The following is a 115,343-nucleotide window of genomic DNA, read 5'->3' on the forward strand; positions in this document are numbered from 1 at the left end:
GGTCAAAAAAATCAAACAAAAATCTATAAGAGTTTCTAAATCAATTTTCAATGAATAGCTTATTTAAAATCTTTATTATTACATAATGTATTAAAAGCTTAAAAGAAAAATATTTTATTGGAATAAGGTGGCTTAGCTTTACGCACATGTTTGGAACCCTATATTAAACATAAATTAAAAACTAAATAAAATGTTATTTTACTATATTTGTAGCAAAGAAATAAATGATTATAATAGGAGATAAAATTTTATTGGTTATGAGTTATGAGGGAAGTGAGATAATGGGTAAAAATAAAAACTTTAGTATTATAATAGTTGCTATTATGGCTATCCTTGTATTTTCAGCAAGTTTATTGGTTTACGCTGATGAAAATAAATTACAAAATACTTGTAGTGAAATATCATTTCAACAAATGATGCCTTTAGAAAAGATAGAAGAAGGGGTTTATACTATAAATTCAGTAAATGAACATTTAAAAGAAGTTTTTTTATATGATGATAATAATAAAGAGGGGATTTTAAAGGCTGATAGTTATACAGATTCTAAAAATTATAGATGGATTTTAAAATATATAAAAAACACTGGACCAGAGGGAAATAATGAGTGGGATAAATATAAAACAGAGTATTTATATGAAATATATAATGAAGCAACAGGAAGAAAGTTAACAAGTGAAAATATAGGTGGAAATTTGAATTTAATTTTAAAGGAAAGTTATGAAAAAGAACATACCTTTGGATTTGGAACAGGAAAAAATCCTGAAGTAGGTATTAAAACTAAGGATGGAAATTATTATATTGTAGATGGTATGCAAAGAAACTCTGCACTAAAAATTGAAGAAAATATGGTGAAAAATTTAAAAAATATAAATTTAAACAAAATGCAGTGTCAATTTAAGTTAAATAAATTAAATGATGATATAGATGAAACAAGTTATAAATATAAAATTACTGGTAAAGTATTTGAGCTTCCAATAAAAGATAATATTATATATAGACCAGGACTTTACGACGAAAATAAATTTTTAAGTATATTTAAAAATAATAATATATCAAAAGATGAGTTTATAAGTATAAATAAAGAAAAAATTAAAACAGATTATAGCATAAAATCATTAGATAATAGGGAGTTTAAATATAAAATAGACAAAACTACAGGACAATTTCAAATGTACACCAATGAAGAAGAATTAGAGATTGAGGTAGTTTATGGTGAATTAGAATCGGTTAAAGGATATGTTATATTAGAAAAAGATGCAAAAATAAAAGATGTGTTAGTTTTTATGCAAAATAAGCTTAAGAATGAAAAATTATTAAATATAAAAGGAAATGGATGGGAGAAAAAAAAGGAAAAGACTAATGATAGTAATATACCTAAAGGGGTTTATTTTAGCAATAATTTGATAAACATGATAGATAATAAAAATATAAGTAGTATAGCATGGAAACTTAGATTAGATAAGGATGATTTAGAAGTTAGATTTAATAATATTAAAGCTACTAAATTTGAAAATGACAATATGATGTTTGGTGCAGAAAATATAAAATCAGGATTTGTAAAAGTAGAAGCAATTTATAAAAAGAACAAAATAATTGATTATATATATTTAGATAGTAATGAAAAATTAAATGAAGATATAGAGATTTTATTTGATAATATAAGAGATAATGTTGAAAGTGAAAAAAGTAATTTAAATATAGAGGTTTTTAAGTGTGATAAAAATTGCAAGGAGGGTATATTTAAAAATAAACAATCATGTAAAGAACAAATATTAGATGGGCAAATTTATTTGAGTAAAGATGGAAAAAATATTGATTTAAATTGTGATGAAAATAATTTTCACATGGAAAATTTAGATAAAGGTGAATATAAAATTATAATAAATGCTAAGGGATATAAGCAATTAGTAGGAAAAATCAATTTATTTAATAGTACAGAAAAATATTATATTTATTTAAAAGAAATAGATAAATCTTTACCTAATGCAGAAATAATTTTAAAGTATTATGGATATGGAACGGTAGATGCTATTTTAACTAATTATAATAAACCTGTATATGTTATTGGTGGAGAAGTTGTTTTTAAGGATGGAGAAATAAATAAATTTGATGTAGATTCTAAAAAAACTCATTTAGTTGATAATGATGATAAGACTGCTTGTTATAAAGGCATAAATAAGAATGGATATATACATTTTTTAATAATAGATGAGAATGATAATGAAGCATGGATAAAAAAAGAAATAATAGTTGGAACGGATTCAAATATTACTGATGGAAAACAAGATAGATAGGAAGTAAAAAGATTAGCAACAAAATGCTAATCTTTTTCTCTTTTATATAAAAACAAATAAGAAAAATGTTTACACATTATTTAGTAATATAACAAATTGTAGAAAAGTATACTTTAATTATAAGACTAAATAAAGTTTTGGTGTAAAGAGATATATTTTAAATTACATTAAAAAAAATATTATCATTAAGTAATCATAGTTTGTTTTACATTAAATATTAGATTCTATTTAAAATCTCTTTAAAATCAAAATTTATTAAAAAGGAGGAGTATCAATGAAAAAAGGCTTACCGGAAGGTGCTTATGGTCTTAAAGATGGTCAGGAAAAATATATTCCGTACATCCCAACAGACAAAGTTATGCCAGAGTTTACTGCATTATCAATAGTGATTGGTATAATACTATGCATAATATTTGGTGCAGCAAATGCTTATTTAGGGCTAAAAGTTGGTATGACAGTTTCTGCGTCAATACCAGCAGGTGTTATTTCTATGGCTATAGTTAGGGTGCTATTAAAAAGAAAATCTATATTAGAAAACAATATGGTGCAAACTATAGCATCGGCAGGAGAGTCATTAGTTGCAGGGGCTATCTTTACTATTCCAGCGTTATTTTTATGGGGGGAGGCTCCAACTGCATTAACAATGACAGTTATTACATTAGTAGGTGGAGTACTAGGTGTAGTATTCATGATTCCTATAAGAAAGTATTTAATAGTTAAAGAACATGGAGTACTTCCATATCCAGAAGGAGTTGCTTGTGCAGAAGTTTTAGTTGCAGGCGAAGAAGGTGGAAACAGTGCTAAAATGGTATTTATAGGAGGTGCCGTTGGTGCAATCTATAAATTAATAGGTGATGGGTTTAAAATGTTTCCAACAGAAATAGAAAAAACAATAGAAGGTTATTCTAATGCAACAGTAGGTATGGATACATTACCTGCACTTTTAGGTGTTGGATATATAGTAGGACCTAGAATATCATCTTATATGTTAATTGGCGCTATACTTGGATGGCTTTGTTTTATACCTATGATAACATTCTTTGGAATGGGTTCAAGTGAAGTTATATTTCCAGCGACAGATGTTATTAAAAACTTAGGGCCATGGGAAATTTGGTCTAATTATTTAAAATATATAGGAGCAGGTGCCGTTGCTACAGGTGGTATTGTAAGTTTAGGAAAATCATTACCAGTAATAATTTCATCTTTTAAAGATGCTTTAAAAGGATTGAAACAAAAGGGCAAAGTGGTAGAAGTAGAAAGAACAGACAGAGATTTAGGACCTAAATTTATAATAGGTATGATAATAGCATCTATAATATTAATAGCTATATTACCACAAATACCAGTAGGTTGGTTTGGCGCTTTGTTAATAGTTATCTTTGGATTTTTCTTTGTTACAGTATCTTCAAGGGTTGTTGGTTTAGTTGGAAGTTCATCAAATCCAATCTCTGGAATGACTATAGCAGCAATACTTTTAACAACAATATTATTAAAAGTTACTGGAATGTCTGGTAAAGAGGGAATGATTTCAGCATTGTGTATAGGTGCAGTCGTATGTACAGCGTCTGCAATAGCTGGAGATACTTCTCAAGATTTAAAAACTGGATATTTAGTTGGTGCAACTCCATGGAAACAACAGGTTGGAGAACTTGTAGGTGTATTAGCAGCAGCTATAGCAGTAGGATTTATAATGATTCTTCTAAATAAAGCATATACTTTTGGTAGTAAAGAATTAGCAGCACCACAAGCTGGATTAATGAAACTTATAATTGAAGGTATTATGGATGGAAACTTACCTTGGAATTTAGTATTTATGGGTGCAGTATCTTCTATAATCTTTGAATTGTTAGGAGTATCATCATTACCAGTAGCTATAGGACTTTATCTACCAATACATTTATCAACTCCTATAATGGTTGGTGGTCTTATAAAAGGTATAATAGATAAGTTTGTTAAAAATGAAAATAAAAGAACTGCTGCAAATGAAGCAGGAATATTATACGGATCAGGTCTTATCGCTGGTGAAGGTATAATGGGTGTTATTTTAGCTGGCTTTGCAGTTGGAGGAAAAGACTTTGCACTAGCAAATCCTATAGTAGGACAGTTTGGCTCACTTGTGATATTTATATTGTTAGCATTATCTTTAGTTTATATGTTAAAAGTGGCTATGAAAGATGCAGAAACTGATAAGGCATAAGGATAGTAAATTGATTTAATTAATAGAGATAAAAATTTATTAAAAAATAAATAGTATAGCAGTGGGAATTAAAAAAAGAGTTTAAGTTCTCACTGTATACTGTTTAAAAAATCTAATTTTAAACTGGAAATTGGAGGATGTATTTGATAACATGAAGAGTAAAAATATTATGGAGAGAATTCCGAAAAGAAATGAAAAATTAAGTTGGAAATGTGTTGATGAAAATGTAACAATAATAGTCTTTAGAAATTCTCCTTTTGAAAGAGTATTGCATAAAATTTTTAGAAAACCTAAAGTTGTAAGGATTGAATTGGAAAGTATAGGATCTAAGGTTTGGAACTTATGTGATGGAAATAGGAACATATATGAAATATCCGAAAAAATAAAAGAGGAATACGGGGAAAAAATAGAACCTGCAATTCCAAGATTGTTAAAGTACTTAACTATACTTAATAACAATGGATATATAGAAATATAGGTAAACAAGCTAGAAGTTTAAATCCTCTAAGGATTTAAAAATATTTAAGCTGTTATATGTATACTTAATTGTAAAAGGAGAACATCATGAAATATATTGTATATGTTATAGCAATAGCACTTTTAACAATGCTATTAATTTATATAGGTATTATAAAAGAAAGAAACTTAAACACAGTTTTATTGGACAAGTTATATACTAAATGTTGTAATAAAGTATTAAAATATTTAAAAAAAGATACAATGATTAGTGCAAAGGAAATAAGGGAATTAATATCTAACGAGCAAACTGGTGTATTATGGAGCAAAAAAAAGATAGGAGTAACTAATAAGATACAATTTACTAATCACGTAATTGAGGGATTAATAAAGCTCGATAAAATACAGCTTGTAGATGATAAAAAAAGAGTTTATAGTTTAAAATATAATTAAATAGAAAAAGTGGTGCAATATGCACCACTTTTTTAAGCTGCTATAGATTTATCTTTATTTGAGTTAGATAAGTCTTTTTTATCAGTATTTGAATTGTCATTAATTAAAAGCTTGTAAGCTTGTATTAATACAGTAGGGATTATTGCTAAGATATATATTAAACCTATTTGTCCTAAATTAAGAGGTGATACTTCAAATAAGTTTTGTAATACAGGTACTACAAGTACTGCTGTAAGTAATATAAATCCAGCTAAAAATGCCCATATGCTATATTTATTTGATTTAAATCCAAGTTTAAATATTGACTGTTTTCCTCTACAGTTAAATCCATGGAATAATCTAGCTAAACATAATGTAGAAAATGACATTGTGCTTGCAAGAGCAGCATCACCAAAATTTAGTCCTATATGAAATGCAATCATAGTAAATATAGCAATCAATAAACCTTCAACAGAAATAGATTTAACAAAGTCTTTTGTTAATATAGAGTCTTTAGAGTTTCTAGGTTTTTCAGTTAATAAATCATCATTTCCCATCTCTAGTCCAATTGCTATTGCAGGTAAACTATCAGTAAGTAAGTTTATAAATAGTAAATGAACTGGAGCAAATGGCATTGGTAAAGCTAGTAATGAAGCGTATAATATTGCTAATATACCAGCAGTGTTACCTGATAATAAAAATCTAATAGAGTTCTTTATATTTTTATAAACATTTCTTCCATTAGCTACTGACTTAACAATTGTAGCAAAGTTATCATCTGTTAAAATCATAGAAGCAGCATCTTTTGAAACTTCTGTACCTGTTATTCCCATGGCAATACCAATATTAGCTTGTTTTAAAGCTGGAGCATCATTAACACCATCACCAGTCATGGCAACAATCATATCTTTTTCCTGCCAAGCTCTAACTATTCTAATTTTATGCTCAGGAGAAACTCTCGCATAAACAGATATCTTATCGACTTTTTCTTTAAGTTCTTCATCAGACATTTTTTCAAGTTCTAAACCTTCAAGAGCTAAATCACCATCTTTAAATATTCCTATTTCTTTAGCAATAGCACAAGCAGTTATCTTATGGTCACCAGTTATCATAACTGGTCTAATTCCAGCAGTTATACAATCATGAACAGCCTTTTTAGATTCTTCTCTTGGAGGGTCAATCATAGATATTAATCCTATGAAAGTATAATTGTTCTCATCATCTAAAGTTAAATTTTGATTTTCTTCAATTTCTTTATAAGCGAAAGCTAAAACCCTTAAGCCATTTTCAGAGAACTCTCTATTAGTTTTTTCTATTGTGATTATATCCTCTTTTGTAATTTCTCTTACACCATTAGAAGTTTTAATATATTTAACTCTGTTAAGAAGTACGTCCAGTGCACCTTTAGTAAGCATTAGATTTTTTTCATTTATTTTATGAGAAGTACTCATTAACTTTCTATCAGAATCAAATGGAATTTCAGAAATTCTCTCATATTTATTTCTTAATTCTAATTCATTTATAGAATAAATTTTTCCTAAATTAACTAATGCAACTTCAGTTGGATCACCAATCTCTTTGCCACCTTCAGCAGATGAATCATTACATAAAATTGATGTTTGAAGAAGTAATTTTTCAGTTTCATCATTTAAATTATATTCCTTATCTTCGATAATTTTACCGTTAACAAAGGATTTTTTTACAGTCATTTTATTTTGAGTAAGAGTTCCTGTTTTATCAGAACATATAACAGAAACACAACCAAGACCTTCTACTGCTTTAAGATATTTAACAATGGCATTTTCACTAGCCATTTTTTGAGTTCCAAGAGCAAGAACTATAGTAACTATAGAACTTAAGGCTTCAGGAATAGCAGCTACAGCAAGTGCAACAGCAAACATTAATGAATCAAGTATAGGTGTACCTCTAAATACATCTATTCCAAATATGATAGCTGAGATGATTAAAATTATGATAGCAAGTTTTTTGCTGAAATCATCTAGACTAGCTTGTAGTGGAGTTTTCTTTTCTTGCGTATTTTCAAGAAGAGAAGCAATTTTACCAATTTCAGTATCCATTCCTGTTTTAGTAATTAATACATTAGCTCTACCATAAGTAACAAGACTACCTGAGAACACCATGTTTTTTTGATCCCCAAGTGCAATTTCTTCTTCAGTTATTATTTCAGAAAATTTATTAACACTTTCGGATTCACCAGTTAATGAACTTTCATTAACTTGTAGTGAGTAGTTTTCAAGAATTCTACCATCGGCAGCAACTAAGTCACCTGCTTCTAGAATTAGTATATCACCAGGAACAACTTGATTAGATGGTATTTCAATTTTGTTGCCATTTCTTATAACTTTAGAATTTGGAGCTGACAGTGCCTTTAAACTATTTAAAGATTGTTCAGCTTTTACATGTTGAACAGTTCCAAGTATAGCATTAAGGATAATAACTACAAAAATGACTAAAGTACTTTCTATATTTCCTATAGCCATTGAAACTGCTCCAGCTATAATAAGTATAAGAACTAGCAAATCTTTAAACTGTTCTAAAAAAACAATAAAAGTGCTTTTCTTTTCCTTTTCTTTAAGTTCATTTAAACCATATTTCTCTGTATATGATTTAACTTGATTATCAGTTAATCCATTAACAGAAGAATTGAATTCAGTTAGAACCTCCTCTTTAGATCTTGAAAAATAATTATTCATTTATAAATGCTCCTTTCAAAATTAGATATTATTTAACAAAAAAGACCTTTGATATAGTTCTCAAAATTATTGAGAACTATATCAAAGGTCTTGTAACCAAATTAATACTTGGTATATATCTCCAGGCAATAAATTACCGACATGTTGAAGATATATTTGCAACTACTCCCCTTTAATATAAGGAAATATTAAATTTTATATTTGTTTAAAAAAAATTCTGTATTAAATATATAACAAATAGGACAAGTTGTCAACAATTATATTTTTTTATTATAAAAAAATATAAAAAGACCTTTAATATAACTTTTAGAAATTTATTTTAAAAGTTATATTAAAGGTCTTGTAACCAATAAAATTGGTACATAGCGCCAGACAATAAGAAGGTTTTTACCTTTTTTTCTACATTGTCGAAGTGTTGACGATATGATTTAAAACTACTCCCCTTTAATTAAATAATTATATCTATTACATACTATGCAACTATATATATGTTGATTATAAATAATATGTTAACAAATTATTTAATTCATAGATATATATGGTAAAATAAATCGAAAAAAAATATAATAAAATATATAATGAATTTAAAAATTAATATTTAAATGAAAAATTAGACATAAATTTTCTAACAGATAATATAAATGTTTTGTATAAGATGAATTTATGTTTTTTTTATATAAAAATTAGTAGAGTAAAAATTAGAAATGGTTTACAAAAACACTATTGGGAATTATAATTAAAGATAACTAAATAATTTGAATATTTAATAAATTATTAAATTTCAGTAATTTTTAGTATTCAACTTGGTATTGCTAGTTAAATATAAAATTTATTTGCTGGGGGGTATTTAAAATGGAAGAACTAAAAAGGACTCCTTTAAGAGAGGTGTATGAACAATATGGTGGAAAAGTTGTTGAATTTGCAGGATATGAATTACCAACGCAATTTAAAGGCTTTTTACATGAGCACCATACTGTAAGAGAAAGAGCTGGACTATTTGATGTTTCCCATATGGGTGAAGTTACAGTAAAAGGAAAAGATGCTAAAAAATTTGTTCAGTATTTAGTAACTAATGATATTAACACTCTTAATAATAATTGTGTTTTATACACATTTATGTGTAAAGAAGATGGTGGAGTAGTAGACGATTTATTGGTTTATAAGTTTGATGAAGATGATTTCTTTTTAGTTATTAATGCAAGTAACAAAGATAAAGATGTCAAATGGATAATGGATCATAAAGGTGATTTTGATATTGAAATTATAGATGTATCACAAAATATTGCACAACTTGCATTTCAAGGACCAATGGCAGAAGAAATTCTTCAAAAAATAGTAGATATAAATTTACAAGAAATAAATTTCTTTCAGCTTAGAAGAAATGTATTAGTTAATGGGAAAAAATGTTTAGTGTCTAGAACAGGATATACAGGAGAAGATGGTTTTGAAATTTACTGTGATCCACAAGATGCTAAAGAATTATGGAATGCTATATTAAAAGCAGGTGAAAAAGAGGGAGCAGAACCAATAGGATTAGGTGCTAGAGATACATTAAGATTTGAAGCATGTCTTCCGTTATATGGTAACGAAATGGATGAGAGTATAACTCCGCTAGAAATGGGATTTGGTTTCTTTGTAAAATTAAAAGTAGAAGAAGATTTTATAGGAAAAGATGCTTTGAAAAAACAAAAAGCAGAAGGAATAACAAGAAAGTTAGTTGGATTTGAACTTTTAGATAAGGGTGTTCCAAGACATGGATATGAAGTTGTTAAAGATGGAAAAATAATTGGACATGTAACAACTGGTTATAAATCACCAACATTAAATAAACCAATTGGATTAGCTTTAGTAGAGGAACAATACGCTAAAATAGGAACTGAATTTAATATAAAAGTTAGAAATAAAGAGTTAAAAGCTATAGCTATAGATAAGAGATTCTATACTAAAAAAACAAAAAGCAAATAAAATAATATAGATTTATAATTATAATTATTAAAAAATGGGGGGCTATTTAAATGAAAGTTTTAAATAATTTACTTTATACTAATGATCATGAATGGGTAAAAGTTGAAGGCGATAAAGCATATATAGGAATAAGTGATTGTGCACAACATATGTTAGGAGATATAGTTTTTATTGAATTACCATCTGTAGATGATGAATTAGAAAAGGGCGAAACATTTGCAACTATAGAATCTGTTAAGGCAGCATCAGATAGTTATATGCCATTAGGCGGAAAAGTTTTAGAAGTTAATGAAGAGTTAGAAGATAATCCAGCAGCTTTAAATGAAGATCCATATGAAAATTGGGTTGCATTAATAGAAATATCAGATAAAGGTGAATTAGAAGGATTAATTAAACCAGAGGATTATGAGAAAATTTGTGAAGAGTTAAGTAAGGAGGCATAATTATGTTTCCTTATATTCCAAATACAGAAAAAGAAACAAAAGAAATTTTAGATTTTCTTTCAATAAAATCTGTAGATGATTTATTTAAGGATGTACCAGGAGATGTAAAATTAAATAGAGAATTAAATTTAGAAAGTTGTTTATCTGAATTAGAAGTAGAAAAAAGGTTGAAAAGTTTAGCTGCAAAAAATAAATCTATGGATGAATTGACATGCTTTTTAGGTGCTGGCAATTATGATCATTATATACCAGCATTAGTTAAGCATATAACTGGAAGATCAGAGTTTTATACAGCATATACTCCATATCAACCAGAAGTAAGCCAAGGAACACTACAAGCTATTTTTGAATATCAAAGTATGATTTGTAGTTTAACAGGCATGGAAGTTTCAAACTCTTCTATGTATGATGGTGCAACGGCTACAGCCGAGGCAGCTATACTTGCAATAGCTAGTACAAAAAGAAACACTATAGTAGTTTCAAGGTCAGTAAGTCCAGACACTAGAAAAGTTCTTCAAACTTATTTAAAATTTAGAAATTATGAAATGGTAGAAGTTGACTTAGAAGATGGAACTACAGATGTAGAAAAAGTTATCAGTAGTTTAGATAAAACTGTAGCAGCAGTAGTTATTCAAAGTCCAAACTTCTTTGGATTAATAGAAGATGTTGAAAATATGGTAGAAGCTATTCATAAAAATAAATCTCTTTTAATAATGAATGTAGATCCTATATCATTAGGAGTATTAAAAAGTCCTGGTGAATTAGGTGCAGATATAGTTGTAGGAGATGGACAATGTTTAGGTGCTAATATAAGTTATGGTGGTCCTGGTCTTGGATTTATGAATACTACTAAAAAGCTTATGAGGAAAATGCCAGGCAGAATAGTTGGTCAGACAGAAGATGTTGATGGAAAAAGAGGTTTTGTTTTAACACTTCAAGCTAGAGAACAACACATAAGAAGAGAAAAAGCAACTTCTAATATTTGTTCAGATCAAACTGCAGTAGCGATAGGTGCAGCAGTTTATATGGCAACTCTAGGAAAAGAAGGCATAAAAGAAGTAGCAAAGCAATGCTTAGTTAAATCACATTATGCATATAATGAGTTAATTAAGTCAGGAAAATATAAGCCTGCATTTAATAAGCCATTCTTTAAGGAGTTTGTAGTAAAAACAGAAACTTCACCTTGTGAAATTAATAATAAATTATTAGAAAATAATATTTTAGGTGGATATAATTTAGGTAAGGTTTATCCAGAATATAAAAATTCTATGATGCTTTGTGTTACAGAAAAAAGAACAAGGGAAGATATAGATAATTTAGTGAAAGTGATGGAGGAGATATAATGAAAGATTATAATAAAATTATATTTGAGCTGTCATCAGAAGGTAGAAAAGGCTATAGACTTCCTAATTTAGATGTGCCAGAAGTAGAGCTATCAGAATTACTACCTAAAAACTTATTAAGAGAAGATGAATTAGCACTTCCAGAAGTAAGTGAAGTTGATGTTGTGAGACATTATACAGCTCTTTCAAATAAAAACTATAGTGTTGATAAAGGATTTTATCCATTAGGCTCATGCACTATGAAATATAATCCTAAAATAAATGAAGATATGGCTATGCTTAGCGGATTTTCAAAGGTACACCCACTTCAAGATGAAAATATATCACAAGGTTCATTAGAACTAATGCATGATTTAAAGGTTAGATTATGTGAAATTACTGGAATGGATGATTTTACTCTTCAGCCAGCAGCAGGCGCACATGGTGAATATACTGGACTTTTAATTATAAAATCTTACCATGAGAAAAGAGGAGATAAAAAAAGAACAAAAATTATAGTTCCAGATTCAGCACATGGTACAAATCCAGCCAGTGCATCAGTTGCAGGATTTGATATTGTAGAGATAAAATCTAATCCAGATGGCAGAGTTTCTATTGATGAACTTAAAAGGGTTTTAAATGATGAAATTGCAGGACTAATGCTTACTAATCCAAGTACATTAGGATTGTTTGAAAAAGATATAAAAACTATTAGTGAATTAGTCCATGATGCAGGTGGATTACTATATTATGATGGAGCAAATTTAAATGCTATTATGGGAGTTGCAAGACCTGGTGATATGGGATTTGATGTTTGCCATTTAAATCTTCATAAAACATTTTCAACTCCACACGGTGGTGGAGGACCAGGTTCAGGTCCTGTTGGAGTTAAAAAGCATTTAGCTAAATTCCTTCCTATGCCAACGGTAGAAAAAGAAGATAATAAGTTTATTTTAGACTATAATAGACCGGATTCACTAGGAAAAATTAGAGGATTTTATGGAAACTTTGGGGTTATGGTTAAAGCATACACTTACATTTTAACCATGGGAAAAGAAGGATTAAGATCTGCTTCAGAAAATGCAGTTTTAAATGCTAATTATATAAAAGAAGCTTTAAAAGAGTATTATAATCTGGGAAAAGATGATATATGTAAACATGAAGTTATATTAAGTACTCTTAAGGATAATCCACATCATATAGCTACAGTTGATATAGCTAAAAGGCTGATAGATTATGGAGTACATCCACCTACAGTTTACTTCCCATTAATAGTTGAAGAAGCACTTATGATTGAACCTACTGAAAGTGAAAGTAAAGAAACTATTGATGAGTTTATAGATATCATGAAAAAAATAGCTATAGAAGCTAAAGAGAATCCAGAGCTTTTACATGAAGCACCAGTAAAAGCACCAGTAAGAAGATTAGACCAAGTAAAAGCAGCAAGAACTCCTATATTAAAATGGGAAAAGTAGTTTAAAAATGTAGGAATTATTTAAAGAGTTAGGATTTAAGATTAATTTCTTGCATCTTAACTCTTAAATTTTATATAAATTAAATATTTATTAAAAGGGGGTAGTGATTTTATGAAGGATATTATAGTTATAGGTGGAGGTCCTGGTGGATATGTGGCTGCTATTAGAGCTGCTCATTTAGGTGCAGATGTTGCAGTAATTGAGATGGATAGCTTTGGGGGAACATGTCTTAATAGAGGATGTATTCCAACTAAAACATTATATAGAACAGCAGAAATAATGAATATATTAAAACATATAGATGATTTTGGAATAGAAACTGAAAATTACAACGTAAATGTGGAAAAGGTTCAAGAAAGAAAAAATAATGTGATAAAAACTTTGGTTGGTGGGGTAGAACAATTATTAAAAGGAAATGGTGTTGAGATATTAAGAGGAAAAGCTTTCTTAAAAGATAAGAATACTGTGTTAGTAGAAACACAAGATGGACAAGTTACATTGAAAAGTAAAAATATAATAATAGCTACTGGTTCAGAAGCTGAAATGCCAAACATAAAAGGTATAGAAAATAAAAATATTATAATAAGTGATGATATTTTAGAGTTTAATCGTATTCCAAAGCACCTAGTTGTATCAGGTGGTGGTGTTGTTGGAATGGAATTTGCTAGCATTTTTAAAGCTATGGGAAGTGAAGTAACTGTAATAGTGGCTAGAGATTCAATACTATATGATATAGATAGAGAGATAAGTAAGAGATATACAGCTATGGCTAAAAAATCAGGAATAAATATCTTAACATCAACTAAAATACTAGAATTTAATGGTGATGAAAACAATGTAACTATTAAGTGCGAAGGAAAAAAAGGGGAGTTTGAATTAAATTCAGACATGGTTTTAATGGCAAAAGGCAGAAGAGGAAACTTTACAGGAGTGAACTTAGATGAATTAGGCATTGATCATGATAAAAAGAAAATAATAGTAGATGAAAATTATAAAACTAATATAGATGGAATATATGCAATTGGGGATATTAATGGGATTTGTCTTCTTGCTCATGCAGCATCACATCAAGGTATAGAGGCAGTTGAACATATAATGGAAGACAAAGCGTGTCATAAGTCAGTAATTCCTAATTGCATATTTACATTCCCAGAGATAGCAACTGTCGGTATGACAGAGGAGGAAATTAAATCTAAAGAAATAGATTACATTAAAAACAAGTTCTTATTTGGTGCAAATGGCAAGGCATTAGCATTAGGTGAAGGTGAAGGCTTTGTAAAAGTTATATGTGAAAAACAAAGTAAGAAACTTTTAGGCATTCATATAATGGGACCACATGCGTCAGATTTAATACATGAAGGTGTATTAGCTATTGAAAAATCTATGACAGTAGATGATTTTAAAGAAGTAGTACATGCTCATCCAACACTAGGAGAAGCCTTTGATGAAGCTATAATGGGACTGAATAAAGAAGCAATACACAGCATAAATAAAAAATAATTTGAACATTTCTTATAAAAATTTGGAGGAAATAGTATGAGATACATTGACAATTTAAATATTAATCCATATTTTAATTTAGCAGCAGAAGAATATTTTTTAAGATATAAAAATGATGAGTATTTTATTTTATGGCGTGATGAACCTTGTGTGGTAGTTGGAAAAAATCAAAATACATTATCTGAAATAGATATGGATTATATAGAAAATAACAAAGTTAAAGTTGTAAGAAGACAGACTGGTGGAGGAGCTGTATTTCATGATCTGGGAAATTTAAATTATACTTTTATAGTTAATGATGATGGAAAAAGCTTTAATGATTTTGAAAGGTTTTGTAAGCCTATAATAGGCGTACTAGAAACATTAGGTATTAAAGCGGAGTTTTCAGGTCGAAATGATTTATTAATAGATGAAAAAAAATTTTCAGGAACGGCACAATGTAAATATAAAAATAGAGTTATGCATCATGGTACATTATTATTTTCTTCAGATATAACTAATTTAAGTGGTGCGTTAAAACCTAAAAAAATAAAATTTCAGGATAAAGCAGTTAAATCTGTAGTAAGTAGAATAACTAATATTTCAGAACATTTAAATTATGATTTAGATGTGTTAGCTTTTAAAAATAGAATTTTTGAATATATATTAAAAAATGAAGAAAATTCAAGAATTACTCCATTAACGCCAGAGGAAATAGATGATATTGAAAAAATTAGAAAAGAAAAGTATGAAACTTGGCAGTGGAATTTTGGAGATTCTCCTAAATATGACTTTTATAATGAGGGCAAATTTCAGGGGGGAACTGTAGAGTTAAACTTAAAGGTAGAAAAAGGAATAATAAAAGATATAAAAATATTTGGTGATTTTTTTGGTGTGAAAGATATAAGTGATTTAGAAGTAATATTGAAAGACTGTGAGCATAAAAAAGACAACGTAAAGAAAATTCTAAAAACTATAAACATTAGTGAATATTTTTCGAAAATAACTATGGAAGAATTTTTACATTTATTCTAGTAGATATAGGGAAACAATCTTCGATTTAAATTTATTCATCAAATTTTTGTTATCAGTTAAGAAAAAAATAAGCTGTTAACTATCAATGAAATATTAATTTAAAATTTTATTATTTGATAAATGAATAAGTTATGATTTAAAATGTGGATAGAAACATGTTGTGAAAATTATCCAATACTATGATTTTAAATTTATATAAGAATTTCTCAATTAATGAGGGTATAAGTTAAAATTCTAGATTGGAATCTTAGATTAAAGTTTAGTGTAAGCATAAGACGCCCTAATAAATATAGGGTGTTTTTGCTGTGGTATATTAAGGATATAAAATAAAGAAAGGAAAACACAGATGATAAGATTAGCAACCAAAAAAGATATAAAAAGTATAATTTCTATAGTAGATGAAACAATAAAATATATAAACTCAGAAGAAAAGGGAAATTGGGAATATATATACCCTAATGAACATGAAGCTGAAAAAATTATAAAAAGTAAAAGATTATTTGTCTATGAAATAGAAGGAAGTAAAATAGCAGGTTTTATATGTATGAATAACAGAGTATCAGATGAATATAAAGAAATAGGATGGTCTATTAAGGAAGATGAGTTTATGGTTATAAATACACTTGCTATAGATATAAAAATTTTAAGATGTGGTGTGGCAACAGATCTTATAAAATTTGCAGAAGAATTTGCACAAGAAAACTTAGCTAAGGCCATAAGAACAGAGGTATATTCATTAAATAAAAGAGCTCAAAAATTATTAATAAAAAATGGTTATGAGTTTAAAGGGGAAATTTATTTTAAAGAAATAAAAGATAAGAAATTTTATTGTTATGAAAAGCTTATATAAATAAAGTAAACTAAAATATTAATTCATATAGAGATTAATATTTAATTTTAGAACCCTATATAGGGAAGATAAAGCTTAAAGTTATTCATTTCATAATTGAAAATTATAAATTTTCAATATATCAGTTAAAATTCTCAGATGGGTTCTAATATCCTCAATTTTAGATTATAGGTATATAAATTCTAAGCTTAACTTATTATCATGATTTTCTTATCAACATAAATCAGTAATACAGTGCAAAGGTGAAAAGTGTATAGTAACACATATGAATAATATATCTTAAAATTTTGTATTACACTAAATTTTAGTATTCAAAGTAATGTTATTTATGTATAATTATTTGTAGATTTAAATAAAATTTTAAAGGCGGTGAAATCTTGGAGTATAAATTCAAATATGACAATGAAGAATATGTTTTAAGTGAAAATAATTGTGAAGATTTTCTAAATGATGAAGAAAATGAAGTTTTAGATTTTTCTATAGAGAAAACAATTGAACTTTTAAACAATAAAGATGATGCTTATTGGGATGTTGAATATTATAGAAGGGCTTGTCAGTTTTGTTTTAAAGGTAAAGAAGAAAATGAAAAGGTATTTAAATTTTTAGAGTACCATTTCTATGTATTTACTAAAGATAGTAAATATGTTATGAGTAATATTTCAAAAGAATATGAGAATACATCATATAATAAGCTTGAAAAAGCAAAAAAAGTTGACAATAGCTATATTGTTAATGTTATATTATGTCCATACTGTAAAAAATATTCAATAGAAATAGAACAATGTGATATGTAATTATCTTTTTACATAAATCTAAAAGTGGTAAATTAAAGATATGTTTTTAATACATAAAACAAAGGATGGTGGTTTAAATGCCAATGCTAAAAATTAGAGGAATAGAAGAAGAAAAGATTCTAGAAGTTAGCACTGAACTTATTAATGAGTTAGAAAAAATAATAAAATGCCCAAGAGATTATTTTTCTATTGAGTTGGTAAAGTCTACATATATAATGGACGGTGAAAAAGTTAAAGCACCTAATATCATAGAAGTATCTTGGTTTGATAGAGGTCAAGATATACAGGATAAAGTTGCAAAGTCTATAACAAAACATTTTAAAACAGAAGCAATGCCTTGCTTAGATATAATTTTTCATAATTTAAATGAAGAAAGATATTATGAAAATGGAGAACATTTTTAAAAGTAAAAATAAAATGTTTTAGTATGAAGATGGTAGGAAATCTAAAGTGATTATCCTGCTATTTTTTTAAAAAGAGTTTATTTTTCCTATTATATGATATAATACTAAATAACTATTTTAAGAAATATTTTATTTTAAGGCATTTATACAAGAGATAAAGAAATAAACTCCAAGTTAAATTTTTGTTATTTGTTGAGAAAAACAAGTACAACTATAGTTAAATAAAAGTAAATTAAGAAATAATTTTAAATTTGTGCAATAAATTTTAAAAATAATATATGTGGAGGTAATTTAGGTGAGCGTAAAAATAATCACTGATAGTACTAGTTATATACCAAAGGAATATATAGAAAAATACGATATATCAATAGTATCTTTAAATGTAGTTTTAAATGGCAAAAGCTATAGGGAAGTAGATTTGGAAAATAACTTTTTTTATAAAGAGATGGATAAATGTTCAAGTATTCCAACTTCATCTCAACCTAGTGTAGAAGAGTTTTATAATATATTTGAAAATATCGTTAAAAATGATGATGATATAGTAGGCCTTTTCATTTCTTCTGAAATGAGTGGTACTTATTCAACTGCCAATTTAGTTAAAAATATGATCTTAGAAAATTATCCTGACAGAAAGGTAGAAATTATAGATTCAAGATCTAATTGCATGCAAATGGGGTTCGCAGCAATAGAGGGAGCTAGGACCGCAAAAGAAGGAAAAGATATTTCTTCTGTTGTAGAAAATATAAATAGTGTAATTAATACTAGTAGATTTTTATTTGTTCCGGATACATTAGATTACTTAAAAAAAGGTGGAAGAATTGGTGGTGCTGCTGCGCTATTTGGTGCAATACTTCAAATAAGACCCATATTAACAGTGGAAAATGGAGTAACAACAGTTTTAAATAAAGTTAGAACTAAGAAAAAAGCAGTAGATAAAATTGTAGAAACAGTAATAAATGATGTAACTAATAAAGGCATTGGGAAAATGATAGTCCATCATATAAACTGTGAAGAAGAGGGAAAAGAGCTTGCAAATAGATTAAAAGAAAAGTTAAATATAGAGATAGCTATACAATCTATAGGACCAATAATAGGATTACATGTAGGACCTAAAAGTATAGGGGTAGCATACTACACTGAAAAATAAATTTTTAAAATTAAACGCTACTTATTTAGATGGCTAACATAGTTAAAAAAATAGTAGTATTCATAAAATATATTATGAATACTACTATTTTAAAAATATATACTATAATTATTTGCAAAAATGTATTGCATCTTTGATGTATTAACTATATAATACACTTAAAGATTAAAATATAAATGATAAGTTTGCATAGTAATGCGAATATATTTATTATATTTTTTTCGTTATAGTGTATTAATGTAATAATACACTATTAAAGGAGGGGGAAGCAATGGAGTTAAGTGAAGTTTTAGTTTTTATTTTAGGATTACCTATACTTATGATACTTGTTTTTATAAGGGATATTAAAAGAAAAAATAAAAACGAATTTATAGATTATAATAGGGAATTTTTATGGATATTACTTGTTATTTATGTGCTTTTAATTATAGCTATTTCATTTTTTCCATTACAAATAAAAGTAAGAAAAGATATTCTTTGTAGTCCAGTAGATTTGGTAATATTCTTTCAACATTTAAAGAATAATACTATGGACTTCAATTTGTTAAAAGAATTTATTTATAATAAAGAAGCTTTAATAAATTTTGTAATATTTATGCCATTAGGAGTATTTTTACCGTTATTATATGAAAAATTTAAGAGTAAAAAGAAAATGGTTTCCATAGTGATTTTAATTTCTATAATTATTGAATTCATTCAATATTGTTTATATTACTTAGGGAATAATCAAAGTTTTGATTTTATCAATATAATTTTGAATATTTTAGGTGCAACATTAGCTTATAATGTTTACAATTTAATTTTGATTAAAATGGAGAAGTTGAATTTGAATAGATAATTATTTTATAAAGAGGTGAGTTAAATGATTCAAGTTAATAATGCTTTTAAAAAATTCGGAAAGATTAAGGCAATAGATGGAGTTACTTTTTCTATAAAAGAAGGTAAAATTACTGCTTTATTAGGCATTAATGGAGTTGGTAAATCCACAATATTAAAAGCTATTATGGGGCTTATAAGTTTAGATGATGGTGAAATTTTAATTGATAATGAAAAGAGAACTTATAAAACTTATAATAAAATAGCTATGGTTCCAGATGTGCATATACAATATCCCAATATGACAATAAAAGACGCTTTTGACTATATGGGTGTGTTTTATAACAATTGGGATATGGAGATGGCTTATAACATGCTAAAAATGTTTAAGCTAACTGATGATAGAGAAATGTGCAAATTATCTAAAGGAAATTTGGCAAGAGTTAAAATAATTTTAGGGTTTTCACAAAAGGCAAAGTATCTTTTATTAGATGAACCTTTCTCAGGAATTGATATATTTACACGAGAAGATTTCATAAGTTCAATGATAAATTACATGGATGAAGATATGGCTATAGTAATAACTACTCATGAAATCAAAGAAGTGGAAAATATTGTAGATGAAGTTATATTGATGGATAATGGAAAAGTCGTATTAGAATTTAATGCAGAGGATGTAAGATTTGAAGAAGGAATGTCAATTGTAGACAAGATGAGGGAGGTTTACAGGGGTGAGAAAAGACAATAAATTTATATACCTATTTAATAATGAAATAGATAGAGGAAAAAAGATTTTACTTATAAGTTTTCTATTATTAATGGTATTGACAGTAGTTTTATATGGAAGTCAAGTTATAGGACTAAAATCACAGGTGATAGATGCAATAAAAGATGGGAATTTAGATTTTTACTTAAATTCAAAATATGGTCCAGGAGTAAAACTTAGTCCTTTAGGCTTTAATTATAATAGTTTTGTAAATGGAATCTTAGGTTTTTTTATAGGGTTTGTAATATTACTTGTATATTCGGCATTTTCATGGTACAGAGAATGGTTTGGAATGAATAAAACAATATATTCTCTTATGATGTTACCAATATCTAGAGGAAAAATAATAATAGCAAAATTGTTATCAATAGTTGGATACCTTTTTGTTTTAATTGCAACTCAAAGTATAGCTGTAACTTTAAATTATTATATATTCTATATGCTAATACCTAAAGAAGCAGTTGAAAAAATAAGTTTAATTTTTTATCTAAAGCAAATTGATTTTTTTGTTGGTGCATTTGGGTTTATAAGTATTATGTTATTTTTTATGTTTTTTATTTCTGTTGTATTAATTATTTTTACAGCAGTATTTATAGAAAGATATATAAAAATAAAAGGTTTAATTTTAAGTATAATTTATGGATGTATATTTATAGCAATATATACCATTGTGCCATTTAAATTTTTAAATTTATTTCAAACTGAAATTATAGCATATTTTATTATAGTTTTCACTGGAGCAACTATACTTAATTTTTATGTAGCAAAATATTTATTAGAAAATAAGGTTTCAGTATAAAAACATATAAATAAGGAGGATAAAAATGAAAAAAAAGTTTAATATAACAGTGCTTACTATATCTTTCATCATAACTTTAATTTATATGTTTGCTATTAATATAAATAATTTTGAAAACAAAGTGATAAATATAGAAAAAATAAACGGAAAATTTTCAGAGTTAGGTAATGTAAAAGTAAAGACACTAACTCAAGCAGATAGGTTTCATGCAAACAAATTTATATTAGATAATAGTGGGAAAGTTAGTAAAGAAAAAGTAAAGTATGATTATTATAGAGATGTTGGAGAAGAGGTTTTACAAGATAAAAGTTTATTTAGAGATAGTATAGAATTGAGAAATTCGATTGTTAGCGAAAATGAAAAATTTAAAGTAGTTATTGGTAATAAAGAGGAACAAAGATTTAATATGTCTTCTTATAAAAATACATTAAATATATCTTGTAAAGATAAGGACACAAATTCTATAAAAAAATTCAACGCAGAATTAAATTGTACTGGAAATATTGATTTAATATATTCAACCATTTATAAGGAGAAAGTATACTTAATATTTGAACATACTGATTTACAAGAAAAGGATCATGAAACATCTATAAGTTTAGCAGTAATAGATGTAAATGATAAGTCAGTAGTTGAATCTAAAAATATTGAAATAAAAGATAAGAGAATTTTGGAGAGTGTTGGGATTTTTCAAAGGGATGAAAAAATATATATTCCATTGGTAGATAGAAATCTTGAATATAATAAAACTGTTGATTTAACTATGGGTGCTATTGATATAAATACTTTAGAATTTAATTCTATAGATTATGGAATTTTTGAAAACAAAGATTACAACTTGAGAATAAATGGAAATGTTTGTTTAGAAGATGATAAATTATTTATGATTATAGACATAAATAATGATATAGAAAATATTAATGAATCTAAGTTTATTATCTTTGATTTAAATGAAAATAAATTTAAAGAGAACAAAGAAGTTAAAATAAATAATGGCGATAATTTAATATCTATATCTGATTTTATGGTAGATGGTAATAATATGATAATTTTATATAATAATATAGATTTAGAAAGTGGAAATCCCTCTAAAGAAAAATACGTAAAAGTTATAGATATGTCAACTAATAAAGACGTTTTTTTAGGAAAAATGAATAGTAATATATTAGAGTCACAATGGAGAGAAGATTATCATTTAATTAAAAATAAGTAGTAACAAAGGAGAAAAAATGAATTTAACAGTAGTTTCAGTAGGTAAGTTAAAGGAGAAATATTTAAAGCTGGCTATAGATGAATATAGTAAAAGACTGAGTAGATATTGCAAATTAGATATTATAGAGTTACCCGATGAAAAAACTCCAGATAACGCTTCAAAAAAAGAAGAATTGGCAATAAAAGAAAAAGAAGGACAAAATATTTTAAAACATATAAAAGATAATAGTTATGTTATAGCATTAGATTTAAAAGGAGAGATGATTTCTTCAGAAAAATTAGCCTCATATATAAAAGATTTAGGGGTAAGAGGGAATAGTAATATAGTTTTTGTTATTGGTGGTTCTTTGGGAATTAGTGAAAGTGTAATAAAAAGGGCTGATTATAAATTATGTTTTTCTAAGATGACATTTCCACATCAACTTTTTAGGGTAATGCTTTTAGAACAAATTTATAGAGCATATAGAATAAATAATAATGAACCATATCATAAATAGTGAATATAAAAGTTTGTATAGAATTAAGTGGAAACCTTACTTAATGAGAATACAGAAAATCATATAATAAATCAGTTTGAGCACCAAGTAAGGAGATGGTTGAATGAATTTTATGGTTAATGATAAAGAACCTATATATCTCCAAATTATCAGACACGTAAAACAATCTATAGTTAAAGGAGATCTAATGCCTGGGGATATAATTCCATCTAGAAGAGAACTTGCAGAAATGTTAAAGGTAAATCCTAATACAGTACAAAGGGCATATAAGGAGATGGAGAGTATGAGAGTTATAAACACAGTGAGAAATTTTCCAAGCAGTATAACTGCAGATGAGAAAATTATAAATGGTATGAAGAGGGAATTAATAGATAATGCTTTAGTTGACTTTATAGAAAGCATGAAGGCAATAAATGTTTCTAAAGAAGAAGTTATAAAAATAATTGAAGAAAGATATTAAATATTAATGGATAGTGGATATTTTAGAATGAAACAACAATTCAATTTCAAAAAGCACTTTGTGTTTTAATAGAAGTTTTCTATAAGTATCCATTTTCCATTTTAGATTGTCAATTAATTTTTAAATTAAGGGGGAAAAAGATGAAGTATTTTGAAAAAAAGTTAAGTGTTTTTCTGACTACATTGATTTTTATGGTAGGTATTTTTGTTCCAATGAACATCTTTGCAGCAGAGGAGAAAAAAGCTAATAATGATGTGATTATAGAAAGTATTGACTATGGATACGATAAAACATTTAAGATAGGCTATGAATGCCCAGTCACTATTAAAGTAAAAAACAATGGGAAAGATTTTAATGGTGATATTAAAATTTTAATTCCAACTAAGACAATAGGTTTTATGAGTAGTAATGGCTATGGTGGATATGATGAATACACAAAATCAATAAGTATGGAATCAGGAAGCGAAAAGATTATAACTATGGATATAAAACTTGATAGTTACGTTGATAATTTAGTTAAAGTTTATAAAGATAATAAAGTTGTTGCTGAGAAAGGTTTTAAAGCACTTGGAGGAAATTTTTCAGGAACTCCTTATATAGGTGTTTTATCAGAAGATAATGTTAATATGGCATACACTAAGAATATTGCTATTGGTGACAGTGCTCAAAGTGTTGTAGTTAATTTTACAGAAAAAGATTTTCCACAAATATATAATGGATTAACATCGTTTAATACAATAATAATAAGTAACTTTGATACATCTAAGCTATCAGAGAATCAGTATGATGCTTTAAAGAAGTGGGTAGAAAAAGGTGGGAATTTAATAATAGGCACAGGAGAGAATTATAAAAAAACTCTTAGCATATTTAAAGATGATTTTATTAAGGGCAGTGTAGATGGAACATCTGTTATAAAAAGTACAAAACTTGATGAAAATGGAACAGAAGTAAATATTGCTAATTTAACTGTGGATAATAGTGAAACTGTACTAGAAGAAAGTGGTAAGGGTATTCTTCTTAAAAGTAAAAAACAAGGAGGAACAATACTTATAACAACTTTTGACTTAACAAATTCAGCAGTTGTAAATTCTAATAAAATTAGTGATTTTATAACAGAAAATATTAAAGTATATGGTACAGATAATATTTTAAATGAAAATGATAATAATAATTTATTTTGGAATGTTGAAAGCGTATTATCTACTTTTTCAGAAACGAATAAAATAAGTGTGAAAATGTTATTTTCAATATTCACAATATATATAATATTTATTTTTCCATCAGCTTATTTTATTTTAAAGAGAAAAGATAAAAAAGAGAAAATGTGGTATGCGGTGCCAATGTTGGCTATTGTATTTTCTATAGTAATAATAGGATATATAAAAGTATGCGGGGTTAATGATAAATATGTAACATCATTAAATATAATAAACCTTACAAAAGATAGTGAGACATTAGAGAGTTATATACAGTTTAATAATTTAAGTAAAGGTAATAACAAGATAGAATCAAACTATGATTTGCAAAAAATTACTATGGATCAAAGTAATAATTATGACCAAGGAAAGACAGTACCAAATAAAATAAAATCAACTATAAATTTAGATGATAATAGTTTTACATTGAATGATGTAAATGTAATTGATAGTAATAAAATAAAAGGAAATATGATAAGGACGAGCTCCGGAGATATGTCCTTAGAATTATTTTTAAAAAATAAAGATATAATGGGTAAAGTAAAAAATAATACAGATTATAAAATAGAAGATGCATTTGTAGTGGTTAAGGATGGCGGTGTTATAAAGCTGGATACTATAGAACCAAAAAGCGAAAAAGAATTTAGTTTAATAACATCATCTATAGTTGGAAACTTAAAAAATGGACCGTGGGAAGTTGTAGATAACTTTTTTAAGATAAATCAAGGTCCTTTTAATAAATTATCAAAAAAAGAACAAATAAGTGAAAGTCAAAAGGCTGAAATATACAGAATGGTTTTACAAAACTATTATGAAAAAAATAAAGAAAATTATATTTTAGGTGGGCTTATAAATAATTTTAATTTAGAACCTATAAAAATAAATAATAAAGAAGCAAAACAATATGGAAAAAATATGTTGGTTACTAATTTAAATACAAAAATAAATGTTGAATCTAATGTTGAAATTAATATTCCAAAAGAATTTATAAGCTATTCAGTTAATCCACTTGAGGGAAATTTTAATTATGATTCATATTCAAATAGTATTTATGATAATACAGAAGTAGAAGTTTTATATGAGTTAGGAAATAGTTTTATCTATAATAGCTTAGATATTAATTTTGAAGGTATGAATGCTGAGTATAAAATTTATAATAAACAAACTAAGACATATTATGATATTGGAAAAGGCAATGCAAAGGAATCTATAAATAAAGATGAGATAAACAATTACTTAAATGAAGATGGACAAATTAAAATTATAATAAAAACAGCAGAACAAGGAAGTGCTACAATACCTCAAATAAGTGGTAAAGGGGTGACAAAATAATGTTAGAGATAAAGGATTTAGTTAAAAGTTATGGTTCTTTCAAAGCAGTAGATAATTTGAATTTACATGTAAAAAAAGGGGAAATATTTGGATTTGTTGGTCCAAATGGAGCAGGTAAAACAACTACTATGAAAATTGTTAGCGGACTTTTAGATTGTGATAATGGGGAAGTCTTTATAGATGGTGTTGATGCTATAAAAAATAGAAGAGAAGTAAAAAGAAAAATTGGATACATGCCAGATTTCTTTGGTGTTTATGATGATTTGAAAGTGGATGAATACTTAGAGTTTTATGCATCAATATATGGAATAGAAGGAAAAGAAAAAGATGAATTAATTAATGATTTATTAGAACTAGTTAATTTATCTCATAAAAAAGATGCATATGTAGATGATTTATCTAGAGGAATGAAACAAAGGTTATGTCTTGCTAGATGTCTTGTTCATAACCCTAGTTTATTAATATTAGATGAGCCAGCATCTGGTATGGATCCTAAAGCAAGAATCGAAATGAAAAATATTCTTAGAACGTTAAAAGAGATGGGAAAGACAATAATAATAAGTTCTCATATACTTCCAGAGCTTGCAGAGCTTTGTACTAATTTAGTAATAATACAAAATGGAAAAGCTGTTACAAGTGGTACTGTTGAAGAAGTTATGGATAAAGCATATAAAACAAAATTTATAAAATTAAAGGTTTTAAAAGATGTAGAAAATGCAATAAAGTTATTAAAAGAGTATGTAGAAATTGGAGAAATAAAAAAAATAGGGAACAATGTAGCAACAGCATCTTTTTCAGGTAGCGAAGAGGTTATGTGTAATATTTTAGAAGGATTAATAAAGGAAAATATAAAAGTTGTTAGTTTTAATACTATAGACGGAAATTTAGAAGAAGTATTTATGAAGGTAATTGGAGGTGATGATAATGAAAAATAATGTAAAATTGAACCCAGTATTAAAAAAAGAGTTAAGAACATCTATGCGTAATGTTAGAGGAAGTTTACTTGTAATAGGTTACTTAGCTGTATTAATGTTAACATTATGTGGAGGATTGTATATTCAATCAAGTTATAGAGGGATGATAACAAAAAATGATGCCATTGGTACTTTTATATTTTTAATGATAGTACAATTTGCATTAATATCAATAATATCACCAACTATTGCATCAGGTGCTATATCTTCTGAAAGAGAAAAGCAAACATTAGATATACTTCTTACAACAGACATGAGTTTTTTATCTATAATTACAGGAAAACTTGGAGCATCACTAAGTAAAATAATTTTACTTATAGTTTCATCAACACCTATATTTATATTTTTATTATCTTATATAGGAATAAATACTTTAGGTATATTCGGCATATTAATAATCAACATAGTAGCTGCTACTTTTGTTGGAGCAATAGGAATTTATTATTCTACACGTTTTAAGAAAACTATAGTAGCAACGGTATTTTCATATATAACAATATTTTTAATATATGTAGGGCCAGTAATAATGTGCGCTATGTTACAAGTTTATAAATATAATAATGGAATACAATTTGATCCTTCTAAGCAATTTTATTGGTACTTGCTTATAAGTCCAGCAGTGGGATTTATGACATTGATATTTTCACAACTTGGAATATCCCTTACAGAAATTTTTGGAAAAACTCTAGAAATTAATTTTCTTGGAATAACATCATATATGATAACAATAATTTTTATGATAATAGCAACAATACTAATAATACTATTAGCAGCAAGAAAAATAGATCCGACAAGAAAGAAACAGCATTTATTTAATCTAAAAAAGGAAAAGAAAGTATAAAGAAAAAGTTAAACATTCATATATAGAAAAATCTAATATTAAATTATTAATAAATCTAAAAATATTTTTATTTGAATTCTTTATTGAATTCAAAGGATCGAGAAGGTATATAACCATTTTGGATATATAAATTTTGTGATAAATAATTTTAAAAGTGAAAAATTAAAGGTGGTTAGTGGAAATTTGAAAAGGGATTTCCGCTAACCGCTCTCATTATATCAAAGAAAGGGTGATGTTGTGAAAGAAATAAAAAATACTTTATTTAAATGTAAGATACGAATTTTTATAAAAAAACTAATAAACAACTTATTAATAGGGTTTATAGTTGGATTTCTTATGGTTATTGTTTTAAAGGGAATATCATTTTTTATTCCAACTTATGATTACATAAAAAAATCATTAATATTAATAGGATGTACATCATTAGTTTCAATTATATATAGTGTGGTTAAATTTCCTACATATAAAGAAACAGGAAAAATTGTAGATTATATTAATTTAAAAAATAGAGTTACTACTTTTTTAGAAATGGAAGATAATAATAGTCCATATTATGAATTATTATTTGAAGATGTAAAATTACAACTTAAAAATTTTGATATAAAGAAACTAAAAATAAAGCCAAATATAAAGTATATTAAAATTTTCAGCATTACTTTTTTGGCCTTTTTTTTAGCAATATTTATACCAAATCCTTTAAAGGAAGAGGCATCTAAATTAAAAGCATTAAATACAGAGCAAAAAAATGAAGTTAAAAAAGTAGAAAAAATAGAAAAAGAATTAAAAAGTGATAAAGAAGTAAGTGAGATAAAAAAACTTCAAATTGAAAACCAATTAAAAGAACTTAAAAAGGAAATTAAAAAAAGTAAAAGTGAAAAAGAAATAGCAAAGGCTTTAGAAAAAACTAGCGTGAAATTAGATAATGTAAAAAACAAAAATTTAAATAACATTGCTAAAAATTTAGAAAAAAATAAGAACACAGAAAAGTTAGCAGAAGCTTTAAAAAATAAGGATAAAAAGAAAACAGAAGAAGAACTTAAAAACTTAAAAAGTAAAATTAAAGATATGAAAGACGATGAAAAAAATAAGTTAGCAGAGTCATTAAAAGAAGCTATGGAAAATGGTGATAATGAAGAGCTAAGTAAAGCATTAAAGAATGTTATGAATAATATGGAGGGAAATGATGAGAATTTAGAATCTTCATTAAATGACTTAAACAGTGAATTAAGTGAAGAAATGAATGACGATGCTATAGAATCTGTAAAAGGCAAGGTGGCTAAAGGATGCAATAGTAGTGGTGGTACATGAACTGCTGGATCAGGTAGCAGTGGAACTGCAAGTAAATCGTCATCAAGTGGAAATGGTAGCGGAAATGGTAATGGTAATGGTAGTGGTGCTGGAAGCGGAACAACAGTAAAAGATACAACTAAAGGAAGTCAACTACCTTCTAATGGAGGAATAGGAAATAATAAAAAAAGTAATGATGAGAACACTGACTGGGATAAGGTTTTTGTTGGTGAAAGAGTAGATGGAAAAGGGAAAAATGAAAATCTACAAGGAAAAGTTAGTGAAAATGGTGAAAGTACAACTCAAAATTCAAATAAAGCTAACACTTCTGCTGGAAATTATGTGGATTATAACAAAGCATTAGGAAGTTACAAAGATGCTGCAATGGAAAGTATAGAAAATAATAAAATACCAGAATCAATGAAAAATATAATAAAAGAGTATTTTTCTAAAATAGAAGAATAAATTTATTTTGTATAAATAATAGATGGAGATGATTAAGATGGATAATAATTTATATGATATGGAAAAAGTTAAGGATATTATAGATAAAATAAATGTTATAGAAGGAGAAATTTCAAAGGCTATAATAGGTCAAAAGGATGTTGTAAGACAGGTTATTATAGCAATTTTAGCAGGAGGTAATGTTCTTTTAGAAGGGTCTCCAGGGCTTGGAAAAACTCAGTTAGTAAAAACATTATCTAAGGTTATGGATTTACCTTTTTCAAGAATTCAGTTTACACCTGACTTAATGCCAGCAGATGTAGTTGGAACTAATATTATTATGAAAGATAAAGAAGGGAATAGTTCATTTTCTTTTCAAAAAGGTCCTATATTTTCAAGTTTAGTTTTAGCAGATGAAATAAATAGAGCAACACCAAAAACACAATCTGCATTATTAGAAGCTATGCAAGAACACACTGTTACTGTTGGAACTAACACATATACCCTACAAGAACCTTTTATGGTTCTTGCAACACAAAATCCAATTGAAATGGATGGTACATACCCACTTCCAGAAGCTCAGTTAGATAGATTTCTATTTAAATTGATGGTACCATTTCCTAATCTTGAAGAATTAAAAGAAATTATGAATGTAACTGTAAAAAATAATAAAATAAATCTTACAAATGTTATCACAGGTGAGGAGATATTAAAGATAAGAAGGATTTTAAGAGAAGTTCCAATGTCAGCTTCTGTAGAAGAGTATGCTTTAAAAGTTGTTTTAGCAACTCATCCAGAATGTGAAAATGCACCAGAGATAACGAAAAAATATATAAGATTTGGTGCAAGTCCAAGGGCAGCACAGGCTCTTATTACTACATCTAAAATAAGAGCTATAATGGAAGGACGTTTTAATGTAGCTTTTGAGGATATAGAGTATGTTGCATATCCAGCGTTAAGACATAGATTTTTCTTGAATTTTGATGCTATGGCAGATGGAATAAAAAGTGAAGATATATTAGAAAAAATACTTAAAAGTCAGTTAGAAACAGTGTAATGATAAGGAGTTATTTATGGTAGATAAAGTATTTGATAAGGAGTTTTTTAGTAAACTTGAAAATATGTCTATTAAGATTGCTTCTTTAGTCAATAGTGGTGATTCAGGGGTTAGACGTTCAAAAGCAAAAGGCACATCTGTTGAGTTTTCAGATTTTAGAGAGTATAACGTTGGAGATGATATAAGACGAGTTGATTGGAATGCCTATGGAAGATTTGAAAAGCTATTTGTAAAGTTGTTTGTTGAGGAAAAAGAAGCAATAATAAATATATTTATAGATTGTAGTAATTCAATGGCTTCTGGTGATATAAAAAAGAAAAAATTAACTTTGCAAATTTCAGCAGCTTTAGCATACTTGGCTTTAAACAATCAGGATAAAGTAAATATAAATCTAATGACGGACGATGGTTTGAAAAGTGAAAGATTTTCAACAATATCATCTTTTCAAAGAATGACAGGTTTTATGGAAAAATATGAGTTTAAAGGTTCTATAAATATAAAAGAAAGTTTGAAAAAATTTAAATTTAATAAAAGAGGGCTTACAATTATAATTTCAGATTTTCTGAATAAAGAAAGTATAGAAGAAAGTGTTAGATTTTTAAAATATAATCATGAAGAAATACTACTTATAAATGTTTTAAGTGAAGACGAATTAAAGCCTAAGGTAAATGGAGAAGTTACCTTAGTTGATAGTGAAAGTAATGAAAAAATTAAAGTTACAGTTACATCAAAAATTATAGAAAACTATAAAAAAGCACTAAAAAGCTTTACAAAAAACTTGATGGATGTAAGTAAGAAATATGGTGGTACATTTATCCAGATAGCTAGTGATAGCTCTTTAGAAGAAGTAATATTTGAAAAACTTGCAAAGGAGGGTGTTCTATGAGGTTATTGTCCCCAATAAATTTATGGTTTTTAACCCTTCTAATTCCTTTTATAGCTATGTATATTTTAAAACGAAAAAATGAAGAGATTATTATTCCAAGCAATATGCTTTGGCATGAAGCTATAGATAATTTACAGGCAAGTACACCTTGGGAAAAATTAAGGACGAATATATTATTTTTTCTTCAACTTTTAACAATATTGGCATTAATACTTTCCCTTGTGAATCCTTTTATATATAGCAAATTAAGTGGATACAGCAAAAATATTATAGTTATTGATAATAGTGGGAGTATGAATTATAAAACAAAGAACTCTACGAAACTTGAAGAAAGTAAGCTAGAAGCAGAAAAATTAGTAGATTCTCTTCCAAATAAAGCAGAAGTTACCCTTATAACTACATCACCAAACAGTGAAATATTATTATCTTCATCAAAGGATAAGAAACAAGTAAAAAATTTAATAAAGACAATAGAAAAAAGTAACGCAACTTCGTCTAATGAGGAGGTTATTTCCTTAATTAAATCTATAGCAAATAATGAAAAAAATTTAGCTTATTATTATTTTACTGATGATGTTATTGAAATTGAAGGAGTAAAAGGGGATGTAATTAGTTTAAATGGGGTTTTAGATAATTTAATACTACAAAATTTATCAACAACATCAGATGATGAAGGAGTAGATGCTATTGCAACAATTACTAATACATCAAAAGATAATAAAAATGTAGAAATTGCATTATATGGAGATGATAAATTACTTCAGATTAAAGAGATAAATATAAAAGGTACAGAAAATTATAACGTTCAATTTGATAAAATTTCTAAGGGTGTATCAGTACTAAGAGCAGAAATAGATATAGACGACGGTTTAAAAGAAGATAATTATTTTTATAACATAGTAAATCAAACTAATAAAAAGAAAGTTTTGATGATAAGTGAGAAAAATATATTTTTCGAAAAAGCTATGTCAATAAGAAATGATATTGAACTTTTCAAAACTAATAATCCAGAAGAAATAAAATCTGGATATGATATATACATTTATGATGGTATGTTACCAGAGAGTTTACCTACTGATGGAAATATATTAATAACTAATTTAAAAGATGAAAATAATTTTATAGGTTTAGAACCTCAAATAGAAGGGGGAAGTGCTACATTTAATAAATCTTCTATTACAGATTATATAGAAGGAGAAAGCTTTCAGTTAGCAACTTTTTCACCTATAAAATTAAGTGGAAATCTTCAAAGTTTTATAGAAATAAATAATAAAGTGGCAGGAGTTTTAGGAACTTTAAATAATCGCAAGGTTGTTATGATGGGGTTTAATATCCATGATAGTGATATGCCATTAACACATAATTTCCCTATATTAATGAACAATATAATAAATTATTTATCAGGAAATAATATGTTAGAAAATAGGAATATAACTTGTGGTGAATCTGTTAAAGTTTCAATACTAAACAATGTAGATAATATTAAAATTATAGATAGCAACAATAAGGAAGAAAATTTTTCAAATGAGAGTGCAGAAGTAATCTATAATAAAACTGTAAATCCAGGTATATACAAGGTTATTCAAAAATCTAAGGATAAAGAAATAGAAAGTTTATTTTCCGTAAATTTTCCACGTGAAGAAAGTGTATTAAAAGAAAACAAAGATAAGAAAGATATTAATATTATAGATAAGGAAAATTCAATAAGTGGTATTAGTTTGATGACACCATTATTAATTGCTTCATTAATTTTTATTATCTTAGAGTGGATAGGGTATATCAAAATAAATTCTAATAATAAAAATTAAAAGCTTAATTTTAGTAACTATATAGAAAGGTGTGAAAGAATGAATTTTGGTTTTGAAAATAAAACATATTTAATACTGTTACTTATTGTTCCTTTCGTTATTTATTATGGATATAAAACCCTTGAATATATTGATAAAAACAGGAAAATAATTATAATAGCGGCAAGAAGTATAGCTATTGTATGTATTGTTTTAGCACTTACAGGAACTAGTTTATATTTAACTTCTAAAAATACATCAACTATATTTTTAATAGATAGTTCTCAATCGGTATATGGTAGTGAAAAGGAATTTAATGAGTTTGTAACAAAAGCAATTGAGATTAAACCATCGAAGGATAAAATAGGGGTAGTATCTTTTGGTGAAAAGCCTAAAGTGGAAACTTTCATTTCAAGAGACGGTAAGTTTTCAAAGGTTTCTTCAGAATTAAACAAAGAATATACAAATATAGAAAGTGCTATTAATTATGCTATATCATTATTTCCCAATAATACAAAAAAGAGAATTGTTCTACTTTCAGATGGGTCAGAAAATGATGGAAAAGCATTAAATTTAATTCCTACTTTAAAAGAAAAGGGGGTAGATTTAAAAGTTTATAAAGCAAACAAAAAAGAGATAAATGATACAAGTATAGATAAAATTACCGTTTCAGAAAAAGTAAGTATAGGGCAAAATTTTGACGTGAATTTAAAAATAAAAAGTAATGTTAATACAAAAGGAACAATAACTTTATATAGCGGAAATAATGTGGTAGGAAAGCAAGAAGTTAATGTAAACAAGGGAGATAATAATTTTGTTTTTAAGGATAAGGCAGAAAGTTCTGGATTCAAAAATTATAGAGCAAGTATAGAATGTGATGGTGATGGTGATGGTGAAGTTAGAAATAATGAAGCTAGTGCCTATACAGAAGTTATTGGAAAGCCTAATATATTGGTACTAGAAGACAGAAGTGGTGAAAGTGATGAGTTTATAAATATTTTGAACTCTCTTCAAATACCTTATAAGAAAATGGATGCATCAGTAGCACCAGAGACTATAGATAAGCTGACAGAATTTAAAGCTGTAGTAACTTGCAATGTTTCAGTAGACAATATGTCTAAAGGCTTTGTAGATTCTATTGAAAGTTATGTTAAAGATTTTGGTGGTGGATATATAGCACTTGGTGGAGATAATTCATATGCGCTTGGCGGCTATATGGAGACACCATTAGAAAAAGTTCTTCCAGTTAATATGGAATTGAAAGGAAAAAAAGAAATTCCTAAAATGAGTTTATCATTAGTAATAGATAGGTCAGGAAGTATGTCAGATACTGTTGGTGGTGTAAGCAACTTGGATTTAGCAAAAGAAGGGGCTATGAGAAGCTTAAAATCTTTAAGAAATAACAAAGATGAAATAAATGTAATAACCTTTGATGATGCTTATTCAGAAGTTGTAGAAAAACAAGTAATAAATGATGAAGAAAAGATAATTAGTGATATATCATCTATTACACTAGGTGGAGGAACGAGTATTATTCCAGGTTTAACTAAGGGATATGAGAATATAAAAAGCAGTGATGCAAAGGTTAGACATATTATATTATTAACTGATGGTGAAGCAGAGAAAACAGGTTATAATGAATTAATAGAAAAGTGTAAAAAAGATAATATAACTATTTCAACAGTAGCAGTTGGAGGTGGTGCAGATAGGGGCCTTCTTCAAGAAATAGCTAAAGGTTGTAATGGAAGATATTATGAGGTAAGTCAAGGAACGGATATACCAGAAATTTTTGCAAAAGAAACTTTTCTAGCTCAAAAATATTATTTGAATAATAGAGAGTTTACTCCGATAATAAATTCTAATGGCTCTATATTAAGCGGGGTTTCAGAAGGTGGACTACCAAGTTTATACGGATATATTGGAGCGTCAGCAAAATCAACTTCAAATGTTTGTTTAAAATCAGATGAAGATGATCCAATACTTACAACTTGGCAATATGGACTTGGTAAAACTGTTGCGTGGAACTCTGATGTAACAGGTCAATGGTCTAAAAACTATGTAGGGTGGAAAAACTTTCAAAATCTTTGGAGTAATATATTAGGGTTTGTAACGGATAATTTCTCAGAAGGTGGAAATTTTATAGAAGTAAATAAAGTTGGTACTAGTTTGAATATTTCCTTTAAAAAGGAAAATGAATCTAATGTAGAAAAATCTAAAGTTAAGGCAACTATAATAACCCCATCAAATGAGAAAAAAGAAATTTTGTTAACACCTAAGTCAGCTAAAGAATATACTGGCATAATTGATGTAAAAGAAACTGGTAACTATATGATACAAGTCACAGAAGAAGAGGATGGAAAAGTTGTTTCTACAGCTAAGGGAGGATATGCTAATTCTTATTCACCAGAATTTTCTTTGGATAAAAAATTAGATATAACAGATCAATTAGTTGAAGAAGTAAATGGAACTATAATTACAGATATTAAAGATGTTTATAAGGAAAATAAAAATATAACAAAGAAATCTAAAAGAGAATTGGATGAATTTTTTATAATAGTGGCATTGTTTATTTTTATTTTAGATATAGCTTATAGGAGATTGGACTTGCATACTTATATTGAAAAATATATGCCTAAATTTCAGATAAAAATAAAGAGTAAAAAGACATCACGTAATATTGTACCAATTATAAAAAAATCTGAAACAGATGTAAATTCTATAAAATCACAAGAAAGTATGAAAAAAAATAAGATGAAAAGTGAGAAAAAACCACATAAGGAGGAAAAAGTATTAGATACAAAATCCTTAATAAAAAATATAAAAAAATAGGAATGCAAAATGCATCCCTATTTTTTATTTTGTATAATTGTCAAAATAACCTTGTATATAAACTATAGGAGTTCCTTTATCTCCACTTCCAGAAGTTAAATCAGAAAGTGATCCGATAAGGTCTGTAAGTCTTCTAGGTGTAGTTCCTTGAGATACCATAGAACCTACAAGATTATCTTCTTTATTTTTAATATATTCAGATATAGCTTTTTTAAGTTCTTCTCCTCTTAAATCAGCAAAATTATTATCAGCAAGATATTTTAATTTTACTTCATTAGGTGTTCCTTCAAGTCCAGCTGTGTATGCAGGAGATACTACAGGGTCAGCTAGTTCCCAAATTTTACCTACAGGATCTTTGAAAGCACCATCACCATAAACCATAACTTCAATAGTTTTTCCAGTTTTCTCTTTGATTTTAGCTTGTATAGCATCTACAACAGGTTGACAGTCACGTGGGAATAATTTAACTGTATTTTCAGTAGATTTATTTGATCCTAAAAGACCATAATTTTCATTAAATCCACCACCATCAACAGAGGATGATAATATATTATCAAGGCTATAAATTTTTTCTCCGCCATTAGCTTTTAATATTTTTTTAGTTCTAAATCTTGTATGTATATCACAAGTAAGAACACTTTTTGTATAATTTAGGATAGTTTTTGGATTATTTGAGAAAATAACTTCACATTCAACGCCATACTCTTCAACTAAAGATTTATAGTATTGAACATAATCAACTCCTGTAAATGTGTGTTTAACCTCTCCAAAGCAATTACGGAATTGTTTTTCAGTTAATACGTCACTCCAAGGATTTATGCCTTTTTCATCAAGCATATCTATATCAACAAGATGGTTTCCTACTTCATCAGATGGATAGCTTAACATTAAAATAATTTTTTTAGCACCTTTAGCTATACCACGAAGACATATAGCAAAACGATTACGGCTTAATATAGGGAAAATTACTCCAACTGTATCATCACCAAATTTTGAATTTACATCTTTTGCGATTTGATCTATTGTTGCATAGTTTCCTTGTGCACGAGCAACTACAGATTCAGTTACAGTAACAACATCTTTATCATTTATTTTAAATCCTTCTATTTCTGAAGCTTTTAATACGCTATCAACAACGATATCTTCTATACAATCTCCTTGATTTATAATTGGGCAACGAAGACCTCTAACAACAGTTCCAACTACTCTTTCCACTTTAACCTCTCCTTAATTTCAAAAAAATTTTTGAATTGAATTTATTCTTTATACTTGTAATATACAATATTTTTATGGTATAAGTAAAATAAATAGTATATATAGTGGGTATAAGGGAGGCTTATATGATAACTAAATTAGATTTATATAAGGTGTTTTGTCAGGTAGGAAAAAATAAAAGTTTTTCAAAAGCAGCTAAGGAATTGTATATGACTCAGCCAGCTGTAAGTCAATCTATAATGCAGTTGGAAAGAGAGTTAGATACAAGACTTTTTACAAGAACTCCTAAGGGTGTCATTCTTACCAATGAAGGTAAAATATTATATGAACATGCAATATCAGCTATAAATTTGATTGATGCTGGTGAAAAAAAACTATTAGATTCAAAAAATCTTATGATAGGGGACTTAAAAATAGGTGTTGGAGATACTACATCGAAATATTTTTTACTACCATATCTTGAAGAATTCCATAGCCGATATCCAAATGTAAAATTAAAAATTATAAACAGAACTACGTTAGAATTATGTTCATTAGTAAAGTCTGGGAATATAGACATTGCTATTTGTAATTTACCTATAGAAGATTCATCAATAGAAATAATTGAATGTATGGAAGTACATGACATCTTTGTTTGTGGAGAAAAATTTAAAAATTTAACTTCATCACCATTAAATTTTGAAGATATTGTTAAATTACCACTTATATTACTTGAGCCTAAATCAAATTCTAGAAGATATGTGGAAAAGTTTATAAGTTCTAAGGGGGTTCAAATTAGTGCTGAGATTGAACTTGGATCACATGATTTATTATTAGAGTTTGCAAAAATTAATTTAGGAATTGCTTGTGTAGTAAAAGAATTTTCTTCTAACTATCTTGAAAATAAAATTTTGTATGAAATTAAAACTGTTGAGCAAATACCAAAACGCAATATAGGTTTTGGTTTTTTAAAAAGCGTGTCATTATCCCCTGCATCAAAAAAATTTGTAGAACTACTATGTAAAGAAAAATAAATTTGATTATAGGTATAGGGTTCCAAATTAAATTTTAAACTTATTTATCAAATAAGAAAACTCAAATTAATATTTTATCAATAACTAACATATTATTTTAGTTAAAAAGTAATAGTTGTGGTGATTATTAATTACTATGTTCCTAATAATACTAAACGTGCTTTTTTAGGAACAGCTTTGATTGCGTTAGGTTTTATTTATATTTTTACATAAAATGTAGTAAAAATATAAATACTCAATAGACCTAAGCTATTGCCAATAAAATAGAACTGTAAGAAAATTTATTCAAAAGTGAATTGTTGACAAATTCAAAAAAATAATATATCATACCTAGTGGTGAAAATTTAATAGTAAATAAGTTATTAATTTTAGGTATATAGGGTTCCAAGTTGACTCTTAAAATTATCCATTCCAAAACTTGGATACCTAAAATAGTGAGACATGCTCCGAATCATTTAGAATTCAATGCTGAATCTTGTATGAAAATGTTTTAAAGTTATTGAATAAATTTAAATTGAAGCTTGTTTCCCTATAGTTTTATGTATTTAAAATAATAAGAAGTGTTTGAAACATCCACTTTTGTAAAAAAACTCAAAAGTAGATGTTTTTTTTATGCTATTAAATAAAGATGATAAGGAATATAGATATATAGACTTATAAGATTAAATATAAGGAAATAAACTTTAAATCTTACTTACATATAAAAATTTGAAACCATATATCTATAATCGATTTAAAAGTTTTAATTAAGGGGAGGGGTTTAATACGCATGTTAAAAAGGTTTAAAGAAGATAAAGAGTTTTATAAAAGACTTTTTATTATAACGTTACCTATAGTTTTACAAAATTTAATAGCATCATCATTAAATATGCTTGATACTATGATGATAGGTGTTGTTGGAGAAATTGAATTAGCTTCAGTAGGAATTGCCAATCAATACTATTTTCTTTTTAGTTTAATAGTATTTGGTATAAGTTCAGGTTCTGGTGTATTTATAGCTCAATTATGGGGAAAGAGGGATGTAAAAAATATAAAAAAGACTTTAGGAATTGGACTTATATCTGGAATTATAGCTGCAGTTTTATTTAGTACAATTGGATTATTATTCTCAAAACAAATAATGGGTATATTTAATACTGACCCTAGGGTTATAGAAACAGGCAGTAAATATTTAGTTATTGTTATTGTAAGTTATTTATTTACAGCTATAACATTTAGTTATGCTGCTGCTTTAAGAAGTATAGGAAACACTGTTCTTCCAATGATAGCAAGTTTTATAGGACTTGTAACTAATGGGGTATTAAATTATATTTTAATATTTGGTAAATTAGGATTACCGGCTATGGGAGTAAAAGGAGCAGCGTTAGCTACAGTTACTGCAAGAATCGTAGAATGCTTGATAATCCTTATAGTTGTTTATTCAAAAAATGACATTCTAAATGCAAAAATAAAAGAATTCATAAACATAGAAAAGTATGTATTAAATGGATTATATAAAGTTACTATACCAATAGTTCTTAATGAAGCATGTTGGGGTCTTGGAAGTGTAACATATGTAGCTATATACGGAAGGATAGGCACAGGGGCAGCAGCTTCTATACAAATATGTTCAACAGTAATGAATTTATTTATGATAGTTACATTCGGACTAGCTAATGCAGCAGTAGTTATAGTTGGAAATGAAATAGGTGCAAACAGAGAAGAAGTAGGCAAAATATATGCACAAAGAATTTCTAAATTAGCTATAATGGTTTCTATAATTTTATCATTAGTATTAGCATTATCTTCAAAGTGGATATTATCTATATTTAATGTTTCAGAAACTGTAAAGTTAGACTCTATATATATATTATATATTTATGCAGCAGTACTTATAGTTAAAGTGTATAATGCTGTAATGATAGTAGGTGTTTTAAGAGGTGGTGGAGATTCTACTTTTGGTTCATTAGTTCAGGTGATAACCCTATGGTGTATTGGTATACCACTTGCTTATATAGGAGCTTTTATAATTTGTTTACCAGTATATTTAGTTGTACTTTTAACTTTTGTAGAGGAAGCTATTAAAGTTGTGATAATGATGAAAAGATTTAAATCAGGAAAATGGATTCATAATATGGTTAAAGATATAGGGAAAGAAGCTTCTATATAGGGAAATAAGTTCATATTTAAGATTATTCATTAAATTTTTGTTGTCAGTTTATAAATGAATAGTTTTAGAATTTAATTTAAAATTTTATATTAATGTTGAGGTTTAAAATGTAAGAAAGCTGCTTCTAACTTAATGTTAGGAGCAACTTTAAATTATAGTTTTAAATATAAAAAGATTACATAAAATTTACAGTTCAAAACAATGTTAAAATTGAAAATAAAACACATACAAATTGGTAATATCACGGATGTTTAAAAACATAATTTAAAACTCTTAGGAAAATTATGGTATAATTTAAAATAAATAGATAATATTGCATTTACATAAAAAATAATACTTATAATTTAACTAATGTCATACTAAGTAATTAATATAAATAAGAATTAAGTATATGAAAAATTAAATTAGTCTGTAATTAAATTAAAAAATCTACTATTAGGGGAGATGGGGATTATGGCAAATATATTAGAGGTAAAAGATGTATATAAGGAGTTATCTAAACGACCAATAATAAAAGGGATTAGCTTTGAAGTTAAAGAAGGAGAAGTCTTTGGATTTTTAGGACCAAATGGAGCAGGAAAAACTACTACTATAAGAATGTTAGTTGGACTAATTAAACCTAATAAAGGAACTATAAAGATAAATGGATATGATATACAAAAGGATTTTGTAAAAGCTATTAGAAGTGTTGGATGTATTGTAGAAAACCCTGAACTTTATTTAGATTTAACTGGAAGAGAAAATTTAAGGCTATTCGCAAGGATGTACGGTGATGTTACAGAGGATAGAATACAGGAAGTAATTGATTTTATAGGTTTAAATGAAAGAATAGATGATAAGGTTAAAAAGTATTCTTTAGGAATGAAACAAAGATTAGGGCTAGGGCAAGCTTTATTAGGAAATCCTAAACTATTAATTTTAGATGAACCTACAAATGGATTGGATCCATCAGGGATAGTAGAGTTTAGAAATATTATAAAGAAGTTAGTTAAAGAAAATAATACTGCTGTATTTATATCTTCACACATACTTTCTGAAATAGAATTGCTTTGTGATAGAGTTGCATTTATAAATAATGGAACAATAAAATCTATTGAACTTACTGAAAACCTTGTGAAAAATAGTACTGATGAAAGAATATGTTTAATCACCCCTGAAAAAGAGAAGGGAAAGGAGTTACTTTTCAATCTTTATTTTGTAAAACATGTTGAGGAGGAAGGGGAAAAGTTATTATTTTATTGTGAAAAAGGTACATTCCCTAAGCTTATTGAGGCATTTGCTAAAAGAAATATTCCCATAGAAGAAATAAACAAGGCACATCAAAATCTAGAAAATAGGTTTATGGAAATCATGGAGGGGGAGGAATAATTTGATAAATTGCATAAAGAATGAAATCATAAAGCTAATTCATAATAAAAAGCTATATATTTTTTTATTAGCTTTAGTACTATTAATAGTTTTTAAACTTATCTATATGTATAGTAGCAGTTTTGGAAAAACCCCAAGTGAACAATTAAAGAAAAAAGAAAATGTGCTTATTGAATTAAAGGCTGAAGCAAAAAGTGAATCATTGTCAAAAGAAAAAAAGAAAGATATAGACATACAAATGAAAAGATTAGATGAAGAGATTAAAATGTTAAAAGATAATATAGCAAATCCAGATGAAAATTGGAAAAATACTATGAAAAATAAAATTGAGAACTTGGAAAATGAAAAAGGAGAATTGTCAGAAGATTTAGACTCTATTGAAATTGAGAAGTGTAATGCTGAATTACAATATTACAATTATCTTTTAGATAATGATATTGAACCAAATAAGGAGTATAAAATATATGCGTTTGAAGATATAACAGGAATATTTGATTTTATAAATAAAATGATTCTACCAATTTTAATTGCCTTTCTTTGCAGTGATATTATAGCAGGTGAATATACATTTTCGACGATTAAAGCACTTTTAACAAAGCCGGTATCACGCAGAAAAATATTTTGTTCTAAATTTTTAAGTAATATATGTATTGTTACATTAACTATATGTCTTATGGAGTTTATTACATTTATTATTATAGGTTTAATTTTTAATTTTGGTAATCCATCTTATCCTATAATTGTTGGGACAAAATATGTGAAGGCTTCTAATAATAATTTATATATAAATAACATTTCTGCTGTAATTGGAAGTTCATATATTATTTCTGCTTGGAAATTAATACTGCTAAATCTATTTATGCAATTTATATTTATAATAACATGTGTAAGTTTTGTTATGTTCATTTCAACTATTTGTACAAATAGCATTACTTCTTTAACTATTAATTTAGGGATATTGATGCTCATATCATTAATAACTTATATATTGCCTTTAAAATTTTTAAATAAACTATATCCTATATTGTTTACAACATATAGTTGTGGTACGGATATTATTAAAGGAAATTTAGTAATGAGTTTGAATAGTACAATATTTAGTATTCCTTTAGGAATAGTTATTATGTTAATTTGGAGTATTGTTTGTTACTTTATTTCATCAAAGATATTTAATAAAAGGGATGTATTAATATAAAGAAGGTGATAGGGTGTGGAGTTTAATTAGAAATGAAACAAAAAAAATGATAAGTAAAAAAAGATTTATTGTGGTTTTATCAATGGCTTTTGGCTTAGTTGCACTTGCAACATTTGGAGCTTATAAAAATATTGGTTATGAACTGCCTAAAAAACGAGCTGAAAGGCTTAAAGAGTCAATTAATTATTATGAAGAAAAGAAAAAATATGCGTTGGAAAATAATCAGATTATGCAGGCCGAGAGATATGGTATTTGGGTAGAAGAAGATAAAAATGAGTTAGTTATTAAGGAAGAATTATTAGATAATAGTATTCCATGTAAGGAGAGGCTGAAAAAAGAGATAGATTTTTTGAATAAAAGAAAAGGAGAGGGGACTACACCTAGTTTAGACACAGAAATTCAAAAGTTAAATGATGAAATTTCTGTAAAGCAATACTATTTAGATAATGATTTAGAATATGATTATAATGGTGATGGTACAGCATTTATTGCATTACCAAGTCTTTTAAAAACTATAGATAGATTATTTATAATAGTAATAATAGGAATTTTAGCATCAGATATTATTTCAGGAGAAAATGATCCTGCTACTATAAAGATGCTTTTAACAAAGCCAGTTTCAAGAGGTAAAGTATTAATTTCAAAGTTTTTAACAGTGGTATTTATGTCTAATGTTATAGTCTTAATTTTAGAATTTATAGCATTTATTTTTTTAGGATTAATATTGGGTTTTGGAGATCCATCATCACCTATAGCTGTAGGAACAAGGTATAAAATGGATATGGCGCTTGTAGAAAATACAGGACAATCAATTTCAGCAGTAATTGGAAGTAGTTATTTAGTTACTACTTGGGAATTTACTATAAAGGCATTAATATTACAAACATTTTTAATTACAGCTACCGTTTCCTTTTGTTTTTTAATGTCTACACTTATTAAAAATAGTTCAGTATCAACAGGAGTTAGCTTTATATCTATGTTGATAATATTATGCATAACTGATAAAATTACACTTTTATCAGAACAAGGATTACCTAATATATTAAATAGAGTGTTACCATTTATATTTACATCGTACTTTGATATTACATCAGTTATAAAAGGTAATTGGGCAGGATTATTAATATGTCCACTTATAACATATAAATTTTCTTTATTTATATTAACAGCATGGATTATAGTATGTTACTTAATTTCTCATATTAATTTTGTGAAAAAAGATATAATTTAATATTAAATTATGGAAGGTTATCTTAAAATATAGTTAATTTTGAGGTAACCTTCAATTTTTATTATAGTTAAAAATATTGTCTTAGAAATGAAAATAAAAAGTAACACAAAAGACATAAAAGTTATTTAAAATAAAAATATGCTTATACAAAGTTTTTATGAAAAAGATGGAGGAAATGTTGTGGAGCTTAAAATATTTAATTTCATAGATGAGACTATAAAGCTTTTAGAAGAAGCTAAACCAGAGATTAATGATGTTTCTGAAGAAATAGAGGATTATTTAAAAAAACATTTAGAATCTATGAATGATGGAGATATAAACTTAGTAACGAGAATAAAATCTAAATCTAGTTTAGAGGAAAAAATAATAAGAAATAATTATTATAAAAAATATAAATGTGCAGAGGATTTACTACATAATTTACAAGATTTAATTGGTATACGGGTAGAGTGTAGATTTATAGAAGATGAAGTGAAAATATATGAAAAACTAAGAGAGGTATTTAATGAAAGAGATATAGACGGATATTATTATAATTCACTAAATAAAAATATACGACTTTATTTAGCTGGAGAGCAACCTCAAAAACAAAAAAATGGTTTTGAAATATATAAAATAGATGGAATATATGAAAATGATAAAGCTAAATATAAATTTGAACTTCAAATTAAATCTCTTGTAAATATGTTCTGGGGTGAAATTGAACATAAAGTAATATATAAAAATAAAAATTATATGTTAGGTGATGAGTTTCTAAAAAATATATTAACATCTATAAAAAAACATTTATGCATGATTGATAATCAATTAGCAGTAGTATATAATCATTCAGCTAAATCCAACACTGCAGATTTAGATGTAAGAAAAAAACAAATAGAAACTATGTTGTCTAAAATTATATATGATTCTTTCTCTAATCAGATGAAAAATAGTATAGGATTTATAGTTGACTTTAAAACATCTTCCGATGTGATTGTAAATTATATATTTAGAAGCAGCAATGCAAAAGATTTTCAGGATTATAATCAAACCCTTATTAATATGCTATCTAGAGTAAATGAAATAAGTAAGAATAATATTGATTTTGGTAGAGAATTAGAGTTTGATAGAGATATAAATTTTGAAAGTGAATTTTGCGAGAAATTTGGAAATAAGTTGTTAAATGTTATAAATATTGATTTTCATTGGAATATATTTTTTAAAATTCTTTTTGAAATAGAGTTAGGAAGTAATGCAGAAGATTTTGAAAGATTTATGCAATATATGGAGTATAGATTTTATAATAATGAAGGATTCTGTCAACTAAATGATAATTTTACTAAAGAAGAAAGTGAATACATAAAATGTGAGATGTTAAATATAATAGCAAATGCTTTTGGCAAGGCTACATCTATAAGTTTTATATATGAAAAAAATATATGTAAGATAAATAATGTAATAGAAGAAATGGTGTTTATGCTATGTAAAAATATAATTAGTTTTGAAAAATGGGAAAAAGAAAAAGATGTATATGAACAAATGATATTAAATAAAATATTATTAGAAGTTAATGAATAGTATAAGTTCATTATAAAGAAAATTTTGCAAATAACATCGTAATTAATTATTATGGTGTTATTTGTTAAAATATCTTATGATATAAAACAAATATAGAATTTTAAATTTATGCTTCATAGCTTCATATTTAAAAGTTAAAAGAATAAGAATAATGAAAATGGATAGGGTTATTAATGATTATTACAAGTTAATTTGATTAATCGTAGTAAGGAGTGATTGTATGAAAAGAGTAAACTCTAATCCTTTTATAACTAGTGGATTTGAAAAATCGAAAACAGGGTATAACAATAAAACTATGAGAGTTTCTTCAACTATAATTAAATCATTAATTTTAATAGGTATAACAGTAACTTCTTTTGGAACTACTTGGTCTGTATTAAAAGAGGGTACTTCAGATTTTAATAGTTTGCTTATTATATCATCTATAGCAGCATTTATATTATCTATATTAACTAGTTTTATACCTAAAATTGCAAATGTAACATCAATTTTATATGCTATGTTTGAAGGAGTGTTATTATCAAGTTTTTCTATGGTTATGGAATCCAGTTATCCAGGTATAGTATTTTCTGCTACTTGCTTAACTTTTGCAGTGGCAATAGCTACATTGCTTATATATAGGAGAACACCAACATTAGCTGGAAAGATTAGAAAAGGGGTAACTATAGGTATAACATCAGTTTTTTTATTATATATATTGTCATTTATATTATCTATATTTGGAATTTATTTACCTATATATGGAGGTGGAACTATAGGAATAGGATTTAGTGTACTAGTAGTGGCACTGGCATCTTTTAGTTTAATATTAGATTATGATTTTATATTAAAAAATGTTCAATATGGTGCACCTAAGTATATGGAATGGTATTCTGCTTTTGGATTACTTGTAACACTTATATGGTTATATGTAGAAATAGTTCAGTTAATTGCAAAATTACTTCAGGGTTCTAGAGATTAAAATACACAGATAGAAGGAAGTTTTAATTTAAATTTATACACAATTCTAAAAGATTTATGAGCATATATTACTCTTTAAATATCTAAGGTTTGGGGTAAATGATTTTAAAAGTCAATTTAAAACTTTATATTATATTTTAAATTATAAATTAAGATAATAAAAATATTTTGGTTAAAATTATATTAGATTAAAGTATGGTAAAGAAAAAATTAAAAAAAGTTTAAAATATTTAAATTAAATTTAATATTAATAAAAAAAGTTTACAAAAAATATATTTGAATATTTGTTTGTTAAAAGATATCATATAATATAGGAATATAAAATTGTTTTTTTATTTTATACGCAGAAAATTTTAATTCCTAAAGAATGGAACCAGATTAGAATTTGTTTCAATATATGAAAGTTGTATTAAATTTATAAGTTATCTAAAGTACAATTTAGTTGACTAATTAAAGTGGAGGAATAAAATTATGGAAGAAAATTTGATATCGGAGTATCTAAGAGTTGCTAATAAAACTTTTAAGAAATTAGATGAAGAATTAATTAAATTAGGTTTATATAGAGGACAACCGTCTCTTATAATGGTTTTATATAAAAATGAAGGAGTAAGACAAAAAGAGTTATGTGAGAAGCTTTCAGTTACTCCAGCAACAATGACTAAAATGGTAAATAGAATGGAAAAGTCAGGTTTTATAGTTAAAAAAATAGATAGTGAAGATTTAAGAGTTAGTAGAATATTTCTTACGGAAAAAGCTCATTCTATAAAAAATGAAATTTTTAATTTATTTGAGGAATTCGATAAGCAATGTTTTTCAAATATAAAACAAGATGAAAAAGAAATATTTCAATCAGTATTATTTAAAATAGTTAAAAACTTAAGTTAGTAATCTGTAATGTATTAGAATAAAATTTAGTTTTATTTTGATGCATTTTTTTATTGAAATTTAAGTAAATATTTAATATATAACAATATTTTAAGTACATATTCACATATAACTTTTAAAGGCAATAATTATTGTTTTTTTTAAGTTGACTATTATGTATGTAAGCAATATACTTGTAGTGAAAATGGTGAAGTTATATTCATTTAAATAATTAAAATTCATTTGCTACTATATAATCTTATGGACAACTATAGGGAAACAAGCTCAAATTTAAATTTATTCAATAACCTTAAAATATTTTTATACAAAATATAGTGTTGAGTTCAAAGTGATTCGGAGCATGTCTCATTATTTTAGATATCCAAATTTTTGAATGAATAAATTTAAGAGTCAACTTGGAACCCTATATAGGGAAATAATCTTGAATTTAAATCAATTTATCAAACTTTTATTATCGGCTGAGAAAAGACAAGTACAACTATGGTTAGTTAAAAGTAATGGATGAAACTGAAAATCAGTTTCTTAAAATAAAAAATACGTTTAGTATTATTAGGAACATAGTGAGTGATAATCACCACAACTCTTAACTCTTAACTAAAATAATCTGTTAACTAGTAATAAAATATTAATTTGAATTTTCTCATTTGATAAATTAATAAGTTTAAAATTCAACTGTTAAAGTTTTAATTAGTTGTCCAAATACATATTATTTTTAAAAGCGTATTTTAAAGTAAAAGAGGAGATACTATGCCAAAAATTATTAAAAATTTAGATGAAACTATACGAAAAAAGACTTTTAAACTATTTTCAGAAAAAGGATATGATGGAGTCGATATAAAACTTATTGCAAAGGAATGTGGTATGGCAGTAGGAACATTTTATAATTATTATAGTAGTAAAATGGAATTGTTTATGGATATATTAGATAAGTCATGGAAAGAAACTTTTAAGAAAATAGAAGAAAGTAAAATGGAAAATTTAACTGTTAGAGAAAGATTAGAAGTACAAATTGAAATATTATATGATGATATTGAAAATAGAAAAGGGTTAGGTTTTTATATACAACAAAAATATATATTTAATAGTAATAAAGCAACAGAAATGACTAATCTAAATGATGTCATTGTTTGCAATATTAAGCAAATATTTGAGCCCTTAAGTAAAAAATCTTGTTTTAATGCAATTGAAGATGTAAATGAAAGATTAGGGTATACATTAATACTTCAAATTACTAAATGTCTGGCTATGTATCCAGAAAAAAAATGTGAAAATCTTAAATTTATAAAGTCTTTAATATTATCATTAGTAGTATAATGAAATAGAAATCTAATTGAATTGCAAACTTCTTTTTGTAAATAGAAGATATTGTTTTTATGAATAAGTTTAATGTCTATAGGACATAATAAAAATATAGTGTTAATTGGTAGGCTATTAGATTCACAGTCTAAATTAGTTCTTAATGATTTTAGATTTGTCTAAAATTTATATATATAATAGGCAATTAAACATATTTAGAAGGGAGTTTGTAATTTATGGGTAAAAAAATGCATAAAGGAGAACAACAAAAACTGCTAAAGAAAGCTAGAAATCTTTTAGAACAAGATATGGGGATTACAGAAGTAATGGAGGCTACAGGATTATCACAACAAGATATTCAAAGAGAACAACAAAAAATGAGAAAATAATATAAAGGAAGAACTGCTTTTTAATTAAGGCAGTTTTTTATTTTGCCAAAATTTAGAGTATTAAATTCCGTAGAAATTTATAGAAAAACTAAATGTAAAGGAATAACAAGTGCATTAAATTATATTTAATAGGCTATAAATAAAAAAGGGATTTTGAAAAGTATATATAATTAAGTTATTATATATACTATAAAAAATTATATATATTGATTTTTATTTAAATTTTATAGGTCATTTAAAGGAGTACATTTATGAAGAAAGTAGGAATGAGAAATATAAAAACAGCAGTATCTGTTTTTATTTGTATAGTAATAAGTAGAATTTTTAAATTTTCTTCACCTTTTTATGCTTGTATAGCAGCAGTTATATGTATGCAATCTACTGTAGAAACTTCCTTTGAGGTAGGAAAAAACAGACTTATAGGGACTACCTTTGGTGCTATATTAGGAGTAGTATTTTCTTATATAATGCCTAATAGTGTAATTCTTACAGCATTGGGTATTAGTTTGCTTATATATTTATGTGATGTAATTCATAAAAACAAGTCAACAACTATATCGTGTATAGTTTTTGTAGCTATTATGACTAATTTAAAAGATAAATCTCCATTTGAATATGGGGTAAATAGATTTTTAGAAACAGCGTTAGGGATAGTTATTGCTGTATTAGTTAATAAGTATATTTGTCCGTATTATAAGCGTAAAAAAGAGAAGAGAGATAAATAAAGAACAAATCATTATTATGTGATTTGTTCTTTATTTTTTATAGAGATATAGGGAAACAAGCTCCAATTTAAATTTATTCAACAATCTTAAAATATTTTTACACAAGATGTAGTGTTGAATTCTAAGTGATTCGGAGCATGTTTCACTATTTGGGGTATTCAAGTTTTGGAATGGATAATTTTAAAAGTCAACTTGGAACCCTATATAAACTTAAGGATATATATATAAATTTTTGTTATCAATTGATAAAAAATATAGTCAGTTAAATAGTGAGTAATAATCACCACAACTATTCACAATTAACTCTTAACTAAAATAAGCGTTAACTAGGAATGAAATATTAATTTTAAATTTTCTCATTTAATAAATGAATAAGTTTAAAATTTAATGTGAAACCCAATAGTGTGGTGCAAAATTATTTTACTATAAACTGAAAAGTTGATATTTTATTTAAGGGTTTAGAAAATATACCAAATTTTCACTATAATGAAAATATTTAATTAAAATTTAACGGAAATTATAGACAATAATACTAGTTTCGAGTATTATTAATATTAAGAAAAATGTTAAAAAATAGATAATTTCTATGTTGATGAAGAGGTGTAAATTTTGAAAAAAGATATTGGAAATAAAATAAAAGAACTAAGGTCAGATAAAAAAATGACATTAAGAGAATTAAGTGAAGCTACAGGACTTTCAATAGGTTTTTTGTCACAGTTAGAAAGAGGCCTTACTAGTATAGCTACAGATTCACTTATGAGAATAGCTGAAGCTTTAGATGTGGATTTAAATTATTTTTTTACTAATCCAAAGAGAAAGCATAGAGTAGTTTTAAAGAATTATGAAAAAGAAGTGGCTAAAATAGATAGTTCTATGTTTATAAATTATAACTTGACTACTAATCCTAATGATAAGGCTTTATTGCCAAGATTAATAGAAATATTACCTAATAACATAGAAGAAAATTTAACTCAATATAAACATGAAGGTGAAGAATTTATATATGTATTAGAGGGTGTTTTGACATTATATGTAGATAATGAACAGTACGAGTTATATCCTGGAGACACTGCTCATTATAGTTCACAAATAATGCATAACTTTGCTAATCACACAAGTAAAATAGTTAAAATTTTAGAGGTTCTTACACCAAATCCTTTTAAAGATAAAGAATAATATTTTGAAAAAATGTTTATGATTTTGGAAAATATATTATATGTGATATTAAAAAAAGTTGTCCAAGCAATTCTTTAGTGAGAGAAGAGAAAAAATTTTTAGTAAATTTGGAAAATTTCAAAATGTATGGTAAGTGTGTAGATATTTGTATAAAGTATGCTTACAAAACTAAAAAATATTTTGAAGTTTTATATTTAAAGTTACTTAAAATACTAGAATCAATTGTGTATAATAGATTTAACAAAATTAAAAGAAATCAAACCCAAACTATTTAAGATGATATAATTGAAAAAACACAACAACAACTTTAAATAGGAATATAAAAGGATGGTAAGATAAATGAATAAAATAATTGGATTTATTGGTTCAGGAAATATGGGTAAAGCTATGATTGGTGGAATAATAAAATCTAATCTAGTTAAACCAAATCAAGTTATTATTTCTGATTTAAATGAAAGTAAGTTAGAGGAGATAAAGAGAGAATTTGATGTACTTACTACAACAAATTCTAATGAAGTAGCAAAGAAAGCAGATATATTATTTTTAGCTATTAAACCTAATGTTTATGATATAGTTATGAAAGAAATTAAAAAAGATTTATCTCAGGATAAAGTTATAGTAACTATAGCAGCTGGAAAAACTATACAGGATATTGAAAATGTATTAGGGGAAGATACGAAAATAGTAAGAACAATGCCTAATACTCCAGCGTTAGTAAATGAAGGAATGTCAGCACTTTGCAAGAATAAGAATGTATCAGAAGAAGAATTAAATAATATAAAAGATATATTTGAAAGTTTTGGAAAAGCTGAGGTTGTTTCTGAATACTTAATAGATTCTGTAATAGGGATTAGTGGATCATCTCCAGCTTATGTGTTTATGTTTATAGAAGCATTGGCAGATGGTGCAGTAATAGGTGGAATGCCAAGGGATAAGGCATATAAGTTTGCAGCGCAAGCGGTTTTAGGTTCTGCAAAAATGGTATTAGAAACAGGAATGCACCCAGGAGCATTAAAGGATATGGTTTGTTCACCAGGAGGAACCACTATTGAAGCTGTTAGAAGTTTAGAAAAAAGCGGTTTTAGAGCTTCAGTTATAGAAGCAGTAGTTGATTGTATGAAAAAATCAGAAGAAATGACTAAAAAATAATTATGTAATTAAAACTGTATTATAGGGTTCCAAGTTGACTTTTAAAATTATCCATTCCAAAACTTGGATACCTAAAATAGTGAGACATGCTCCGAATCACTTAAATTTCAACACTACATCTTGTGTGAAAATAATTTAAAGTTATTGAATAAATTTAAATTGGAGCTTGTTTCTCTATAGAAATAGATTGTAATACAGTTTTGATTCTATATTTTCTTAGATACATAAATTAAAATTTTACAATATAATTGATTTATTTGGAATAGGTTTTATGGTATTATTTTATTTTAAGTGTAAGGTTAAAAAATAATAATAAGAGTAAATTTACAATGATTTTAAGTAAAATGTAGTAAGGTTTAAGTTTTTTTATAGTAAATATATTATATTATTTTAAAAAATATAAAAAACACCAAAAATTTTAAAAAAATACTTGCATAACAAAAAGAACTATGATAATATTATTTTTGTCGTCAGGAGCAAAAGTTAAATGATTGACAAGTAAATGTGCGTTTTTAGCTCAGTTGGATAGAGCAACGCCCTTCTAAGGCGTGGGCCAGGGGTTCGAATCCCTTAAAACGCACCATGTATGGTGACCGTAGTTCAGTTGGTAGAGCACCAGGTTGTGGCTCTGGGTGTCGTGGGTTCGAGTCCCATCGGTCACCCCATATATGCGGGAGTGGCTCAGTGGTAGAGCGTCACCTTGCCAAGGTGAACGTCGCGAGTTCGAATCTCGTCTTCCGCTCCAATTTGCGGGTGTAACTCAATGGTAGAGTGCTAGCCTTCCAAGCTAGTTACGAGGGTTCGATTCCCTTCACCCGCTCCAATTATTTTTTGAAGTTACTTGAAAAAATAAGTTAAATATGGTAATATATATATAATTTGATATCGGGGTGTGGCGCAGATGGGAGCGCGCGTGGTTTGGGACCATGAGGTCGCAGGTTCAATCCCTGTCACCCCGACCACTTTTAACACAATTATGCGGGTGTAACTCAATGGTAGAGTGCTAGCCTTCCAAGCTAGTTACGAGGGTTCGATTCCCTTCACCCGCTCCAAAAAAAGATAGCTATTAAGCTATCTTTTTTTGTTGTATAAAAATATTTAGTCTGTTAATTAAATTAAAAGGCAATAATATAAGTTTTTGCATAAGTTTTTATTAAAGTGTAAATCTATAACTATATATATAATTAAAATATTGTTAATAGAGAGGTGTGAATTAGTTGAAAAATATATTTCAGATATATAGAAGAGATTTAAAAATGCTTTTTACAAACTATGTTGCAATTATAATTATTTTAGGATTATGTATTTTACCATCATTGTATGCGTGGTTTAATATTAAAGCTTGTTGGGACCCATATGGAAACACGAAGGGAATTAAAGTAGCTGTTGTAAATAAAGATTCTGGATATAAATTTGATAACATTGATTTGAAATTAGGAGAAGAAATTGTTTCAGAATTAAAAAACAATCATGATATTGGATGGGTTTTTACTGATCAAAAGGATGCAGATTATGGAGTTAATCATGGTAAATATTATGCAAGTATCATAATTACAGAGACATTTTCAAAAGATATTACTTCATTTTTAGAGAAAAATCCTAAAAAACCTCAGCTTATATATAATGTTAATGAAAAAATTAATGCAGTAGCACCTAAAATAACAGAAAAAGGTGCATCTAGTTTACAAGAGACCGTATCTAAAAACTTTATTGAGATGGTTAATGGTATTATATTTGAAAATTTTAATAAAATAGGTGTTGAAATTGAAGGTCAAAGACCTACTTTGAAAAAATTAATTAATGTAATCTCTAACTTAAATAATAATATGGATGAAATTGAAACAGTAGTAAATGAACTTTATGAAGGTTCAATAACCGCTAAGGAATTTATAGATAAAATTGAAAGTAATATTCCAATTTTAAAAGAAACTTTGAATTCAGCAATAGAGGTAGGAAATCAGAGTGAGAAGTTTATTCAAAGAGGTAAAGAAGATATAGACACTATAGCTCCATTTGTAAAAGAAAGCTTAATATTTGTAAGGGATAAAGCTAAAGAAATTAATATAGTGATAGAAGGAATAGTAGACTCTACCAATGGAGTTGAAGTAACCGATGGGCTTAAAAGGATTCGAACATTATTTTATAACATGGATGCAAAGATAACAAACTTAGTAGATACTATAGACAGAATTAACAATGTAGCTAACAATGAAGTTTTAGAGCAATTATCGGCACAATTGAAGAATTTTTCTCAAAGGATTAATGAAAAAATACAAGTAGTAGATCAATTGATTAAAGCTGCAAGCGAAGGTCAAACTATTGGTAAGGATGCTCTAGAAGGATTAAAAGATATAAATAATGATATAATTAACTTTTTAGATGGAAAGATAAATTCTTTTGATTCAGAGATTAAACCAGCATTAGATAATGTTATAAATAAATTAAACACAATAATAGATAATTCGTTGAATTTATTAAATGAAGCAAAGGGAGATATTCCTAAAGTAGAACAAATATTAGAAGTAGGAGAAAAAGGTAGTGAATTAGGCATAGAGGGAATAGAAGAGCTTAAGAAAAATTTACCTTATATAAGAGAAACTTTATCTAAAATTAATGATAAAACTACTATTTTTCAAGATGAAAAACTTGTAGATAAAATATTAGAATTATTAAAAATAGATCCTAATGTTGCAAAAACATTTATATCTACACCAGTGGAACTAGTAGAAAACGATTTATATAAGATTCCTAACTATGGTTCTGCTATGTCACCATTCTATACAGTTTTAGCAATATGGGTAGGTACATTAATTTTATCTTCTATACTAACTGTGGATGTATATGAATTTGACGATAAGAGAATTTTAAAAAATTATGAGAAATTTTTTGGAAAATATTTATTCTTCCTAACAATAGCACTTATTCAGGGATTAATTGTTGCTATAGGAGATAAGTATTTACTTGGATGTTATATTGTAAATATGAAATTATTTATAATATCTACAATAATATCCTCTGTAGTATTTTCTATGATAGTCTATACTTTAGTTTCCGTTTTGGGTAACGTAGGTAAAGCCATTGGAGTTATATTATTAGTACTTCAGGTTGCAGGCTCTGGAGGGACTTTTCCAATAGAAGTAACACCACCATTTTTCCAAGCTATTAATCCATTTCTACCATTTACATATGCAATAGGAGTTATGAGGGAAGCAGTAGCTGGACCGATAAGGGATAATGTGATTTATGATATAAAAATGTTAGTAATATATTTTATAGGTGCGGTATTTATTGGTGTTATTTTGAAAAAACCGTTAGATAATATAACTGAAAAATTTAATAAGAAATTTAAGGAAAGTGGATTGTCTGAATAAAAATAAAGCTGTAAGGTGTATCTTACAGCTTTATTTTTTTAATTAATTATTTTGTTCAATTAATTTTAGTATACAATCATAAGAAAGGGTTTCCTTATCCATTAGTTCGTTAGCTAAAATATTAAGATTATCTATATTGTCTAATAAAAGTGTTTTCGTTTTAAAATATAAAGTATCTATTGTGTCTTTACATTCATCTAACACCATTTTAGCACTAGCATTTTGAATTGATGTCGGCATCTCTGAAAGTCTTAAAAGTCCAAGAGATTTCCCCATACCATATTCAGCTATCATATTGTAAATCATATTACTGCTTTGTTTTAAATCACTATAAGCACCGGTAGTAATATGATTTTCACCAAAAATAAGTTCTTCTGCAGCTCTACCACCTAAAAAAACCATAATTTTTTTTGATAAATACTCTAAATTTTGATAACTTTTATCAGTAGGTAAAGTTAAAGTATATCCACCAGCACCTTTGGTAGTTGGAATAATACTTACTTTTGATACTTTTTCTTCAGGAAGTTCTAACAATGAAATTAAACAATGCCCAGCTTCATGATAGGCTGTTATTTTTTTATCTTCATATTTAAAAGATGAAGTATTAATTTTTTCATGTCCAGCAATTATTGTTGAAAAAGCTGTGTCTATATGTTCATTAGTAATAAAATCACTAGATTCCTTACAAGCAAGTATCGCAGCTTCATTTATTAAATTTTCAATTTTAGCACCGGAAAAATAAGCGGTTTTAATGGCTATATCTTTTATATTTAAATTGTTAAAAGGCTTATTTTTAAGATGTAATGAAATAATTTTTTCTCTTGCTGATACATCAGGGAGACCTATCTCAATATGTCTATCAAATCTGCCGGGTCTTAAAAGGGCAGGATCTAGTATATCTAATCTATTAGTGGCCGCAATAACAATTATACCTTCATCTTCATTGAATCCAGACATTTCAGTCAATAGAGCATTTAGTGTTTGATCTTTTTCTTCAGAACTACCATTAGTGCTATTGCTACGTTTTTTACCAATAGCATCAATTTCATCAATAAAAATAACAGCTTTTTTATGTGCCTTAGCTTTTTTAAATAGGTTACGAACTCTACTAGCACCAACACCTACATAAACTTGAATAAAGTCTGAACCGGATACGGCATAAAATGGAACATTGGCTTCACCAGCTATAGCCTTAGCAAGCAAAGTTTTACCAGTTCCAGGATCTCCATATAAAATTACTCCCTTGGGAACACGAGCGCCATATTTTTTATACTTTTCGGGAAACTTAAGATAATCAACGATATCTTTAACACTTTCTTTAGCTTCTTCATTACCAGCTAAAGAATTAAAATTAAATTTTTCTTTTGCAACTGAAGACACATCCTCTGTATTTAAAGAAGATATACCACCTTTTGATTTCTTTTTAGAAATTGTAGAAATAGTTAAATAGCCTATAGAAATTATTAAAAATATAGAAGATATTGTTTGTAACATATATGTATTTGATTTATCTTTTACGGAAACATTTTTGCTAAGTAATGTTTCTCTTAATGTATTGCTATCTGGATTATCTGTTAAATAGCTTGTCCCATTGTTTAAAAGAACTTCTATCTTAGGAGATGGAACTAAATAAACAGTAGATACGGAATGGGTATTTAAATCATTTAAAAACTCATTATAGGGTTTAAAATCTATTTTTGAACTTTTAAAGCTTATTGCTACCATTATAGAAAAAGATATAAGTATGGTGGCAATTGCTGTAATAAAGTAAATTTTATTTTCATTTTTTTTCACTTATAAAAACCCTCCTTAAAAGTTATTATAGGGAAACAAGCTCCAATTTAAATTTATTCAATAACTTTAAAATATTTTCACACAAGATACAGTATTGAATTTTAAGTGATTCGGAGTATGTCTCACTATTTTAGGTATCCAAGTTTTGAAATGGATAATTTTAAAAGTCAACTTGGAACCCTATATATTAATCAATAAAAAAGGCAATCAAGAATTAAAGGAGCTTGATTGCCGAGGTGAATTATAGTAATTAAAGTTTAAAAATATAAATTTTAAAGATGGCTAATATATTTTAAAAAATTATATTATTATATTCACCAATAACTACAAGCTATAATATAATTATATTTGTTTTGAAAACTATGTCTAATTAAAATCATATAAATTGGTAATGTAAGTTATGGAAATATAGTTAATTAATAAATAGTTAAAAATAAGAACCACGAAATATGAAATTCATGGTTCTTATTTTATGTTATGTATTTTATATTATTTAAAATAGATTTTTCCAGCATCCATTTTTTCGATTATTGCTAAAGATTCTACTTTTATATCTTTTTCTTCAAGAACTTTTCTTCCTGGTTGGAATCCTTTTTCTATAACAATACCTACTCCTACAACATTAGCTTCCCCTTGCTTTATAATGTCTATTAAACCTAGTGCTGCACACCCGTTAGCTAAAAAATCATCTATTATTAGGATGTTTTCACCTTTTTTAATGAAATTTTTTGATGCCATAACAGTATAATCTTTTTTCTTTGTAAATGAATGTACCTTACTTGTATATAGTTCGCTATCTATATTCAATGAATCTGTTTTTTTAGCAAAAACTACTGGAACATAGTCAAAATATTGAGCAGCTATTCCTGCTATAGCAATTCCAGATGCTTCTATAGTTAATATCTTATCTATTTTATGATCTTTAAATCTTTCTTTAAATTCTTTTCCAATCTCATTGAAAAATTTTATATCCATTTGATGATTTAAAAATTTATCTACTTTCAAAATATTTCCTTCTCTAACAACACCTTCAGTTAAGATTTTATTTTTTAAACTTTCCATATTATACCTCCGCCAATAAATTTGTAACATTTAAATTATTATATTAAAAAAATCCTAGACCAATTGTCTGTCTAGGAATATATTAAATAATCGTTTTAAAACTAATCATTTAAATAAAGATATGTATTTATATCTTAACTTTATATTCGTAGTCAGGAATTTCAGGTATCCTGGTAGAAACGCTCAAACCTTAATGTATATTGATATAATTAAGCATATACGAAACTTATATTTAATTTTATATAAGATATATAAATATATTAAATAAAATTATAACACACATAGGTATAGAATTTCAAAAATAAGTTTATTTAAATTAAAAAAGTGTCTTTTAAAATCATATAAAAGACACCTTTTTTTCTTAAATAACTTCTATTGTTTTGAATTGAGGATCATAGGTTCTTATAACTGTTGCTGGAATTCCAACAGCGGTACTATTGCTTGGGATTGGTTTTACTACTACAGAGTTAGCTCCAATCTTAGAATTATCGCCAACAGTTATAGGACCTAAAATTTTAGCGCCACAACCTATAATTACATTGTTTCCTATAGTTGGATGACGTTTACCACTATGATGACCTGTACCTCCTAAAGTTACACCATGATATATTACTACATCTTCACCAACTATAGCTGTTTCTCCAATTACAACACCCATACCATGGTCAATAAAAAGTCTTCTACCAATTTTAGCACCAGGATGAATTTCAATTCCTGTTAAGGATCTGCTAAATTGAGAAATCAGTCTAGCTAGAAAATAAAAGTTATGATTGTATAATTTATTTGAAATCCTATAGAAAAGCAGTGAATATATACAAGGATATAAAAATCCTTCTGGAGTACTTTTGATAGCAGGGTCTTGCTTTTTTATAGTTTTTAAGTCTTCTCTAAGATATTTAAACATTAAAGTCACATCCTTATATTAGTGCTATGAAAAAACATTCATAGAAATATATTTTTCACCACCATCTGGAGAAATTGCTAAGACTTTGTGATTAGGACCTAACTTTTTCGCTATTTGAATTGCAGCGAAAACATTTGCTCCAGATGAAATTCCAAGGAATAATCCTTCTAATTTAGCTAAATCATTAGCTGTTTTGAAGGCATCTTCATCACTGACAGTCATTATTGAATCTACAATTGATGGATCGAAAAGTTTAGGGATAAAACCAGCACCAATACCCTGTATTTTATGAGGTGATGGTTTTTTACCGGATATTACTGCTGAGTTTAAAGGTTCGACGGCAATTATTTCAACAGAGTTATTATATTCTTTTAATTTTTTACCTATACCTGTAATTGTTCCAGAAGTACCTACACCAGCAACAAAGGCAGATAAATTTGGTAAATCGTTTATTATTTCTAGTGCAGTACTTTCATAATGCTTTTTAGGATTATTAATATTTTCAAATTGTTGAGGTATAAAATAATTAGGATTCTCACTAGCAAGTTCTAAAGCTTTTTCTATAGCTCCATTCATTCCTTTACTACCATCAGTAAGAATCAATTCAGCACCATAAGCTTTAATTAAGTTTCTTCTTTCAAAGCTCATAGTCTCTGGCATAACTAGAGCAACTTTATATCCTTTAAGACGACCAATCATGGCTAAAGCTATACCAGTATTTCCACTTGTAGGCTCTAAAATTATAGAGTTAGAATTTAAAAGTCCGTCTTTTTCAGCAGCTTCTATCATTCCAAGAGCGGCTCTATCTTTAATACTTCCTGCAGGATTATATTTTTCAAGTTTTACATAAACCTCAGCCATATCTTTTGAAGTTAATGAATTTAACTTTACTATAGGTGTTTTACCTATCATATCTAAAATGTTTTCGTATAACATAATTTACCTCCTAAAATTTTTAATAATACATTAAGTTAATAGATTAAAGTTTTAAAAATTATCAATTGATAAGTTATTATTTGATTTATAGATTGCAATTCTATATAAAAAGGGTATAAAAAAACTCCGTCTCTATAAATAAGAGACGAAGATTATACTCCGTGGTTCCACTCTAATTGGGTAAAAAAACCCCACTTGAAAATCGAATACAAATTTATATTCTATCGCTATAACAGGCGAACCTGGAAATTCATACTATAAGGCATATTTATATTTAAATAATACCTACTTTCAGAACTCAGCTCAGAAGGGCACTTCTCATAAACCTATATTAGGAGTATTATATTAAATAATAAACCTTAAAGGATTCTCACCAACACCTTTTCTCTGTAAATTAGTATTTATGATACTTTTCTTCTTCAACGCATTTTAAAATTAATGTTATTATAAAACAATTACAAGTATATAGCAAGTAAGAAAAATTAAAAAATCTATTTTAATATTAAATAATAAATTCACTATCTATTCTAATATCAAATAATAAATTGGTTAGCTATTGAAAAATTCAATACTATAAATAATAAAATAATTTTTTGAAATTAACTGGAACTTTCTATTAAATTTAAGTATATTGTTAAGTAGAGAAAGGTATAATGCTTTTTATAATATCCTTGTCAATACAGTGACATATAGACAATGTATTGTAAGTAAGTATTATATAGGGAAATAAGCTCTAATTTAAAATTGTTCATAAATCTAAAAAAATTTTCATTTTAAATTTTTATTAAATTTAAAGTTATTTTGTATTCCTATATCAACTAAAGTAGTTGATAATTAAAATTTATAATAAAATATTATATTATATATAGTATTTAAGGAGTGAAAAATTGTGATACTAAAAAATCAAATAAAATTCTTACAAAGGTCTTATGAGAATGTTGAAAAGTTCAATTTTTACTTAAGTATATCTAATCCTAAGGAAAGTTGTGAAGTAGCCTTAGTTCTGAAAAGACATTATCAGTGGGTTCTCAAAAATTCATTTTGTAAAGAGGTCGAAGATAATCAATTAATAAAATTTTTTAATGATTTAGTTAAAGATTTAAGCTATATACCTGCAGCAAAATTAGAATATGATGATCTTAAAAAGCTTGTAACATGTCACTTTTCTTTAGGAGAACTATACATACAAAAAAATAATAGAAGTTTTGCACAAGAGCATTTTGAAAAGGTTATAGAAGTACTTTCAGTTATTACTAAAGAACAAAGTAGACTTTTTAATATGGTTCAAGATAATAGTGATATTACTATATTTGAGTTGTCTATGTGGGCAAGAAAAAATTTAGGGGATATATGTAGTGATGTAGAAAAGTCTTTAGAGCTTTATGAACAAATTGTAAGCGATAGAGAATTCTTATTCCTAGAGAAAAATAAATGTATATATTATGCAGCTAAAACAATAAGTGATGTGGATAGAGCTTATGATGCAGCAATAAATGTATTAAAGGTTATACCATATTATGAGAATGTAGATAAAGATGTAGTAGTATTTTTAAAAGATAAGGAAAGCTATATAAAATCTTTAGAGATTTGTTATAATCAATATTTAAAAACTAAGGATAAATATTTTATAGATATTGCATCACAATGTTGCAAAGAAACTAAAAAATTTACAATGGAATATCTTCAAAAGGTAATAGAAATTTTAAATGAAACATTATATTCATTAGATTTTAAACAGTGGAAAGTACTTTCTAAAACATTATATGATGGAATAAAAATTGATGATATTTTATTTGAAGGATTTGTGAAGTATTTAAATAATATGCTAATAAAAATAAGTTATAAAAATGGTGACTATAAGTATTTTGATGTTTGTATAGATATTTTAAGAGAAGTATATGATGATTTAGATAATAAAAAGTATAATAATAAATTAGTTAGAGATTTAGAAGAAAACATAATATTTTATTTCATGGTTGCTGCTTTTAATAATGGATTTTATGATGAAAGTATTGAGTGTTCAACAAAATTATTATCAATAAATGAAGTACACAAGATAGATTTTGATATAAATATAATAAATGAAATACTTAGAATTAGTGTAAATAAGTTAATAGGAACTAAGAATACATTAGAAAGTTATCCATGGAGTGATTTAGTAGGTAAATTAAAAAATGTTAGTGAAAAATGCAATATGGAAACTGATATAGAATATAATGAACAATGTAGGATTATGGGAAGAGGCATAAAAGTATTAGAAATATTACCTAAATATATAAATGAAGAAAGTATTTTAGATAAATTAATTGAGGAAAATAGTGAATTTAAAGAAAAAATAGATAAAGAAGAATATGTAATTTTAGAAAGTAGCCAAAAGAATTTAGATTTAGCAGATATATCTGTTGTAATGTTAAAAACCAGCAGTGGAGATTTAAAACAAGACATATTAAACTCAGTAGAAATATATAAAAAGAAAAATTTAAGTAAAGTTTTATTTGTTATAAAAGGGGTAGAACATTTTACTAAAAAAGAGATTGAAGAGTTTAATAGTTGGTTAGAAAAAAGGGGAATTGATATAAATATTTCATTCTATAATGGTAAAAATTACAATGATGTACTTGAAAAAATACAAGTTTTACATCCTAATAATATAACTATGTATAGATATAATGAATTTTATAATAACCTTTCTAAAGAATTAAATTATATAAATCAAGAGTGTGAAGATGAATTCTTGAAAAAAGGTTTAGAAGTTCAACTTATGGAAGAAGCTAGCTTTAAGTATAAAGAATTTGATGATGAAGTTAAATCTAATATAGAAAACTTTAAGAATAGGGTAACTCAAGATACTAATTTATTACAGGAGTATATTAACACAAAAATAAATACTATTGTTCCAGCAGTAATAGAAGAAAATGTTAAAGTAGTTGATGAATTAAAAGAAAGTAAGAATATTAGAGAAGAAGCTAGAAATAAAGTTTCAGAAGAGATTTTAATATGGTATAAAGAAAATATGAATAAGCTTATGAAAAGTCAATTTGATATATTCTTAAGTAAATATGAAAAGATATATTTTAATGAGTTAGAAGTTATAAGAAATATAAATAATAACACTAACAAAGTTATACCAATATCAGAAGAATTTGCTAAAGAATTTAAAGAAATTAAGTTTATAGAAAATCATAAATTAAAAGAAAAAATTTCTATTTGTTATGAGGATTATATAAATAGTTTAGATGATGAAATAAGTTTATTCCCTAAAAAGAATGTTTTGAAAAATTTAACATCTGGGTTATCTACTATATTTTCAAAACAAAATGAAAAAGATGGTGGGAAGTATGAAACTATAAAAAGAGAAATTATAGAGGATTCTATAATAGTTTGTGATAATTTATATTCCGCTATATTCAGTTCAGTGGAAGAATTAACTTTAAAATTACATTTGGAAATAGAAAGTGTATATAAAGAATTATTAGAGAAATTAACTCAATATAAATTGCTTTCAAATAAAATTTTAGAAATTAAAAAAATAGAAAGAGCAGAATTGAAAAATAGAAATAATGAAATAAGTAAGAATATAGAGTTTGTTAATGTTCAACTTGAAAAATATAAGAAACAAATTCTGCAAGGATTAGTTTATAATAAGGGATTTGTTTATAAAGCATAATAAAAATAGTAGAAGGTGTGAAAAAATATACACCTTCTACTATTTTTATTAGTTAGAATTTATTAGACATCAATTTATCTACTAATATAGATAAAAGATTAAGATTTTCTTTCCTTGAACTATGTGAATTTATTATAAGTTCGTTAATATAATCTAAAATAGCCTTAACAAAAGTAGTGCTATAAAGATAGTTAACAATATCCTTTGGGTTGTGTTCAAAGGAGTTAATTATATGGGCAATAGAATTTATTACATAGTCATTTTGTTTTTCTAATAAATCTAAATTTATAGATTCAGTATTAAAAGCTTTTCTAGAACACATATCATCGTACAGTATTTCTATAAGTTTATCCATTCTTGAATTAGTATCAAGTGAATTTAATTTTTTTATTTTATTAAAAGTATAATTCCAACTATCTTCCAGTAGTTTTATGAAAATTTTACTTTTATTAGGAAAATAATTAAAAACTGTACCAATTGGAAGATTGCATTTCTTGGCTATAAGTTTCATATCAACTTTTTCGTAGCCTCTTTGAATAAACAAATCTTTTGCACAATTAACTATACTACTTTCAACATCCTTATTACTGATATTGGGCACTCTCAAACCACCTCATAAATTATTATTTACTTGTACAAAGATGTACAATTTATAAAGTATATAATAATGATTATAGGTTTGGACAAAAGAATTTGTCAACCTAAATAAAATACGCAATAAATTATATTTTAAATTGAATAAATTTTGAATATATAAAACATAATATTCACAAGAGGTGATATTTATGAATAAAAATCAATCAAAAAATGAAAATTTAACTATTCAAAAAGTAAGAAAAAATTCTGAAGGTGATATAACTGATGTGATGCTATCCAATGGAGAAGCTTATCCTGTAAAAGAAGCAATAGATATGACCAAAAATGGAATGATAAATGGAGTTAATGTGGGAAAAGCTAAAAATGGAAGAGAATTCATAAAAAGTAATCCTAATGGAACAGAAGAAGATAACTTAAGCAATAAACCAATATTTTAAAGATATATTCTATTAATATAAAAGAGAAAAGGTGTACTATAAATTAAATTGCTATCTGTCAAAGAGATATGATAGCAATCAATTTATAGTACACCTTTTTATCAATTTTTCAATTTATAGTTAGCATTAGTAACATTAAAATTATCTTTAAGTCCATCGCTTAAATATATTTCATTATCTTTAGTTATAAAAATAGCATCTATATTTTCTAAAGAATTTATGAATTTCAACCCTTCATCACAGCCAAGGGCAAATGTAGTGGTAGATAATGCATCGCCATCGACAGATTTATCACTAATTATAGTTACACCTAAAAGATCATTTTCATAAGGGTAACCAGTTTTAGGGTTAAGTATATGATGATATTTTTTACCATTTTCCTCAAAAAAACGTTCATATACACCAGAAGTAACTATAGATTTATCATTAACTAATAGATTTCCTACAGTGCTATTTGATTCATTAGGATCTTGTATACCTATTCGCCACTTATTACCATCTTCTTTATTTCCTAAAATATATAAATTTCCACCAAGGTTAATCATAGCACTATTAACATTGTGCTTTTTTAATATGTCAGTAAGTACATCTGCAGCATAGCCTTTGGCAATACCACCTAAATCAATAATCATATTAGGATTTTTAAGAAAAATAGTTTTATTGCTATCATCTAAAATAACATCTTTATAGTTTATAAGGGATTTCTTTTCATTAATTTCTGCATCGCTAGGAACACGGGCAGAATCAGTTCCTATACCCCAAAGTTTAACAATAGGGCCAATAGTTATATCAAAGTTTCCATCAGATAAAGAACTATAGTTTATTCCACCTTTTATAATATTATATGTATCATCGCTTACTGAAACTGCTGATTTTCCAGACATAGCATTAACCTTATCAAGTTCTGTATTTTCTTTATTTATACTAACTAGATTTTCCAAATCAGTAAGTTTATTAAAACATTCATCTAATATAGTACTATTTTTTGAATCAAAAATTTGAACTGTACATACAGTACCCATAATAAGTTCAGTTCTTGAAAGTGGTTCTGATGGTGTTTTTGAACAACCAGCTAAAAATAGTATAGATAAAATAACAAAAGTAAAAGAATATTTTTTTAGTTTATTCATATTTTATCCTCCGTTTAATGTATAGAATATAAAGTAAATAAAGTTATATTTTTTTATTATTATATCATAAAAAAGCTTTAGGATTTTAACCTAAAGCTTTTAGAAAACTATAAATTATTTTGTAGGCTTAACTTTAACTGTTTCAGTATTTCCTTTATTAGCTGAATTTAAAGCTTCTTTAGCTAATAACTTAAAATCATTAGATGAAGTAGTTGCACCAGAAATATTATCTATTTCATCTGCATTTCCTTTTTCTATTAATGCAGTGCTAAATTCTTTTGAAAATTTAGCAGGATAAGAATCTGAAGCTTTTTTCATATTTTCTTCATATTCTTTATCTTCACTTTTAAGTTTTCCTTCAGCATTTACATAATCAGATTTAGCTTCTGTTATTTTCCCGTCTGTAATTTTTATTTCAACAAAGCCTATCCAACCATGGTCATCAGCTTCAGAATATTCAGCTTTATAACTTCCGTCTTGTGGACCCTTAGCAGTTGAAGAACCACATCCAACTAATAGTGTTCCTGCTACTAATGTTGCACCTATAATACTAACTAATTTTTTGTTCATAAAAAAACCTCCTGTTAAAACTAAAATAAATTTTATTTTATATTGACTAAAAAAAAACAATAAATTTAATAAATTCAATTTCAAGAATTCTCTATTTATTATTAATTTTATATAAAAAATAAGAAAAAGTAAAGATTATTATAGAAAAATTAAAATAAATTTAAAAAAAAGCTGTATTTAGCCAAATTTGATATGTAATAGTTAAATAGTAGGTTGAAACAGGGAATTATAAAAACTTAAATTTTAAATTATACGAAAATAGCAGTTATTTATTTATCAATTTAAAAAAAGTGAAGGAAGCTAATTCTACTTTGAAAAATTTTAAAATTAAATTATTTTCTATAGGTATATTCATTAAGTATTCACTTAAAAATAATAAAAAACTAGAAAGCAACAAGTTATTTTAGTAAAATAATTATAATAAGGCATATTCATTGTAATTAGGAGCTATTATTTTATTTATATATGCCTAAAACAAATTGATAGGATGGAAAGGTGATATGAAAGTTATAAAAAAATTAGACATTATAATTATAGTTATTCTTTTTTTTATATCCTTTATACCGTATTTGGTATTTTATATGAATAATTCAGGTGGAATATCAGAACAAGTTTATGCAGTAGTAACTAGTGATGGAAAAGTTTTTAAAGAAATAAGACTTGATAATCATGTAGGGGAAGAGGAATTTAAATTAGAAACTAAAAACGGATATAATATTATAAAAGTGATGGATAATAAAATAGGTATAATTGACTCTGATTGTAAAGATAAAGTTTGTAAGCAAGTTGGATATATACATAGAGTAGGTGAAACGGTAGTTTGTTTGCCTCATAAAGTTGTAATTGAAATAAAAGGGAATATAAAAAATAATAATACTGAAGAAGATTTTATATCTGGATAGGAGAATGTTGTGAAAAAAACTAGTAAATTAGTATATATATCATTATTGATATCTCAGGCATTAGTTTTACATATAGTAGAAGGTATGCTTCCTATACCATTTATAACTCCAGGGGCAAGACTTGGATTATCAAATATCATAACGGTTATAGCATTATATACTTTAAGCTATAAAGAAACATTTTTAGTATTGGCAATTAGAATATTACTATCAGTTATGTTTGGGGGAAGCGTATCAAGGCTCATGTATAGTTTAGGTGGAGCAATTTTTAGCTTTATATCAATGGCAATAATGAAAAAAATATTAAAGGATAAAGTGAGTATAATAGGGGTAAGTGTTGTAGGGGCCGTCTTTCATAATATAGGTCAATTAATAGTAGCATCATTAATTGTTGAAACATGGGGCGTTTTATTATATTTACCTATACTTACTATAGCAGGAATTGGAACAGGAATTTTTGTAGGGTTTACTTCATATTATGCTTTAAATCATTTAAAAACCATTAATAAAAAAATTAATAATGGTTTTATGTAAACCAAATGAATTATTTTTAAATTTAATAGATTTAATTAAAAAATGAACTGAACTTTATTTTTTGCGAATAATTAATACAAAACAAAGAATAAAAATTCAGTTTTTTTATAATTTATATAATTTGATTTTAAGTTAATTAGTTTAATATTTTAAAATAGTTAAGTTGCATTTTATTAAAAATACAAATAAAATGCATTATAAACAAAAAATAGTTATATCATGTAAAAGGATAACAGATTAAATGATTGATTTAGTTGAGAAAATTATATAGATTATAAAAAATAATTAAAAGATATAGAATATTTCATAAATAGAGTGTATAATAAAATTGAGTTTACAGAAAATTCTTTGAAAAAGGCAGACTTTAAAAAAATAAACTGTAAATTTAAATTGAAAATAAATAGTATTATAATTATTAAAATTATTTAAAAAGATATTACAAAATTTTAATGATTTTAAAGTCATTGATACTTGAATAGAGAAATATATATAGATTAAGTTGCGAGAAAAGATTTAGACTATTCATATATTTGTAAATTTTTTATTTATAAATATACGAATATAAAATTATGGGGTAGAATAGAATAATTTGTTAATAAAAAGACAAATATATAAGTTGAATACTATATAGTTAATTAAATGTCAAAAATGTAATCATTTACCACTGGATATAAAAGAATCTATTTAAAATTTAAATATTATAAAATGTAATATTAGATTAAGTTATATTAAGGGGTTAAAGTTTTATGTAATAAATAACTTATAGTTTATTAATAGTTAAATTTTTATGTTTAAATTTATACAATCATTAATAAAAGTTAACAATATATCATATTCTATTAATGAGATAGGGATACAAGCTTAAATTTAGATTTGTTCAAGAACTTAAAAATATTTTCATTTTAAATGTAGGTTGAATTTAGGTGCTTGGAAGCTTGCATCACTCTTTTGGGTATTCAAGTTTTAAAACAAATAATTTTTTGAAGGTAACTTGAAACCTTATAAAAAGAAAAACATAAAATTTATACTTAGCTAAAATTACTAAAAAATTTTAGAAAAATCTTATTTTACTTTTATTTTAAATGTATAGATTTAAATATTAATTTAAATACAAATTATTAAAAAATTTTTATTTAGGGGGATTTTAATCATGAGAGAAGTAGTAATTGCTAGTGCAGTAAGAACACCTATAGGTTCATTTGGAGGTGGCTTATCTAAATTTTCAGCTGTAGACTTAGGGGTTTTAACAGCTAAAGAAGCGATAAAAAGAGCTGGAATAAGTGCAGATGTTATAGATGAAGCTATAATCGGTTGTGTTTTATCAGGCGGATTAGGACAAAACGTTGCTCGTCAAATTGCTGTAAAAGCTGGATTAAAAGAAGAATCAACAGCTATGTCAATAAATAAAGTTTGTGGATCAGGTCTTAGAGCAGTTAGTTTAGCAGCACAAATAATTAAAGCTGGCGATGCTGATGTTATGTTAGTAGGTGGAGCAGAAAGCATGAGTACTGCACCATATGTTTTACCAAATAACAGATGGGGACAAAGAATGGGTGACGGAACAGTTGTAGACACAATGATAAAAGATGGTTTATGGGAAGCATTTAACAACTATCACATGGGAGTAACAGCTGAAAATGTTGCTGAAAAATACGGCATAACTAGAGAAATGCAAGATGAATTTGCTTTAAATAGCCAATTAAAGGCAGAAAGAGCAATAAAAGAAGGAAGATTCAAAGATGAAATAGTTCCAGTTGAAGTTCCTCAAAGAAAAAAAGATCCAATAATATTTGATACTGATGAGTTCCCAAAATTTAATATGACAATAGAAAAATTAGCTAAATTAAAACCAGCATTCAAAAAAGATGGCACAGTAACAGCAGGAAATGCATCAGGAATAAATGATGGATCAGCAATGCTAATTGTAATGTCTAAAGAAAAAGCTGATGAATTAGGAGTAAAGCCTTTAGCAACTATTAAATCTTACGGATCAGCAGGTTTAGATCCAAAGATAATGGGTTGTGGACCAATTCCAGCTACAAAAAAAGCATTAGAAAAAGCTAACTTAAAAATTGAAGATATAGATTTAATTGAAGCTAATGAAGCTTTTGCATCTCAATCTATAGCAGTTGCAAAAGATTTAAATTTAAATCCTGAAATAGTAAATGTTAACGGTGGAGCTATAGCATTAGGTCACCCAATTGGTGCATCAGGTGCTAGAATTTTAGTTTCTTTAATTCACGAAATGACTAAAAGGGATTGTAAAACAGGCCTTGCTACACTATGTATAGGTGGTGGACAAGGAACTGCTTTAATTGTAGAAAGATAATAATTTAAAAGTTATACTAGATTTATAAAAGGGGATTAATTAATTTTAATTCCCTTTTTAAAGTGAATAAAATATTAAATTAGTTAAAAGTATTGGTTTTATTTAGAGGTTATATATTAAATAAAATGATTCTCTAAATAGTCATTTTTATTATAAAATTACACTGCATTTGTTAATAAAAGCTTTGCAAGTACTTATTTTAAAGTATTGCAAAGCTTTTATTTTTTTATAGAATATTATAAATATAGGGAAACAAGCTCCAATTTAAATTTATTCAATAACCTTAAAATATTTTTATACAAGATACAGTGTTGAATTCTAAGTGATTCGGAGCATGTCTCACTATTTGGGGTATCCAAGTTTTGGAATGGATAATTTTAAGAGTCAACTTGGAACCCTATATAGGGAAAAAAGCTCAAATTTAAATTTATTCAATAATCTTAAAATATTTTTATACAAGATGCAGTGTTGAATTCTAAGTGATTCGGAGCATGTCTCACTATTAGGGTATCCAAGGTTTGAAATGGATAATTTTAAACCTTGGATACCCTATATAATAATGAAAGGAAAATATAAAAATAAAAGAATAAAAAAATAAAATGAAAAATGTGTTATAAAAATTATAAATCTGGGTTCTATATATATGAGTATAAAAAATTATAAAAGTAAAATAAATATTTATAAGTATTTAAAATGGAAACTATACTTGTGTATATATTTAGGAAAATAAACTTGCATTTAAATTTATTCAATAACTTTAAAATGTTTTTATGTAAAATGTAGTGTTGAACTTTCTAAGTGTTTCCGAGCATGTTTCGCTATTTGGGGTGTCCAAGTTTTCAAATGAATAATTTAGAAAATCAACTTGGAACCTTATCGATTGATAACTAAAAATATAAAAATCAAATTAGGAATTAAACAAAGATAAACATTACAAATAGAACTAGGAGAGGGTTTAACATTTATGGAATTTGAAAAATTATTTAAAGAGTATTATGTGTATGTTGTTAAGCAAGTTATGAAAATTGTTAAAGATCAAACTATAGCTGAGGATTTATCGCAGGAAGTGTTTATGCAATTATATAAAATAAATTGGAATGAAATTGAAAATATTACAAGTTGGTTTAATAAATCAGCTATATATGTTTCATATAATTATTTAAGATCAGAAAAAAGACATAAAGCACGTATAGAAAAAGTAGGTAATTTTATAGAAGAGGATATTGAGATGGTTGATGAACAATACATTCGAAAGGAGGAAATTGAAAATGTACGGACTGTTATGGAAAAATTAAAAGAACAAGATAAAAAACTTTTATTGTTGAGATACTCAGGACTTAAATATAAAGAAATAGCAGAGATACTACAAATAGAAACAGCTAATGTTGGAACAATGTTAGTTAGAGCTCAGAGAAAATTTAGAGATGTTTATAAGGAAAATTGGAGGTAAAAATATGAAATGTTATGATACAGGAATATTACAATCATATATTGATGGGGAACTTTCACCAGAAATGATGAAAAAAGTATCCAATCACTTGGATAAATGTAAGGTTTGTCAGAGTGAATTTGATAAACTACTAGAGTTGAATCAATGGGAGATTGAACTAAGAAATCAAGATATACAAAGAGATCCAATTGATGTTGAAAAAGCATGGAATAAATTAGAATATAATTTAAACAATCAAAATATAATTAGTAAAATTAGAGGAGTATTTATGAATATGAATAAGAGCAAATTGAAAAAAATTACTACAGTTACAATGGCAGCATTAACGATAATGGCTTTACCTATGGCAGCAAAAGGAGTACAGAGTTTATTTTCAACTTATGTGTTAGAAGATTCTATTGTTAATGAAACATTAGTTAGGGAAGATGGAACAGTTGTTGATGGAACTAAAGATGGTCAATTTCAAACTTTAGATGAGAAGATTACAGACAAAGACATTACGGTTCATTTAACAGATTTATATGTTTCAGAATCTAGAGTATCTGTTAACTATAGAATAGAAGATAAAAATGGAAATCTTGTACCTATTGAGTATGATACAAAAGGATTAGACTTAAAAGATGATGGCATTAAAGATGGAAAGCAAGTGGATGATCCTGAATATTATTTAGATAAAAAAGAAGGTACATTCTCAGTACTTACATTTCTACAAAGTGAAGAAGGTCGTTCACCTTTTGAATTATTTAAAGATGGAAATAAATTAGAGATTGGTGTTCGTGAGCTTGGAGAGAAAACAGAAGGAACTATAACATTTGTTGGTTTTAATCCTTTGGAATATCCTGTAAACTTAGATATTAACATTAATAAAATAGGAAGAGTTTCAGGTTCATGGAATGGACAAATTGAAATTAATTCTAATAAATAAGTTCCAGGTAAGTATCAGCAATTGGTTATAAAATGAAATTTGAAAATAAGATATAAAAATATAATTATCATTTAATAAGAGTATAAATTCAAAAGAATATTTATAAAACAAAAAGCATTATTCATAAGAATGGTGCTTTTCCATTCTATAATGGGTTGTTGAGTAAATAAAATTGGAAAAAAATTTCACTGTATATTATAAATATATATACTAAAAATATTTATAATGGATTAATAAAAATATTTTTAGTGAGGTGAATATTAATGAAAAGTAATAAAAGAAGTATGTTTATGATAATATTAGGAATTATAATATTTTTTCTAATAGCAGTTATATCATATTATAGTTATGTTAAATCTAATGTAGATAAATATGAATCGATAATATATCCTAATATAAAAATTCAAGGGTATGATGTAGGTGAGCTCACTAAAGATGAGGCAATAGAATTATTAGATGCAAAATTTGAGATGCCTTTAGAAAAAAGTGCTATAACTATGGAATTAAAAGGTGAAGAAATTATTATTCCTTATAAAGATATAAAGGCTAACTATGATATTAATAAAGTTGTAGAGAAGGCATTTAATTATGGAAAAGATAAAAATATTTATGAAAAATACAAGCTTATAAAAAAGCCACAAGAAGTAAATTTAAATTTAAGCTTTACTCATGATAAAAATATAGTTGCAGCCACAATAAATAAATTACAGGAAAACTTAAGCAAAGAAAGTGTAGATGCAAAAATTTCACTAATTGATGGAAATTTTATAATAACCCCACATATAAATAAAGAAGAAATAGATAAAAATACAATTTTAATGGATATAGAATCACTTATAATCTCCAATAGAAATTCAAATATAAAATATAATATTAAAATTACAGAAAAAACTCCGACTATAACTACAGAGAAATTAAAAAGTATAGATAAACTTATAGGAAGTGCGAGAACTAAAATATCTCCAGGGGATGATGGGAGACATAAAAATATAGAACTTTGCACTAATAGTAATAATGACATACTAATAATGGATGGAAATGCATATAGCTTTAATGAATTAATTGGAAATACTACTGCTGAAAAAGGATATGTTTCATCAAAGGTAATAATAGATGGAAAACTTGAAGATGGAATTGGTGGAGGAATATGCCAAGTATCTACAACACTTCATAATGCTATATTAAATTCTGGAATAATACCTACAGAAAGAAAAAATCATGATATGCCTGTAAGATATACTAACTTAGGGATGGATGCAACAATAGCTTATGATTATATAGATTATAAATTTTCTAACACATTAGGATATCCTATATATATACAAAGTTACATAGAAAATGACGAGGTGGTTTTTAATATATACTCTAATAATTCTTTAAAAAATAGAAATTATGAGTTTTTACAAGAAGTTTATTGGGAAAAACCAATAGAAACAGAGTATGTATTTGATAATACAATCTCCATTGGTGAGATGAAAATTAAAAATCCAGGTAGTATAGGTTATAAAGTAAAAACTTATAGAAATGTATATGAAAATAGTGAATTAATAGAATCAAAACTTTTATATGATGATTATTATAAACCTGTTAATAAACTTATTCTAAAGCATGAGTAGCTCTAAAAGTTATATAGATAAGAAAAGTAAAATTTAAGTCTACATATAAATTAAAAAATTTGTATTGAGTTTATAGATTTTAAATCTACATAAGATAAAACTTTTGACAAATATTTTCAAAAGTTTTGTTTTTAAGTTAAATATTAATTTAAATAAGAAAATCAAAGATAATTTATAAAATTATTTAAAATCAGTTAAATTTGTAATAATTATGACACTGGAAAAGTGTTATGTATATGGTATACTTATAGATGAAATTATGATAAATTTATTTAATAGTTATTATAGGAATTTAAAATCACCATTAACTTATACCTGAAAGATTTTAATTTCTAAAAGGGTTATGATAAGATTATAGTTCTTTAATAAAGCTAACTTTAAAATGATAATAAATATTAAAAATCAACAGATAAATTAAAGTTTCGGCTTGTTTCACTATAATACTTTAAGTTTTTTTAAAAATTATGAAAGGAATTTTATTATATGGGCGAGGACTTAAAAAAAAATAAAAAATCAAAAATTAAAAAATTAAAAAATAATAAAAAACTAAAAATTGGAATGGCAATTTCTGCATTAGTAGTAGTTATTGCTATAGGTGGTGGAACTGCATACGTTAAAAGTACAGTTTCTAAATATGAAAATGCTATATATCCTGGTATGAGAATACAAGGTATTGACCTTTCAGGAAAAACAAAAGAAGAAGCTGTAAAAATTATAGACCAAAATTATAAAGCTAATATGGAAAAGAAGAAGATTGTAGTAAAATCAGGTGGAAAAAGCTATGATATAAATTATAAAGATTTATCTTTAAAGTTTGACTACGAAAAAACAGTGGAGGATGTCCTAAAAGAAGGTAAAAACAATTCTACATTTGAAAAGTTTAAGATGATAAAAAATGGTGAAGCAAAAGATCATGAGATTAAATTTACTTATGATGTAAAGCCAATAGATGAAAAAATAAATGCTATTGCAAGTGAGCTTAATAAACCTAAAACTGAAGCTACTATATCTGGTTATGGCGGTAATTTTGATATAACACCAGAACAAGTAGGATCTAAGTTAGATACGGAAAGCTTAAAGGCAGAAATAATTAATAAAATGACTAAATCTAGTGCTTCTGAAAAGGAAGTTGTAGTAGAAGGTAAAATGGTAGAGGACAAGCCTACCGTTACTAAAGATGAGTTGGCTAAAATAGATACTTTAATATCAACTTATAGTACAAACTATAGTCCTTCAAATTATAATAAAAGTGTAAACATTGAACTAGGAGCTAGCACTGTAAATGGAACATTATTAATGCCTGGAGAAAAATTTAGTTTTAATACAATAGTAGGAGATACTACACCGGATAAAGGGTATATGTCTGGAATAGAAATAGTTGGTGATAAATTAGAAACTGGATATGGTGGAGGAATATGTCAGGTTTCAAGTACCTTACATAATGCAGTTTTAAGAATGGGTATTTTACCGGATTCTAGATTAAATCATAATTTGCCAGTATCTTATGTTCCTTTAGGATTAGATGCAACTATATCTTATGGTGGAGTGGATTATATATTTACTAATTCGACAAACTATCCCATATATATAGAAGGTGTTGCAGGTGGAGGAACAGTTACTTTTAATATGTACTCTAACTCAGCTGTAAAAACATCTAAAACTTATGAGTTTACTAGTGAAGAATATGATACAATACCAACAACTACAGAATATAAAGATGACTCTACATTGGCAGCAGGTAAAGAAGAGGAAGTGCAACATGGATCTATTGGACATAAAGTTAAGGCCTATAGATTAACATATGAGAATGGAGTATTAATAAATACTGAGTTAATAAATACTGACACATATCAACCGCAACCTACAATAATTAGAAGAGGTACGGCAAAGGCTGAAACAAAAAAAGAAGAAACTAAAAAAGACGAATCCAAAAAAGATGAACCTAAAAAGGAGGAATCTAAGCCACAAGATTCAAAGCCAGACGATTCTAAACCAGAAGATTCAAAACCGAATTAATAGTTATATAGATTAAATTAAAAGAGCATCCAGTTATAAGGAGGCTCTTTTAATTTTAAATAATATATATTAATGTTTTATATTGCTAATAATATTTATAAAAAAGAATATTATTATGAAAGCAACAAAAATATCTATAATACCTTTTGTAAAAGATGAGGCTATGTTAAATACAACTAAAAGACTTTGTCTTAAAGAATATATTCCATATTGAAAGATAGATATTGTTGAAATTATTAAAGTTACGATGCTTCCACCTATACATAAAAGTAAAGCTATTTTCTTTAAAAAAACAGTATTTTCTTTATTGAGTTCAAGTATTTTAAGCATTATAAGAATGGTAACTCCTATTATTAAAGCTTCTAAACTATTAATAAAAATTAATGATGTTGATAAAAAATAACATAATAAAATCAATGATTCTGTTTTTAATTTAGTTATTTTTTTATGGGAAGGTAAAAATATTTTCCTTGTTGAAAAAGTTATTCTTAAAAATAAATCAAAAATAAATAAAATTAATAATATATTATTTATAAATAATGCAATATTACGCAATAGGTATCACCTCAATATTAATTAAATTTAGATGGGAGCTTGTTTCCCTATATGTATGATAAAATAAGAGTCAATTTTAATTCAATTATAGTTTATGCACATAATAAAAAAATAGGTATATATATATTTAGAAATTTTTAACAACAATTAACAACTTAAATTAAATTATTAATTATAATACAATATTCTAACTATAATGTAAAATATATATTTATATAGAAAGAAGGTAATTTTATGGATTTAAAAAGAAATTTTACTGAATTTGAAAAAGTATTACTTTCTATGGAAAAACCATCTACTTATTTTAATGAATTAATTGATAAAGGTGAATTTCCAGAGGAATATCCTTTTGATATGATTAGTGAGTTAAAAGATGTTCCTCAATCTAAGGAACATCATCCAGAAGGTAATGTATGGAATCATACTATGCTAGTTGTAGATAAAGCAGCTGTTTTAAGAGAAAAAAGTAAAAATCCAAGAGCTTTTATGTGGGCAGCATTACTTCATGATATAGGAAAAAAACCTACAACAGTATTAAGAAAAGGAAGATATACTGCTTATGAACATGATATAGTTGGGGCCAAAATGGCAGAAGAATTTTTAAAATCATTTACAAATGATGAAAAATTTATAGTTACAGTAAAAAATTTAATTAGATATCATATGCATATATTATTTATAGTTAAAGATATGTCATTTAAAGATGAAAAAGGAATGATTAAGAATGTTGATTTAGATGAATTGGCACTACTAGGTCTTAGTGACAGATTAGGTCGAGGATTTATAAGTAAAGAAGCAATTGAAAAAGAATATAAAAATGTTAAAATATTCTTAGAAAAGAGCAATAAAATAAAAAATAATAGTAAGAATGAATAGTTTTAATATAACCGGTCTAAAAATTAATTTTTAACAATATTTTTAGAAGAAAAAGTGGAAAGGACGTTATTTTGTGAAAGAAAAGATATTAAAAGCTTTAAAAGAAAATCCAGATAAGTTTTTATCGGGAGAAATGTTAAGTAAGGAACTAGGAATAACTAGAGCAGCTATTTGGAAACATATAAATTCCTTAAAAGCAGAAGGATATGAAATAGATTCTGTTTCTAAAAAAGGATATAGATTAATAGATGTTCCAGATTTACTTACTAAAGATGAAATCTTGCCACGTTTAAATACAAAATATATAGGAAAAACATATGTTTATCATTCTAAAATAGATTCTACCAATAAAAAAGCAAAGGAATTAGCTACAGATGGGTTTGATGAAGGAACAATTGTTATTAGTGAAGAACAAAGCTTAGGACGAGGTAGGCTTGGAAGGGTATGGTATTCACCAAAAGGAAAAGGCATTTGGGTTAGCATTATATTAAAACCTAATATACCAACTATGATGGCACCAAGAATTACACTTATTGGCGCGGCAGCAGTACATAGTACATTAGAAGAGTTTGGCATAAAAAGCGAAATAAAGTGGCCTAATGATATAATATTAAATAATAAAAAAGTCTGTGGAATATTAACAGAGATGAGTGGGGAAATGGATAAACTTAATTATATCGTTATGGGAATAGGTATAAATGTAAACACAGAAGAAAATGAACTTGAAAATGAATTAAGTAAAATCGCTACATCATTAAAAATAGAATATGGGGAAGAAGTATGCAGAAAGCAATTGCTTTGCAGTTTATTAAAGCATTTTGAGGATTTTTATGATGATTTTAAAGAATATGGAACCTTAGAAAATGTAATAAACATATGTAAGAAGAATTCAATTTTAATTGGAAAAGAAGTAAAAATAATTTATTATGGAAAAGAAGTTGCTGCTAAAGTAATAGATATAGAAGATGATGGAGAATTAATTGTTAAGTATGATGATGGTACTGTGGGAAAAGTTCTTTCAGGAGAAGTTAGTGTTAGAGGTCTATATGGATACGTTTAAAAATGTTTTAGAATAGTTTAAAGAAAATTATATAAAATAAAAAGGGCGAATTCTAAAATTATAAATATTATTTTAGACGCCCACTTTTATTTTATTCAGTAAAAAGTTTTAAATTAACTTCTATTCCAGATGGAAGTAAATCTAAAATTATATATGAATAAAATCTTTCTTTTCTTTTACTAGAAGGAGAGCCAGGATTTATAATTAAGGTTTTGTCTCTTGTTGTAATGAAGGGCTTATGACTATGACCAAAGATAATTATATCTAAGTTTTCATTTTCAAAAGTTGCATATACATTATCTAAGGTTGATTTATTATCTCCATGACCATGGTAAATACCTATTTTGTAATTTTCTAAAGTAATAATTTCTTTTTCTTTTAACACTTGTCTTGTTTCCTCTTTATCGTTATTACCGTACACTGCAATAACATTAAAATGTTTTTTTATATAAGGAAGAGTTTTAGAGTTAGTAAAATCCCCGGCATGGATTATTAAATCAACATCTTTTAATTTTTTTTCTATTAAATTTTCTATTTTACTCAAATGCTTTCTAACATGGGTATCAGATATTACTGCTACTCTCAAATTTATATCACCACCTTATTATAGTGTATATAGGGAAATAATCGTAAATTTAAATTTTTTTATTAGATGTATATTAACTTGTAGATTTTACAAAATAAATCTATTAATTTTATCTTATTAAAGTATACTATTATATGTTACTTTACATATAATGTAATAAAAGGTGCTTAAGATGTTTTTTTACATAATATATGGTATTATATACTAGTATGTATAAAGTGTGTATGTTAAAACATATTACCTTATTTTTAGGGTATATAGTATGTTTATTTTAAATTATAAAATATTATAGTGTACTCTAATGGAGGATTATAAAATGCTAATACTTAACTTTTATTTAATTACTGTTATATTTAGTATGTTAACAATAATGCTTATATTTTATGCGCTTAATAATAATGAACAATTTCAATCAAAAATGTTCGATATGATGTTAAATAATGAAAATATTGAGGATGATGATTCTAATGATTTTATTGATTTCATTATCTCTATATATGTATTGATACCTATTATAAATATTATAGCGTCTATAGCATTATTGACAACCTTATATAGCAAGAAGAAAAATTAAATGCTACAAATTAAAAAGAGTTTGTAGCATTTTTGTTGTATAAAAAATTGAAATTTGTGTTTTAGGATGGGATAAAAATGAAAACAATTGGACAAATGAAAGAAAAAACTATACATAGACAGTTAAAGGAAATGTATTCTGAAGAAGCCGGAGAAATAGAAGTTACATATTTGGATTATATTGTTGATGTAGTAAAAGATCATATCATATATGAAATTCAAAGTAAAAATTTTTATAATATAAAAGAAAAAATAAAAAAACTTTGTGTGGAAAATAAAGTAGTACTAGTACATCCCATAGCAGTTGAAAATACTATAATAACCTTGAATAAAAAAGGGGAAGTTATAAGGAGAAGAAAGTCACCTAGAAAGGGACGGGTAGAAAATATTTTTGATGAATTGGTTTCTGCTCCAGAGTTCATCAATGAAAAAAATTTAACTATACAGATATTACTTATATCAAAAGAAGAATTTAGAATTGATGATGGAAAAGGATCTTGGAGAAGAAAAGGTATATCTAAATTAGATAATAACCTAGTGGGAATCTTTGAAACTATAAATTTAAATGGACCCTATGATTATCTGAGATTTTTATCTAAAAAGAGTGTGAATTTTACCAATAAACAATTGGCTAGTGAATTAAATATTTCCATAGGAATTGCTAGAAAAATTACATATACACTTAAAAAAGCAAGTATTCTAGATGGAAGTGAAAAGATAGGTAGAGAAATTTTATACAAAATAAACAAATTTTAATATTATAAACAGTTGTTTAAAAAACTCGATATTTGTAGTATAATGAAGAAAATAGTGTATCACAAAAATGAAAGTATACTACACGGTAATCTTTTAAATATATTAATGTTGTGCATTTTAACAAAAATGTATTTAAATGTATAAAATATTTAAAATAGTGAATCATTTTAAAACACTAATTAATAAAATGTACTAATTAATAAAAGTTATTGAAAAGTGTGAAAAAAGAAATTATACTTAGTTTAAAGAATAACTAAATATAAAAATAATACTAATTTATTATTTTTGAAGATGCATTAAACTAAAAATTTAAATGTGATATGGAGTGATTAAGTATGGATATGGAAAAAGAAGTACTTTCAATTATTAAAAATAATACATTAACTTATCAAATGAAAGTTATATCTTTAGCAAAACTAGCTGAAAATAGTATTAATATATTAAACATTAGTGATGATATAAAAAATTATATGGATGAAGGTGTAATTTGTGACTTATGGGAAGGAAATGCACCATACAGACCTAGATATATAGTTCCAGATTATGAAAAATTCATGGTGGAAGGTAGTGAGTTTCTAGGTATAAAACCACCAACAAATATATGGGAAGCAACTCACAGTTTATTAATGCTTTATAAACATGTTCCATCAGTGACTACATTCCCAGTTTATGTTGGAAACTTAGACACACTTTTAGAACCCTTTGTTAAGGATGAAGAAGAAGCATACAATGCAATAAAATTATTTTTAATGCATATTGATAGAACAATAACAGATTCTTTCTGCCACGCAAATATTGGCCCTATGGATACTAAAGCAGGAAGATTAATTTTAAAAGCAGAAAGAGAACTTCAAAATTCCACACCTAATATAACATTGAAAGTTGCTGAAAATACGCCAGATGAACTTATGGTAGAGGCTGTTAATACTGCACTTAGTTGTGCAAAACCAAGTTTTGCTAACCATGAAATGTTCACTAGTGATTTAGGAAATTACGCAATAGCAAGTTGTTATAATGGATTAAATATTGGTGGTGGAAGCTATACTTTAGTAAGGTTAAATCTTGCAAAACTTGCACCAAAGGCAAAAAATATAGATGAATTTATGAACGAACTATTACCAAAATCAATTCAATCTATGTTAGAGCTTATGGATGTTAGAGTGAACTTTATTGTGGAGGAAAGTGGATTTTTTGAATCTAATTTCTTAGTAAAAGAAGGATTTTTAAATAAAGACAATTTTACTGCAATGTTTGGAATGGTTGGACTTGCGGATGCTGTAAACTATTTTGTAGGCTCAGAAAAGCAAGAAGATAGATTTGGATATTCAAAAGAAGCTAATGATTTAGGAATAGAAATTATAGAGAAAATGCAAGAGGTAGTAAACCTACATACAAATGAGCATTGCAAAGCAACAGATGGAAAGTATGTATTACATGCTCAAGTAGGTCTTGATAGTGACAAAGGAGTAGCTCCAGGTTGTAGAATTCCAATAGGAGAAGAACCTCCAATACATGAGCATTTAATTCAAAGTGCTCCATATCATAAATATTTCCCATCAGGAATAGGTGATATATTTAAATTTGATGAAACAGCTAAGAGAAATCCTAAAGCTATAGTTGATATTGTTAGAGGAGCATTTAAGTTGAATTTAAGATATATTTCATTATACTGTGCTGATTGTGATGTAATAAGAATAACTGGATATCTTGTAAAAAGATCTGATATAGAAAAATTAGAAAAAAATGAGCAAGTTCTAAATGATACAGTTGTCTTAGGATATGGAGCAGCTAAAAATGCTAAGATATTAGAGAGAAGATTAAGGAAAAATGAAGAATAATAAAGCTTTAGTAAATAAAATAATTCCATTTAGTTCTGTAGACGGAGAAGGAAATAGAATGGCAATATTTTTACAAGGGTGTAATTACAATTGTTTGTATTGTCATAATCCAGAGACTATAAATTTATGTATAAACTGTGGTAAGTGTGTTGAAAGTTGTAACTATGGTGCACTTACCATGGTTGATGATAAAGTTAATTATAACAGGGCTAAGTGTAAAAATTGTGATTGTTGTATAGCTGCCTGTGATAGAAATAGTAGTCCAAAAGTTTTGGAAATGACTGTAGATGATATTGTTAAAGAAATAGAAAAAGTTAAATTCTTTATATCAGGAATAACAGTATCCGGTGGGGAGTGTACTCTTCAAAGTGAATTTCTTTTAGAATTATTTAAAGTGGTTAAAAAAATGGGGTTAACTACATTCATAGATACAAATGGATCAACAAGATTATATGAGAATCAACAGTTGTTAGAAGTAACAGATAAAACTATGATAGATTTAAAAGCCTTTAATTCGAAAGAAAACAAAGAACTTGTAGGACTTGGAAATGAAATGGTTTTAAAAAACATAGAAGAACTTGTGAAAAAAGATAAAGTCTATGAAATAAGAACAGTAGTAGTTCCAGAACTATTGGATAATGAATACACTATAGATATGGGAAGTAAACTTATATCAAAAATAGATAACAATATAATTTATAAATTAATAAAATTTCGTAGTTTAGGGGTAAGAGAAGAACTTTTAAAAGCATATACACCTAGTCAAGACTATATGAATAAATTAAAAGAAATAGCATTGAAAAATGGAGTTAAAAATGTTCTAATTGTGTAAAAATAATTTTTAAATTTAAATAAAATTAAATTTTAAAATATATAAAAATACATGAGTTTGACATTAATAATTAAAAAATAGCGCATAATATTATGTCAAAATAGAAAAAATAAATTTAAAATAAAAGATTTTCCACTTGACATTTCAATTGTGTCAATATAAAATCATATATAAATAAAGCAAATAAATAAAAACTATGAAGAGAAGAGTATATATAAGAGGTAGTCTTAGCGAGTTGGTGGTGGTGAGAGACCAATATGAAACTTATATAGAAGAACATCTCAGAGTTTCTAACCGAAATTGTTATGAAAGTAGGCTTAGACGGAGTCAAACCGTTATAGATTGAACAGTATCGATTAATATCTGTACTGATGATAAGTTGGTCATTTTATGACAATTTGGGTGGTACCGCGGAATTGTAACCTTTCGTCCCTTTTATTAGAGGATGGAAGGTTTTTTTATATTTAAATTTATATTAAAGCTAAAAAATAAAGTTAATTAGATTAAAAATAGATACATAAGTAAAGATTTTTAATCGCAATTTAAAGGAGGATATAGATATGGAAAAAATACTTGTAAAACAACTTTACAGAGAATCTGAAAAATACGCAGAACAAATGATTTCAATAAGTGGATGGATTAGAACTTTAAGAGCTTCTAAAAACTTTGGTTTTATAGAAATTAATGATGGAACTTTCTTCAAAAATGTTCAAGTTGTATTTGAAGAAGGATTAGAAAATTTTAAAGAAGTATCAAAATTAAGTATTAGTTCATCAATAACAGTAGAAGGAAAATTAGTTTTAACTCCAGGAGCTAAACAACCTTTTGAGTTAAAAGCTGAAAAAATAGAAATAGAAGGATTATCAGATGCAGATTATCCACTTCAAAAGAAAAGACATAGCTTTGAGTTCTTAAGAACAATAGCTCATTTAAGACCAAGAAGTAATACTTTCTCAGCTGTATTTAGAGTACGTTCATTAGTAGCTTTTGCTATACACAAATTCTTCCAAGAAAGAGGATTTGTTTATACTCATACTCCAATAATTACAGGAAGTGACTGTGAAGGTGCAGGAGAAATGTTTAGAATTACAACTATGGATCTAAACGATATTCCTAAAACAGAAGGTGGGGAAATAGATTATAAAGAAGATTTCTTTGGAAAAGAAACAAACTTAACAGTTAGTGGTCAACTTGCAGCAGAAGCTTATGCATTAGCATTTAGAAATGTTTATACTTTTGGACCAACATTTAGAGCAGAAAACTCAAACACAGCAAGACACGCTGCTGAGTTCTGGATGGTAGAGCCTGAAATAGCGTTTGCTGAGTTACAAGATAATATGGAACTTGCAGAAGATATGATTAAATATATCATAAGCTATGTATTAGAAAATGCTCCAGAAGAAATAGAATTCTTTAACAGCTTTATCGATAAAGGATTAAAAGAAAGATTAATACATGTTGCTACATCTGAGTTTGGTAAAGTATCTTATACAGAAGCAATAGATATACTAAAGAAATGCGGAAAAGAATTCCAATATCCAGTAGAGTGGGGAATAGACTTACAAACAGAGCATGAAAGATACTTAACAGAAGAAGTATTTAAAAAACCTTTATTTGTAACTGATTATCCAAAAGAGATAAAAGCATTCTATATGAGATTAAATGAGGATCAAAAAACTGTTGCAGCTATGGACTTATTAGTACCAGGAATAGGAGAAATAGTTGGAGGAAGCCAAAGGGAAGAAAGATTAGATGTACTAGAGGCTAGAATAGAAGAATTAGGACTTAAAAAAGAAGATTACTGGTGGTACCTAGAATTAAGAAAATACGGCGGAACTAAACACGCTGGATTCGGACTAGGATTTGAGAGAATGATAATGTACGTAACAGGAATAAGCAATATCAGAGACGTAATACCATTCCCAAGAACTACAGGAACTGCAGAATTCTAATATAAAAAATATAATAATATCAATAATTAAGAGGGATGAGTCCTAGACTTTGCCCTCTTTTTTGACCTCTATAGAATTTTAATATATTAAAAAACATACTAGATTATAGAAGGTGAGCAAATATAAAAAAGTTAAACCTAAAGTAAAAGGTTTAACTTTCTAAGTTTTCTATGTATTTATTTTGATGTATTTTTTTTGATTTTATCTAATAAAACAATAGCTTCTGCCAAGCCTAAGAAAAAAAGGCTATTTACAAATGAAAGTGCTATTATACTTATTCCATAAACCCATCTTAAAGGATGTGGATCACGAGCATAATGATAACCGGGTATCGGAGTTGTTAATGTAAAAATTACAATAATTCCCATTATTATTCCGCCTATAAGCACGACTTTGCCCATTATATTTAAAGCTTTTCCTATTTTATTTTCGCTATAGTGATTATCTATCGTTGTACATTGTGTTTTTTTACTAACACCTAAAATTTTATTTACGTCACTCATTTTAACCCCCATTATTCTTTTTGATTTGAATATAGAACTATAAAGAAAACTAAAACACATATGGTACTAGCTAGTTGAAGAAAGTTTAATGTTTTACCTATTAATTCTATATAATCTATAATTTCTAATGATATAAAAAAGTAATATAATGGTGAAATAGCACTTAATATCAAACCTATAATTGCTAATAAAGTTGCATTTTTTAATTTCATATTTTATCCCCCTGTTAATTTATTCATACTGTTAAGTTAATATGAGCATTGTTCTTCTCCTAATTAAAGAAATTAAATAAATTTAATCTAAAAAAGTATTTCACTATAAAAATAAAGAAGAACAATGAATAAAAATAAAATTAAATATTTTCCTTGTATAATGATAAACTACATAAGTTTAAAGGTTTATTTATATTTACTTAACAGATTTAAGTTATATTTTACCTTTATTATTATACCATAAATTATTTTATTTTCAAATTATGTAAAATATTAGAAAAAATATTTCTGTATATTTCAAGAAATGAGTATAGTATTATAAATATAATTTCTTAAAATTACAAAGAAATATACAGATATGTTATGTTATAATAAATAAGTTAAATTAAAAATAAGTAATAAGGTGTGTTGATATGGAAGATTTAAGAAATACAATTGAAGAAATTTTAAATGAAGAAATTATAAAAATAGTTATTAGTAATAGGAGCAATAAAGAGATTAAATATAATAAGATAAATTTTACATTGAAAGAAAATAGTAAAGGTGAGTATTATCAAATAGAGCAGTATACAGATAAACAGGTATTTCATGAAAATATTGAAAAAAACATGATAAAAGAAAAGTTATTAGAATGTATGAATTCTAATTATAAGCAAATGTCAGCATGGTCTACCGAAAGTAATTTTGAAATGAAAATATCTAAAAAGGGAAAAATATTTTTAGGAAAAAAGAAAAGTGATAACTCAAAACTTATTAATAAAAGCCATAATAAAGAAAAAAATTACATACTTAAAGAAGGAATGATTATTGAACCACTTATTGATTTAGGCGTTTTCACTAAGGAAGGTAAGGTGATTAATTCTAAGTATGATAAGTATAAACAAATAAATAGATTTATAGAGATTATTGATGATGAAATAAAGAAAAATAATTTTGAAGAACTTACAGTTTTAGATTTTGGGTGTGGTAAATCATATTTAACATTTGTATTGTATTATTATCTTGTAGAAATTAGAAAAATTAAAGTTAAGATGATAGGATTAGACCTTAAAGAAGATGTTATAAAAAAATGTAATGATATAGCAACAAGGTATGGTTATAATGATTTGCACTTTGAACTCGGTGATATAAATGGATTTAAATATAATAATAAAGTTGATATGGTAATTACATTACACGCTTGCAATACTGCAACAGATTATGCACTTTATAATGCAATAAAATGGAATAGTAAAATGATTTTTTCCGTTCCTTGCTGTCAACATGAGTTTAATGATCAAATGAAAAGTGAAGATCTAAATATATTAACTAAATATGGAATAATACAAGAAAGAGTTGCTGCACTTATGACAGATGCAGTTAGGGCTAATCTATTAGAAGCAGCAGGATATAAAACTCAGCTTCTAGAATTTATTGATATAGCACATTCACCTAAAAATATATTAATTAGAGCATCAAAGGCAAATATAACTAATAATAAAAAAGAAAAAGCTTTAAATGAAGTTAAGGCATTAATTAAAAAATTTAATTTTAATCCAACTTTACTTAATTTGCTTAAAAAAGACGATTTGATTTAAATTGGATATAAGGCTTCTTAATTATTTTAAAGTTTTAGGAAAGATTATTTTTCTTAATTTAAAATAGAGTGTTAATAAATAAGTTATAAGTAAATATATTAGCAAAATATTCCTAAAAATATTTACTTGTGATAAAATATAAATAATACATATTTTAAAGTACTTATTGTTTATATTCGGTTTAATTAGTAATATGAAGTATATTTAAGTGTAGAATTAAGCAAGTGGCAAAGGGAGGAGATTTAAAAATGGGGATGATATCTAAAATGCAAAAGAGAAAAAAAGAAGAGAAAAAAAAAGCAAAAAGAAAACAAAGAGGGATAGCAGCTACTACTGCATTAATTGGATCTGTTATAGGTGTAGTAGGTGGAATTTTATTTGCACCTAAACCAGGAAAAGAAACTAGAAAGCAAATTAAAGATAAAGCTAAAAGTGCTAATGAAACTTTAAAAGGTAATTCAATTAAAATAAAGGACAATGTTTCAGAAGCAAAAGAAAAAATTAATTCTTATTTAGAGGAAAAGAAAAAACCAAATTTTTATGTTGAGAAGATAGAGAAATGTGAAGATATAGAATGTGAAGATATAGAATGTGAAAATGAAAATTGTGAAGAAGATATTTGTAAAGAAGAAGCTTGTAAAGATAAAGTTTGTGAATCAGATATATAGGGAAACAAGCTCCCATTTAAATTTATTCAGTAATCTTAAAATATTTTTTGCAAAATTTAGTGTTGAATTCTAAGTGATTCGGAGCATGTCTCACTATTTTAGGTATCCAAGTTTTGAAATGGATAATTCTAAGAGTTAACTTGGAAACCTATAGAGGATTAAAAAAGAAAAATAAATAATAGAAATTAGGTGATTTAATTGTATATTTCTATAGAAAATTTATTTTTTATAATATTAAGTATTTTAGGCGGAACAGCTTTAATTTTTGTAATAATTTTCTTGAGTAAAGCTATAAAATTCCTGCAAAATTTAAATAATGTTATAGAAAAAAATGAAAAAAATTTAGAAAAAACCATAAGTAATTTACCAGAAGCTACAGAAAATATTGTAACAATAACTGATAATTTTAAGGATGTAAGTGAAGTCGTTACAACGGTTACTGCAGAGGTAATCGAAACAAAGGATAATGTTTCAGAATATTTAAGGATAGTAAAAGATATAGTTGCTATAGTAAAAGATGTATTTATAAAATAAAAAATCATGAGAAAAATCTCATGATTTTTTATTTCGTTTTTTTGTTAATTTTATATTAACAAAGCGTAAAAAAACTGTGTACTAGCTTTGAAAAAAGTGTATAATTAAAGTATATGCTGAATTTAAAAAAAGAGTAAATTATAAATATAAAAAATAAGGTTAATACTGATTTCGTACTTTAATGTTTTAATGTGATGAATTGAGTTGTTGTGAAAATAAATAGTTAATTACAAAAACAATTTAAAAAATATTTTTAACAATTAAATAATAAATTTAAAAATATATTTTTATAAAAATGAAAAGGGGAGGAGTTTTATATGGGATTAAACAAAAAAACATTTAAAGAATTCTTTTTTATAACAATAGGATTAATATTGTTATCTGTAGCATTAACACTGTTCTTAGTACCAAATAATTTAGCTGCAGGTGGAATATCTGGTTTAGCAATAATAATTAATAGCTATATACCTACAATTGCAGTACCTATTATAATGTTAGGATTAGATGTCATATTATATATAATAGGATTTATATTTATAGGAGCAAGTTTTGGATTTAAGTCTATATATTGTAGCTTGATGCTACCGTCGTTAATGTCTATATTAACTAAAATTTTTAATATTAATGGTCCAATTGTAGATGATTTATTTATAAATTTAATATTCGGAATAGTAATTGGTGCAATAGGAATGGGAATTATATTTAATCAAGATGCATCAACAGGTGGTACTGATATAATAGCAAAAATATTTAATAAATATTTTAAGCTAGATATAGGAAAAGGATTGTTAATTACAGATTTTTTAGTAACATTAATAGCAATAGCAACTTTTGGACCGATGATAGGTATGTATTCCTTATTTGGTGTTATTATAAATGGATTCATGGTAGATTATATTATAGATGGATTAAATGTAATAACTAAGGTTGAAATTGTAAGTAACAAGGGTGAAGAAATAAAAAAGTTTATTATGGATGAATTAGGCAGAGGTGCTACTGTTTATGAGGCACATGGTGCATATACAAAGGAAAAAAAAGAGGTAATAACTACAGTAGTTGAAAAAAAAGAATTTATAAAGCTTAGAAAGTATATAAAAGATATAGATGAGAATGCTTTTATAATAATATATAATGTTCATGAAACATTAGGAGAAGGTTTTGGAAGCTTAAAATAAAAAATATATTAGTAGTTAGATAATTGTTTAACGCATTTTATGTAAAAGCTTGTCCGAATAAAAAAGACTGATATACATCAGTCTTTTAAACTATTAAGAAATAGTTTATAATATGTTAAAATTATTCTTGAGCTGGAGCTCCAACTGGACAAACGTTAGCACAAGCACCACAATCGATACAAGTGTTAGCATCTATAACATATAAACCATCTCCAGCACTTATAGCACTAACTGGGCATTCAGCTTCACAAGCTCCGCAGCTTATGCAAGTATCAGCAATTTTATAAGCCATAATCAAAAACCTCCCTTATTAATAATTCAACATTATAATACCATAAATTATGTTAATAATAAAGTGTTTATTTAAATATTTTGAAATAAAATAATCATAACATTTAAATAATAATAGTATTCAAATAATAATTATTTGTTGAAAATTTTAAAATATAATTTAATTTTTTGATAAATGGATAAATTTTATGAAATTTTTCATGTTAAAATAAAAGAAAGTTTAGAAGTATTAAAAGATTTAAAGCTAAATTTTTAGTTATATATTTATCAAATGAAAATTTTATAAGTTATATAAAAATATATTAATCTTAAACTTGCCATTTTTATAGGGTTCTAAACTAAATTCTAAAGTTATTGAATAAATTTAAATTGGAGCTTGTTTCCCTATATAACACATTAATAGTTTTAGTTGAAGTGGATTTTATAATTAAAGTTTAGAACCTGTATACATATATATATGTATGTTAAAGATAAATATTAATAAAGGAAGTGTTTTTATGAGCTTAAAGGGTAAAGTAGCTATTGTTACAGGTGGTAGCAGAGGTATTGGAAAAGCTATCGTTTTGGAGTTAACTAGATTAGGTGCTAGTGTGGTTATAAATTATAGCAAAGATGATGAAAGTGCTATTAGTACATTAGACGAAGTTAAGTCTTTAGGAGGATATGGAATACTAATAAAAGGAAATGTTTCTGATTATGATTTTTGTAATGAATTAGTAACAAAATGTTTAAACATCTTTGGTAAAATTGATATATTAGTAAATAATGCAGCTATATCTAAAGTAGGGCTATTTATTGATATGGAAGAAGAAGAATTTGACCAGTTAATAAACGTAAATGTAAAATCCTTATTTAACATGAGTAAGAATGTAATGCCTCATATGATTGCAAGAGGATGTGGAAATATAGTAAATATATCTTCAATGTGGGGAAATGTTGGTGCATCATGTGAAGTTGCTTATTCAGCATCAAAAGGAGCAGTAAATATGTTTACTAGAGCATTGGCTAAGGAAGTTGCACCTATGAATATAAGGGTTAATGCAGTTGCGCCAGGAGTAATAAAAACTAAAATGAATTCATGGCTTAGTAAGGAAGAATTAAATGATTTACAGGAAGAAATTCCTATGGGGAGACTAGGAGAACCGAAAGAGGTTGCTAAGGCTGTAGCTTTTTTAGTATCTCAAAATTCATCTTACATAACAGGACAAATATTAAATGTAGATGGGGCTATAATATAAATATAATAAATTATAATTGAAATTTCACATTGAAAATAAATTGAAACAAAGTTATAGTATAATGATATTAAAATATAAAAATTTAATACAAATACTAAAAGAGGTGAATACATAGATATGAGCGGTAAGGAGTTAGTATATACAATAATAGGCATTGTACTTATTATATTATTAGGACCAACTATACTATCTATCTTTGGAACAGTTATAAGTTTTATATTTACTATAGTAGGGATAATAATATTATTAACAGTATTAGGTGTTTTGTATTTAAAACATAAAGCTAAAAAACAATTTAAAAGTTATGATCAGTCTTATAGTCAATACAATAAGGGATATAAAAATGAAACTAATAGTGAAAATTTATACACAGCAGAAGATGAAAAATCTGTGATTATAGATGTTGATTATGAAGATATTGATGATTCAAAGTAAAAAATCACAGAAATCTGTGATTTTTTATTTTCTTTTCTAAAGATTAATGAAAGTAAACATCATTTTAAAAGTTTTCTTTATTACAATAAGGTTTATGTTTTAAAAGAGTATGTTAAGGAAAACTAATATGGGTTATTTATGTATAAATAGGGAGTGGTAATATGGCTAAAATTTTAGTTGTTGAGGATGAGGTATCTATAAGAAAATTTTTAAAAATAAGTCTTAAAAGGGAAAGTTTTGATGTATTAGAAGCTGAAAATGGAGAAGATGGAGTTCAAAAAGCAAGAGAAGAAAATCCTGATATAGTTATATTGGATATTATGCTTGGAAAAGGAATAGATGGATTTAAAGTTTGTGAAATATTAAAAAAAGATTATCCAGAAATAGGAGTTATAATGTTAACTGCTAGGGGGCAAGATTCTGATAAAATTAATGGATTAGAGTTTGGTGCAGATCATTACTTAGTTAAACCATTTAATCCATTAGAATTAGTTGCAATAATAAAATCACTATTAAGAAGAATGCAATATTCTAAAAAAGAAAAAGAGGATAATTATTTATATTCTGGAGAGTTTAAGCTAGATATATATAGTAAAAAAGTATATAAAAATAATATAGAGTTAGATTTAACACCAAAAGAATATATGATAATTAAGATATTTATAGAAAATAGAGGTAAAGCTTTTAGTAGAGATGAACTCTTAGATATGGTATGGGGATATAATTATGTTGGCGATAATAAAATTGTTGATGTAAATATAAGAAGATTAAGAAGTAAAATAGAAGAAGTTCCATCAGAACCAGTATATATTGAAACGGTTTGGGGAACTGGATATAGGTGGAGGGCGTAGTAAAGTGACATCTATAAAAACAAGAATTTCCGGTGGATATTTAGTAAGTATAATAATAACAGTAATACTAGTGGAAGTTATAAGCATATTTGCCATTAGAAGTTTTTATTATGGCGGTTTAGAAGAAAGCTTAGTCAATCAAATTGGTATATCTACTAATTTCTACAATACGTATTTTTATAATGATACAGTAAAAAGTAATATTTCTAATGACATAGATCTTTATTGGGAGAATGCTGACGCTAAGGCTGAAATAATAGATAAAAAAGGAGATATTTTAATGGATTCCCAAGGTCAAAATAGGGGAAAAATAACAGTAACAAATGAATTTAAAGATTTGGTTAATGGTAAAATAAAGTTTTTTAAAGAAAAAAGCAGTTTAAATAATGAACCTATTTTGAGTGTATATATGCCATTATATTATAATGGAGAAGTTGATGGGGTCCTTAGGTTTACATCTTCTACTGTTGATGTGGATAGAAATATATTAAAGGTATCGCAATATGCAATAATGGCAGGATTTATTATTATAATATTATCAAGTTTTGTTAGTCTAGTGATTTCTAATAGTGTGGCAAAACCACTTAAAATAATAAGCCAAGGTGCAGAAAAAATGGCAGAAGGAAACTTTAATGATAAAATACCTAAGTATTCTGATGATGAAATTGGAAAACTGGCAGATACCTTAAATTATATGTCAGAAGAGATATTGAAAAACGAAAAATTGAAGAATGAATTCATTGCATCTGTATCACATGAACTTAGAACACCACTTACATCCATAAAAGGATGGTCTATTGTGTTAAAATCATCTGAATTTGAGGATGAGGAAGAGATAAAAGAAGGGTTAGATATAATAGAGCAAGAAGTTGATAGGTTGACATATTTAGTTGAAGATTTACTAGATTTTTCAAAATTATTATCAGGAAATATGACATTGAAAAAAGAAAATGTAGACATTGATGATTTGCTTAGAGGTATATGCAAGCAACTTACACCAAGAGCAAATAATGAAGGTTTAATTTTAACTTTAAAAATAGATGGGGAATTGCCAAGTGTAAGTGTAGATATAAATAAAGCAAAACAAGTTTTTATAAATATAATTGATAATGCTATAAAATTTACTAATGATGGTGGTAGGATTTTAATATGTGTTAATGCGGATGAAGATTATATAAACATAAGTGTAAAAGACAATGGGGGAGGTATAGCTTTAGAAGATTTAGAAAAAGTAAAAGAAAAGTTTTTTAAAGGAAAAGATTCGAAGTCAAGTAATGGAATTGGACTATCAGTATGTGATGAAATAATTAAATTACATGATGGAGAATTATTAATATTAAGTGAAGTTAATGTAGGTACAGAAGTTATAGTAAAATTACCATTATTATTATAAAAATACGATAGAAATTTATTTTAGTGCAGAGGAGTAATATATGAAGAAAATTTTCGGGTTAATATCCATGTTTATTATGATAATTCTCTTGGTAGGTTGTAAATATGATAATATTGATTTATCTGTAAAAGCAAAAGAACCAATTACAACACCTATCATTAATGGACAATGGATAGTTGATGGATATAGACCTTTAGAAAAAAGTGATGACTTAAATGAATCATATAATGTTTGGAATAAGTCTATAATTACTATAAATACGCAAGTAGCTATATTTCCCAATAATACATATAAAAATCCCAAATATAAATTAAAAGTAGTAGAATCAGATCAGTATATTCCCAAAAAGTATGGAGTAGAACCAAAAGAGCTAGGAATTAATGATGAAAAAATAAGCATAATATCTATATCTTCAGATGAACACTATTATGAAGATGTATTATTGATAGATGATGATAATGCCATAGTGGAAAGTAATAATATAATATATTATATTTCTAGAATTAACTCAAATGATATAGATGAATTGAAAGAAAAACAAAACCAAAAGGGAATATCTATAGGAAATAGTAAGTATTCTGACAATAGTGATTTAAACAAAGAAAAAAGTGGCGTTTTTATAGGGTTAAAGGAAACTACTAAAATGGATAAATATCCTCTTATATTTAAGAATTATATAGATAAAATGAATAATTTTTCTTATAGAACTTTATGGGTAAATTTTGATGGCGAGAACGTGGAAATTAAAGAAATACCATATATATTTTTAGTTAGAAAAAATGGATTTTGGAAAGTAGAAAGTAATAGAACTGTAGAAACTGATTATATACAGGATAATATTACAGCAATTCCTTTAAATAAAAAGGACGAAGAAAACAATATAATTAAAAGGGAAATTAGAAATGGTTGGACCTATGGAACTGCTGAAATAAATTTCATAGCTAATGATTATATGTGTGTAGAAACTCATGGAAATAATGTAGATTATGAAAATGAAAAATTTGACTATGAAAATTTAGAAACAGTTCCTATTGACACGGTATACTCAGGAGAAATGAAATCAATAAGTATATCAAAAGTTTTAAGTAAAGAGCAGTTAGAAATTGTTAATGAAGAAATAATGAGAATAAATAATAAAACAGAATCTGTCAATAAAGATGATTATACTAAAGATTTTTGGGGGTTCGGAGTAGAAAGAGTACCTGGAAAATGGGGGTTGAAAGGTAGAGTTAATCAAGATTTAACGAATAATGATTATGCAGATTTCCAAATTCCTATAGACGTACCGCAAACCCTTTTAAAATATGATTCAGTATATTTACCATTAGCTAAAATAAAAGAACAGGTGCCAAGGGCCAAAGATGTAATTTGCTCTCCAAATAAAGATATGGCAGTAGTGTTTACAGATGAAAAAATACTTGTATATAAAATAGTTGGAACTAACTTAAGCGATGCACCATTAAGTGAATTTGATTTAAAAGAAAATGAAAAGCTTATAATGGCTGAATGGGCCACTGGTGATTATGTTGATCAGTGGGATAAAGAAGTAAATGAAAATTTAAAATAAAAGAGTATAGTTCAAAATAGCTTTTATTTTGAACTATACTTTTGAACTATACTTAACTACATCCTGTTGTTGTGCCACAGTCTTGGCAAACCTTACAAGTACCATTCCTTACAAGTCTAGTACTAGAACAATTGGAACAAATTTCAGAATAAATTCGTTCACCATCAATAGAACTACTAGAAATTTCAGTTTCTGCTACGCTATGAGTAATATTGTTTTGGATATTAAATTCAGCGTTATTGATTTGTGGTTTGACTTGGCATCTAGAAAAATCTCCAAGTTCTATATCAATAACTTTACTAATCAAATCAGATATAGAAGAAACTTGTTTTATATAGGGATGTTTTTGAACAAATCCATATGGTTCATATTTTTGACCTCTAAGCATTTTTGCTATGTCCTGAGGTGGAACGTTATATTGTAACATTACAGAGATAGATTTAGATAATGAATTTAAAAGCCCCATTATTATTGTACCTTCTCTATCTGTAGTTATATAAATTTCGCAAATTTCATCTTTTTCATTTCTATTAACTGTTGTATATATCTTTACTTCATCTATTTGAGCTGGATGAGTTGTTCCATAGCGAATTCCTTCAGGTTTTTCGCGAGTGGAAATACAACGGCTAGCTTCTAATTCTTTAGCTTTTTTTAGTAATTCATCATAAGTTAAATCTTCAAGATTAGATTTTTTCCCATCATCAAGAGTAGTATTAAGTGGCTGGCTAGCTTTGCAACCATCTCTGTAAAGAGAAATGCCTTTAATTCCAAGTTTCCATGAATTTATTACAACAGATTTAAAATCTTCTACAGTTGCATTAGATGGAAGATTAACAGTTTTAGAAACAGCACCAGAAATCATAGGTGTTATACTAGCCATCATAAGTACATGTCCCATGGCGTCAATAAATCTATCGCCACTACCACATTTATTAGCAGTATCAAATATTGGTAGATGTTCATCTTTTAAATGTGGTGCATCATCTATTTTTCCATCAACTATTTTTTCATATTCAAATCCATCTTCAGAGACAATTTCTTTTCTAAGTATATAATCTAAAATATCTTTAATTTCACTGGACGAATAACCTAAGTTTTTAAGTGTTTCTTCAATAACAGGATTTACTATAGTCATAAATCCACCACCAGATAATTTTTTATATACAAAGTGAGAAAAATAAGGTTCTATTGAAGTAGCACCACAGTCCATTGCAAATGATATAGTTCCAGTAGGTGCAATAACTGAAACTTGAGCATTTCTATATCCGTGCTTTTCACCTAAATTAAGAGCATCTTTCCATGTGGATTTTAGTAATTTACTTAATTTTTCACAGCCGATTTTGCTTAAAATATTATGATTAATTTCAAGTGGTTTATAATTTAAGTTTTCATAGTCAGAGTCTAAAGCTTTAGCAACTCTACAATGATTTCTTATAACTTTTAACATATATTTTTTATTAATATTGTATTTTTCAAATGAACCTAATTTTTCTGCCATTATAGCAGAAGTTTTATAGGAAGTAGCTGTAAGTAATCCTATTAAAGATGCAGAAATTGCTCTAGCTTCATCAGAGTCATAAGGGTATCCCATAACCATAAGTAAAGATGATAGATTAGAAACTCCAAGACCGGTAGTCCTAAATAAATGAGTTTTTCTAGCTATATCTTCAGTTGGAAATTGACCCCAATGTATAGAAGCTTCTAAAGCTAATTGCAGAATAGAAACTAAGTGAATATAGCCTTCTAAATCAAAAGAATTATCTTCATTATTATAAAATTTATAAAGATTTATAGATGCTAAATTGCAAGATGTATCATCTATAAAAGCATATTCGCCACAGGGATTTGTAGAATTTATTCTATTATGTTTAGCGTTAAATAAACCATCTTCTCCACATGGACAAGTATGCCAACTATTAAAAGTATCATCAAATTGAGGTGCAGGGTCTGCACATTTCCAAGCAGATGTGTTAAATTTATCCCATAATAAATTTACTTTTACCTTTTTATTTATAAAGTGGTCTACTCTTCCTTTTAACTCTATAGTTTCTTCAGGATTAACAGAAAGATTTTCAACCTTTTGCATAAAGTCATCACTAAATCTTATAGAGTTATTGCCATTTTGACCAGAGACTGTTTCATAAGCCTCACCTTCAAAGTTGGCGTCATACCCCATCTTACCTAAGGCTCTAACTTTATCTTCTTCTCTTGCTTTCCATTCAATAAAATCTAATATTTCAGGGTGATCGATATCTAAAGCTACCATTTTAGCGGCTCTTCTAGTAGTTCCACCAGATTTTATAGCTCCAGCGTTTCTATCTAAACCTTTCAAAAAGCTCATAATTCCAGAAGATATACCACCTCCAGAAAGTTTTTCTCCTTTAGCTCTTATATTAGAGTAATTTGTACCAGTACCAGAGCCACCTTTAAACAATTTAGTCTCTGTTACAAATTGTTCAGATATAGAATGCTTTCCTAAAAGTTTATCTTCTATAGATAGTATAAAGCAGGCAGAAGCTTGAGTTCTTGTATAGGCATCTTTACTTTTTACTACCTTTCCTTCATTAGGGTCAAAATAATAATTATTTAAACTTTCACTATTTATTCCATAGGAATGCATTAAACCTGTATTAAACCATTGTGGCGAATTTGGAGCATACATTTGATTTAAAAAACAGTATGCTAATTCATCATAAAGGATTTCTTTTTCTTTTTCAGAATTAATTAGGCCTTCATCAATTAAGGCTTCACACCAAAAATTAACAATTCTATCAACTACCATTTTAAGTGAATTTTCATAACCACATTCATTAGGTACCATTGCTTTTTTGAAATATTTTGAAGCAATTATATCACAAGCATTTTGTGAGTAGTGAATAGGAAATTCTAGATCTTTCATATCAACTAAAACTTTATCACTTTTATAGTCCTTTATAAAAACATTAATCTTTTTCCATTTGAATAAATCATATACAGTAAGATTTTTATTTCCATCAAGTTTTTTTGTATAATATCTTTTAAATAAATTTTTTATATTACTCATTATCATCACTAGATTAGTTAACTGTCAAAACTAACTAGTATTGCACCTCCTAAGCGTAGAAAATTAACGAAATAAAAATACTACATATTGCTATATGTAGTATAATATGCACTATATGTTGTATTATATAACAAGGATTAAATTTAATCAACAATTATTATTTTATAACAATAATGAAAAAAAATTCGAAAATAATAGAATTATTTGTACTCTTGTAGAAAAAAATAAGTATATAAAATAATATATACTAAATTATAAAAATAAATTTATTAATTAATATAGCAAAATAAGATTCAATTTAGATTTATTCAATAACTTAAAAATATCTTAATTCAAAAGGGAGTATTTAATTTACATTCTTGTAAAATTGTATTACTCTCTTTGTATCCAAGTTTTAAAATAAACAATTCTTAAAGTTAACTTGGAACTATATATTATAAAGTTAGCATTATAGTATTTAAATATACATTCAGTTAGTAGTTGAATATACCTAACGTAAAAGGATATAATGAGGAGTAGTGTATAGTTAAAGGTCGGTATGAATATATTTTTATGATAAGGAGTGATTTTTGTGATAAAATCATTTAAGGGAAAAAGTCCAATTATAGATGAAAGTTGCTTTATAGCAGAAAATGCAACCATAGTAGGAGAAGCTACCATAGGCAAAAATACAAATATATGGTATGGAACAGTTTTAAGAAGTGATATGAGCTATTTGAAGGTAGGGGAAAATACAAATATTCAAGAAAATACAACTGTTCATAATGATTTTGGGGTACCAACAGAAATTGGGGATAATGTTACAATAGGGCATAATGCAATAATACATGGATGCAAAATAAATGATAATGTCTTAGTAGGCATGGGTTCAATTATTTTAAACAATGCGGAGATAGGAAAAAATACAATTATAGGTGCAGGTAGTTTAGTAACTCAAGGTAAAAAAATACCATCTGGTGTACTTTGTATGGGATCACCAGCAAAAGTTATTAGGGAACTTACAGCAGAAGAAATAGAAAATATAAAAAAATCAGCAATAGAATATGTGAAGATGGCAAATGAACATAAAAATATTTAATAAAATAAAACAGATTTTTAGAATTAAAAGAACAATGTTTTTAAAAATTTGTAGAGACATTAAATAAATATATTCAGTGTGATGAGTACAGGTTTATTGTCCAATAACACAAAAGGAAAAAATTAGGAGGAAATTATGATAAAAATTGGTGAAATAAATAATTTAAAAGTTGTTAGAAGATCAGAATTTGGATATTATTTAGATGGAACCACAGGAAATTCATCAGATGATATATTATTACCTAACAAAAGTGCGTTAAGAAATGATATAAGAATTGGTGATGAACTTGAGGTGTTTATATATAGGGATTCTTTAGATAGAATTATAGGTACTATGAAAGAGCCATTAGCAACAGTTGGAGAAATAGCTTACTTAGAAGTTGTTGATGAAAGCCGTATTGGTTCATTTATTAATATAGGGTTAGAAAGGGATGTTCTAGTTCCTTTTAAAGAAAAAAAATATAATCTTGAGGTTGGTAAAAAATATTTATTTGCATTATATGTAGATAAAACAAATAGACTTGCAGCAACAACAAAAATAGACAACTATTTACATGATACAAATGCTTATGAAGTTGGTCAAGAAGTAGAAGGAACTATATATGGATTCCAAACTAATAACTCTGCAGAAATAGCTTTAGAAAATACATATAGAGGTGTAATATTAAAAAATGAATATTATAACGATTTAAAAATAGGTGATATAGTCAAAGGTAGAGTTAAAAAATATTATGAGGATGGTAAAGTAGGGCTTTCATTAAGAAAAGAAAGATTAGAAGAAAAATCAGATTTAGAAACAGAAATACATGAGTACTTAAAAGAAAACGACGGATTTATAAAATTGAATGATAAATCTTCACCAGAGGATATAGAAAAAATCTTCAAAACTAGTAAAAATGCTTTTAAAAGAGCTTTAGGTGGGCTTATGAAGAGAAAATTGATAACTCAAGATAAAGAGGGAACTAGACTATTATAAAATTAATAGAAATAATAAAAAAGTTAGAGATTAATCTCTAACTTTTTTATTATTGCTTCTTTTAAAAATTTTTAAAATTTCATTTATTATAATTGGTACTAAGCTAATTAATAGTACAAAAATCCAATCATTTAAAGTAAGTTTGTAAACTCCAAACAATGTAGCTATTGGTGGTATTGTTATAACTAAGAATTGTAGTAGTAATCCTAGTATTATAGAACTAATTAGATATTTATTTGAAAACACGCCAATGGAAAATATAGATTTACTTTCATTTCTCATATTTAGTGAATGAGCAAGTTGAGTACTACTTAATACAGTAAAAGCTAATGTTTGAGCATGAATAAGAATTTTATCAGGTATGTTTGATAAGGTGATATCAGAACCACCATAAACTTTAGCTCCATAAACAAAGGCTATTAATGTTAGAAATCCAATTAAAAAGCCATTAAATATTAGTGTAAACATGGATCCTTTAAATAAACTGTCTTTAGAATTTCTAGGATGTTTATTCATAATATCTTTATCACCAGAGTCAACACCTAATGCTAATGCTGGAAAAGTATCAGTGATTAGATTTACCCATAAGATATGCGTTGCACTAAGTGGAGCAGCCCAACCTAGCAAAATTGCAAGAAATAGACTGACTATTTCACCAGCATTACAAGAAATTAAGAAAATAACAGATTTTTTAATATTATTAAAAATATTTCTACCTTCTTTAATTGCGGAAACAATAGTGGAAAAGTTATCATCAGTAAGAACCATATCAGCTGCACCTTTTGCAACGTCTGTACCGGTTATCCCCATAGCAACGCCTATATCAGCTGCTTTTAAAGATGGAGCATCATTAACACCATCTCCAGTCATGGAAACTATATTATCTTTTGATTTAATAGCTTTAACAATTTTCACTTTGTGTTCTGGTGAAACTCTTGCAAAAACTCTAAGAGTATCTATAGAATTTGTAAGCTCTTCATCTGACATTTTATCTAATTCGGCTCCGGATATAACTTGTGATAAATCTGTAGCTATATTTAATTCTTTAGCTATAGCAAAAGCAGTATTTTTATGATCACCAGTTATCATTATTGTTTTTATTCCAGAGGTTTTACAAATTTCTATAGAATCTTTAACTTCTAGTCTAGGAGGATCTATCATTCCTACTAATCCTATAAATATAAGATTTTTTTCTACATCGTCTTCTTTTAAGGCTGTAGAATCTTTAACTGCTTTATATGCAGCCCCTAAAACTCTTAGGGCATCATCAGACATTTTATATGAGGCTTTTAAGATTGAATCCTTAAGTTCTGTAGTTAAATCTTTTATTTCATTGTTTAAATATATTTTAGTACATAAGTTTAAAAGGTTATCAATTGCACCTTTAGTTAATACAAAAGACTCATTAGAATATTTATTTATAGTACTCATAAGTTTTCTATCAGAATCAAAGGGGATTTCTCCAACTCTTGGATGATTATTATTAGCATCTAATTTAGTTAAGTTGTACTTATTGCCTATATCTAGCAATGCAATTTCAGTAGGGTCACCTGTTTTAGAATCTTCACTAGAAGTTGCATCATTACAAAGAACTAAATTTTCTATTAATAATTTTTCTACAGGGTCATCAATATTTAGATTTTCGATATCATTTAAATTATTATTACAATAAAATTTTGTTACTGTCATCTTATTTTGAGTCAATGTACCAGTCTTATCAGAACAAATAACATTAACAGAACCAAGAGTTTCAACAGCAGGCAGCTTTCTTATTATTGCATTTTGCTTTATCATTTTTTGAACGCCAATTGCAAGTACAATAGTAACAATTGCAGGCAAACCTTCAGGTATAGCAGCAACAGCTAAACTTATAGAAGTTATAAACATATCTAGAATGTCTCTATTTTGCAAAATACCAACTACAAACATTATTATGCTTATAGCTATAGCAGCAAATCCAAGATATTTACCAAGTTGTTCAAGTTTTTTTTGTAGTGGTGTTTGTTCAGATTCGTCTGTATCAAGCATTTTAGCAATTTTCCCAATTTCAGTATCCATACCTGTTGCAACAGCAACACCGATACCACGTCCATAAGTGGCTAAAGTTGACATGAAGACCATGTTTTTTTGATCACCAAGAGAAATGTCTTCATTTTCAAGTGTAATACCAGAATCTTTATCCACAGGCACAGATTCACCTGTTAAAGCTGATTCTTCAATTTTTAAATTAGCACTTTCTATTAAACGTATATCGCAAGGAATATACCTGCCTGCATCTATTATAACTATATCGCCAGGTACAACATCTTCAGAAGGAATTTCAACAATTACTCCATCTCTTTTTACAAGTGCTTTAGGTGTAGAAAGTTCCTTTAAGGCATCCAAGGCTTTTTCTGCTTTAGCCTCTTGAATCATACCAACTATAGCATTAATAAGAATTACTATTAAAATAATTATTGAGTCACTTGTTTCGCCAACTACAGCAGATAAAATAGCTGCAACTAGTAAAATATAAATCATCATATCGTTTAATTGAGCAAAAAACATTTGAACTTTAGTTTTAGGTTTTTTAGTAGTAAATTTATTAAGTCCATATTTAGATTTATGGTCTTCTACTTGCTCTGAAGAAAGTCCATTATCTAAGTTGGAATTTAAAAGAGTAAGGACATCTTCCGTTGTTTTGTTAAACCACATTAATATATCACCTCTATTAATTGTATTCATTATATTTTATGATTCGAAGAATAATATTAGCCTAATATTTAGTATCAACATAATTAAAAAAAATATGATTAACTTTAAAATATTTAAATATATTTTATAATTTCGGGATATTCTTATATTTCATATGTTTATGTTATATAGGCTTCCAAGTTGACTCTTAAAATTATCAATTCCAAAACTTGGATACCTAAAATAGTGAGACATGCTCTGAATCATTTAGAATTCAATGCTGAATCTTGTATGAAAATATTTTAAAGTTATTGAATAAATTTAAATTGGAGCTTGTTTCCCTATAGGCGTAAAGCTAGGCCTAAAAATTCCAAAAAAACTCTAAATTAATTTTCAATGAATAGCTTATTTGAAATTTTTATTATTACATAATGTATCAATAAATTAAAAGAAAGATATTTTATTGGAATAAAGTGGCTTAGCTTTACGCACATGATGTTTATGTAGAGGATAAATCTTATTATTTTAACAACAATCAATTTTATTAAAAAATAAAAATTAATTTTTTTTGAATATTTAATAAAAATAAAATTAAATTATATTAAATAGAAAAAAATAATTATTTTTTATAAAAGTTTAATATTATAAAAAAATCAATGAAATAATAGTTATAATTAACATAAAATTAATAAAAACATACAATAAAATACAAAATTATAATAAAATACAAACAAAACAATTAAATTAACTAAAAATTTTTAATTATCTTAATATTTTTTAATGTATTGCTTTTGTAAAAATTATGTATTATATTACTAATAAGAATAAATGTTAATAAAATGTTAACGCTACATAAAATAATTTTTTGGCCAAAATTTAAAGTATGTAAACAAATCAAACTATTATGGACAAATAAAAGATAAGATTAAAATATAAAAAAATATTTCAATATTTAAAAAGAAACGATTATTCTGATTTATAAAAATTAGGGGGAATATTTAATGAGTGAAGAACTAAAAAAGCGTTATAAACACAATAGCAATATGTTTATAATCAGCTATATATTTATGGGTATAATGAGTGGTATGGCATTTGATGCTTTAGTTACATTTTTAAATCAAGCAGCGCCAAGTGTAGCAGCAAGTTATTCCACTTACATGGGAATAGCAACATTGCTAACAGCTGGACTAGTTGCTTTAGCACCAAAGTTAGGATATAAAAAGATATTAATTTCTGGACCGGTATTAACAATTTTAGCTCTTGTATTAGTTAATGTAACAGGAAATACGTTTGTAATAATGTTTGTAACGCTATCATTATTAGCAGGAGTAGTTTTATTTGATGCAATATTACCACCATTTTTAACACAGTATACATCAGTAGAAGAAAGAGATAAAGTTTTCTCTAGAACTTTATATACTAATGTCATTGGTATGACTTTAGCAACTTTCTCAGGTGGTATGTTAATAGTTTCAAGATTTGCCTCAAGACTTGGAATAACTTATGGGGAAGCAAAATCGTTATCTGCAAATATAGATGGATTTACAGAAGCTCAGAATTTTGCTTATACATTAGCACATAAAGATGTTTTATTAATGTTTGTAATAGTAGGTGTACTTGCTTTATTACCACTTTTATTATTAAAAGAAGTAAAAGCAGATTATGAAGTTAGTACAAAAGGTGATACTAAACAAAAAATAGATTGGAAAGTTCTTGGAAATAAATACGCATTATTATATTTAGTATATAATTTTTTAACAAGATTTGGAGCATCATTAATAACTCCATACTTCTCAGTGTTTTTAGGAACCTTAGGAATAGATAGATCAACAGTTTCAACGCTAGTTACAGCTCAATATGCAGCAATGGTTATATTTATGATATTTTCACCATGGTTATCTAAAACATTTGGTAGGGTTGTATCAATTGGAGCACTTGCAGCATTATCAATTCCTTTCATGTTAATTATAGGAAATGGTGATAAATTTGGTAGTATGATGGTACTTGCTGTAGGAATAGGTTTATTCTTTAGATCCGGTTTAATGAATGCAGCAAACCCAATAGTTCAATCATTGCCTATGGAATTTGTTACCAAAGAATTAAGGCCTGCATATAGTTCTATAATATTCTTATCTCAAGCGGTAGCACAAACACTAGCAGGTATATTTACAGCAGCATTCTTGTTTAACAGTGCATTCTTTGGTCAGGGTGGATATAGAATAGCATATTATATAACAGCAGTTATTTATTCAATAGCTACAATAATAATACTTACTCAATTTACTAAAAAATTTAATAGACCGAAAGTTAAAAATGATAAAGAAGAAGCAGCTTAATAAAAAAGGCGTCTCAAAGTAGACGTCTTTTTTATTAAGAATTATTAAAACTACTATTATAGAATTCTATAATAGTAGTTTTAATTTATGAAAAAAAATTTATAAAATTAAAAAATATACTTAAAATTTAAATGTATATTATAAATGATATTTTATATAAAATAGTAATGGAAAATGTGAAAAATGTATTAAAAATTCATTTATATAAATTAAAATAAAATTTTATAGAAAACAAATCCATTATTTGTAACAAAGAAATAAAAACAATGAAAAAATAAAAAAAATGAAACAATATTCACAAAATGGTTACAAAAATGAAAATAAATATATATAAAATTCATAAATGTTTATTAAAAACTATAAAATTTAGAGAAAATTCTAAATTTTCTTAATTTTAAATAATATCTTGATTTTCAAAAAAATGTGTATTATAGTACTAATTGAGAAACAATTGTAAATAAATTATGAATTGTTTAACAATATATATATATTGTCTCTGGCCAGGGGTTTATAAAATATTGTTACATAATAGTTTTCTCTCACATGAAATTATATAAAGGGTTAATTAAAATATGTGTATTATTATAGGGGGATGATCATATGAATGAAGAGGTATTAAAACGTTATAAACATAATAGTAGAATGTTTTTCATTAGTTATTTATTTATGGGGATATTAAGTGGTATTGTAAATGATACACTTATAACATTTTTAAAACAAGCTCAGCCTACAATAGTAAATAGTTACACGATATATACAGGTATAGCTACATTATTAACAGCAGGATTAGTCGCAGCTATAGTTAAAATGGGATATAAAAAAATACTTGTAGCTGGCGGAGTTGTTAGTATAGCTGGATTGATATTAATAAGTTTTACAAGAAGTTGGCTATCAGTAAGTTGTATAACTCTTGTGTTAATTTTAGGATTATACTTATTTGATGCAGTATTACCACCATTTTTAACACAATATACTACTGAAGAAGAAAGAGATAAGGTTTTCTCAAGAACAATGTATTCTAATGTTGCAGGAATGGCATTAGCAAGTTTTACAGGTGGTGCATTAATAGTTTGGAGATTTGCTTCAAGACTTGGAATTGCTTATGAACAAGCACAAGAATTATCAACTAAAACAGCAGAATTTACTACAGTTCAAAATGCAGCATACATATCTGCACATACTGATGTGTTCTTAATATTTGTGGTAATTGCAGTTCTTGGAACAATACCATTATTATTATTAAGAGAAGTTAAAGAAGATTATGCAGGACACCAAGATGAAAAAGGTAAAACTAAAATTGATTGGAGAGTACTTGGTAATAAATATGCACTATTATACTTAGTATATAATGGATTAATAAGATTTGGTGCATCATTAATAGTTCCTTACTTTACAATTTTTTTAGGAACTTTAGGAATAGACAGAGCAACAGTATCATTCCTTATATCACTTCAAACAATAGCAATGGTTATATTTATGATGTTCTCACCATGGTTTTCTAAGAAATTTGGTAGAGTTGGTGCAATATCACTGCTATCAGCAATTTCAGTTCCTTTCATGTTAATTATAGGAAATGGTGATAAATTTGGTGGAATGATGGTACTTGCAGTAGGGGCAGGACTATTCTTTAGGGCAGGTTTTATGAATGCAGCAAATCCAATAGTTCAATCATTACCAATGGAATTTGTTACTAAAGAATTAAGACCAGCTTATAGTTCAGTAATATTCGTATCACAAGCAATAGTAACAATATTAGCAGGTCTATTTACAGCAGGATTCCTTTTCAATGAAAACTTCTTAGGGGATTCAGGATACAGAATAGCATATTATGTAACAGCAGTTATCTATTCAATAGCAATAGTAATATTACTTACTCAATTTACTAGAAAATTTAACAGACCTCAAAATGAAAATGAAGAAGAAGTAGCTTCTTAATAATTTAATGAGAACAGCCATATTATGGCTGTTTTTTATGTTATAAATAGGTAATTAACTTATTTATAAATATCGACTATAAGACCTGTTATTTCATCAACAGTACTTGCTACATCTAAATTTTCTTTCTGTTCATTTAATAAATCTTGTGTTAGTTCTTCTAATTTTTTATCTATTATATCAACTGTAATGAAATATTGAGTTTGCCAAAAACTAGTGTCTTTTTTTACTGAATACATAAAAGCAAGCACTGATTCTAAGTAGGCTTTAATTTCTCTCTTATAGGCTTTAACATCAGCATAATTTTTACTTGCTACTAATTTTGTTCCTTTGTTTTTTATATTTTTTAGCATTTGTTTTAATTGTTCTTCAGATTTTTTTTGTTGAGCAAAGTTAAAGTTCTTAGAAAAGTCTAATTGTTTATTTATTTTAGAACCGCTTCTTTGGATTTGTGGACTATTTCTTAATTTTGATATTTCCATCTTAAACACCTCTCTTAGACACTCTATATTTATTATCGGAATGTAGTATAATTTTATTAAGGTATCTTTAAAAATAAATTATAATTTCATATATTATTATATAAAGAGAGGTAATTATATGCAAAAGCTTCTAAAAATGTTTTTCACGTTTCTAAAAATAGGGAGTTTTACTTTTGGTGGAGGATATGCAATGATTCCACTTATAGAAAAGGAAGTTGTTGAAGTAAATCAGTGGCTATCTAAAGATGAGTTTCTTGAGATATTAGTTATAGCTCAAAGTTTTCCAGGAGCATTAGCAGTAAATTCATCTACATTTATTGGATATAAAATTGGGAAATTTCCAGGAGCCATTTTAGGGTTACTGGGAGTAACGCTACCGTCCTTTGGCATAATACTTATTATAGCTATGTTCTTTTCAAAATTTAGAAATTTAGCTATTGTAGAAAGAATGTTTAGTGGTATAAATGCAGCAGTTCCATTGCTTGTATTAGTGGCAGTTGTTAGTCTTAGTAAATCAGTAAAAAAGTCTACTAATAACATAATGATTGTGATAATTACTGTAATACTTACTGCATTTTTGAATGTAAATCCTGTTATAATAATTATTTTAGCTGCTTTATATGGGATATTTTGCAATAGGAAGAAGGTGTCATAAAGTATGTTACTTTTAAAACTTTATTTAGCATTTTTAAAAGTTGGCACTTTTGGGTTCGGTGGAGGATATGCTATTTTATCCCTTATAGAAAATGAAGTTGTTAACAGTAATAAATGGATTAGCGCCACAGAATTTGTAGATATAATTGGTATATCTCAAATGACACCAGGACCAGTTGCAATAAATTGTGCTACTTTTACTGGATATAAAGTTAGTGGAGTGTTAGGAAGTATTGTGGCAACTCTTGGAGTTGTAACTACATCTTTTATATTAGTTACACTGGCATATTTCTTTTTCACAAAATTTAAGGAGTCTACACTATTAAATTCAGCATTATCAGGAATGAAGCCAGCACTTATTGGTCTTATAATTGGTGTGTTTATATCTTTAAGTAAAACAGCATATGTAGATTTAAAAAGCTTAATAATAGGGGCAATAATAGGGGTTATGCTTTTTAAAACTAAAATACACCCTATATTGATAATAGTAATTTCAGCAATTTTAGGAATTGTGTTTTATTAAAAAGGAGCTTCGTCTATGAAAAAAAATTAATCATAGGCGATGCTCCTTTAGTTTTTTGATAGAATTTTAAATTTTTACATAAAACTATTATAACTTGCATCTGATGGCATTCTTAAATCACCTCTAGGTGAAAGACTTATAGAACCTACTTTTGGACCATCAGGCATACAAGAGCGTTTAAATTGCTGAGTAAAGAATCTTCTAAGGAACATATCTCTCCATTTTAAAATTTCATCTTTGGTGTATTCATCACCAAAAGCATTTTCGCTTAAAAATAGAAGTTTTTCAGGAGTAGCACCTTGTTTTATAAAATGGAATAAGAAGAAGTCATGTAGTTCATAAGGTCCTACAATGTCTTCTGTTTTTTGAGCTATTTTACCTTCGCTATCTTTTGGCAGTAGCTCAGGACTTACAGGAGTATCTAATATGTCCATAAGAACTTCTGAAGCATTACCATCTAATTCTCTTTCTGCAACATATTCAACTAAATAGCGTACCAATGTTTTGGGAATAGAGCAGTTAACAGAATACATAGACATATGGTCACCATTATAAGTACACCAACCTAATGCAAGTTCTGATAAATCACCAGTTCCAATTAGAAGTCCTGCATTTTTGTTTGCAATATCCATTAATATTTGAGTTCTTTCTCTTGCTTGAACATTTTCATAAGTAACATCGTGTATAGATGGATCATGACCGATGTCTTTAAAATGTTGCATACAAGCATCTACAATATTTATTTCTTTAAGCTCAGTACCTAAATTTTCACAAAGTTTTAATGCATTTATATAAGTCCTATCAGTGGTACCAAATCCGGGCATAGTAATTGTTTTTATATTTTTTCTATCTAATCCAAGCATATCAAAAGTTTTAACAACTACTAACAGTGCAAGAGTAGAGTCTAATCCTCCAGAAATACCTATAACAGCATTTTTAAGTTTTGTATGACAAAAACGTTTCGCTAATGCAGCTGTTTGAATATTAAATATTTCTTTACATCTTAATTCTCGTTCAGATTCTGTTTTAGGTACAAAAGGAAGCTTATCTATAGTTCTATCAAAACTATTAATAGAAGTATTTTTTATGTTTATGTCAATTATTTTTGGTATAAAAGGACATAAACACATACTATCTCTAAAACTTATATTTTTTAATCTTTCATTATTGAGTTTGTCTAAATCGATTATTCCAGTTATTATCTCATTTTCTCTTTGAAATCTTTTATTTTCTGCAAGGGTGCTACCATTTTCAGAAATTATTAAATGTCCACTAAATAGTACATCAGTAGAAGATTCAAAAACACCAGATGATGAATATATATAACTACCAATGCATCTTAAACTTTGGTTTTTAACTAAGTTTCTTCTAGTATCAGCCTTTCCAACTAATTCATTAGAGGATGATAAATTACAAATTATATTAGCGCCACATAAACTTAAATAGCTACTAGGTGGTATAGTTACCCACAAGTCTTCACATACTTCAAAGCCTATTTTGGCATTTCCAGCAGAAAATATAATGTTTGTTCCAAAAGGAACATCTTGTTGAAAACTAAGATTCACAGTTTCATTAATAATATTAAGTCCACTAGTAAACCAACGCTTTTCATAGAATTCAGAGTAATTAGGTAAATGACTTTTAGGGATAATACCAATAACTTTTCCATCAAATATAACTACCGCACAATTAAACAAGCAGTTATTATGTAAAATCGGCGCACCAACGGATATGATTATATTTTTTTCCTTTGAATATTCACATAGTGCATAGATGCCTTTTTCACTTTCTATTAATAGTTTATTTTGAAAAAACAAATCACCACAACTATATGATGTTACGCTTAGTTCAGGAAAAACTATTAAATTACAATCTTGTTTTAGTCCATTTGAAATACATTTTTTTATTTCGTTAATATTAAAGTTTACATCTGCAACGTTTGTTATAGGACAAGCAGAAGCTACTTTGAAAAAATTCATAAACTCACTACCTTTCTTAAAAAATAAGTTAATAAATATATTATCTAATTTAAAAATTTTTTAATATATATTTATAGATTATAGTCAAAAAATTTTGTTTTTTATTATTATATAAAATTTAAGTTTTAAAATCATTTTCAGAAAGTGGTTGCCACTTTCATCCAATTAGAAGCATTAAACCTTGAAATTGAGATATAAAATTGATTGAATCTATATTCAAAGTATACATCCATAACAAGAAGGACAGGCGTAACAAAACATATTCTCCATAAATTATTTTCCAGTAAAATTGAAAGTTAAATAATAAAATCTATATTAAACAAAGCCGGTCCTAGAAAAGATATGTCCAGTATTACTAGGAGTACATCGACTATTAATTAACCAGAACTTTTAACTCTTAACTAAAATAAATATTAATTTTTAATTTTTTCATTATTACTTTTTAACACTATAATTTTGGAAGTTTTAGGCTTAGCTTTACGTCTATGCTTGGAAACCTATATACAAATTATTTTTTGAACTTTTGTTTGTTTTTTTCATTAAGTTTTCGTTTAGCAGTTTTCTTTTTCATTATAGAATAACCAAACTTGCCTAAAGGTTTAGTATTTAAAGCAAAATATTCTCCATGACAATAACTAATCAAATTAGCTCTGTCAAAATGTATTTTACCTTTATCGTCAATTAAATCCTCATTTACTTTAACATTTAGAACTTCCAGTAAAAACAGGTCATGTGTTCCAAGTGGCGTGATAGATTTTAATTTACATTCTAAGGCTACTGGAGATTCTTCTAAAGATGGAGTGTTTATTTTAACAGCATCATTTAATTTAATTCCTAGATGTTTAATTTTATCAATTTTTTTACCACTAACTACTCCACAATAGTCTACCATTTTAACCATATCTTTAGTAGTAAGATTAATTACACATTCTTTACTTTCTTTTATATAATTATAGCTTAATCTTTCCGGTCTAACACCCATTGCCAATATAGGTTCCTTTGTACACACAGTACTTATCCATCCAACGGTAAATACATTTACCTTATCTTCTTTATTTTTAGATGTAACCAATACTACAGGTGTGGGATTAAGCATTACACTACCTTTAAAATTTACTTTGTTCATATTTTTCTCCTTTTGTACTGCATAATATTTATAATTATCTAATAGTAAAATAATTTCTTTATTTATATTAATTAAATTAAATCTCATATATAGAGGTTTACAGACATTAATTTAAAGAAATAAAAAATGCCTTTAGAACTATTAGGGACATAGTGAGTAATAATCACAATAACGTTTAATTTAAATAAACTGTCAACTATTAGTATGATATTAATCTTAAATTTTATTATTTGATAAATAAATAAGTTTAAAAGTCAACTTAGAACCCTATAGTATGAGTATATTAATAAGTTTATATAAAATTATAACATAAATTTTAAAAATTCATGGCATTTATAGATTACTTTGATATAATTTATTTGTAGAATTAAGTTATTTTAAAAAATTAAAGAGTAGGTGTTATAACATATGATAGAAAATAAGGTGAGAGATTTAGTATGTGTAGATATAGATGAAGAAAAAGTAATGGTTATAGCTTGTGATAGTAGTGGAGGCATAGGGGATAAGGAACATGATGCACTAAAAGTAGAACCTTTTATAACAGGAAAATACAGTGTAAGGGTAGGCTTGTTAGAAATTCTATGTAGTGGAGCAAAAGTAATAAGTATTGTAGATAATGTTTGTGCAGAAATGGAACCTACAGGTAGAGAAATTATAAAAGGTATAAAAAGTGAAATGAAGCTAGCTTCATTAGATGGAATACCGCTAACAGGAAGCACAGAGGAGAACTTTAGAGTTACATCTACAGGAGTAGGGATTACTGTTATAGGAATTTGTGAAAAGAAAAATGCGAAAATTAACAATATAAGTGAAAAAGCAAAGGTGTATGCTATAGGTAAACCTAAGGTTGGAAGTGAAATAAATTTTTATGGTGATGATGAAATATTTTCTTATGAAGATTTAAATAAGCTTATGCAATTAGATGAAGTTTTAGAAATAGTTCCAGTAGGTTCAAAAGGAATATTGTATGAAGCAAAGGAACTAGCAATTAGTAATAAAAAAAAATTTACATTAAAGGATAATGTATATTTAGATTTGAAAAAAACTTGTGGGCCAGCAACAGTAGCTATAGTTGCAATAAAAGAAAATAAAACTGACGTGATAAAAAAATTTAAAAACGCAGTTGAAATAGGAAAAATTATTTAATTTTATTTATTTATATATAATAAATATATTATAATGTATTCCAATATAAGGCCTAAGGAAAGTATTAAAAATAATTTTTTAAAAAATTTCATTATACCCCTCCTAAAGAAAATAAAAAATAAATGGAATTAAAAATTTAAAAGCTTTTAATAAAATAGGTGTATATATATATAGTTTTAAATTGTCCATTATAATATAATATATGATATGCAATTGGAAAAGTTACCAAATATATTATTTAAAATAAAAAAAATAAATGATAGGCTAAAGCCTAACATTTATTTTCTTTTATGAGAAACTTCGATTCTTACTTTTCTAACGTTGTTTATTTTCTGACCTGAACTATTTTTTAAGATTACATCAACTAAGTTATTAGGAACATCTATAAAAGTAAACTTATCTAATATATCAATTCTTCCAAGTTCTTTAGATTTTACTCCAGCTGTATTATCTAAAAACTTAACTAAGTCTATAGCAGAAACTTTATCAAGTCTACCTACAGATAAAAATAATCTAGCAGTATCTTTGTTGAAATCTCTATTAAAATCTCTTCTATTTGAATCTCTTCTATTTGAATCCCTGCTGAAAGGTTCTTCACATTTAAGAGTGTCTTGAGTATACTCATAGTTTAACTCTTTATCAAATAATATTTTTATTAGTGAAGCAGTAACATCTTCAGCTCCGAATTCGTCTATTAAATTTTTAGAAGTTTGTATAAAGCTTTCATAAGAATTTTCTTCTAAAGTAGCTTTAACAGACTCTAATATACTTTCTGATTTTGAAGCATATATATCATTTAAAGTTGGTAATTGTTTTTTCTCCATTTTGCTCTTAGTTACATTTTCAATTTGTCTTATCATAGACATTTCTCTACGACTTGCAAAGCTATAAGCTGTACCTTCTTTGTTAGCTCTACCAGTTCTTCCAATTCTATGAACATAAGATTCTGTGTCTTGAGGTAAATCATAGTTTATAACATGAGTTATATCTTCTACATCAATTCCACGTGCAGCAACGTCAGTAGCTATTAAATAATTTAAATTACCAGTTTTGAATTTCTTTAAAGTATTTAATCTTTGAAGTTGTTTCATGTCACCATGCATACCTTCAACTATGTATCCTTTGCTTTGTAAAGCAGAAACTAATTCGTCAACACCTCTTTTAGTCTTACAAAATAGTATAG

The 115,343-nt window shown here is 26.5% G+C and carries 95 protein-coding genes, 6 tRNA genes, 1 riboswitch and 1 other annotated feature (1 of these 103 running past the window's edge); of the genes, 81 read left to right on the plus strand and 20 right to left on the minus strand.

Annotated elements, in window-relative coordinates; all coding sequences use genetic code 11:
• The first annotated feature begins 281 nt into the window (after positions 1–281).
• The 4 genes from ACYUE0_RS02310 (at position 282) to ACYUE0_RS02325 (ending at position 5,400) form a co-directional block, all read left to right on the plus strand.
• Positions 282–2,294 (plus strand): hypothetical protein, encoded by a 2,013-nt coding sequence (locus ACYUE0_RS02310; protein WP_460269365.1) that lies wholly within the window; start codon positions 282–284, stop codon positions 2,292–2,294.
• A gap of 274 nt (positions 2,295–2,568) precedes the next feature.
• Positions 2,569–4,491, plus strand: coding sequence for an OPT family oligopeptide transporter (locus tag ACYUE0_RS02315; protein ID WP_460269366.1), 1,923 nt, complete (start codon positions 2,569–2,571; stop codon positions 4,489–4,491).
• A gap of 151 nt (positions 4,492–4,642) precedes the next feature.
• Entirely contained in the window at positions 4,643–4,969 is a 327-nt protein-coding gene (locus tag ACYUE0_RS02320; RefSeq protein WP_460269367.1) for a PqqD family protein, read from the plus strand.
• An 86-nt stretch (positions 4,970–5,055) separates the two neighbouring features.
• Positions 5,056–5,400 (plus strand): hypothetical protein, encoded by a 345-nt coding sequence (locus tag ACYUE0_RS02325; protein ID WP_460269368.1) that lies wholly within the window; start codon positions 5,056–5,058, stop codon positions 5,398–5,400.
• A 32-nt stretch (positions 5,401–5,432) separates the two neighbouring features.
• Here ACYUE0_RS02325 and ACYUE0_RS02330 read toward each other — a convergent pair whose 3' ends face one another.
• The gene (locus ACYUE0_RS02330; RefSeq protein WP_460269369.1) at positions 5,433–8,093 is read right to left on the minus strand and encodes a cation-translocating P-type ATPase; all 2,661 of its coding nucleotides are present in this window, start codon (positions 8,091–8,093) and stop codon (positions 5,433–5,435) included.
• A gap of 852 nt (positions 8,094–8,945) precedes the next feature.
• Between ACYUE0_RS02330 and gcvT the strand changes: the two genes are divergently transcribed.
• The 25 genes from gcvT to ACYUE0_RS02455 all read left to right on the plus strand — a co-directional run bounded on the left by gcvT (position 8,946) and on the right by ACYUE0_RS02455 (position 36,190).
• Positions 8,946–10,058 carry a glycine cleavage system aminomethyltransferase GcvT gene (gene gcvT, locus ACYUE0_RS02335; RefSeq protein WP_460269370.1) on the plus strand — a complete coding sequence of 371 codons (1,113 nt, stop codon included), beginning with the start codon at positions 8,946–8,948 and terminating at the stop codon, positions 10,056–10,058.
• Positions 10,059–10,108: 50 nt separating this feature from the next.
• Entirely contained in the window at positions 10,109–10,501 is a 393-nt protein-coding gene (gene gcvH, locus ACYUE0_RS02340; RefSeq protein ID WP_061994694.1) for a glycine cleavage system protein GcvH, read from the plus strand.
• A gap of 2 nt (positions 10,502–10,503) precedes the next feature.
• On the plus strand, positions 10,504–11,844 hold the full coding sequence (gene gcvPA / locus ACYUE0_RS02345) for an aminomethyl-transferring glycine dehydrogenase subunit GcvPA (RefSeq protein WP_460269371.1): 1,341 nt from the start codon (positions 10,504–10,506) through the stop codon (positions 11,842–11,844).
• Positions 11,844–13,298, plus strand: a complete 1,455-nt coding sequence (gene gcvPB, locus ACYUE0_RS02350) for an aminomethyl-transferring glycine dehydrogenase subunit GcvPB (protein WP_460269372.1) — start codon at positions 11,844–11,846, stop codon at positions 13,296–13,298. The genes gcvPA and gcvPB overlap by 1 nt, the downstream gene beginning before the upstream one ends.
• A 111-nt stretch (positions 13,299–13,409) precedes the next feature.
• On the plus strand, positions 13,410–14,798 hold the full coding sequence (gene lpdA / locus ACYUE0_RS02355; RefSeq protein ID WP_460269373.1) for a dihydrolipoyl dehydrogenase: 1,389 nt from the start codon (positions 13,410–13,412) through the stop codon (positions 14,796–14,798).
• 36 nt (positions 14,799–14,834) lie between these two features.
• Positions 14,835–15,812 (plus strand): lipoate--protein ligase, encoded by a 978-nt coding sequence (locus ACYUE0_RS02360; protein ID WP_061994690.1) that lies wholly within the window; start codon positions 14,835–14,837, stop codon positions 15,810–15,812.
• Between the two features lie 346 nt (positions 15,813–16,158).
• Positions 16,159–16,662 (plus strand): GNAT family N-acetyltransferase, encoded by a 504-nt coding sequence (locus tag ACYUE0_RS02365; RefSeq protein WP_061994689.1) that lies wholly within the window; start codon positions 16,159–16,161, stop codon positions 16,660–16,662.
• Between the two features lie 377 nt (positions 16,663–17,039).
• The gene (locus tag ACYUE0_RS02370; RefSeq protein WP_460269374.1) at positions 17,040–17,456 is read left to right on the plus strand and encodes a DUF3785 family protein; all 417 of its coding nucleotides are present in this window, start codon (positions 17,040–17,042) and stop codon (positions 17,454–17,456) included.
• A gap of 77 nt (positions 17,457–17,533) precedes the next feature.
• Positions 17,534–17,860, plus strand: a complete 327-nt coding sequence (locus ACYUE0_RS02375) for a DUF1904 family protein (RefSeq protein WP_061994687.1) — start codon at positions 17,534–17,536, stop codon at positions 17,858–17,860.
• Positions 17,861–18,155: 295 nt separating this feature from the next.
• Positions 18,156–19,007 (plus strand): DegV family protein, encoded by an 852-nt coding sequence (locus ACYUE0_RS02380; protein ID WP_061994686.1) that lies wholly within the window; start codon positions 18,156–18,158, stop codon positions 19,005–19,007.
• A gap of 271 nt (positions 19,008–19,278) precedes the next feature.
• A complete protein-coding gene (locus tag ACYUE0_RS02385) occupies positions 19,279–19,845 on the plus strand; it encodes a VanZ family protein (protein WP_460269375.1) in 567 nt (188 codons plus the stop codon).
• A 24-nt stretch (positions 19,846–19,869) separates the two neighbouring features.
• On the plus strand, positions 19,870–20,571 hold the full coding sequence (locus tag ACYUE0_RS02390) for an ABC transporter ATP-binding protein (RefSeq protein WP_460269376.1): 702 nt from the start codon (positions 19,870–19,872) through the stop codon (positions 20,569–20,571).
• Positions 20,555–21,388 carry a hypothetical protein gene (locus ACYUE0_RS02395; RefSeq protein WP_460269377.1) on the plus strand — a complete coding sequence of 278 codons (834 nt, stop codon included), beginning with the start codon at positions 20,555–20,557 and terminating at the stop codon, positions 21,386–21,388. Before ACYUE0_RS02390 ends, ACYUE0_RS02395 begins: the two co-directional genes overlap by 17 nt.
• Before the next feature lie 25 nt (positions 21,389–21,413).
• Positions 21,414–22,601: a hypothetical protein gene (locus tag ACYUE0_RS02400; protein WP_460269378.1), complete on the plus strand. Its 1,188-nt coding sequence runs from the start codon at positions 21,414–21,416 to the stop codon at positions 22,599–22,601.
• A 16-nt stretch (positions 22,602–22,617) separates the two neighbouring features.
• Positions 22,618–23,097 carry a 23S rRNA (pseudouridine(1915)-N(3))-methyltransferase RlmH gene (gene rlmH, locus ACYUE0_RS02405; RefSeq protein ID WP_061994681.1) on the plus strand — a complete coding sequence of 160 codons (480 nt, stop codon included), beginning with the start codon at positions 22,618–22,620 and terminating at the stop codon, positions 23,095–23,097.
• Positions 23,098–23,200: 103 nt separating this feature from the next.
• Positions 23,201–23,557, plus strand: a complete 357-nt coding sequence (locus ACYUE0_RS02410) for a GntR family transcriptional regulator (RefSeq protein WP_460269379.1) — start codon at positions 23,201–23,203, stop codon at positions 23,555–23,557.
• Positions 23,558–23,697: 140 nt separating this feature from the next.
• Positions 23,698–26,085: a hypothetical protein gene (locus ACYUE0_RS02415; protein WP_460269380.1), complete on the plus strand. Its 2,388-nt coding sequence runs from the start codon at positions 23,698–23,700 to the stop codon at positions 26,083–26,085.
• Positions 26,085–27,020 (plus strand): ABC transporter ATP-binding protein, encoded by a 936-nt coding sequence (locus tag ACYUE0_RS02420; RefSeq protein ID WP_460269381.1) that lies wholly within the window; start codon positions 26,085–26,087, stop codon positions 27,018–27,020. Before ACYUE0_RS02415 ends, ACYUE0_RS02420 begins: the two co-directional genes overlap by 1 nt.
• Entirely contained in the window at positions 27,010–27,900 is an 891-nt protein-coding gene (locus ACYUE0_RS02425) for an ABC transporter permease (protein ID WP_460269382.1), read from the plus strand. Before ACYUE0_RS02420 ends, ACYUE0_RS02425 begins: the two co-directional genes overlap by 11 nt.
• A gap of 237 nt (positions 27,901–28,137) precedes the next feature.
• Positions 28,138–29,208 carry a hypothetical protein gene (locus tag ACYUE0_RS02430; RefSeq protein WP_460269383.1) on the plus strand — a complete coding sequence of 357 codons (1,071 nt, stop codon included), beginning with the start codon at positions 28,138–28,140 and terminating at the stop codon, positions 29,206–29,208.
• 321 nt (positions 29,209–29,529) lie between these two features.
• Complete coding sequence (locus ACYUE0_RS02435; protein WP_268869837.1) at positions 29,530–29,652, plus strand: hypothetical protein; 123 nt, start codon at positions 29,530–29,532, stop codon at positions 29,650–29,652.
• 37 nt (positions 29,653–29,689) lie between these two features.
• Positions 29,690–30,688, plus strand: a complete 999-nt coding sequence (locus ACYUE0_RS02440) for an AAA family ATPase (protein ID WP_460269384.1) — start codon at positions 29,690–29,692, stop codon at positions 30,686–30,688.
• Between the two features lie 16 nt (positions 30,689–30,704).
• Positions 30,705–31,574, plus strand: a complete 870-nt coding sequence (locus ACYUE0_RS02445; protein ID WP_460269385.1) for a DUF58 domain-containing protein — start codon at positions 30,705–30,707, stop codon at positions 31,572–31,574.
• The gene (locus ACYUE0_RS02450) at positions 31,571–33,382 is read left to right on the plus strand and encodes a vWA domain-containing protein (protein ID WP_460269386.1); all 1,812 of its coding nucleotides are present in this window, start codon (positions 31,571–31,573) and stop codon (positions 33,380–33,382) included. The genes ACYUE0_RS02445 and ACYUE0_RS02450 overlap by 4 nt, the downstream gene beginning before the upstream one ends.
• Before the next feature lie 39 nt (positions 33,383–33,421).
• A complete protein-coding gene (locus tag ACYUE0_RS02455) occupies positions 33,422–36,190 on the plus strand; it encodes a FixH family protein (RefSeq protein WP_460269387.1) in 2,769 nt (922 codons plus the stop codon).
• 24 nt (positions 36,191–36,214) lie between these two features.
• Here the strand turns inward: ACYUE0_RS02455 and ACYUE0_RS02460 are convergent, their stop codons facing one another.
• Entirely contained in the window at positions 36,215–37,405 is a 1,191-nt protein-coding gene (locus ACYUE0_RS02460) for a coenzyme F420-0:L-glutamate ligase (RefSeq protein WP_010293222.1), read from the minus strand.
• A 125-nt stretch (positions 37,406–37,530) separates the two neighbouring features.
• Here ACYUE0_RS02460 and ACYUE0_RS02465 point away from each other — a divergent pair, with 125 nt between their 5' ends.
• From ACYUE0_RS02465 to ACYUE0_RS02560, 20 genes are all read left to right on the plus strand, one after another.
• Positions 37,531–38,418, plus strand: a complete 888-nt coding sequence (locus ACYUE0_RS02465) for a LysR family transcriptional regulator (RefSeq protein WP_061994670.1) — start codon at positions 37,531–37,533, stop codon at positions 38,416–38,418.
• Positions 38,419–39,187: 769 nt separating this feature from the next.
• The gene (locus tag ACYUE0_RS02470) at positions 39,188–40,567 is read left to right on the plus strand and encodes an MATE family efflux transporter (protein WP_460269388.1); all 1,380 of its coding nucleotides are present in this window, start codon (positions 39,188–39,190) and stop codon (positions 40,565–40,567) included.
• A 453-nt stretch (positions 40,568–41,020) separates the two neighbouring features.
• Positions 41,021–41,935 (plus strand): ABC transporter ATP-binding protein, encoded by a 915-nt coding sequence (locus ACYUE0_RS02475; RefSeq protein WP_460269389.1) that lies wholly within the window; start codon positions 41,021–41,023, stop codon positions 41,933–41,935.
• A 1-nt stretch (position 41,936) separates the two neighbouring features.
• Entirely contained in the window at positions 41,937–43,130 is a 1,194-nt protein-coding gene (locus ACYUE0_RS02480) for an ABC transporter permease subunit (RefSeq protein WP_460269390.1), read from the plus strand.
• Positions 43,131–43,143: 13 nt separating this feature from the next.
• Positions 43,144–44,361: an ABC transporter permease subunit gene (locus ACYUE0_RS02485; RefSeq protein ID WP_460269391.1), complete on the plus strand. Its 1,218-nt coding sequence runs from the start codon at positions 43,144–43,146 to the stop codon at positions 44,359–44,361.
• Between the two features lie 180 nt (positions 44,362–44,541).
• On the plus strand, positions 44,542–45,918 hold the full coding sequence (locus ACYUE0_RS02490; protein WP_460269392.1) for a GTP pyrophosphokinase: 1,377 nt from the start codon (positions 44,542–44,544) through the stop codon (positions 45,916–45,918).
• Between the two features lie 220 nt (positions 45,919–46,138).
• A complete protein-coding gene (locus ACYUE0_RS02495; protein WP_460269393.1) occupies positions 46,139–46,879 on the plus strand; it encodes a Bax inhibitor-1/YccA family protein in 741 nt (246 codons plus the stop codon).
• Positions 46,880–47,349: 470 nt separating this feature from the next.
• Positions 47,350–47,763, plus strand: coding sequence for a MarR family winged helix-turn-helix transcriptional regulator (locus ACYUE0_RS02500; protein ID WP_061994658.1), 414 nt, complete (start codon positions 47,350–47,352; stop codon positions 47,761–47,763).
• A 747-nt stretch (positions 47,764–48,510) separates the two neighbouring features.
• Positions 48,511–49,077, plus strand: coding sequence for a TetR/AcrR family transcriptional regulator (locus ACYUE0_RS02505; RefSeq protein ID WP_061994657.1), 567 nt, complete (start codon positions 48,511–48,513; stop codon positions 49,075–49,077).
• Between the two features lie 218 nt (positions 49,078–49,295).
• Entirely contained in the window at positions 49,296–49,448 is a 153-nt protein-coding gene (locus ACYUE0_RS02510; RefSeq protein WP_010293208.1) for a hypothetical protein, read from the plus strand.
• A gap of 251 nt (positions 49,449–49,699) precedes the next feature.
• Positions 49,700–50,173, plus strand: a complete 474-nt coding sequence (locus tag ACYUE0_RS02515; protein ID WP_061994656.1) for an FUSC family protein — start codon at positions 49,700–49,702, stop codon at positions 50,171–50,173.
• Between the two features lie 609 nt (positions 50,174–50,782).
• Positions 50,783–51,349 carry a helix-turn-helix domain-containing protein gene (locus ACYUE0_RS02520; protein WP_061994655.1) on the plus strand — a complete coding sequence of 189 codons (567 nt, stop codon included), beginning with the start codon at positions 50,783–50,785 and terminating at the stop codon, positions 51,347–51,349.
• 339 nt (positions 51,350–51,688) lie between these two features.
• Positions 51,689–52,498: a pyrroline-5-carboxylate reductase gene (proC, locus tag ACYUE0_RS02525; protein WP_061994654.1), complete on the plus strand. Its 810-nt coding sequence runs from the start codon at positions 51,689–51,691 to the stop codon at positions 52,496–52,498.
• A 506-nt stretch (positions 52,499–53,004) separates the two neighbouring features.
• Positions 53,005–53,081, plus strand: a tRNA-Arg gene (locus ACYUE0_RS02530).
• 6 nt (positions 53,082–53,087) lie between these two features.
• Positions 53,088–53,163 (plus strand) — tRNA-His (locus ACYUE0_RS02535).
• Between the two features lie 5 nt (positions 53,164–53,168).
• Positions 53,169–53,243, plus strand: a tRNA-Gly gene (locus tag ACYUE0_RS02540).
• Positions 53,244–53,247: 4 nt separating this feature from the next.
• A tRNA-Gly gene (locus ACYUE0_RS02545) sits at positions 53,248–53,321 on the plus strand.
• Between the two features lie 63 nt (positions 53,322–53,384).
• Positions 53,385–53,460 (plus strand) — tRNA-Pro (locus ACYUE0_RS02550).
• 16 nt (positions 53,461–53,476) lie between these two features.
• A tRNA-Gly gene (locus ACYUE0_RS02555) sits at positions 53,477–53,550 on the plus strand.
• Positions 53,551–53,715: 165 nt separating this feature from the next.
• Positions 53,716–55,869: a YhgE/Pip domain-containing protein gene (locus ACYUE0_RS02560; protein ID WP_460269394.1), complete on the plus strand. Its 2,154-nt coding sequence runs from the start codon at positions 53,716–53,718 to the stop codon at positions 55,867–55,869.
• Positions 55,870–55,911: 42 nt separating this feature from the next.
• Here the strand turns inward: ACYUE0_RS02560 and ACYUE0_RS02565 are convergent, their stop codons facing one another.
• From ACYUE0_RS02565 to cysK, 4 genes are all read right to left on the minus strand, one after another.
• Positions 55,912–57,663, minus strand: coding sequence for an ATP-dependent metallopeptidase FtsH/Yme1/Tma family protein (locus ACYUE0_RS02565; RefSeq protein WP_460269395.1), 1,752 nt, complete (start codon positions 57,661–57,663; stop codon positions 55,912–55,914).
• A gap of 489 nt (positions 57,664–58,152) precedes the next feature.
• Positions 58,153–58,725: a xanthine phosphoribosyltransferase gene (locus ACYUE0_RS02570; protein ID WP_061996697.1), complete on the minus strand. Its 573-nt coding sequence runs from the start codon at positions 58,723–58,725 to the stop codon at positions 58,153–58,155.
• Positions 58,726–58,854: 129 nt separating this feature from the next.
• Positions 58,855–58,968, minus strand: a riboswitch (purine riboswitch).
• 118 nt (positions 58,969–59,086) lie between these two features.
• The gene (gene epsC, locus ACYUE0_RS02575) at positions 59,087–59,629 is read right to left on the minus strand and encodes a serine O-acetyltransferase EpsC (RefSeq protein WP_061996698.1); all 543 of its coding nucleotides are present in this window, start codon (positions 59,627–59,629) and stop codon (positions 59,087–59,089) included.
• Between the two features lie 24 nt (positions 59,630–59,653).
• A complete protein-coding gene (gene cysK, locus ACYUE0_RS02580; RefSeq protein WP_460269396.1) occupies positions 59,654–60,565 on the minus strand; it encodes a cysteine synthase A in 912 nt (303 codons plus the stop codon).
• Positions 60,566–61,454: 889 nt separating this feature from the next.
• Between cysK and fliS the strand changes: the two genes are divergently transcribed.
• Positions 61,455–64,232, plus strand: coding sequence for a flagellar export chaperone FliS (fliS, locus tag ACYUE0_RS02585; protein WP_061996700.1), 2,778 nt, complete (start codon positions 61,455–61,457; stop codon positions 64,230–64,232).
• Positions 64,233–64,284: 52 nt separating this feature from the next.
• Here fliS and ACYUE0_RS02590 read toward each other — a convergent pair whose 3' ends face one another.
• A complete protein-coding gene (locus tag ACYUE0_RS02590) occupies positions 64,285–64,833 on the minus strand; it encodes a TetR/AcrR family transcriptional regulator (RefSeq protein ID WP_460269397.1) in 549 nt (182 codons plus the stop codon).
• A 184-nt stretch (positions 64,834–65,017) separates the two neighbouring features.
• Between ACYUE0_RS02590 and ACYUE0_RS02595 the strand changes: the two genes are divergently transcribed.
• Complete coding sequence (locus ACYUE0_RS02595) at positions 65,018–65,266, plus strand: DUF3892 domain-containing protein (protein ID WP_061996702.1); 249 nt, start codon at positions 65,018–65,020, stop codon at positions 65,264–65,266.
• Positions 65,267–65,367: 101 nt separating this feature from the next.
• Here the strand turns inward: ACYUE0_RS02595 and ACYUE0_RS02600 are convergent, their stop codons facing one another.
• Positions 65,368–66,396 carry an FAD:protein FMN transferase gene (locus ACYUE0_RS02600; RefSeq protein WP_460269398.1) on the minus strand — a complete coding sequence of 343 codons (1,029 nt, stop codon included), beginning with the start codon at positions 66,394–66,396 and terminating at the stop codon, positions 65,368–65,370.
• A 114-nt stretch (positions 66,397–66,510) separates the two neighbouring features.
• A complete protein-coding gene (locus ACYUE0_RS02605) occupies positions 66,511–66,966 on the minus strand; it encodes an FMN-binding protein (protein WP_460269399.1) in 456 nt (151 codons plus the stop codon).
• A 500-nt stretch (positions 66,967–67,466) separates the two neighbouring features.
• Here ACYUE0_RS02605 and ACYUE0_RS02610 point away from each other — a divergent pair, with 500 nt between their 5' ends.
• The 7 genes from ACYUE0_RS02610 (at position 67,467) to ACYUE0_RS02640 (ending at position 76,738) form a co-directional block, all read left to right on the plus strand.
• Complete coding sequence (locus tag ACYUE0_RS02610; RefSeq protein WP_460269400.1) at positions 67,467–67,868, plus strand: NusG domain II-containing protein; 402 nt, start codon at positions 67,467–67,469, stop codon at positions 67,866–67,868.
• A 9-nt stretch (positions 67,869–67,877) separates the two neighbouring features.
• Positions 67,878–68,402 (plus strand): Gx transporter family protein, encoded by a 525-nt coding sequence (locus ACYUE0_RS02615; RefSeq protein ID WP_061996707.1) that lies wholly within the window; start codon positions 67,878–67,880, stop codon positions 68,400–68,402.
• A gap of 1,150 nt (positions 68,403–69,552) precedes the next feature.
• Complete coding sequence (locus ACYUE0_RS02620; RefSeq protein ID WP_460269401.1) at positions 69,553–70,731, plus strand: acetyl-CoA C-acetyltransferase; 1,179 nt, start codon at positions 69,553–69,555, stop codon at positions 70,729–70,731.
• A 964-nt stretch (positions 70,732–71,695) separates the two neighbouring features.
• The gene (locus ACYUE0_RS02625; RefSeq protein WP_460269402.1) at positions 71,696–72,181 is read left to right on the plus strand and encodes an RNA polymerase sigma factor SigX; all 486 of its coding nucleotides are present in this window, start codon (positions 71,696–71,698) and stop codon (positions 72,179–72,181) included.
• Between the two features lie 4 nt (positions 72,182–72,185).
• Entirely contained in the window at positions 72,186–73,106 is a 921-nt protein-coding gene (locus ACYUE0_RS02630; protein WP_460269403.1) for a zf-HC2 domain-containing protein, read from the plus strand.
• Positions 73,107–73,369: 263 nt separating this feature from the next.
• Positions 73,370–74,722: a VanW family protein gene (locus ACYUE0_RS02635; RefSeq protein WP_460269404.1), complete on the plus strand. Its 1,353-nt coding sequence runs from the start codon at positions 73,370–73,372 to the stop codon at positions 74,720–74,722.
• A gap of 483 nt (positions 74,723–75,205) precedes the next feature.
• The gene (locus ACYUE0_RS02640; protein WP_460269405.1) at positions 75,206–76,738 is read left to right on the plus strand and encodes a VanW family protein; all 1,533 of its coding nucleotides are present in this window, start codon (positions 75,206–75,208) and stop codon (positions 76,736–76,738) included.
• 69 nt (positions 76,739–76,807) lie between these two features.
• On the opposite strand, the gene ACYUE0_RS02645 is transcribed toward ACYUE0_RS02640, so the two are convergent.
• Positions 76,808–77,293, minus strand: a complete 486-nt coding sequence (locus ACYUE0_RS02645; protein ID WP_460269406.1) for a hypothetical protein — start codon at positions 77,291–77,293, stop codon at positions 76,808–76,810.
• Between the two features lie 234 nt (positions 77,294–77,527).
• On the opposite strand from ACYUE0_RS02645, the gene ACYUE0_RS02650 reads away from it, so the two are divergent.
• On the plus strand, positions 77,528–78,169 hold the full coding sequence (locus ACYUE0_RS02650) for an HDIG domain-containing metalloprotein (RefSeq protein ID WP_460269407.1): 642 nt from the start codon (positions 77,528–77,530) through the stop codon (positions 78,167–78,169).
• 73 nt (positions 78,170–78,242) lie between these two features.
• Positions 78,243–79,229, plus strand: coding sequence for a biotin--[acetyl-CoA-carboxylase] ligase (locus ACYUE0_RS02655; protein WP_460269408.1), 987 nt, complete (start codon positions 78,243–78,245; stop codon positions 79,227–79,229).
• Between the two features lie 91 nt (positions 79,230–79,320).
• On the opposite strand, the gene ACYUE0_RS02660 is transcribed toward ACYUE0_RS02655, so the two are convergent.
• Entirely contained in the window at positions 79,321–79,815 is a 495-nt protein-coding gene (locus ACYUE0_RS02660; protein ID WP_460269409.1) for a metallophosphoesterase family protein, read from the minus strand.
• A 316-nt stretch (positions 79,816–80,131) separates the two neighbouring features.
• Here ACYUE0_RS02660 and ACYUE0_RS02665 point away from each other — a divergent pair, with 316 nt between their 5' ends.
• From ACYUE0_RS02665 to asnS, 5 genes are all read left to right on the plus strand, one after another.
• On the plus strand, positions 80,132–80,389 hold the full coding sequence (locus ACYUE0_RS02665) for a hypothetical protein (protein WP_061995733.1): 258 nt from the start codon (positions 80,132–80,134) through the stop codon (positions 80,387–80,389).
• Positions 80,390–80,466: 77 nt separating this feature from the next.
• Entirely contained in the window at positions 80,467–81,144 is a 678-nt protein-coding gene (locus ACYUE0_RS02670) for a hypothetical protein (RefSeq protein ID WP_061995732.1), read from the plus strand.
• 335 nt (positions 81,145–81,479) lie between these two features.
• Positions 81,480–82,982 carry a YjjI family glycine radical enzyme gene (locus ACYUE0_RS02675; RefSeq protein WP_460269410.1) on the plus strand — a complete coding sequence of 501 codons (1,503 nt, stop codon included), beginning with the start codon at positions 81,480–81,482 and terminating at the stop codon, positions 82,980–82,982.
• Positions 82,972–83,814 carry a YjjW family glycine radical enzyme activase gene (locus tag ACYUE0_RS02680; RefSeq protein ID WP_460269411.1) on the plus strand — a complete coding sequence of 281 codons (843 nt, stop codon included), beginning with the start codon at positions 82,972–82,974 and terminating at the stop codon, positions 83,812–83,814. Before ACYUE0_RS02675 ends, ACYUE0_RS02680 begins: the two co-directional genes overlap by 11 nt.
• 187 nt (positions 83,815–84,001) lie before the next feature.
• Positions 84,002–84,251: a binding site (T-box leader), on the plus strand.
• Positions 84,252–84,374: 123 nt separating this feature from the next.
• Positions 84,375–85,766, plus strand: coding sequence for an asparagine--tRNA ligase (asnS, locus tag ACYUE0_RS02685; RefSeq protein ID WP_460269412.1), 1,392 nt, complete (start codon positions 84,375–84,377; stop codon positions 85,764–85,766).
• A gap of 176 nt (positions 85,767–85,942) precedes the next feature.
• Here the strand turns inward: asnS and ACYUE0_RS02690 are convergent, their stop codons facing one another.
• The gene (locus tag ACYUE0_RS02690; RefSeq protein WP_460269413.1) at positions 85,943–86,269 is read right to left on the minus strand and encodes a hypothetical protein; all 327 of its coding nucleotides are present in this window, start codon (positions 86,267–86,269) and stop codon (positions 85,943–85,945) included.
• Positions 86,270–86,280: 11 nt separating this feature from the next.
• Positions 86,281–86,481 (minus strand): hypothetical protein, encoded by a 201-nt coding sequence (locus ACYUE0_RS02695; protein ID WP_460269414.1) that lies wholly within the window; start codon positions 86,479–86,481, stop codon positions 86,281–86,283.
• A 413-nt stretch (positions 86,482–86,894) separates the two neighbouring features.
• Here ACYUE0_RS02695 and ACYUE0_RS02700 point away from each other — a divergent pair, with 413 nt between their 5' ends.
• The 4 genes from ACYUE0_RS02700 to ACYUE0_RS02715 all read left to right on the plus strand — a co-directional run bounded on the left by ACYUE0_RS02700 (position 86,895) and on the right by ACYUE0_RS02715 (position 90,435).
• A complete protein-coding gene (locus tag ACYUE0_RS02700) occupies positions 86,895–88,058 on the plus strand; it encodes a class I SAM-dependent methyltransferase (protein ID WP_460269415.1) in 1,164 nt (387 codons plus the stop codon).
• A 248-nt stretch (positions 88,059–88,306) separates the two neighbouring features.
• Complete coding sequence (locus ACYUE0_RS02705; RefSeq protein ID WP_460269416.1) at positions 88,307–88,726, plus strand: YtxH domain-containing protein; 420 nt, start codon at positions 88,307–88,309, stop codon at positions 88,724–88,726.
• Positions 88,727–88,924: 198 nt separating this feature from the next.
• Positions 88,925–89,260 carry a hypothetical protein gene (locus ACYUE0_RS02710; protein ID WP_460269417.1) on the plus strand — a complete coding sequence of 112 codons (336 nt, stop codon included), beginning with the start codon at positions 88,925–88,927 and terminating at the stop codon, positions 89,258–89,260.
• A 317-nt stretch (positions 89,261–89,577) separates the two neighbouring features.
• The gene (locus ACYUE0_RS02715; RefSeq protein ID WP_460269418.1) at positions 89,578–90,435 is read left to right on the plus strand and encodes a YitT family protein; all 858 of its coding nucleotides are present in this window, start codon (positions 89,578–89,580) and stop codon (positions 90,433–90,435) included.
• A 121-nt stretch (positions 90,436–90,556) separates the two neighbouring features.
• Here the strand turns inward: ACYUE0_RS02715 and ACYUE0_RS02720 are convergent, their stop codons facing one another.
• Positions 90,557–90,727 carry a DUF362 domain-containing protein gene (locus ACYUE0_RS02720; RefSeq protein ID WP_010293161.1) on the minus strand — a complete coding sequence of 57 codons (171 nt, stop codon included), beginning with the start codon at positions 90,725–90,727 and terminating at the stop codon, positions 90,557–90,559.
• 496 nt (positions 90,728–91,223) lie between these two features.
• Here ACYUE0_RS02720 and ymfI point away from each other — a divergent pair, with 496 nt between their 5' ends.
• From ymfI to ACYUE0_RS02745, 5 genes are all read left to right on the plus strand, one after another.
• Complete coding sequence (ymfI, locus tag ACYUE0_RS02725; RefSeq protein ID WP_460269419.1) at positions 91,224–91,964, plus strand: elongation factor P 5-aminopentanone reductase; 741 nt, start codon at positions 91,224–91,226, stop codon at positions 91,962–91,964.
• A 117-nt stretch (positions 91,965–92,081) separates the two neighbouring features.
• Positions 92,082–92,399, plus strand: a complete 318-nt coding sequence (locus tag ACYUE0_RS02730; RefSeq protein ID WP_460269420.1) for a hypothetical protein — start codon at positions 92,082–92,084, stop codon at positions 92,397–92,399.
• A gap of 161 nt (positions 92,400–92,560) precedes the next feature.
• Positions 92,561–93,250 (plus strand): response regulator transcription factor, encoded by a 690-nt coding sequence (locus ACYUE0_RS02735; protein WP_460269421.1) that lies wholly within the window; start codon positions 92,561–92,563, stop codon positions 93,248–93,250.
• A gap of 4 nt (positions 93,251–93,254) precedes the next feature.
• Positions 93,255–94,643 carry a sensor histidine kinase gene (locus tag ACYUE0_RS02740; RefSeq protein ID WP_460269422.1) on the plus strand — a complete coding sequence of 463 codons (1,389 nt, stop codon included), beginning with the start codon at positions 93,255–93,257 and terminating at the stop codon, positions 94,641–94,643.
• 40 nt (positions 94,644–94,683) lie between these two features.
• Positions 94,684–96,210 (plus strand): hypothetical protein, encoded by a 1,527-nt coding sequence (locus ACYUE0_RS02745; protein ID WP_460269423.1) that lies wholly within the window; start codon positions 94,684–94,686, stop codon positions 96,208–96,210.
• A gap of 52 nt (positions 96,211–96,262) precedes the next feature.
• On the opposite strand, the gene ACYUE0_RS02750 is transcribed toward ACYUE0_RS02745, so the two are convergent.
• The gene (locus ACYUE0_RS02750) at positions 96,263–99,253 is read right to left on the minus strand and encodes a vitamin B12-dependent ribonucleotide reductase (protein ID WP_460269424.1); all 2,991 of its coding nucleotides are present in this window, start codon (positions 99,251–99,253) and stop codon (positions 96,263–96,265) included.
• Positions 99,254–99,824: 571 nt separating this feature from the next.
• On the opposite strand from ACYUE0_RS02750, the gene ACYUE0_RS02755 reads away from it, so the two are divergent.
• Entirely contained in the window at positions 99,825–100,331 is a 507-nt protein-coding gene (locus ACYUE0_RS02755; protein WP_460269425.1) for a gamma carbonic anhydrase family protein, read from the plus strand.
• A 135-nt stretch (positions 100,332–100,466) separates the two neighbouring features.
• The gene (locus ACYUE0_RS02760; RefSeq protein ID WP_460269426.1) at positions 100,467–101,306 is read left to right on the plus strand and encodes a CvfB family protein; all 840 of its coding nucleotides are present in this window, start codon (positions 100,467–100,469) and stop codon (positions 101,304–101,306) included.
• Between the two features lie 30 nt (positions 101,307–101,336).
• Here the strand turns inward: ACYUE0_RS02760 and ACYUE0_RS02765 are convergent, their stop codons facing one another.
• Positions 101,337–104,000, minus strand: coding sequence for a cation-translocating P-type ATPase (locus ACYUE0_RS02765; protein WP_460269427.1), 2,664 nt, complete (start codon positions 103,998–104,000; stop codon positions 101,337–101,339).
• A gap of 980 nt (positions 104,001–104,980) precedes the next feature.
• Here ACYUE0_RS02765 and ACYUE0_RS02770 point away from each other — a divergent pair.
• Together ACYUE0_RS02770 and ACYUE0_RS02775 are read left to right on the plus strand one after the other, a co-directional pair.
• On the plus strand, positions 104,981–106,315 hold the full coding sequence (locus ACYUE0_RS02770) for an MFS transporter (RefSeq protein ID WP_460269428.1): 1,335 nt from the start codon (positions 104,981–104,983) through the stop codon (positions 106,313–106,315).
• 600 nt (positions 106,316–106,915) lie between these two features.
• Positions 106,916–108,250 (plus strand): MFS transporter, encoded by a 1,335-nt coding sequence (locus ACYUE0_RS02775; protein ID WP_460269429.1) that lies wholly within the window; start codon positions 106,916–106,918, stop codon positions 108,248–108,250.
• Between the two features lie 59 nt (positions 108,251–108,309).
• Here the strand turns inward: ACYUE0_RS02775 and ACYUE0_RS02780 are convergent, their stop codons facing one another.
• Positions 108,310–108,732 (minus strand): YaaR family protein, encoded by a 423-nt coding sequence (locus ACYUE0_RS02780; RefSeq protein WP_061995713.1) that lies wholly within the window; start codon positions 108,730–108,732, stop codon positions 108,310–108,312.
• 118 nt (positions 108,733–108,850) lie between these two features.
• On the opposite strand from ACYUE0_RS02780, the gene ACYUE0_RS02785 reads away from it, so the two are divergent.
• Both ACYUE0_RS02785 and ACYUE0_RS02790 read left to right on the plus strand, forming a co-directional pair.
• Positions 108,851–109,387 carry a chromate transporter gene (locus ACYUE0_RS02785; RefSeq protein WP_061995712.1) on the plus strand — a complete coding sequence of 179 codons (537 nt, stop codon included), beginning with the start codon at positions 108,851–108,853 and terminating at the stop codon, positions 109,385–109,387.
• Positions 109,388–109,390: 3 nt separating this feature from the next.
• The gene (locus ACYUE0_RS02790) at positions 109,391–109,909 is read left to right on the plus strand and encodes a chromate transporter (protein WP_061995711.1); all 519 of its coding nucleotides are present in this window, start codon (positions 109,391–109,393) and stop codon (positions 109,907–109,909) included.
• A gap of 74 nt (positions 109,910–109,983) precedes the next feature.
• On the opposite strand, the gene ACYUE0_RS02795 is transcribed toward ACYUE0_RS02790, so the two are convergent.
• Together ACYUE0_RS02795 and ACYUE0_RS02800 are read right to left on the minus strand one after the other, a co-directional pair.
• Positions 109,984–111,888 carry an NAD(+) synthase gene (locus ACYUE0_RS02795; RefSeq protein ID WP_460269430.1) on the minus strand — a complete coding sequence of 635 codons (1,905 nt, stop codon included), beginning with the start codon at positions 111,886–111,888 and terminating at the stop codon, positions 109,984–109,986.
• A gap of 508 nt (positions 111,889–112,396) precedes the next feature.
• Entirely contained in the window at positions 112,397–113,014 is a 618-nt protein-coding gene (locus ACYUE0_RS02800) for a flavin reductase family protein (protein ID WP_460269431.1), read from the minus strand.
• A 408-nt stretch (positions 113,015–113,422) separates the two neighbouring features.
• Between ACYUE0_RS02800 and ACYUE0_RS02805 the strand changes: the two genes are divergently transcribed.
• Positions 113,423–114,160, plus strand: coding sequence for an AIR synthase related protein (locus ACYUE0_RS02805; RefSeq protein WP_460269432.1), 738 nt, complete (start codon positions 113,423–113,425; stop codon positions 114,158–114,160).
• A gap of 278 nt (positions 114,161–114,438) precedes the next feature.
• On the opposite strand, the gene ACYUE0_RS02810 is transcribed toward ACYUE0_RS02805, so the two are convergent.
• On the minus strand, positions 114,439–115,343 hold the 3' portion of the coding sequence (locus ACYUE0_RS02810; protein ID WP_460269433.1) for a DEAD/DEAH box helicase. It continues 736 nt past the right edge of the window; 905 of the gene's 1,641 nt are visible here — the last part of the coding sequence; the start codon falls outside the window, past its right edge; its stop codon occupies positions 114,439–114,441.

Source organism: Clostridium sp. CTA-19 (genome assembly GCF_054767855.1).

Bases quoted from the DNA above. Each gene is read 5' to 3' on its own strand.
- ACYUE0_RS02310 (WP_460269365.1), top strand. From the start codon at position 282: ATGGGTAAAAATAAAAACTTTAGTATTATAATAGTTGCTATTATGGCT.
- ACYUE0_RS02315 (WP_460269366.1), top strand. From the start codon at position 2,569: ATGAAAAAAGGCTTACCGGAAGGTGCTTATGGTCTTAAAGATGGTCAG.
- ACYUE0_RS02320 (WP_460269367.1), top strand. From the start codon at position 4,643: ATGAAGAGTAAAAATATTATGGAGAGAATTCCGAAAAGAAATGAAAAA.
- ACYUE0_RS02325 (WP_460269368.1), top strand. From the start codon at position 5,056: ATGAAATATATTGTATATGTTATAGCAATAGCACTTTTAACAATGCTA.
- ACYUE0_RS02330 (WP_460269369.1), bottom strand. From the start codon at position 8,093: ATGAATAATTATTTTTCAAGATCTAAAGAGGAGGTTCTAACTGAATTC.
- gcvT (WP_460269370.1), top strand. From the start codon at position 8,946: ATGGAAGAACTAAAAAGGACTCCTTTAAGAGAGGTGTATGAACAATAT.
- gcvH (WP_061994694.1), top strand. From the start codon at position 10,109: ATGAAAGTTTTAAATAATTTACTTTATACTAATGATCATGAATGGGTA.
- gcvPA (WP_460269371.1), top strand. From the start codon at position 10,504: ATGTTTCCTTATATTCCAAATACAGAAAAAGAAACAAAAGAAATTTTA.
- gcvPB (WP_460269372.1), top strand. From the start codon at position 11,844: ATGAAAGATTATAATAAAATTATATTTGAGCTGTCATCAGAAGGTAGA.
- lpdA (WP_460269373.1), top strand. From the start codon at position 13,410: ATGAAGGATATTATAGTTATAGGTGGAGGTCCTGGTGGATATGTGGCT.
- ACYUE0_RS02360 (WP_061994690.1), top strand. From the start codon at position 14,835: ATGAGATACATTGACAATTTAAATATTAATCCATATTTTAATTTAGCA.
- ACYUE0_RS02365 (WP_061994689.1), top strand. From the start codon at position 16,159: ATGATAAGATTAGCAACCAAAAAAGATATAAAAAGTATAATTTCTATA.
- ACYUE0_RS02375 (WP_061994687.1), top strand. From the start codon at position 17,534: ATGCCAATGCTAAAAATTAGAGGAATAGAAGAAGAAAAGATTCTAGAA.
- ACYUE0_RS02385 (WP_460269375.1), top strand. From the start codon at position 19,279: ATGGAGTTAAGTGAAGTTTTAGTTTTTATTTTAGGATTACCTATACTT.
- ACYUE0_RS02390 (WP_460269376.1), top strand. From the start codon at position 19,870: ATGATTCAAGTTAATAATGCTTTTAAAAAATTCGGAAAGATTAAGGCA.
- ACYUE0_RS02400 (WP_460269378.1), top strand. From the start codon at position 21,414: ATGAAAAAAAAGTTTAATATAACAGTGCTTACTATATCTTTCATCATA.
- rlmH (WP_061994681.1), top strand. From the start codon at position 22,618: ATGAATTTAACAGTAGTTTCAGTAGGTAAGTTAAAGGAGAAATATTTA.
- ACYUE0_RS02410 (WP_460269379.1), top strand. From the start codon at position 23,201: ATGAATTTTATGGTTAATGATAAAGAACCTATATATCTCCAAATTATC.
- ACYUE0_RS02415 (WP_460269380.1), top strand. From the start codon at position 23,698: ATGAAGTATTTTGAAAAAAAGTTAAGTGTTTTTCTGACTACATTGATT.
- ACYUE0_RS02420 (WP_460269381.1), top strand. From the start codon at position 26,085: ATGTTAGAGATAAAGGATTTAGTTAAAAGTTATGGTTCTTTCAAAGCA.
- ACYUE0_RS02425 (WP_460269382.1), top strand. From the start codon at position 27,010: ATGAAAAATAATGTAAAATTGAACCCAGTATTAAAAAAAGAGTTAAGA.
- ACYUE0_RS02440 (WP_460269384.1), top strand. From the start codon at position 29,690: ATGGATAATAATTTATATGATATGGAAAAAGTTAAGGATATTATAGAT.
- ACYUE0_RS02445 (WP_460269385.1), top strand. From the start codon at position 30,705: ATGGTAGATAAAGTATTTGATAAGGAGTTTTTTAGTAAACTTGAAAAT.
- ACYUE0_RS02450 (WP_460269386.1), top strand. From the start codon at position 31,571: ATGAGGTTATTGTCCCCAATAAATTTATGGTTTTTAACCCTTCTAATT.
- ACYUE0_RS02455 (WP_460269387.1), top strand. From the start codon at position 33,422: ATGAATTTTGGTTTTGAAAATAAAACATATTTAATACTGTTACTTATT.
- ACYUE0_RS02465 (WP_061994670.1), top strand. From the start codon at position 37,531: ATGATAACTAAATTAGATTTATATAAGGTGTTTTGTCAGGTAGGAAAA.
- ACYUE0_RS02470 (WP_460269388.1), top strand. From the start codon at position 39,188: ATGTTAAAAAGGTTTAAAGAAGATAAAGAGTTTTATAAAAGACTTTTT.
- ACYUE0_RS02475 (WP_460269389.1), top strand. From the start codon at position 41,021: ATGGCAAATATATTAGAGGTAAAAGATGTATATAAGGAGTTATCTAAA.
- ACYUE0_RS02495 (WP_460269393.1), top strand. From the start codon at position 46,139: ATGAAAAGAGTAAACTCTAATCCTTTTATAACTAGTGGATTTGAAAAA.
- ACYUE0_RS02500 (WP_061994658.1), top strand. From the start codon at position 47,350: ATGGAAGAAAATTTGATATCGGAGTATCTAAGAGTTGCTAATAAAACT.
- ACYUE0_RS02505 (WP_061994657.1), top strand. From the start codon at position 48,511: ATGCCAAAAATTATTAAAAATTTAGATGAAACTATACGAAAAAAGACT.
- ACYUE0_RS02510 (WP_010293208.1), top strand. From the start codon at position 49,296: ATGGGTAAAAAAATGCATAAAGGAGAACAACAAAAACTGCTAAAGAAA.
- ACYUE0_RS02515 (WP_061994656.1), top strand. From the start codon at position 49,700: ATGAAGAAAGTAGGAATGAGAAATATAAAAACAGCAGTATCTGTTTTT.
- proC (WP_061994654.1), top strand. From the start codon at position 51,689: ATGAATAAAATAATTGGATTTATTGGTTCAGGAAATATGGGTAAAGCT.
- ACYUE0_RS02570 (WP_061996697.1), bottom strand. From the start codon at position 58,725: ATGGAAAGTTTAAAAAATAAAATCTTAACTGAAGGTGTTGTTAGAGAA.
- epsC (WP_061996698.1), bottom strand. From the start codon at position 59,629: ATGTTTAAATATCTTAGAGAAGACTTAAAAACTATAAAAAAGCAAGAC.
- cysK (WP_460269396.1), bottom strand. From the start codon at position 60,565: ATGTTATACGAAAACATTTTAGATATGATAGGTAAAACACCTATAGTA.
- ACYUE0_RS02595 (WP_061996702.1), top strand. From the start codon at position 65,018: ATGAATAAAAATCAATCAAAAAATGAAAATTTAACTATTCAAAAAGTA.
- ACYUE0_RS02600 (WP_460269398.1), bottom strand. From the start codon at position 66,396: ATGAATAAACTAAAAAAATATTCTTTTACTTTTGTTATTTTATCTATA.
- ACYUE0_RS02605 (WP_460269399.1), bottom strand. From the start codon at position 66,966: ATGAACAAAAAATTAGTTAGTATTATAGGTGCAACATTAGTAGCAGGA.
- ACYUE0_RS02610 (WP_460269400.1), top strand. From the start codon at position 67,467: ATGAAAGTTATAAAAAAATTAGACATTATAATTATAGTTATTCTTTTT.
- ACYUE0_RS02620 (WP_460269401.1), top strand. From the start codon at position 69,553: ATGAGAGAAGTAGTAATTGCTAGTGCAGTAAGAACACCTATAGGTTCA.
- ACYUE0_RS02625 (WP_460269402.1), top strand. From the start codon at position 71,696: ATGGAATTTGAAAAATTATTTAAAGAGTATTATGTGTATGTTGTTAAG.
- ACYUE0_RS02630 (WP_460269403.1), top strand. From the start codon at position 72,186: ATGAAATGTTATGATACAGGAATATTACAATCATATATTGATGGGGAA.
- ACYUE0_RS02635 (WP_460269404.1), top strand. From the start codon at position 73,370: ATGAAAAGTAATAAAAGAAGTATGTTTATGATAATATTAGGAATTATA.
- ACYUE0_RS02640 (WP_460269405.1), top strand. From the start codon at position 75,206: ATGGGCGAGGACTTAAAAAAAAATAAAAAATCAAAAATTAAAAAATTA.
- ACYUE0_RS02650 (WP_460269407.1), top strand. From the start codon at position 77,528: ATGGATTTAAAAAGAAATTTTACTGAATTTGAAAAAGTATTACTTTCT.
- ACYUE0_RS02665 (WP_061995733.1), top strand. From the start codon at position 80,132: ATGCTAATACTTAACTTTTATTTAATTACTGTTATATTTAGTATGTTA.
- ACYUE0_RS02670 (WP_061995732.1), top strand. From the start codon at position 80,467: ATGAAAACAATTGGACAAATGAAAGAAAAAACTATACATAGACAGTTA.
- ACYUE0_RS02675 (WP_460269410.1), top strand. From the start codon at position 81,480: ATGGATATGGAAAAAGAAGTACTTTCAATTATTAAAAATAATACATTA.
- ACYUE0_RS02680 (WP_460269411.1), top strand. From the start codon at position 82,972: ATGAAGAATAATAAAGCTTTAGTAAATAAAATAATTCCATTTAGTTCT.
- asnS (WP_460269412.1), top strand. From the start codon at position 84,375: ATGGAAAAAATACTTGTAAAACAACTTTACAGAGAATCTGAAAAATAC.
- ACYUE0_RS02690 (WP_460269413.1), bottom strand. From the start codon at position 86,269: ATGAGTGACGTAAATAAAATTTTAGGTGTTAGTAAAAAAACACAATGT.
- ACYUE0_RS02695 (WP_460269414.1), bottom strand. From the start codon at position 86,481: ATGAAATTAAAAAATGCAACTTTATTAGCAATTATAGGTTTGATATTA.
- ACYUE0_RS02700 (WP_460269415.1), top strand. From the start codon at position 86,895: ATGGAAGATTTAAGAAATACAATTGAAGAAATTTTAAATGAAGAAATT.
- ACYUE0_RS02705 (WP_460269416.1), top strand. From the start codon at position 88,307: ATGGGGATGATATCTAAAATGCAAAAGAGAAAAAAAGAAGAGAAAAAA.
- ACYUE0_RS02715 (WP_460269418.1), top strand. From the start codon at position 89,578: ATGGGATTAAACAAAAAAACATTTAAAGAATTCTTTTTTATAACAATA.
- ACYUE0_RS02720 (WP_010293161.1), bottom strand. From the start codon at position 90,727: ATGGCTTATAAAATTGCTGATACTTGCATAAGCTGCGGAGCTTGTGAA.
- ymfI (WP_460269419.1), top strand. From the start codon at position 91,224: ATGAGCTTAAAGGGTAAAGTAGCTATTGTTACAGGTGGTAGCAGAGGT.
- ACYUE0_RS02730 (WP_460269420.1), top strand. From the start codon at position 92,082: ATGAGCGGTAAGGAGTTAGTATATACAATAATAGGCATTGTACTTATT.
- ACYUE0_RS02735 (WP_460269421.1), top strand. From the start codon at position 92,561: ATGGCTAAAATTTTAGTTGTTGAGGATGAGGTATCTATAAGAAAATTT.
- ACYUE0_RS02745 (WP_460269423.1), top strand. From the start codon at position 94,684: ATGAAGAAAATTTTCGGGTTAATATCCATGTTTATTATGATAATTCTC.
- ACYUE0_RS02750 (WP_460269424.1), bottom strand. From the start codon at position 99,253: ATGAGTAATATAAAAAATTTATTTAAAAGATATTATACAAAAAAACTT.
- ACYUE0_RS02760 (WP_460269426.1), top strand. From the start codon at position 100,467: ATGATAAAAATTGGTGAAATAAATAATTTAAAAGTTGTTAGAAGATCA.
- ACYUE0_RS02765 (WP_460269427.1), bottom strand. From the start codon at position 104,000: ATGTGGTTTAACAAAACAACGGAAGATGTCCTTACTCTTTTAAATTCC.
- ACYUE0_RS02770 (WP_460269428.1), top strand. From the start codon at position 104,981: ATGAGTGAAGAACTAAAAAAGCGTTATAAACACAATAGCAATATGTTT.
- ACYUE0_RS02775 (WP_460269429.1), top strand. From the start codon at position 106,916: ATGAATGAAGAGGTATTAAAACGTTATAAACATAATAGTAGAATGTTT.
- ACYUE0_RS02780 (WP_061995713.1), bottom strand. From the start codon at position 108,732: ATGGAAATATCAAAATTAAGAAATAGTCCACAAATCCAAAGAAGCGGT.
- ACYUE0_RS02785 (WP_061995712.1), top strand. From the start codon at position 108,851: ATGCAAAAGCTTCTAAAAATGTTTTTCACGTTTCTAAAAATAGGGAGT.
- ACYUE0_RS02790 (WP_061995711.1), top strand. From the start codon at position 109,391: ATGTTACTTTTAAAACTTTATTTAGCATTTTTAAAAGTTGGCACTTTT.
- ACYUE0_RS02795 (WP_460269430.1), bottom strand. From the start codon at position 111,888: ATGAATTTTTTCAAAGTAGCTTCTGCTTGTCCTATAACAAACGTTGCA.
- ACYUE0_RS02800 (WP_460269431.1), bottom strand. From the start codon at position 113,014: ATGAACAAAGTAAATTTTAAAGGTAGTGTAATGCTTAATCCCACACCT.
- ACYUE0_RS02805 (WP_460269432.1), top strand. From the start codon at position 113,423: ATGATAGAAAATAAGGTGAGAGATTTAGTATGTGTAGATATAGATGAA.